The sequence below is a fragment of the Mogibacterium kristiansenii genome, assembly GCF_009695905.1.
GTDB lineage: Bacteria > Bacillota > Clostridia > Peptostreptococcales > Anaerovoracaceae > Mogibacterium_A > Mogibacterium_A kristiansenii.
Window position 1 is genome coordinate 1 of sequence record NZ_VUNA01000006.1, and the last position, 106,707, is coordinate 106,707.

98 protein-coding genes are annotated in these 106,707 nt (G+C 49.3%); 17 read left to right on the top strand and 81 right to left on the bottom strand.

Features of this window, described 5'->3' with window-relative positions; translation table 11 throughout:
- Positions 1-302: 302 nt before the first annotated feature.
- From FYJ65_RS03975 to FYJ65_RS09990, 3 genes are all read right to left on the bottom strand, one after another.
- Positions 303-521 carry a PF20097 family protein gene (locus FYJ65_RS03975; RefSeq protein WP_154554065.1) on the bottom strand — a complete coding sequence of 73 codons (219 nt, stop codon included), beginning with the start codon at positions 519-521 and terminating at the stop codon, positions 303-305.
- A 35-nt stretch (positions 522-556) separates the two neighbouring features.
- On the bottom strand, positions 557-1,174 hold the full coding sequence (locus FYJ65_RS03980) for a hypothetical protein (protein WP_154554066.1): 618 nt from the start codon (positions 1,172-1,174) through the stop codon (positions 557-559).
- 299 nt (positions 1,175-1,473) lie between these two features.
- Positions 1,474-1,818 (bottom strand): KilA-N domain-containing protein, encoded by a 345-nt coding sequence (locus FYJ65_RS09990; RefSeq protein WP_328603037.1) that lies wholly within the window; start codon positions 1,816-1,818, stop codon positions 1,474-1,476.
- Positions 1,819-2,345: 527 nt separating this feature from the next.
- Between FYJ65_RS09990 and FYJ65_RS03990 the strand changes: the two genes are divergently transcribed.
- Positions 2,346-3,383 carry a restriction endonuclease subunit S gene (locus tag FYJ65_RS03990; protein ID WP_206157304.1) on the top strand — a complete coding sequence of 346 codons (1,038 nt, stop codon included), beginning with the start codon at positions 2,346-2,348 and terminating at the stop codon, positions 3,381-3,383.
- Here the strand turns inward: FYJ65_RS03990 and FYJ65_RS03995 are convergent.
- A complete protein-coding gene (locus tag FYJ65_RS03995; protein ID WP_154554068.1) occupies positions 3,372-3,659 on the bottom strand; it encodes a hypothetical protein in 288 nt (95 codons plus the stop codon). The two genes, FYJ65_RS03990 and FYJ65_RS03995, sit on opposite strands and share 12 nt — an antisense overlap.
- Positions 3,660-3,738: 79 nt before the next feature.
- On the opposite strand from FYJ65_RS03995, the gene xerA reads away from it, so the two are divergent.
- On the top strand, positions 3,739-4,704 hold the full coding sequence (gene xerA, locus FYJ65_RS04000) for a site-specific tyrosine recombinase/integron integrase (protein WP_154554069.1): 966 nt from the start codon (positions 3,739-3,741) through the stop codon (positions 4,702-4,704).
- A 172-nt stretch (positions 4,705-4,876) separates the two neighbouring features.
- On the opposite strand, the gene FYJ65_RS04005 is transcribed toward xerA, so the two are convergent.
- The 3 genes from FYJ65_RS04005 to FYJ65_RS04015 all read right to left on the bottom strand — a co-directional run bounded on the left by FYJ65_RS04005 (position 4,877) and on the right by FYJ65_RS04015 (position 8,604).
- On the bottom strand, positions 4,877-6,052 hold the full coding sequence (locus tag FYJ65_RS04005) for a restriction endonuclease subunit S (RefSeq protein WP_154554070.1): 1,176 nt from the start codon (positions 6,050-6,052) through the stop codon (positions 4,877-4,879).
- 490 nt (positions 6,053-6,542) lie between these two features.
- A complete protein-coding gene (locus FYJ65_RS04010) occupies positions 6,543-8,060 on the bottom strand; it encodes a class I SAM-dependent DNA methyltransferase (RefSeq protein WP_154554071.1) in 1,518 nt (505 codons plus the stop codon).
- A 10-nt stretch (positions 8,061-8,070) separates the two neighbouring features.
- Complete coding sequence (locus FYJ65_RS04015; RefSeq protein WP_154554072.1) at positions 8,071-8,604, bottom strand: LOG family protein; 534 nt, start codon at positions 8,602-8,604, stop codon at positions 8,071-8,073.
- Between the two features lie 224 nt (positions 8,605-8,828).
- Between FYJ65_RS04015 and FYJ65_RS04020 the strand changes: the two genes are divergently transcribed.
- Positions 8,829-10,598, top strand: coding sequence for an aminopeptidase P family protein (locus FYJ65_RS04020; RefSeq protein ID WP_154554073.1), 1,770 nt, complete (start codon positions 8,829-8,831; stop codon positions 10,596-10,598).
- A 27-nt stretch (positions 10,599-10,625) separates the two neighbouring features.
- A complete protein-coding gene (locus FYJ65_RS04025; RefSeq protein WP_154554074.1) occupies positions 10,626-11,000 on the top strand; it encodes a RidA family protein in 375 nt (124 codons plus the stop codon).
- Between the two features lie 107 nt (positions 11,001-11,107).
- Here FYJ65_RS04025 and FYJ65_RS04030 read toward each other — a convergent pair whose 3' ends face one another.
- Complete coding sequence (locus FYJ65_RS04030; RefSeq protein ID WP_154554075.1) at positions 11,108-11,875, bottom strand: YlmH family RNA-binding protein; 768 nt, start codon at positions 11,873-11,875, stop codon at positions 11,108-11,110.
- Positions 11,876-11,911: 36 nt separating this feature from the next.
- Positions 11,912-13,114: an ATP-binding protein gene (locus FYJ65_RS04035; RefSeq protein ID WP_154554076.1), complete on the bottom strand. Its 1,203-nt coding sequence runs from the start codon at positions 13,112-13,114 to the stop codon at positions 11,912-11,914.
- A gap of 270 nt (positions 13,115-13,384) precedes the next feature.
- Here FYJ65_RS04035 and FYJ65_RS04040 point away from each other — a divergent pair, with 270 nt between their 5' ends.
- The 4 genes from FYJ65_RS04040 to FYJ65_RS09780 are packed head-to-tail and all read left to right on the top strand — an operon-like array spanning position 13,385 to position 18,171.
- Positions 13,385-13,858, top strand: coding sequence for a GtrA family protein (locus FYJ65_RS04040; RefSeq protein ID WP_154554077.1), 474 nt, complete (start codon positions 13,385-13,387; stop codon positions 13,856-13,858).
- Positions 13,855-15,348, top strand: a complete 1,494-nt coding sequence (locus FYJ65_RS04045) for an aspartate aminotransferase family protein (protein ID WP_154554078.1) — start codon at positions 13,855-13,857, stop codon at positions 15,346-15,348. The genes FYJ65_RS04040 and FYJ65_RS04045 overlap by 4 nt, the downstream gene beginning before the upstream one ends.
- A 15-nt stretch (positions 15,349-15,363) precedes the next feature.
- Positions 15,364-16,902, top strand: a complete 1,539-nt coding sequence (locus FYJ65_RS04050; protein WP_154554079.1) for a xylulokinase — start codon at positions 15,364-15,366, stop codon at positions 16,900-16,902.
- Between the two features lie 39 nt (positions 16,903-16,941).
- Complete coding sequence (locus tag FYJ65_RS09780; RefSeq protein ID WP_206157305.1) at positions 16,942-18,171, top strand: class II aldolase/adducin family protein; 1,230 nt, start codon at positions 16,942-16,944, stop codon at positions 18,169-18,171.
- Positions 18,172-18,408: 237 nt separating this feature from the next.
- Here FYJ65_RS09780 and FYJ65_RS04060 read toward each other — a convergent pair whose 3' ends face one another.
- Genes FYJ65_RS04060 through FYJ65_RS04075 form a run of 4 tightly spaced genes read right to left on the bottom strand, consistent with a single transcriptional unit; the run spans position 18,409 to position 23,605 of the window.
- On the bottom strand, positions 18,409-20,268 hold the full coding sequence (locus FYJ65_RS04060) for a DUF975 family protein (RefSeq protein ID WP_154554081.1): 1,860 nt from the start codon (positions 20,266-20,268) through the stop codon (positions 18,409-18,411).
- Between the two features lie 12 nt (positions 20,269-20,280).
- Positions 20,281-21,459 (bottom strand): metallophosphoesterase, encoded by a 1,179-nt coding sequence (locus FYJ65_RS04065; RefSeq protein ID WP_154554082.1) that lies wholly within the window; start codon positions 21,457-21,459, stop codon positions 20,281-20,283.
- 36 nt (positions 21,460-21,495) lie between these two features.
- Positions 21,496-22,242 (bottom strand): tRNA (N6-threonylcarbamoyladenosine(37)-N6)-methyltransferase TrmO, encoded by a 747-nt coding sequence (tsaA, locus tag FYJ65_RS04070; RefSeq protein ID WP_154554083.1) that lies wholly within the window; start codon positions 22,240-22,242, stop codon positions 21,496-21,498.
- Entirely contained in the window at positions 22,226-23,605 is a 1,380-nt protein-coding gene (locus tag FYJ65_RS04075; RefSeq protein ID WP_154554084.1) for an aldehyde dehydrogenase, read from the bottom strand. The genes tsaA and FYJ65_RS04075 overlap by 17 nt, the downstream gene beginning before the upstream one ends.
- 148 nt (positions 23,606-23,753) lie before the next feature.
- Here FYJ65_RS04075 and mnmA point away from each other — a divergent pair, with 148 nt between their 5' ends.
- Positions 23,754-24,827, top strand: coding sequence for a tRNA 2-thiouridine(34) synthase MnmA (mnmA, locus tag FYJ65_RS04080; protein WP_154554085.1), 1,074 nt, complete (start codon positions 23,754-23,756; stop codon positions 24,825-24,827).
- 79 nt (positions 24,828-24,906) lie between these two features.
- On the opposite strand, the gene FYJ65_RS04085 is transcribed toward mnmA, so the two are convergent.
- From FYJ65_RS04085 to FYJ65_RS04145, 13 genes are all read right to left on the bottom strand, one after another.
- A complete protein-coding gene (locus tag FYJ65_RS04085; RefSeq protein ID WP_154554086.1) occupies positions 24,907-25,893 on the bottom strand; it encodes a helix-turn-helix transcriptional regulator in 987 nt (328 codons plus the stop codon).
- A gap of 20 nt (positions 25,894-25,913) precedes the next feature.
- Positions 25,914-27,089 carry a MalY/PatB family protein gene (locus tag FYJ65_RS04090; protein WP_154554087.1) on the bottom strand — a complete coding sequence of 392 codons (1,176 nt, stop codon included), beginning with the start codon at positions 27,087-27,089 and terminating at the stop codon, positions 25,914-25,916.
- 13 nt (positions 27,090-27,102) lie between these two features.
- Positions 27,103-27,774, bottom strand: a complete 672-nt coding sequence (locus FYJ65_RS04095) for a helix-turn-helix transcriptional regulator (RefSeq protein WP_154554088.1) — start codon at positions 27,772-27,774, stop codon at positions 27,103-27,105.
- A 165-nt stretch (positions 27,775-27,939) separates the two neighbouring features.
- Positions 27,940-28,287, bottom strand: coding sequence for a hypothetical protein (locus FYJ65_RS04100; protein ID WP_154554089.1), 348 nt, complete (start codon positions 28,285-28,287; stop codon positions 27,940-27,942).
- Positions 28,288-28,315: 28 nt separating this feature from the next.
- On the bottom strand, positions 28,316-28,897 hold the full coding sequence (locus FYJ65_RS04105) for a TetR/AcrR family transcriptional regulator (protein ID WP_235898195.1): 582 nt from the start codon (positions 28,895-28,897) through the stop codon (positions 28,316-28,318).
- A gap of 175 nt (positions 28,898-29,072) precedes the next feature.
- Positions 29,073-30,059 carry an ornithine carbamoyltransferase gene (gene argF, locus FYJ65_RS04110; protein ID WP_154554091.1) on the bottom strand — a complete coding sequence of 329 codons (987 nt, stop codon included), beginning with the start codon at positions 30,057-30,059 and terminating at the stop codon, positions 29,073-29,075.
- On the bottom strand, positions 30,056-31,450 hold the full coding sequence (argH, locus tag FYJ65_RS04115; RefSeq protein ID WP_154554092.1) for an argininosuccinate lyase: 1,395 nt from the start codon (positions 31,448-31,450) through the stop codon (positions 30,056-30,058). The genes argF and argH overlap by 4 nt, the downstream gene beginning before the upstream one ends.
- A gap of 23 nt (positions 31,451-31,473) precedes the next feature.
- Complete coding sequence (locus FYJ65_RS04120) at positions 31,474-32,697, bottom strand: argininosuccinate synthase (RefSeq protein ID WP_154554093.1); 1,224 nt, start codon at positions 32,695-32,697, stop codon at positions 31,474-31,476.
- Between the two features lie 315 nt (positions 32,698-33,012).
- Positions 33,013-33,591, bottom strand: coding sequence for an indolepyruvate oxidoreductase subunit beta (locus FYJ65_RS04125; RefSeq protein ID WP_154554094.1), 579 nt, complete (start codon positions 33,589-33,591; stop codon positions 33,013-33,015).
- Positions 33,591-35,375, bottom strand: a complete 1,785-nt coding sequence (gene iorA, locus FYJ65_RS04130) for an indolepyruvate ferredoxin oxidoreductase subunit alpha (protein ID WP_154554095.1) — start codon at positions 35,373-35,375, stop codon at positions 33,591-33,593. Before iorA ends, FYJ65_RS04125 begins: the two co-directional genes overlap by 1 nt.
- A 244-nt stretch (positions 35,376-35,619) precedes the next feature.
- Positions 35,620-36,285, bottom strand: a complete 666-nt coding sequence (locus FYJ65_RS04135) for a helix-turn-helix transcriptional regulator (RefSeq protein ID WP_154554096.1) — start codon at positions 36,283-36,285, stop codon at positions 35,620-35,622.
- Positions 36,286-36,454: 169 nt separating this feature from the next.
- Positions 36,455-36,865, bottom strand: coding sequence for a hypothetical protein (locus FYJ65_RS04140; RefSeq protein ID WP_154554097.1), 411 nt, complete (start codon positions 36,863-36,865; stop codon positions 36,455-36,457).
- 80 nt (positions 36,866-36,945) lie between these two features.
- Positions 36,946-37,872: a YitT family protein gene (locus FYJ65_RS04145; RefSeq protein ID WP_154554098.1), complete on the bottom strand. Its 927-nt coding sequence runs from the start codon at positions 37,870-37,872 to the stop codon at positions 36,946-36,948.
- A gap of 193 nt (positions 37,873-38,065) precedes the next feature.
- Between FYJ65_RS04145 and pepT the strand changes: the two genes are divergently transcribed.
- The 7 genes from pepT (at position 38,066) to FYJ65_RS04180 (ending at position 43,957) form a co-directional block, all read left to right on the top strand.
- On the top strand, positions 38,066-39,283 hold the full coding sequence (gene pepT, locus FYJ65_RS04150; RefSeq protein WP_154554099.1) for a peptidase T: 1,218 nt from the start codon (positions 38,066-38,068) through the stop codon (positions 39,281-39,283).
- Between the two features lie 4 nt (positions 39,284-39,287).
- Positions 39,288-39,851, top strand: a complete 564-nt coding sequence (locus tag FYJ65_RS04155) for an HAD family hydrolase (protein ID WP_154554100.1) — start codon at positions 39,288-39,290, stop codon at positions 39,849-39,851.
- Between the two features lie 215 nt (positions 39,852-40,066).
- Entirely contained in the window at positions 40,067-40,888 is an 822-nt protein-coding gene (gene thiM, locus FYJ65_RS04160; protein WP_154554101.1) for a hydroxyethylthiazole kinase, read from the top strand.
- Positions 40,875-41,564 carry a thiamine phosphate synthase gene (thiE, locus tag FYJ65_RS04165; protein WP_154554102.1) on the top strand — a complete coding sequence of 230 codons (690 nt, stop codon included), beginning with the start codon at positions 40,875-40,877 and terminating at the stop codon, positions 41,562-41,564. Before thiM ends, thiE begins: the two co-directional genes overlap by 14 nt.
- An 18-nt stretch (positions 41,565-41,582) precedes the next feature.
- The gene (gene thiD / locus FYJ65_RS04170) at positions 41,583-42,380 is read left to right on the top strand and encodes a bifunctional hydroxymethylpyrimidine kinase/phosphomethylpyrimidine kinase (protein ID WP_154554103.1); all 798 of its coding nucleotides are present in this window, start codon (positions 41,583-41,585) and stop codon (positions 42,378-42,380) included.
- Positions 42,381-42,383: 3 nt separating this feature from the next.
- The gene (gene cytX / locus FYJ65_RS04175) at positions 42,384-43,550 is read left to right on the top strand and encodes a putative hydroxymethylpyrimidine transporter CytX (protein ID WP_154554104.1); all 1,167 of its coding nucleotides are present in this window, start codon (positions 42,384-42,386) and stop codon (positions 43,548-43,550) included.
- Positions 43,551-43,645: 95 nt separating this feature from the next.
- Complete coding sequence (locus FYJ65_RS04180; protein WP_154554105.1) at positions 43,646-43,957, top strand: hypothetical protein; 312 nt, start codon at positions 43,646-43,648, stop codon at positions 43,955-43,957.
- Positions 43,958-44,505: 548 nt separating this feature from the next.
- On the opposite strand, the gene FYJ65_RS04185 is transcribed toward FYJ65_RS04180, so the two are convergent.
- The 31 genes from FYJ65_RS04185 to FYJ65_RS04335 all read right to left on the bottom strand — a co-directional run bounded on the left by FYJ65_RS04185 (position 44,506) and on the right by FYJ65_RS04335 (position 78,832).
- A complete protein-coding gene (locus FYJ65_RS04185) occupies positions 44,506-45,438 on the bottom strand; it encodes an alpha/beta fold hydrolase (protein WP_154554106.1) in 933 nt (310 codons plus the stop codon).
- 75 nt (positions 45,439-45,513) lie between these two features.
- Positions 45,514-47,094, bottom strand: a complete 1,581-nt coding sequence (gene cls, locus FYJ65_RS04190; protein WP_154554107.1) for a cardiolipin synthase — start codon at positions 47,092-47,094, stop codon at positions 45,514-45,516.
- 62 nt (positions 47,095-47,156) lie between these two features.
- Positions 47,157-47,351: a hypothetical protein gene (locus tag FYJ65_RS04195; RefSeq protein WP_154554108.1), complete on the bottom strand. Its 195-nt coding sequence runs from the start codon at positions 47,349-47,351 to the stop codon at positions 47,157-47,159.
- Positions 47,352-47,381: 30 nt separating this feature from the next.
- The gene (nrdG, locus tag FYJ65_RS04200; RefSeq protein ID WP_154554109.1) at positions 47,382-47,903 is read right to left on the bottom strand and encodes an anaerobic ribonucleoside-triphosphate reductase activating protein; all 522 of its coding nucleotides are present in this window, start codon (positions 47,901-47,903) and stop codon (positions 47,382-47,384) included.
- Positions 47,904-47,961: 58 nt separating this feature from the next.
- Positions 47,962-50,133, bottom strand: coding sequence for an anaerobic ribonucleoside-triphosphate reductase (gene nrdD, locus FYJ65_RS04205; protein WP_277671953.1), 2,172 nt, complete (start codon positions 50,131-50,133; stop codon positions 47,962-47,964).
- A gap of 226 nt (positions 50,134-50,359) precedes the next feature.
- A complete protein-coding gene (mnmM, locus tag FYJ65_RS04210) occupies positions 50,360-50,911 on the bottom strand; it encodes a tRNA 5-(aminomethyl)-2-thiouridylate-methyltransferase MnmM (protein WP_154554110.1) in 552 nt (183 codons plus the stop codon).
- An 18-nt stretch (positions 50,912-50,929) separates the two neighbouring features.
- Positions 50,930-51,985, bottom strand: coding sequence for a tetratricopeptide repeat protein (locus FYJ65_RS04215; RefSeq protein WP_154554111.1), 1,056 nt, complete (start codon positions 51,983-51,985; stop codon positions 50,930-50,932).
- Positions 51,978-53,498 carry a B12-binding domain-containing radical SAM protein gene (locus FYJ65_RS04220; RefSeq protein ID WP_154554112.1) on the bottom strand — a complete coding sequence of 507 codons (1,521 nt, stop codon included), beginning with the start codon at positions 53,496-53,498 and terminating at the stop codon, positions 51,978-51,980. The genes FYJ65_RS04215 and FYJ65_RS04220 overlap by 8 nt, the downstream gene beginning before the upstream one ends.
- A gap of 9 nt (positions 53,499-53,507) precedes the next feature.
- Positions 53,508-55,229 carry an arginine--tRNA ligase gene (gene argS, locus FYJ65_RS04225; protein WP_154554113.1) on the bottom strand — a complete coding sequence of 574 codons (1,722 nt, stop codon included), beginning with the start codon at positions 55,227-55,229 and terminating at the stop codon, positions 53,508-53,510.
- Positions 55,230-55,691, bottom strand: coding sequence for a 2-thiouracil desulfurase family protein (locus tag FYJ65_RS04230; protein ID WP_154554114.1), 462 nt, complete (start codon positions 55,689-55,691; stop codon positions 55,230-55,232). It abuts the gene before it with no gap.
- A gap of 3 nt (positions 55,692-55,694) precedes the next feature.
- Positions 55,695-58,076 (bottom strand): endonuclease MutS2, encoded by a 2,382-nt coding sequence (locus FYJ65_RS04235; protein ID WP_154554115.1) that lies wholly within the window; start codon positions 58,074-58,076, stop codon positions 55,695-55,697.
- Positions 58,066-58,548: a cell division protein ZapA gene (locus FYJ65_RS04240; protein ID WP_154554116.1), complete on the bottom strand. Its 483-nt coding sequence runs from the start codon at positions 58,546-58,548 to the stop codon at positions 58,066-58,068. The genes FYJ65_RS04235 and FYJ65_RS04240 overlap by 11 nt, the downstream gene beginning before the upstream one ends.
- A 39-nt stretch (positions 58,549-58,587) precedes the next feature.
- Positions 58,588-59,379: a TrmH family RNA methyltransferase gene (locus FYJ65_RS04245; protein ID WP_154554117.1), complete on the bottom strand. Its 792-nt coding sequence runs from the start codon at positions 59,377-59,379 to the stop codon at positions 58,588-58,590.
- 12 nt (positions 59,380-59,391) lie between these two features.
- Entirely contained in the window at positions 59,392-60,540 is a 1,149-nt protein-coding gene (gene ftsZ / locus FYJ65_RS04250; protein WP_154554118.1) for a cell division protein FtsZ, read from the bottom strand.
- 146 nt (positions 60,541-60,686) lie between these two features.
- Entirely contained in the window at positions 60,687-61,565 is an 879-nt protein-coding gene (locus FYJ65_RS04255) for a cell division protein FtsQ/DivIB (protein WP_206157306.1), read from the bottom strand.
- A gap of 29 nt (positions 61,566-61,594) precedes the next feature.
- A complete protein-coding gene (murG, locus tag FYJ65_RS04260) occupies positions 61,595-62,707 on the bottom strand; it encodes an undecaprenyldiphospho-muramoylpentapeptide beta-N-acetylglucosaminyltransferase (protein WP_154554120.1) in 1,113 nt (370 codons plus the stop codon).
- Positions 62,708-62,711: 4 nt separating this feature from the next.
- Positions 62,712-63,899 (bottom strand): FtsW/RodA/SpoVE family cell cycle protein, encoded by a 1,188-nt coding sequence (locus FYJ65_RS04265; protein WP_154554121.1) that lies wholly within the window; start codon positions 63,897-63,899, stop codon positions 62,712-62,714.
- 26 nt (positions 63,900-63,925) lie between these two features.
- Positions 63,926-65,296 carry a UDP-N-acetylmuramoyl-L-alanine--D-glutamate ligase gene (murD, locus tag FYJ65_RS04270; RefSeq protein ID WP_154554122.1) on the bottom strand — a complete coding sequence of 457 codons (1,371 nt, stop codon included), beginning with the start codon at positions 65,294-65,296 and terminating at the stop codon, positions 63,926-63,928.
- Positions 65,297-65,312: 16 nt separating this feature from the next.
- Positions 65,313-66,299, bottom strand: a complete 987-nt coding sequence (gene mraY, locus FYJ65_RS04275; RefSeq protein ID WP_235898196.1) for a phospho-N-acetylmuramoyl-pentapeptide-transferase — start codon at positions 66,297-66,299, stop codon at positions 65,313-65,315.
- Between the two features lie 54 nt (positions 66,300-66,353).
- Positions 66,354-67,760, bottom strand: coding sequence for a UDP-N-acetylmuramoyl-tripeptide--D-alanyl-D-alanine ligase (locus tag FYJ65_RS04280; RefSeq protein ID WP_154554124.1), 1,407 nt, complete (start codon positions 67,758-67,760; stop codon positions 66,354-66,356).
- A gap of 27 nt (positions 67,761-67,787) precedes the next feature.
- Positions 67,788-69,827 carry a penicillin-binding transpeptidase domain-containing protein gene (locus tag FYJ65_RS04285; protein WP_154554125.1) on the bottom strand — a complete coding sequence of 680 codons (2,040 nt, stop codon included), beginning with the start codon at positions 69,825-69,827 and terminating at the stop codon, positions 67,788-67,790.
- A 64-nt stretch (positions 69,828-69,891) separates the two neighbouring features.
- Entirely contained in the window at positions 69,892-70,284 is a 393-nt protein-coding gene (locus FYJ65_RS04290; RefSeq protein ID WP_154554126.1) for a septum formation initiator family protein, read from the bottom strand.
- Between the two features lie 30 nt (positions 70,285-70,314).
- Positions 70,315-71,247 carry a 16S rRNA (cytosine(1402)-N(4))-methyltransferase RsmH gene (rsmH, locus tag FYJ65_RS04295; RefSeq protein WP_154554127.1) on the bottom strand — a complete coding sequence of 311 codons (933 nt, stop codon included), beginning with the start codon at positions 71,245-71,247 and terminating at the stop codon, positions 70,315-70,317.
- A gap of 8 nt (positions 71,248-71,255) precedes the next feature.
- Positions 71,256-71,687: a division/cell wall cluster transcriptional repressor MraZ gene (gene mraZ / locus FYJ65_RS04300; RefSeq protein ID WP_154554128.1), complete on the bottom strand. Its 432-nt coding sequence runs from the start codon at positions 71,685-71,687 to the stop codon at positions 71,256-71,258.
- 177 nt (positions 71,688-71,864) lie between these two features.
- Entirely contained in the window at positions 71,865-72,620 is a 756-nt protein-coding gene (locus FYJ65_RS04305) for an acyl-[acyl-carrier-protein] thioesterase (protein WP_154554129.1), read from the bottom strand.
- A gap of 12 nt (positions 72,621-72,632) precedes the next feature.
- The gene (locus tag FYJ65_RS04310; protein ID WP_154554130.1) at positions 72,633-73,292 is read right to left on the bottom strand and encodes an SDR family oxidoreductase; all 660 of its coding nucleotides are present in this window, start codon (positions 73,290-73,292) and stop codon (positions 72,633-72,635) included.
- Positions 73,276-74,154: a YitT family protein gene (locus FYJ65_RS04315; protein ID WP_277671939.1), complete on the bottom strand. Its 879-nt coding sequence runs from the start codon at positions 74,152-74,154 to the stop codon at positions 73,276-73,278. Before FYJ65_RS04315 ends, FYJ65_RS04310 begins: the two co-directional genes overlap by 17 nt.
- A 192-nt stretch (positions 74,155-74,346) precedes the next feature.
- On the bottom strand, positions 74,347-75,765 hold the full coding sequence (locus FYJ65_RS04320; RefSeq protein WP_154554132.1) for an amidophosphoribosyltransferase: 1,419 nt from the start codon (positions 75,763-75,765) through the stop codon (positions 74,347-74,349).
- Between the two features lie 155 nt (positions 75,766-75,920).
- Complete coding sequence (groL, locus tag FYJ65_RS04325; RefSeq protein WP_154554133.1) at positions 75,921-77,549, bottom strand: chaperonin GroEL; 1,629 nt, start codon at positions 77,547-77,549, stop codon at positions 75,921-75,923.
- Positions 77,550-77,577: 28 nt separating this feature from the next.
- Positions 77,578-77,856 (bottom strand): co-chaperone GroES, encoded by a 279-nt coding sequence (locus tag FYJ65_RS04330; protein WP_154554134.1) that lies wholly within the window; start codon positions 77,854-77,856, stop codon positions 77,578-77,580.
- Between the two features lie 139 nt (positions 77,857-77,995).
- Positions 77,996-78,832: a hypothetical protein gene (locus FYJ65_RS04335; protein ID WP_154554135.1), complete on the bottom strand. Its 837-nt coding sequence runs from the start codon at positions 78,830-78,832 to the stop codon at positions 77,996-77,998.
- Between the two features lie 89 nt (positions 78,833-78,921).
- On the opposite strand from FYJ65_RS04335, the gene FYJ65_RS04340 reads away from it, so the two are divergent.
- Positions 78,922-79,089 (top strand): DUF362 domain-containing protein, encoded by a 168-nt coding sequence (locus FYJ65_RS04340; protein WP_154554136.1) that lies wholly within the window; start codon positions 78,922-78,924, stop codon positions 79,087-79,089.
- Between the two features lie 89 nt (positions 79,090-79,178).
- On the opposite strand, the gene FYJ65_RS04345 is transcribed toward FYJ65_RS04340, so the two are convergent.
- From FYJ65_RS04345 to FYJ65_RS04460, 24 genes are all read right to left on the bottom strand, one after another.
- The gene (locus FYJ65_RS04345; protein ID WP_154554137.1) at positions 79,179-79,823 is read right to left on the bottom strand and encodes a redox-sensing transcriptional repressor Rex; all 645 of its coding nucleotides are present in this window, start codon (positions 79,821-79,823) and stop codon (positions 79,179-79,181) included.
- Positions 79,824-79,883: 60 nt separating this feature from the next.
- Positions 79,884-80,114, bottom strand: coding sequence for an acyl carrier protein (gene acpP / locus FYJ65_RS04350; RefSeq protein ID WP_154554138.1), 231 nt, complete (start codon positions 80,112-80,114; stop codon positions 79,884-79,886).
- A gap of 69 nt (positions 80,115-80,183) precedes the next feature.
- A complete protein-coding gene (abc-f, locus tag FYJ65_RS04355) occupies positions 80,184-82,085 on the bottom strand; it encodes a ribosomal protection-like ABC-F family protein (protein WP_235898197.1) in 1,902 nt (633 codons plus the stop codon).
- A gap of 18 nt (positions 82,086-82,103) precedes the next feature.
- Positions 82,104-83,120 (bottom strand): tRNA (adenosine(37)-N6)-threonylcarbamoyltransferase complex transferase subunit TsaD, encoded by a 1,017-nt coding sequence (tsaD, locus tag FYJ65_RS04360; protein ID WP_154554140.1) that lies wholly within the window; start codon positions 83,118-83,120, stop codon positions 82,104-82,106.
- Positions 83,121-83,136: 16 nt separating this feature from the next.
- A complete protein-coding gene (gene rimI / locus FYJ65_RS04365; protein WP_154554141.1) occupies positions 83,137-83,604 on the bottom strand; it encodes a ribosomal protein S18-alanine N-acetyltransferase in 468 nt (155 codons plus the stop codon).
- Entirely contained in the window at positions 83,597-84,328 is a 732-nt protein-coding gene (gene tsaB / locus FYJ65_RS04370) for a tRNA (adenosine(37)-N6)-threonylcarbamoyltransferase complex dimerization subunit type 1 TsaB (RefSeq protein WP_206157307.1), read from the bottom strand. Before tsaB ends, rimI begins: the two co-directional genes overlap by 8 nt.
- A complete protein-coding gene (gene tsaE, locus FYJ65_RS04375) occupies positions 84,316-84,774 on the bottom strand; it encodes a tRNA (adenosine(37)-N6)-threonylcarbamoyltransferase complex ATPase subunit type 1 TsaE (protein WP_154554143.1) in 459 nt (152 codons plus the stop codon). The genes tsaB and tsaE overlap by 13 nt, the downstream gene beginning before the upstream one ends.
- A gap of 8 nt (positions 84,775-84,782) precedes the next feature.
- Positions 84,783-86,225 (bottom strand): dipeptidase PepV, encoded by a 1,443-nt coding sequence (gene pepV, locus FYJ65_RS04380; RefSeq protein ID WP_154554144.1) that lies wholly within the window; start codon positions 86,223-86,225, stop codon positions 84,783-84,785.
- Positions 86,226-86,250: 25 nt separating this feature from the next.
- Positions 86,251-87,468 (bottom strand): ABC transporter substrate-binding protein, encoded by a 1,218-nt coding sequence (locus FYJ65_RS04385; RefSeq protein WP_154554145.1) that lies wholly within the window; start codon positions 87,466-87,468, stop codon positions 86,251-86,253.
- A gap of 28 nt (positions 87,469-87,496) precedes the next feature.
- Positions 87,497-88,447 (bottom strand): tRNA dihydrouridine synthase DusB, encoded by a 951-nt coding sequence (gene dusB / locus FYJ65_RS04390; RefSeq protein ID WP_334296004.1) that lies wholly within the window; start codon positions 88,445-88,447, stop codon positions 87,497-87,499.
- A 6-nt stretch (positions 88,448-88,453) separates the two neighbouring features.
- Positions 88,454-89,254 carry a type III pantothenate kinase gene (locus FYJ65_RS04395; protein WP_154554147.1) on the bottom strand — a complete coding sequence of 267 codons (801 nt, stop codon included), beginning with the start codon at positions 89,252-89,254 and terminating at the stop codon, positions 88,454-88,456.
- A 1-nt stretch (position 89,255) separates the two neighbouring features.
- Complete coding sequence (locus FYJ65_RS04400; RefSeq protein ID WP_154554148.1) at positions 89,256-90,827, bottom strand: PucR family transcriptional regulator ligand-binding domain-containing protein; 1,572 nt, start codon at positions 90,825-90,827, stop codon at positions 89,256-89,258.
- Between the two features lie 14 nt (positions 90,828-90,841).
- Positions 90,842-92,983 carry an ATP-dependent zinc metalloprotease FtsH gene (gene ftsH / locus FYJ65_RS04405; RefSeq protein WP_154554149.1) on the bottom strand — a complete coding sequence of 714 codons (2,142 nt, stop codon included), beginning with the start codon at positions 92,981-92,983 and terminating at the stop codon, positions 90,842-90,844.
- Positions 92,984-93,051: 68 nt separating this feature from the next.
- Entirely contained in the window at positions 93,052-94,569 is a 1,518-nt protein-coding gene (tilS, locus tag FYJ65_RS04410) for a tRNA lysidine(34) synthetase TilS (RefSeq protein WP_154554150.1), read from the bottom strand.
- Complete coding sequence (locus tag FYJ65_RS04415; protein WP_206157309.1) at positions 94,520-95,365, bottom strand: TatD family hydrolase; 846 nt, start codon at positions 95,363-95,365, stop codon at positions 94,520-94,522. Before FYJ65_RS04415 ends, tilS begins: the two co-directional genes overlap by 50 nt.
- 72 nt (positions 95,366-95,437) lie before the next feature.
- A complete protein-coding gene (gene metG / locus FYJ65_RS04420) occupies positions 95,438-97,051 on the bottom strand; it encodes a methionine--tRNA ligase (protein ID WP_287795607.1) in 1,614 nt (537 codons plus the stop codon).
- 17 nt (positions 97,052-97,068) lie between these two features.
- Positions 97,069-97,314, bottom strand: a complete 246-nt coding sequence (locus FYJ65_RS04425; protein ID WP_154554153.1) for a hypothetical protein — start codon at positions 97,312-97,314, stop codon at positions 97,069-97,071.
- A gap of 146 nt (positions 97,315-97,460) precedes the next feature.
- The gene (locus FYJ65_RS04430; protein ID WP_277671930.1) at positions 97,461-99,125 is read right to left on the bottom strand and encodes an ABC transporter ATP-binding protein; all 1,665 of its coding nucleotides are present in this window, start codon (positions 99,123-99,125) and stop codon (positions 97,461-97,463) included.
- Positions 99,109-100,842, bottom strand: coding sequence for an ABC transporter ATP-binding protein (locus FYJ65_RS04435; protein ID WP_154554155.1), 1,734 nt, complete (start codon positions 100,840-100,842; stop codon positions 99,109-99,111). The genes FYJ65_RS04430 and FYJ65_RS04435 overlap by 17 nt, the downstream gene beginning before the upstream one ends.
- Positions 100,843-100,882: 40 nt before the next feature.
- Entirely contained in the window at positions 100,883-101,359 is a 477-nt protein-coding gene (locus FYJ65_RS04440) for a low molecular weight protein-tyrosine-phosphatase (RefSeq protein ID WP_154554156.1), read from the bottom strand.
- A gap of 28 nt (positions 101,360-101,387) precedes the next feature.
- Entirely contained in the window at positions 101,388-102,134 is a 747-nt protein-coding gene (locus FYJ65_RS04445; protein ID WP_154554157.1) for a hypothetical protein, read from the bottom strand.
- Complete coding sequence (locus tag FYJ65_RS04450; RefSeq protein ID WP_154554158.1) at positions 102,119-103,078, bottom strand: hypothetical protein; 960 nt, start codon at positions 103,076-103,078, stop codon at positions 102,119-102,121. Before FYJ65_RS04450 ends, FYJ65_RS04445 begins: the two co-directional genes overlap by 16 nt.
- Before the next feature lie 243 nt (positions 103,079-103,321).
- Positions 103,322-104,782: an aminoacyl-histidine dipeptidase gene (locus tag FYJ65_RS04455; RefSeq protein ID WP_154554159.1), complete on the bottom strand. Its 1,461-nt coding sequence runs from the start codon at positions 104,780-104,782 to the stop codon at positions 103,322-103,324.
- A gap of 56 nt (positions 104,783-104,838) precedes the next feature.
- On the bottom strand, positions 104,839-106,299 hold the full coding sequence (locus FYJ65_RS04460) for an aminoacyl-histidine dipeptidase (protein ID WP_154554160.1): 1,461 nt from the start codon (positions 106,297-106,299) through the stop codon (positions 104,839-104,841).
- Positions 106,300-106,707 lie beyond the last annotated feature (408 nt).

The following is a 106,707-nucleotide window of genomic DNA, read 5'->3' on the forward strand; positions in this document are numbered from 1 at the left end:
ATGAGAGAAGTCTATGGTCTTAAGCAGAGCGATAGCGAATAACATCTATACTATTTGCGGTACCCCATCTCTGGAACGCCGGTACCCGGCGTCCCGGAATGGCGGTTTCACCGCACAGGAATATTCACCAACTGTTGATTGGGAAGAAAACTTTCCATATGCCTTCACATTGATAATGATCCCTCGTAAAACCGTTCCAACCAACGTCTCTTACAAGAAAACCCGCAGATTCAAAATTTTGAATCTGCGGGTTTTCTTCATTCTGTAGCAATCTTCGCTTCTGCGAAGATTGCTATCCATTATTAATATTTAATTACGACTTCTCTGCATTTCGGACATCTGTATGCAGTTGTAATCGTTCCACCACTGAAAAGTCCGACTTTTTCTTTCCCAAGCGGAATAGCGTTCTTTCCAAGAGATGGAAAGACTGTAATCGGGCTTGGTTTTTCACAGAAACAAAGTCCATCTCTACACTTAATATATCCAAGAATCATCTCTTCGCCACAGCTTGAACATTTCATTACTATACTCCTTATTTAAAAGTTTGAAATAAAACTTAATCGTCCAAATTCCACACTTCTTTAGACCTATGATTATAGTTAATTCCACACCGTTTCTTAATGTATGAATTATTGCTAAAGCAACGTGTCTTCATTTTTACATCATATTTACACTTTTTCTTAATTCTAGTTATATGGACATGTTTTCCAACCGGATCAACATAATATAACAAATCTCCTGTACCATACTGATCTTTGTAAACAACTCTCTTTTTTGTATGCTTTTTATCTTCATATATATAAAATGTTCTTTCCTTTATCGAATGCATTTGAGCATCAGAGAAGAATCTTGTTCCGTAATTAATCTTAACCTTATCATTCTTCAATCCTAATGCGGCGGAAACTACAGAATATGGAATTCCAACTTTTTTATCGAAAAATGATATCGAAACATCAACTACCCCTTTAACGTATTTTTTCCAGTCTGATTTTGAAGGCTTGGAAGCATACTTTCGTATTGTATGTTTTTTTACAGATTTGACAGTATAGTATATCTTCTGTCCTCGTGGTGTTTTTCCAAAATAATGCTCTTTACTAGCAAAAGCCCCTTGAGCACTTATACCAAAAACTAATACAGCAATTAAAACAACAAAAATCCCTAATCGTTTCTTCATCGTGAAATCCCCCTTCGCATATCGAAACAGTGATGTTTGTTTTTTATAATGAGGAGTCTGTCAAGACTCCTCATTATTTGATATGCGTAGTATATCAACGATTTTGGGGATATTAGATAACTACAATCATGATACCACACGACAATCGCGATGGACAGATACTTTACACAATTATCGAAAATATCTTTTCAATGTTCCATGTCGGAAAGCTGCTCCGTAAGGCAGATGCCGGTGAAAATCGTAAGGATGTGTTCATCGTCAATGATACGCTCTTGGCCGGTCTGATGGCAATTACTTGTTCAGCTCCCATTTTCATGTGGGAAGTTTGAGTTACTAATCCATTCCGAAACACTTGGTGTAAAAGTCAATAATCCAACCTGCTTTTTAAAGTGTTCAGATTCGAACACTTTAAATTGAGGATTATATATTTGCTCCCATACAGACAAAAACTCTAATGTACCACGGTTTCTCAACCAATTTCGTACTATATCTGCAGCTCTGGCTGAATCCGATTTTGCTTTTGCGATATCCGTAATGCAAATATAATCATCCAGGTCTTGTTTTGAAATTGAAAGCGACGGTGCAGAAGGCGTTGGACGAGACTCAACTTCTATTTGATAGCTTAATGCAGCAGTATTTTGGATAGGGTCCTATAAATTTTTTCGACGTAGAATTCATTATTAAATGGAAAGTGGGCAGTCCTACAAATTGATATTTATTCTTTTGCGAAATGCGGGACCCGAGCGGCTGACGGGAAACGACGGGAAACGGCGGAAATTAGAGTGGCCGCCGGGCCGGATTGTGAAGTTGGTGTGAAACGTTATGCATATTGCCGCCGGAACCTGCTTTTTGCGCCAACATTTCAAAGGCGACTCGGCAAGCAGGTATGCAGCTGACCGGTTTCGGACGGGTTCGGCATAAAAACAGCACGGATTCCGGGGATGTTCTAATAGGATAATCCATACAGGAAGGTGATTTCTCCAATTCTCGGCAAAGAACTGCTTCCTGGACGAAAATGTTGTGCAGATTGGGGCTGAATTGCCTAAAATGCACAACACTTCACGTGAACTTCATAATGCGTGCCAGAGGTTATAACTCAGGCATTAGGAAAGATAGAACATAAGGAATGAAGAGATGAAAGTAAAACTAGGACTTGTAGAGGCTGATGTGTATGGAAAAAGTTCAATTAAAAAATATATGTAGACCAAAACAGTGGAAAACTTTGACTGGAAAAAATCTTGTGCCAGATGGTAAATATCCTGTGTACGGTGCAAATGGAATAATTGGATATTATAATGACTACAATCATGAGAATGAAACTTTGATGATAGGGTGCAGAGGAACGTGTGGCGCTCTTAATATTTCTCAGCCATTCTCATATATAAATGGTAATGCAATGGCACTAGATGATTTGGTTGACGATATTGATATAAGATATTTATATTATGCACTTATGGGTAGAGGATTCCAGGATGTAATCAGTGGAGCTGTCCAACCTCAGATTATTAGAGCTGATTTAGAAAAAATGGAGGTTTGGATCGGGAATAAGAAAGAGCAAAAAGAAATTGTAGATGTATTTAACAAACTGGATACGGTTCTTTCTCACAGGAAAAGGGAGATACAGTATTTAGATGACCTTATCAAAGCCCGATTTGTAGAACTCTTTGGGGATCCAACTGAAAATCCAAATGGATATCAAATCAATCGGCTTTCTAATTACATTATTTCGCTTACTTCTGGTTCTCGTGGTTGGGCTAAATATTGTGTTAATGATGGGAATGAATGGTTTATTACAATAAAAAATGTTAAGGATTGTAGTATTATAACCGACAACATGCAACCAATTAAGGCCCCAGACAATGCTGAAGCCAGGAGAACAAAAGTTAAAGAAGGCGATTTATTAATTAGTATCACAGCAGATCTTGGTCGAACAGGTGTTGTAACTAAAAAGATTGCGGAGCATGGTGCTTATATAAATCAGCATTTATCATGTATCCGGCTTGATAGAGAAGTGCTGAATCCATTGTTTGTTGCTCATTATATGGAAAGCCCAGCAGGTAAGGAACAGTTTATTGCAAAAAATCAAAGTGCAGTAAAAGCAGGCCTGAACTTCAATTCTATCAAATCTCTAAAGTTAATGATTCCGCCAATGGAAAAGCAAAATGAATTTGAGCAATTCGTCCACCAGATCGACAAATCAAAATTCTAACGACTTGTCTTTCGCAGAGCTCCAACAAAGAAATACTTTTTTGAAAAGTTGACGATGGAAGGCTCGTATTTTCAGTTCCATCGTCAAGGACTCGATTTTTGCACTCGATAGTACGATGGAAGCCCACACGACTTCCAAAGGAACTGACGATAATGCCCCTGTTTTCACAGCATTATCGTCAATCATATCCGAAAAAAACGCCGGGAACTCTAATTGCTCCCGTCCCCATGTGGCGGATTGACGTTGGCGATCGGGATAGTTTGCTTTTATCGTCATTTTTTTGGTTCTTCACTCTCCCCATCTTCCGATTCCGCCTCTTAAATGGTATCCTTTACCCAAAAACGAGGTACCAATCATGGAAGAAAAAATCATCGCAATCACGAACGAAATGGCCGAAGTTCTGAACATCGCCCAGCTCAAGAAGCTGCAAGAAGTGCTGGTGAAGGCGTTCAGCATCGAGGAGCCAGAACGAAAGCCAACAAACCACGAATACCTGCGGCTTTTCCTGGAAGCCAAATCCATCGAAGGCTGTTCCCCTCGGACACTTCAATATTACGAAGTGACGGTGCAGCACCTTTTTGCCGCGGTGAACCTGCCGGTTCGAAAAATGACGACGGAACGGATGCGGGAATACCTGTCGGATTATCAGCAGCGCCGGAACTGCAGCAAAGCGACCATCGACAACATTCGGCGGAACATTTCCAGTTTTTTCTCGTGGCTGGAAGAGGAAGACCACATTCTGAAAAGCCCCATGCGCCGCATCCACAAAATCAAAACCAAGAAAACCGTGAAGGAGGTCATCTCCGACGAGGATATCGAAAAGCTCCGGGACAGCTGCACCACTCTCCGCGACCTGGCCATGATTGACCTGCTTTACTCCACCGGAATCCGCGTGGGCGAGCTGGTCCGCCTCAACATCGAGGATGTGAATTTCGAATCCAGAGAATGCGTCGTTTTCGGCAAGGGCGACAAGGAGCGCCGCGTGTATTTCGACGCCAAGACGAAAATCCACCTCAAAAATTACCTGGAAAGCCGCCGGGACACCAACCGCGCGTTGTTCGTCTCCCTCCTCGCCCCCTACAACCGGCTGGCCATCAGTGGCGTGGAGATCCGCCTTCGCAAAATGGGCCGCATGCTGAATCTCAAATCCATCCACCCCCACAAGTTCCGCCGGACCATGGCGACTCGGGCGATTGATAAAGGCATGCCCATCGAGCAGGTTCAGAAAATTCTGGGCCACTCTCAGATTGACACCACCATGCAGTACGCCATCGTGAACCAGAACAACGTGAAAATGTCCCACCAGAAATACATCGCTTAAATTCTGACGCAATTCCATCCCATAAAAACAAAGAACGCTCCCCCCGAGGATTCCGGAACCCCAGAGAGTAACGTTCTTCTTTTGGCATGCCTTAATTTTATAAATCTAAATTTGTAGCTCTGCTCACATTCCCTTTAATAATAAATTCTACGTCGAGAAAATTCATAGACCCCTATCCAAAATACTGCTGCATTAAGCTATCAAATAGAAGTTGAGTCTCGTCCAACGCCTTCTGCACCGTCGCTTTTGATTTGTCGATCGCTGCTACGAAGGCGGCGAACTGTTGCTGGAGTTCCATTGGAGGATTCGGAATTTCAAAATCTGCTATCTTAGATACACTAAGCGTGTATAATCCAGATGTGGAAACAGCCCTTTTCTTTATTTGGTTACGACCTCGCTCTGAAATAAAGTAATACATCGCAAATACTGGGTTCATTCTTTTCAAGTCAAATCTCGCTTTAATGAGATGATTTTGATGCACGCAATCTTCTATCTCTCCATTCCAAATGGCCACACGCCCTATCTGATCAGGACTCCCATTTCCCTCAACAAAAAGTAAATCGCCATTCCGCAACAGAGTTTTTTCATATTCTTCTTTTGTAAGACCAATATCTAATATTTCTGTTGTATCAATGGAAGCAAAAAAGACATTTGCTACACGTAGGTAAGGCTTTCTTAATTCAAGTTTATCTCTTCTGGAATTTTTCGTTAAACCTCCAGTTATAGCTGCAATATCAGATAACTTATGTACTTCCTGATTATCTCCGAACATCTCTACAAATCGGGCTTTAATCAAATCGTCAAGGTTTGATATCTCTTTTCGGCGTAAATTAATCACTTTCAAGATTTGATCTAACTGTGCGCAAATAGCTACCTGTTTGTTCAGAGGAATTTCTGTAATCTCATATCGAGAGACATAATCATCGGTTTTAAGGTTATGTAATCCCGTCGTCTTATTTTCAAACGGACGAGTACCGCCTTTCTTATAATTTGCAAATAATGAATAGAATACATAACGAGGAAACCACTCATTTTTATCACGCACTCGTAAAAGTCCAGTAAAATTATTAAACAGATATGTGTTTTCGGGACCATCAAAATAGATAACTCGTCCAACTGGCTGTTTATCACTTCCACCAGATTTCTCAATAATGATATCACCAGATTGTAAATACTTTTCGGAAATGTCTTTTTTAGTGATTATTCTAGTTACAACATTCTCATAATTTACAATGCCTTCATTGGTAAAATTTGTCGTTCTAAGAACAGGAATACCAACTCCTGTTTCGTCATCGGTTCCCCATTCTCCCGACAGAGCTTTTCCTGTAATATCTTTAAGTTTTGTCATTTGTTTATTCCTATAAATCTACATTTAAGTAACAAATCCTAATGTCATCTCACGCATTATGAAGTTCACGTGAAATGTTGTGCATTTCCGGCAATTTAGCCCCAATCTGCACAACATTTTCGTCCAGGAAGCAGTTCTTTGCCGAGAATTGGAGAAATCACCTTCCTGTATGGATTATCCTATTAGAACATCCCCGGAATCCGTGCTGTTTTTATGCCGAACCCGTCCGAAACGGGCCAGCTGCATACCTGCTCGCCGCGTCGCCTTTGAAATGTTAGCGCAAAAAGCAGCTTCCGGCGGCAATATGCATAACGTTTCACACCAACTTCACAATCTGGTCCGGCGGCCACTCTAATTTCCGCTGTTTTCCGCCGTTTCCCGTCAGCCGCTCGGGTCCCACATTTCGCAAAAGAATAAATATCAATTTCTCTCTCGCTATATCCGCTGAACCGCCGAACCGTCAACCCCGGCACACACTTCACTGCACTCCTTAGTCTTCACCCAGCATCACGGTCAGCTCGTCCATCGCCGTGGCGATCTCCATCTCGATTTCCCGCAGGTTGGTGAGAATCTCCTGTGTCGATGGATATTCCACCGGAACGTACTCCACTTCCTTGTATTTGTTGATGGACAGGTCGTAGTCGTTCTCCACGATATCCTCTTTCGGCACCATGAAGCTCTGCTCCGTCCGCTTCCGCTCCATCTCCCCATCCAAGTTATGGAACCGCCGGATGATATCCGGAATATCGTTCTCCTCAATCGGACTCCGCTTGTCATCCAGACTGAGGCCATCGTTTTGCATGTCGTAGAACCAGACGTGATCCGTTCCGCCGGCTTCGGTTTTGGTAAAAATAAGGATCGCCGTAGATACGCCCGCGTACGGTTTGAATACGCCGGAAGGCATAGAGATTACGGCTTCCAGACGGTTGTTCTCCACGATTTCCTTTCGGATGGACTTGTGTGCCTTCGAAGAACCGAACAGCACCCCGTCCGGAACGATGCAGGCACATCGACCGCCGATTTTCAGCATGCGAAGGAACAATGTTACGAACAGAAGCTCCGTCTTCTTCGTCTTGGAGATCTTCAGCAGATCCGGCGAGACGATATCGTAATCCAAGCTTCCCTTGAACGGCGGATTCGCCAGGACCAATGAATACTTGTTTTTGTCCTCATTCTGATCCGACAGACTGTCTTTGTATTCGATGCACGGGTTGTCAATCCCGTGAGCCATCATGTTCATGGCACCGATACGGAGCATGGTTCGGTCCATGTCGTATCCGTGGAACATGTGATTCAAATAGTGCTCTTTATTCTCCTTATCGAAAAGAACTTCCCGCTTTCGCTCCTCGTCTTCCATCAGATATTCGCTGGCTGCGATGAGGAATCCCGAAGTTCCGCAGGCCGGGTCGCAGATGATTTCATCCGGCTTCGGCTGCATCAATTCCACCATCATTTTGATGATATGGCGCGGTGTACGGAACTGCCCGTTTCTTCCGGCCGTGTTTAATTTGGACAGAAGATACTCGTACACGTCCCCTCGAACATCCTCCTTATCCAGCTTTGTTTCCTTCATCATCCGGAACAAATCGCTGAGCTTCTCCACGACTTTAGAGAGGAGCAGCGGCGTCGGAATCATGAAAATCGCATCGCTCATGTACTTTGAATACGCGCTTTCCCGGTCGCTGTGAAGGTTGATGATGAACGGGAACACCTCATTCTTTACCACATCGAACATCTTCTCTGCCGGGAAATCCTGAAATACGGACCACTTCAGCTGCTTTCCGTCTACCGTCCGGCCCTCCACTTCCACTTTATCCTTGAAGATGCTTTCGTGGGAAATTCCCAGCATCATGGCTTCCATGCTGCCCTTATTATCCGCCTCATCCAGATCGTGGATGAACATCAAATAGGTAATCTGCTCAATCACCGTCAGCGGGTTCACGATTCCCCCCGCCGCAAAATCATCCCACAGGCTGTCAATCCGATTTTTCAGTTCTCCGGTTATCATTTTTCCTCCATTATCCTCTCAGCGCTTCATCCAGTTCGTCCACATTTGCCACGAACTCAAACAGTTCCATCTCCTCCTCCGGCAGGAATTCCTTCTCCACCATCTGGCGAAATGTGCCGCGAAGGGGTTCGTAATATCCGTTGATATTGTACAGAAATGCCCGTTTATCCGTCCGCCCCAGTCTCTTGAGGGTCAGCACTTCCGTGATTTCCTCCAGGGTTCCGATGCCTCCCGGCATGGCGATAAAAGCATCCCCAAGTTCAATCATCCGACTCTTCCGGGTGGACATGGAGTGCACCACTTCCAAGGTGTGAAGGCCTTCGTGCCCCTGCTCACAGTGCAGCAGGAAATCCGGAATAATGCCGATGACCTTTCCGCCGTTCTCCAGCACGGTATCTGCAATGATTCCCATCAAGCCGATATTGCCGCCGCCGTACACCAGCGTGTGCCCGTTCCCGGCAATCCAGAGCCCCAGTGCCTCCGCCGCTTTCTTGTAATCCGGATCCGACCCCATGCTGGATCCGCAGTATACCGTTACATTCATATATTTCTCCCTCTTCTTTCCGCTTGCATAAAGTCCCTACCATTATACCAATCCGACGCTGAAATTCAAATGTCCCCAGGAGGGTCTTTGTACTAATTTGAATAAAACCCTTAACTTTTTTGGGGTACGTGCTATAATAAAATAGTTCGGTAAGAGTTCTCTACCGACGCGTTATTATTTTTGTGAAATCCAAAAATCGGATTGACAGCAAAGAGGTGAATAAAATGAAAAAAGAAGTTCTAGAGCTTCGGGAAAAGATGAAAGCCAATGGTGTGGATGTTTATTACGTACCATCCGGCGACTATCACAGTTCCGAGTATGTAAACGATTTCTTTAAAGCTCGTGAATTCATGAGCGGACTGACCGGAGAATCCGGTGAACTCATCGTCGATGACGAAGGTGCTTATCTTTGGACCGACGGCAGATATTTCCTCCAGGCAGAGCGTCAGCTGGCCGGAAGTGAAATCGAGCTGATGAGAATGGCAGAGCCGGGCGTTCCGACCGTTGAAGAATTCCTGATTGACCTGGCCAAGAAAAAAGGCGGCTATACGCTGGGATTTGACGGCAAGGTTGTTCCGGGATATTACGGTGAAGATCTTCAGTCGAAGCTGGGTGAACTGGGCGTTACCATTAAATGGGATAAAGACCTGGTAGGTGAAGTATGGACTTCCCGTCCGCAGATTCAGCCATCGGAAATCTACGAACTGCCACTGACCACTACCGGCAAGACCGCAACCGAAAAGATTGCAGATGTTCGGAAAGCCATGGCCGAAAAGAATGCGGATTACCTGCTGGTTACCGATCTGATGGAAAACGCATGGCTCCTGAACATGAGAGGCAGTGATATCGATTACACACCGGTATTCTTCTCCTTCATCCTGCTTTCCAAGGATTCTGTGAACCTGTACGTAATGGACGGTGCGGTAAAGGATTCCCTGCCGGAAGACCTGTCCTTCGTTACCGTGAAAGGATATGATGAAATCGAACAGGACGTTGCCGCTCTGGATGCATCCAAGACATTGTGGCTGGATTCCGGTTCCGCGAACTACGCTCTGTGCCTGAGAATTCCGGAAGGCATGAAGACGGTGGATGAAGCTACTCCAATCGCTATGATGAAGGCCGTTAAGAATGAGACCGAAATCAAGAGCTCCCTCAACGCGCATAAGAAGGATGCGGTTGCAATGGTGAAATTCATCAAGTGGATTAAGGATGTTGCTGCAAAGACACCGCATCAGACCGAACTCAGTGCGGCAGAACAGCTGCGGAAGTTCCGTGCCGAAGAGGATGGCTTCTTCGATCTGTCCTTTGAGACCATTGCCGGATACGGACCAAACGGTTCCGTCATCCACTACGCACCGACACCGGAAACCGATGCCGAAATTCTGCCGGAAGGCTTCCTGCTTCTGGACTCCGGTGGTCATTACACAGACGGTACCACGGATATTACCCGTACCATCGCCGTTGGACCGCTGACTCAGGAAATGATTGATGACTATACCTATGTTCTCAAGGCTCATCTGGCAATGCACAATGCCGTGTTGACTCCGGGAATGAACGGAATCGACTTGGATGCCATCACCCGTGCACCGATGAGAGCGGTAGGTCTGGACTTTAAGCACGGTCTGTCCCACGGTGTGGGTCACCTGCTCAGCGTCCACGAAGGTCCGAATATCCTTCGCCGTGTACCGACTCCGATTACCATTTGTCCGGGCATGATTATGTCCAACGAGCCGGGCGTATACATCGATAACCAGTTTGGTGTTCGTATCGAGAACGAAGTTCTGATGAAGGACGACGGTAAAGGAAACACCATTAACGAGCCGATCACCTTCGTACCGTACGAGAGAGAAGCCATCAACCCGGCTCTGCTCACCGACGAAGAGCTGGCATGGGTCAACAACTACCACAAGATGGTTCGTGAAGTACTGCTTCCACGCGTGGATGGCGACCTGGCAGAATTCGTCAAGGCACAGACCGAAGAGATTACCAAATAAAGCAACCAATTATAAGGAGACATAGAGATGAAATATACAAACACTGACAAAGCACCTGCTGCAATCGGCCCGTACTCTCAGGCAGTCACTGCCGGCGGATTCCTGTTCATTTCCGGACAGACTCCGTTCAGCCCGGAAACCGGTGAAACCATCGGTACCGATGTTGCGGGACAGGCGGAGCAGGCATGCAAGAACATCGGAGAGATTCTGAAGGCCAACGACCTGACCTTCGAAGATGTGGTAAAGACCACCTGCTTTATCACCGATATGGCAGACTTCGGTGCATTCAATGAAGTCTATGCGAAGTATTTCGTGTCCAAGCCGGCTAGATCCTGCGTTGCGGTAAAAGAACTTCCGAAGAGCATCCTTTGCGAAATCGAAGTAATCGCCGCTGCGAAGTAGGTAAGTGCATTCATTCGATAAACGACACTTGTATAAACGGGAGTGAACCAAAGTTCATGGTTCGCTCCCGCTTTGTTTTTGGTTCTTCACTTTTTCCGCCGCAGCTGCTACACGTACCGCAGAATCTCCACCCAGATTCGTCCCTTCTTAGACTCCCCGCCGATTTCCTGCAGCACCGCCTTTCCTTTTCCCCGCAGCACGATTACCGCCCCCTCATCAATCCGCTGGTCGATTTTCGTGCACTCCATGTGATCCACCGATACAATTCCGCTTCGAATCCCCTTCACTGCATCGGACCGGGAAACCTTGAACGCCGTGGACACCACGTTATCCAGCCGCAGGCTGGGGAGCGTATCCCGGATGACCTGCACCCGCCGCTCCGGAACCGCCAGCTCCCCGATGGGTCTCACTTCGATTTTGGCATCGGTCCTTCCCACAGATCGATATTCCTGCTCCAGGAACGTGCTGATATCCGGACGGACAATCATGTCCGCCCCCTTCTCATCCACCAGGATGTCACCAATCATTCGCCGCTCAATGCCAAGCCCCAGCACGGAGCCCAGGTAATCCCGGTGGCTCAGCTTTCGGTCGCTGCCGCCGGTTTCCACGTGAATCACATGCAGGAATTCCTCCATGCCCAGCACATCCTCCAGCGTCTCACCGTAATCCTTCGGGGCGATAATCAGAATGCGCCGTTCCGCGTCTTCATATCCCCCATAAAACCAGAATCGAAGATCCGAGTGTCCCCGGCACTCCTCTCGAGCCAGGGCTTGCTGGTGCAGATCCAGAAAATCCGTATTCGTTATATAGAAGCCTTCCTCTGCCTGGCGGATTCGGTCCGCAATCCGAGACTTCAGCAATTTACTATCATCCATTTCATCGGTCACCTTTCGCACGTTGTATTTGTATTTTTATTCTGCTCTTGTCAATAACCAGTCCGCAATATCAACAATTTCAATTCCTTCATAACTGTATTGAGGATGCCTGGTTCTGGCAATCACCTTTTTGGGGTATGCATCACGAATCTGAAGCAATGGCGATACTTCTCGCTCAAAAGTCTCTTTGCCGGTGATATTATCGCTAACCTGAATATAAACCTTCTCGCTGCCTCTTTGTGCCACAAAATCAATTTCTTTTTTATATAGTTTTCCGACATAGACTTCATATCCACGGCGGAGAAGTTCAATGCAGACGATATTCTCATAAACTCTTCCGTAGTCCATATTCCTGCTTCCGAGGATTGCATACCGAATTCCATTGTCGCACAGATAAAACTTTTCCGAAGTCTCCAGATATTTCTTTCCTCGGATATCGTATCGTTTAATATCATAAAAAACGAACGCATTGCACAAGTACTTAATATACTTGCCGATAGTCACGTGATTGGTTGGCATCTCGTTCGCTGTCAACTGCTGACTAATCTTATTCGGAGATGTCAGATTGCTGATGTTATCCATGAGAAACTCGCTTAAACGCTGCAGAACCAATGTATCCGGCAGAATATATTTCTGTATCAAATCTCTTGTGACGATGGTTTCGTAGACTTCCTTGATGTAATTCGTTCTGTCTTTTTCCGTCCTGTACGCATAGGATCCTGCTAAGCCGCCCTTAATCGAATACTCCTCAAAGAGCTTATCCTTATCTTGAACATCATCATAGTATTGACAATACTCTTGAAAACTGAACGGAAAAACATGAATTTCAATGTAGCGGCCTGTAAAAAGTGTCGCCAAATCTGCACTCAGCAGAAAAGCGTTGGAGCCGGTTATGTAAATATCATATTTTCCTTTGGAATAAAGGCTGTTGATTGCCAGTTCAAATTGCGGGCACATCTGAACCTCATCCACAAATAGATAATTGGGTTTTCCTTCTTGATAATTCGCTTCCACATAAGCATGCAATGCATGATATTCTTTAAGTTCTTCATATGCCAAATCCATGAAATCAATGAAGATGACATTAATGTTCTCAAAGCTGCTTTTCAAGTATTCGATATATGCCTGCATTAGTTTCGACTTTCCGCTACGGCGAATTCCTGTGATGATTTTTATATCCGGAGTACCATTTAGTTCGATAATTCGATTCAGGTACTGCGTTCTCGTAATTATTTTCATATAGCCGACCTCTTTCAAAAGTTGAATTTTTTTCGTTTTTCGAAACCATCTTGTTTCACTTATTATACTGCCTGCAAATAGCATATGCAAGAACCCGCTTTCGAAACTTGAAAATTTTTCATTTTTCGAAACCGGCTTTCCGGCGGCACGAATACATCCAAAAAACACCCGTCACTACTTTGTTTTCTATTGTCAAACGCCGCCCCCGGTGAGATAATAAACATATATTCTTTATTATATTTATGCAGTCACTGCAGAAAGGGGCCCGATATGAACGAACACCCGGTGAACGAACCGTACAAACCCAACGCAAGGGAAACAAGGATTCAGATTGTTAAGTTCGCCCTGTTCTCCGCATCGGCGGGAATTATTGAAACCGCCGCTTTTACGGTACTGGACATGGTGACCCCTTGGAAATACTGGCCCTGCTACCTGATTGCCCTGGTACTCTCGGTGCTGTGGAACTTCACGCTGAATCGAGAATTCACCTTTAAATCCGCGAATAATGTGTCCAAAGCCATGGTGCAGATTTTTCTGTTCTACTGCGTCTTCACGCCTCTCTCTACCTGGTGGGGCAATGCGCTGACGGAAAAAGCCGGCTGGAACAGCTACGCCGTCCTTTTTCTCACCATGGCCACGAACCTTATTTCTGAATATATTTACGATCGATTTGTGGTATACCGGAACAGCATGAATACGAACCGGCGGGCACAACGCCAAGAGGAAAGGAGCGAACAAAAATGACAAATTGTGGAATCAGCAGATGGGACTCCCCGGATAAAATCAATGCCGCATTGAAGGCATTGACCGAAGAGCCGATCTGGGAGGTGGATGACGACTATTACGAAAACACCATTCTCAAGTATTACGACGAGAAGTGCACCAATTCCAAAGCCATCTACGAAGAAGCGAAGGAGTACATCCCGGGAGGCGTGCAGCACAACCTGGCCTTCAACAAACCGTTCCCGGTAGCCTTCCGGAAAGCCGAAGGGGCCTACCTCTACGACGAGGACGGCAATAAGTACCTGGACTTCCTTCAGGCCGGCGGCCCAACCATTCTAGGCAGCAATTATCCGGCCATTCGGAATGCGGTCATCGAGCTGCTCAACGAATGCGGCCCGGTCACCGGACTCCTGCACAAATCCGAACTTCTTTTGGCCAAAGAGATTCACAAACACATGCCGGGCGTGGAGATGTTCCGGATGCTGGGCAGCGGCACAGAATCCGTCATGGCCTCCCTGCGAATCGCCCGCATCGCTACCGGAAACAAGCGCATCATTAAAGAAGGCGGCGATTACCACGGCTGGAGCGATCAGATGGTCTACGGCACGAAGATTCCGGGCTCTCGCGGACTGCTGGAATCCCACGGAATTCCGAGACGCCTCTACTCCCTCACCGACGAGGTTCGTCCGAATGACCTGAACATGCTGGAGAGCATGCTGAAGCTGAACAAGTTCCGCGGCGGCACCGCAGCGGTCATCATCGAGCCGTGCGGTCCGGAAAGCGGCACCCGTCCGGTTTCCAAGGAATACAACAAAGGCGTTCGCTACCTCTGCGACAAGTACGGCGCCCTGCTGATTTTCGACGAAGTGGTCACCGGCTTCCGCACCTCCATCGGCGGCGCCCAGGGCTATTTCGACGTCACACCGGACCTCACCATCTTCGGCAAAGTCGTTGCCGGCGGTTATCCGGGAGCCGGCGGCGTCGGCGGAAAAAAAGAATACGCCGGGCTGATGGCGGCCGGCGTTGCCAGCGGAAAACATCGGGCATACGTGGGCGGAACCCTGGCGGCTGCGCCGATTTCCGCGCTGGCCGGCTACACCTGCATCAAGGAAATTGAACGCACCAATGCCTGTGAGATTGCCGGAAAAGCGGGAGATAAGCTGACCGACGGAATCAAGTCCCTGATTCAGCAGTATCGCCTTCCGTTCGTGGCATATAATCAGGGCAGCATCTGCCACCTGGAATGCACCGGGGCCATGAGCTTCGACTTCTCCTCCTTCAACATTCTGAAATCCGCCGTCGGACTTCTGCGGAACAAGGAAATGATGTACGAACGGAAGGATTCCATGGAGCGGATGGGCGCTGCCTATATGGCCAACGGTCTGGTGACTTTAGCCGGAAGCCGGCTCTACACCTCCATGGCTACCACCGACGAAGTCATCGACGATGCACTGAACCGCTTTGAAGAGGTATTTAAGCACGTGGTTCCTACGGACAAGGGATTGCTGTAAGAAAGAAGAAACGCTATGAAAGAATATATTCTCGCCCACGATATCGGCACCGGTTCCGATAAAGCAGTACTGGTGGATTTTTCCGGCAAGATTATCGCCGCCGCCACCGCCCCCTACCCCACTTTCTATCCGGAGCCGGCATGGGTGGAGCAGAATCCGGAGGATTATTGGAAAGCGGTATGCAGAACCGGCCGGGAAGTTGTAGAAAAAGCAGGCATCCAAAAAAGCCAAATTAAAGGCATCGTGTTCTCTACCCAGGCACAGGGAGTCATTCCCGTGTCCGAGGACGGCACCGTTCTCTATCCCAACATCACCTGGGTGGACGGACGGGCGCAGAAGCAGGCGGAGCATATCATGAACCGCGTGGGCGGCAAGAAGCTGTTCACCCTCTTCGCCGGCACCCCGATCATGGGAAAGGACTGCATCGCAAAAATCACCTGGCTCAAGGAAGAACGCCCGGAAATCTACGCCAAAACCCACCTGATTTTGGACGTAAACGGCTACCTTAAATACAAATGCACCGGCCGCATGGTCACGGAACTGTCCGGAGCTTCCTCCTACGGACTGGATCTAAAGAAAAAGGATTGGATGTCCGTCTTCCCACTGGTGGGCATCGATATGAACCGGCTGCCGCCGCTAGTGGCCAGCACGGATATCGTGGGCGGCCTCACCCGGGAAGCCGCTGCGGAAACGGGACTCATGGAAGGAACGCCGGTGTTCGGCGGATGCGACGACGTCCAGGCGGCGACGGTGGGCTCCGGCATGTGCGGTGACGGCGACATTCACATCTATCTAGGCACCTCTGCCTGGGTGGCAGCCTGCAGCCGAACAGCGGACAAATTCAAGCACGGTGCCGCCGCCATCCAAAGCGCCGACAAGGAGATGAACCTGATTGCGGGAATCACGGAATCCGCCGGCGCCAACATCGAGTGGCTGAAGAACCAGTTTTTCCGAAAGGAGATGGAAGAACTGGGTGACGGAATCTATGACTACATGGACTCCGTGGTGGCCGACATCCCGCCGGGCAGCGACCACCTGATCTGCACCCCGTGGATGCTGGGAGAAAGATGTCCCGTCTCCTCCACCACCACCCGGGCTACTCTTTTCAACATGACCATGATTCACACCCGGGAGCACATCATGCGAGCCATGTACGAAGGCATCGGATACAACCTGCGGTGGATTCTGGAGAACTACCGGCAGGATTACGGTTTCCGGTGCGACAATTTCCGCATCATCGGCGGCGGTTCTCTGGACAAAGGCTGGATGCAGATTATCGCGGATATTACGGGAAAACATTTTGCGGTGGTGAAGGATCCGCGGAATGCGGGTGCCGTGGGTGCCGCCATGATTCCGTTGATCGGTCTGGGCGTCATTCCGTCCTTTGCGGCAGCGAAGGAATTCGTGCCCATCGAACGGGAATACCACCCGAACCCGGAAAACGCCGCCATCTACAACAAGCTGTTCCAAGATTACAAGAACGTCTATCATTCGCTGGAAAAAGCCTACCGCCAAGCGAACTCCGCCCGCTTTGAAGGGACGGATCAGGAATAACGGAAAGGAGCACGAACAGAGCTTATGACACTCCACGCAGTGAAACAGAATATAATTGAATACGGAAAAAAATTTGCGGACATCGGTTTCTCTCTGGGGGATTCCCCTCGGATTCTGGTGCAGCAGAACCATCGGGTCTTCGGGACGGAACCGGATGCGGACTTTACCGATCTTCGGGTAAAAGAAATTTGCGACATCACCGGCACTTCCGACCCGGCCAAAGGCGCACTGATTGCCTCCCCTTACGAAGCCATGGTGGTGGCAAAAACAGAATATACCGCCATGTGCATCCGGGATGGTCTGAGCATTCCGGCCGTGCTGGACGATATGGCCATGATTATCGGTAGCCGAGTTTCCATCGTTCCGGAGGATCGCCTCAGCCTGGCCAAAGCCCTGAGAAAATCCCCGTCCGTTCTCACCACGGAAGGCAATCTGATGGTCTGCGGGCGAAACCTGTACGAGGTGTTCACCGGACTCCTGATTCTGGAGAAGAACGCCGGTATCTTTGTGGATGCGGATTTCCTCGGCGGTGCTCATCCGGTGTGCCCGCTGATGGGAAAACTGGAGCATAAAATCTATCTGAAAAAGTATTCTCGGAAAGAGATGGAACGGCAGGACCGGCTGGAACAGCAGGCTCCTGCGGAAATACCGGAAGATATTCTGCAAGACGCGGCATCGGATTACGCGGAGATGGATTTGCCGAAAAAAGACCGGTCACCGGAAGAACAGAAGTGCCGGGAGCAGGTGGTGGAATACGGTATCCGATTGTTGGATTCCGGACTGGTCCAGGGCACCTGGGGAAACCTTTCCCTTCGGCTGGACGATGAATGGATGCTGTGCACCCCATCCGGGATGGACTACCGGGGACTGACTCCGGAGGATATCGTAAAGGTGAACCTGGAAACCTTGGCCTATGAGGGTGCGCTCAAGCCCACTTCGGAAAAGGACTTCCACGCCGGAATCTACCGGAATCGGCCGGATGTAAATGCCGTCATCCACACCCATGCGCGGTACGCCTGCGTCTATGCCGCCTGCGGACTTTCTTTTACCACCAGCAGCGGCGATGCCATCGAATGCGCCGCCTACGGGCCTTCCGGCACCGGTCTGCTTTCCCGAAATGTGCAGAATGCCATCGGGGAGAACCGCGGCTGCCTGATGAAGAACCACGGCATGGTGGCGGTGGGTTCAGACCTGGACGATGCCTTCCACACGGCCATGAGCATCGAAAATGCCGCCAAAGCACGCATCGAACAATTCTGGGCAGAATAACAAAATCTGGGCAGTATAATAAAAATCTGCACCGGTCAGCAATAGCTTGCTGTCCGGTGCAGGTTTTTGGATCTTCACTTTTTATATACGGTTGGATCACCCACATCGTAATCTTTATATTCATCCGGTAAAACTTGCTCAACAATCAAGTTTTCATCCTTGAAGTAACAATTTAGTGTTAGTGTATTACCTTCCTCATCAAAAGGAATTTGCACTGTATATGAATCACCGGATTTCTTATACGTTCCATCTGCAGTTCCATTTACCCTTTCGGCGATTCGGCACGGCTTTGGATTCGGTGATTTTCATAGCCACCTGTTTCGTGTTTCCGCTGGAGATGCCGGCCCCCGTGTTGGGGTGCTTCACCGAATAGATCTGATCGAAGGAGAATAGGCTGATCAGCATGATGGCCGCCAGCAGAAGAGCCTTTCGGTTCACCTTTTTCAGGAGGTTGTCCAGCAGCGGCGCAATGAGATAGACTATGGCCAGTCCCCCAAGGCCGAATACCAAAAGTCCTTCCGCGCAAATTCTTCCGTCTATATTCATGAAATATCCGCTGTAGTCCCACCATTTCTGGCCGTATTTCGTCTCCAGGATCCAGGCCGTGCCGTATTCCACGATGCCGCAGACCACCACCGTCAGGGTGAACTGCACCACCGGCTTCTCCCGAAAACGCTTCAGCAGAATCAACACCAGAAGGCTTCCCACACCGTAGATTGGAAGCCATGGTCCGTGCAGCACGCCGCGGTTGACGAAGACCCCGTCTTCCACCAAATGCAGGCTCACTTCCCAGCACCAGCCCACAAAGGACATCATGAAGAAGATCATAATTAAGCTCAGCAAGGAATAGCTCCGAGTCGGCAGCATGGTGAACCGAGGCGTAAATTGGAAATTGCCGAAGAACGGTCCCAGTCTGCCGGGATACACCACGCCGTCCAGAATCGCCTGACCGTATCCCAGCTGGTACTGCATCGCCTTATTCCGTTCGTATTCCTCCAGCTTTCGGGATGGAAGGAGTTCAACGCCGAACCACTTCGCAATGAATCCGCTCATCCCCGTGGGCTCCGGAACGGCGTTCTTCTCATTTTCTTCAATCCGGCTCACCAAATACGGATACTTCTCTCGCAGTATCTCCTTCGGCGCCGGACAGTAGAGATATTCGTCCATCAGGTTTTCGGTACCGGAGATGCAAGCTTCCTTGGAAACCTCCCGGATTCTTGCGTAATACTCTCCGTAGAACGCCGCTTTATACGGGTTAGAAAAGAAGATGCCGGACAATCCGATGGTGAAAATGTCCAGAACATCCCAGCCCAAGAAGCTCATGTCCGCCTTGAACAGCTCCCACTTGTGACCCTGCATCATTTTTCGCGAGAGGGTGATGACCTCATTGGCTTTTATGGTGGGATTTTCCGCCAGAATATACGGCACCAGCGCATAGGAATACCGCTTAATCACTCCGCCCACGACGGTCAATGTCCACAGGAAACGGTACAGTGACTGTACGAACATGGTCCAGGCGATTTTCGGCCAGGACCGCGTCTCCAACGGATAGAACAATCGCTGAATCGTGACCTTTTCATATACCCGGCCCTCCAGTACCATACGCCGCATCACCACGCGGTAGGTTTCTTTGATGAACAGCCAAATAAACAGGTACACCGCCACGCTCCCCAGAATCATCAGAGAAATAGAGACGGTTCGGGAACCGGAAAGACTAAGCAGTGCCTCTGCTACGGCGAATCGAAAACCGCCGGCGGAATAGGAATTGGCAATACCGGAAAAAACACCGTTGGACCGGCCCAGGTACCGGCTGTGATCGTTCTTTACGAGATCTTCTTTCTGTTCCCGGATTTCCTTCCGGACCTGATCCCCTTCTCCGTTGGCAATCCGGTCCACCGTTTCTTTGAAATCCGAATTCTCCACAATTGTTTCGTACAGCTGTCCGATGGAAGTGTATTCAATATTGTCCATATGGTAGCGGATGGTGGACATGCCATATTCCACCCCGCAAAAGCTGGCGAAGAGACAGATGACCAGCACCATAAGATAGTGCTTTTTCAGATTTTCCTTCGCCCGTCGTTTTAATTCTTTACGCATAGAACTCCCTATCTATCTTCCATCTTCAAACCGTACGTTCAGCACCATCACTTCGCTGTTGCTCAGAAGCCGAAGCGGCGGTCCGTAGACTCCCACGCCGGAGGTCACCGCTCCGGTGGCCGTGCCCAGCTTCTCCACGCCCCAGTAATTCTCCCACACAAAGGACCGCATGATGGTCAGCGGGAAGAACTGCCCCGCATGGGTATGACCTGCCATCAGCAAATCCACCCCCGTATCCTTGTAATCCTTCAAGTGCTCCGGTTCGTGATTCAGCACCAGCACGGGCTTGTTTTTGTCCACTGTCTGCATCAAGTTCTGAAGGGACTCCCGCCGGTTGTTCCGATATCCGGTCTTCTCCCCGTCCAGCCGACCCACCAGATCTATTTTTCCATCCACCGAAATCACCTGATCCTGAAGCATGGTGATTCCCGCCTTCGCCATCATCCGGTCGATGCGCGGATCCCGCGTGGGATTGGCGTCGGTTTGAGTGGTAAAACCACCCACCAGCTTCTCCGACACATCGTGATTTCCGTACACACCGTACGTTCCGTAGCGGCTTCGGATTCCTTTCAGAACCTTCGCCACCTCCTCCGGCTTGTGAATGGCTTCATATTCGTTATCGTAAATATCCCCGGCCACCAGCACCAGGTCCGGGTTCTGTTCGTTGATTTTTTTTACCATCCGCTTCATATCCCGAACGCCGATGGAATACCCCAGGTGCCAGTCCGACGCCAGCACGATTTTCATCTCCTTCATGCCATCCACCGACTTGTGAATGGTCACGTTCTGCGTGTTCACCGTCACGTGTCTGGCGTGAATGCCGCCGCAAACGGTCAGCCCCGCCGACAGCAGAAGTATGATGCCGAAGGTTGCCGTGTGCCACGTAAAAGCAGGTTTCTTCCACACACGCTTCCGAAGAATCAGCGCGATATCCAGTAGGGCAAAGAAGAACACCAGGTAAATCCAGAAGCCCAGGAAGTAGTTGGAAAATTCAATTATATGGCGCCGAAATCCGTCGGCCGGCAGAAAACGCCCCACCAAAATCATCAGGCAGCACACTCCCACCAGCGTGCACATCCCCACCAAGTATCGCCTCTTCTTTCCGGTGATGAATTCCAGCCCTTTGTGAAAATGCGCCATCGTATATATCAGCAGTATTACGTACACCGCCAGCATGAACCATTTGAACATAAATCTCTGTCGTTACCCTTCCTCGTTTTCTGTATTCTACTTAATATGTTGCTCTTCCGAGCAAACCACATCCACCACCTGCAGCACATCCCCCCGAACCTGAAACCGCACGTCGTAGGAAGCGAACTTCATTCCGTACACGTATCCCGGCTTCTTCTCGTACGCCGCACGGGGATCCTGTTCCAGCACCCCGATTAGAGGCTGCCGCTTCTCTTCGCTCACCTTCCGAAGAAGCTCTTCCGGAAATACCACTTCCAGGAATTTCATCTCCGGCCGGGCGAATCCGGACCCCGCTTTCGGATGCGCATCGGAGTATGCCGCGTACGGCTTGATGTCGTAGATGGGCGTGCCGTCCAGCAAGTCTGCGCCGCCTACAATCAGCAGCGGATTCTCCGGGTTTACCGTGTCCACCCGAAGGAGTTTTACCGCGGACATGCCAAGACCGTTGGGCCGGAAGGGAGAGCGAGTGGCAAACACCCCTTTCTTCTCCTTTCCGCCCAGCCTTGGCGGCCGCACCAGCTTCGACCATTTCGGTTCCGGCTCTCCTTCCCGGGAATAATCCCAGTTCTCCGAAAACCCGAAAATCAGCCAAAGGTATTCAAAATCTTCCATTCCCCGAACTACATCCGGCGTCCGGAATTCCGGCTCGAACTCCACGGTGCCCGTCAAACCCGGCACCAATCCCGGCTGCCGGGGAATTCCGAATTTCTCTTTGAAATCCGTACGAATGTACGCCACCGGCTGAATGGAAAGCCGGTCTCTCTCGCTACCGGAACAGCACATGGAGCACCTTTTCGTACATCTTCTTGTACGGCTGATACCGCATCGGCAGATCCGGCCGTGTTTTCTTATCCACAATTCCCTTGTAGTGGGAGAAGGTATCGAATCCCCACTTGCCGTGGTAGTTTCCGATTCCGCTGTCGCCCACGCCGCCGAAGCCCAACTTGTTGGACGCGATGTGGATGATGGTGTCGTTCACGCAGCCGCCTCCGAATCGGCATCGGGACAGGAAGTACTCCGCCACTTTCTTTTTGCCGGTAAAAACATACAGCGCCAGTGGATGAGGCAGCCGATTCAGCGTCTGTACCGCTTCCTCCGTGCTGCGGTAGGTGAGAATCGGAAGAATCGGTCCGAAAATCTCTTCTCCCATCACCGGATCGGTCCATTCCACCGAATCCATGATGGTAGGTTCTATCTGCAGGGTTTCCGGATCGGAACCACCGCCCAGAATTACTTTCTCCGGATCCATCAGTCCGTTCAAACGCCGGAAATGCTTCTCGTTGACGATCTTTCCGTAGTCCGGATTCAGCAGTGCATTCGGCGAATACTGCCGGATGGTCTCCGCCTTTAGAGCTTCCGCCAATTCTTCTCGAACATCCTCGTGGCAATAGATGTAATCCGGTGCGATGCAGGTCTGACCGCAGTTCAGGAATTTGCCGAATACGATTCGGCGCGCCGCCAGCTTAATGTTGGCCGTCTTGTCGACGATGCATGGACTCTTCCCGCCCAGCTCCAAGGCAAATGGGGTCAGGTGCTCTGCCGACTTCTGCATCACCAGCTGTCCCACACTCTTGCTTCCGGTAAAAAAGATAAAATCAAATTTCTCATCCAAAAGATACTGATTCTCCTTCCGTCCGCCGGTCACCACCGCAACGTATTCTTCCGGAAAGCAAACTTTAATGATATTCCGGATCACGGATCCGGTCTCCGGAGAGTAGGCGCTCGGCTTCACCATCGCCGTATTGCCCGCTGCAATCGCATCAATCAGCGGTTCCATGGTAAGGAGGAACGGATAGTTCCACGGGCTCATAATCAGCACCGTTCCCAGCGGAGACGGCTTCACAAAGCTGCGAGAACGAAACTGTGCCAGCGGCGTCCGCACGTTCTTCTCCTTGGCAAAGTGCCGCACATTCCGAATCATGTAGGAAATCTCGTCGTACACCATGCCGATTTCACACATAAAGCTCTCGTAGGAGCCCTTTCCCAAATCTGCCTTTAACGCCCGGCAGATGGCATCCTCGTACCGACGAATCCCCGCCCGAAGAGTTTTCAGCGCGGAAATTCGATGTCCCACGTCCAGCGTGGTGCCGGTAAGAAAATATTGATTCTGCAGATCTCGAATTCGAATTATTTCTGAGCGATCCATAGCTTCCCTCTTTCCCTGCATCTCGGAACGATTTTCTCTTCCGGTTGCAAAATGCCTACCAAAGTGGTATCTTATAAAAATAATATATAAATCATTGTACCATGAATCTGTGATATAATGAACGAAAAGTAACAAACGGAGGAATTCAATGTCTGAAAAAGTTCTCGTGGCCATGAGCGGCGGTGTGGACAGCAGTGTTGCGGCTTACCTGATTCGGGAAGCCGGATACGAAGCCACCGGCGTCACCATGCGCCTTTATGATAATGAAACCATCGGTATCAGCAGCGCCAAGACCTGCTGCAGCCTGGACAGCATTAACGATGCGGTCAGCGTGGCCAATCGGTTAGGCATCTATTTTCTGGTGTACGATTTCCGAGAGGAGTTCAAGAAGGAAGTCATCCAGCGCTTCATCGACTCCTACGAACAGGGAATTACCCCGAATCCCTGCGTGGAATGCAACCGTTACCTCAAATTCGACCACCTGTACACCGCCGGAAAAGAAATCGATCAGGACTACATCGCTACCGGTCACTATGCCATCATCGAACAGGACCGGGGAACCGGGCGATATCTCCTGAAGAAATCCGCCGACCTGAGCAAGGATCAGAGCTACGTGCTCTATTCCCTGACCCAGGATCAGCTCTCCCGCACCCTGTTTCCGCTGGGAGGCCTCCACAAGACGGAAACCCGCCGAATCGCCGAAGAGCAGGGCTTCATCAACGCCGAAAAACGGGACAGCCAGGACATCTGCTTTATCCCGGATGGGGATTACGCCGGCTTTATCGAGAAGTACACCGGCCGAACCTACCCTTCCGGTTATTTCACCGACCGGGAAGGAAATATTCTGGGCGAGCACCGGGGCATCATCCACTACACCATCGGACAGCGAAAGGGCTTAGGTCTCGCCCTGAAGAAACCGATGTATGTGCAGGAGCTGGATATGGAGCGCAACCGGGTCATCCTGGGAGACAACGCGGATCTCTTTACTCGGGAATTCGACGCCAAGGACTTCAACTGGATTGCCACGGATACCCCGGCCTCTGACATTCGGGCCAAAGCCCGAATTCGCTACAAGCACAAAGAGGCGGATGCCACCATCGTCCCAACGGGACCGGATACCGTCCATGTAATTTTCGACGAACCCCAGCGAGCCATCACCCGGGGCCAGTCGGTCGTTCTATACGACGGCGACTACGTCATCGGCGGCGGAACCATCTGCTAGAACCGATTCTGTTTTTACAGAAAATCAAAAACAGGAGCGACTTTGCCGGAATCTTCCGGAAGTCACTCCTGTTTTTTGATTATCCTTTTAACACTTTTTGTGCCATCTCCATGTATTCGTCTCGGACGACGGACGGGGAAATAATCCGGATTTTTCCGGCGAAACGGAAAATCCAGGAAAAGAAGTTGGGACTGACGGATACCTCCATCGTGGCGAGGAAGTGTTTTTCATCCGTTACCCGCGTGTGTACATCCTCCCCGAAATGGTCGATGACGTACTTCATCACCTCGTTCTCGCATTCCAGGGTCACAATCTGAAGCTCTCCCCGGTACATCTCGAACACCTTCTGGCAATAATCCTCCGGATCCCAGCCCATAGGCTTCTTGGCCGCCGGAAGATCGGCGATTTCCACATTGGTCATCCGATCCACCCGGAAAGAGGAAATGTTCAAGTGCTTGTCCGACCAGCCAATCACGTAATAGAAATCATCGTTCCAAAACAAGGTGTATGGGCTTAGACGATAGAGTTCTCCATTTCCCCGGAGCACCTTCTCCTTCTCCGCGTTGTACTCAAAGTAGTTAAAACGAATCATCTTCTCCCGGCTGATGGCATCGTTAATCAGCTCGATGATATAGTAGATATTCTCGTTCAGCGCCTTCACGCGGCTTCCGAAGATGAGATGCCGCTGCAGCTCGTTTCGCTGGTTCTCGCTCAAGAATCGATTCAGCTTCTCGATAAGCTGCTGGCTTTTCTTCGGTGTTATGAAGCGAGAAGAGGACACCGCATCCACCAAAAGCTTCAGTTCCGGAAGCTCGAACTCCCGCGAACCCCAGAAGTATCGATTCGGCTTGCTCTTGATTTCAATAATATCATAAGCAGAGTCCTCACCGGTCAGGAATTCCATATCCGTCTTCAAGGTCTTCCGATTGGTTCCAACCCCCTGCTCCTCCAGATAATCCAACAAATCATAGGTGGATGCGGGATGCTGTTCATCCGTATTCAGATATAGGTATCGCAACAGAACGATAATTCGTTTCCGCGTGCTGCAATTCGTTAAGTCACCCATCGGCCACACCTCCCGATTCATTAAAGGGTATTAATACGATCCAGTCTGGCAACAATCTGACGAACATTGTCCGGGGAGGTGGCCAGGTTCACGCGGATAAAGTTTTCGTACTTATTCCGGCCGAACCACTCTCCGAAATCCACTGCCAGGTTGCACACATCCCGAATCGTTCGCTCCGTATCCCGTTCCGACAGATAGGCACTTAAGTCCACCCATGCCAGATAGGTCCCCTCGAGCGGGGACACCACTGCTTCCGGAAGCTTCTGTTTCAACCCTTTCACCAGAATCTGATAGTTTCCGTATATTAACCGGATTGCCTGCTCCAGCCACTCTTTTCCGCCCCGGAATGCCGCCTCGTAAGCGACGTATCCGAAGCTGCTTCCGCTCTGCGTCTTGATTCTCCGCGTCATGGCATCATATTTTGCCCGGAGGGCGTCGTTCGGAATAATCGCCATGGCGTTCTGGCAGCTGGCCAGGTTAAACGTCTTAGATGCAGAAGTCAGCGTAATCAGAATGCTGTCATAATCTCCGGCAGTGGCAGCGGTAATCTGCCGGTGTCCCGGCATAATTAAATCGTGGTGAATCTCATCCGCAATAACGTAGACCCCATTCCGCCGGCACACATCCAGCAAATCCCGAAGCTCCTCCTCGCGCCATACTCGGCCCACCGGATTGTGCGGGGAGCAAAGGATGAACAGCTTCACGTCCTTCTTCTGCACCATTGCCTCGAAGCTCTCCAGATCCATGGTGTAGTATCCGTTTTCATCTTTCACCAGCGGAACATCCACCAGTGTGCGGGACGTGTCCCGAATAGCATTGGCGAAAGGATAATATACCGGTGACATCAGTGCGACGCTGTCTTCAATCTCCGTCAGCATCTGAATAATCCAGTAAATAGCCGGAACCACACCCGGAGAATATCGAATCCACAACGGATTGATTTCATACCCATGCCGTTCTTTCATCCATTGGATAAAAGAATCGGTGAAAGACTCCGGAATCGAATAGTACCCGTAAACGTTATAGTTCACGTATTCCGTCAATGCCTCCCGAACGCATTCCGGTGCCTCGATATCCATATCTGCCACCCACGCCGGGAGCAAATCCGTGCGACCAAATTTTTCCTCCAAATCATCCCACTTTACGCTATTTGTATTTCTTCGGTCCTTATATTTCAAAAGACTGTATCTTTCCATTCTCTCCTCCTGATTACTTTACCTTAAGCCGTTCGATTGGTTCCAATTCATCGTCATTTCGAAGATCCCGCAGGTAATTGTATAGTGTTGCCTGAGATACGGAAATCACTTTGCATACATAAGGAATCGCATCTTTCACGTCAAATACGCCCTGAATTCTCAGCCGGCGAATCAATTCCATCTTTCCTTCTTTCGTGGTCAATTCCACCGGATTCATGGCCTCAGCCGAACGACGGATGACATCCTGCGTCATCTTCTGGATGTAATCTTCTTCTCCCAGCATGTTCTCCTGTTCACCCTCATGCAGATTCACGCGAACCATATTTCCCAGATATTGAAGAATTCCATCGATGGTGGAGGTATCCTGATTCACGCAAAGCATGGCTGCCACATCTCCGTTTTCATCTCGGAACAGCATATGAGAAGCTCTCAGCTTCTTTCCTTTTCCGGTATGGCTTTCAAATCCCACCAGATGATCGTCCTCATCGGACAATTTCTCGATGGATTGGCCCACGCCTTCATCCAGAGGGCATCCTGCCTTTCGGCCGGTCACATACCCATTTGCAACATAACTGAGTTTCATTTCTTGCAAATCATGAACCGCAACTTCAGTATCGCTTCCCATTATCTTGGAAAGACCTTTTGCGATATTGGACAGCATATTAATTCGTTCTTCCTGTGTCATATCATTTACCTTTCCTCTTCACTAGCCGTTGCAATCTGTAAATAAATTATAACACATAAACAAAAACTTTGTTCGAATTATTAACGAACTTTTCATCACATAATCTTTATCTCCACAAAAAAATGACGTCCCTGTCGGAACGCCATCCTTATTCACATAATTCTGCTAATCGTCGTCTCGAGTCACTTCCACATCGTCCACATCCACGGCATTTGTCTCGTAGACCTGTTCCATCCGATTCGGATCATCCGTACCCTCCGAATAATCCACATCCTCTTCCGGGTAACTTCTGTTTCCGGAATTGCCATATGTTCGGCTTCTCTCATACTCCGGCTCGTATTCATCTTTATGATTTCGCTTGTACAGGTATTTCTGCACCGCAGAAATCAGTGCGACAATGCCCACCACAATCCAAAATACCGGTGTGAACAGAAGCCGCAGAAAAACGCCCATCGTAAAGAGGACCAGCAGCAGCAAAATGAAACAGCCAAAATTATTATTTCTGTAATACATAGTACTCCTTTACCGGATGCACCTGCCGTTATTTCTTCCGGCACTGACCGAACAGCAGAGGCATCATCTTCTTGCTGTATTCTCCCAGAGAATATTCTCCATTATTCATACACCAATCGGTTACCAGCGCACGCTCACAGATTCCGTACAGCTTCACCATTTCCGTGACGGTCAAGTCGTCCCGCAGTTCCCCGTTCTTCTGACCTTCATCGATAATGCGATTCAGAATTGAAAAGTAGAATCGATTCTTGTCCAGCAAGTTGGAGGCGTCCTCCTTCGTCAGCTGAGCCGCATACTGATTCGCAATCAATCTGTAGTCGAAGTTCTCTCCGATATAGGTATGAATTCTATAATTTAAGTACATCAATTTCTCAAAGGAATCCAAATCCGCCGGCATCTGTTCTTCCACATTTCTGTACTCTTCATCAAATATAACAGATAACGTGTTCAGTAATGTGTCTTTACTGCGAAAATAATAATAAAAAGTACCCTTAGATATTCCGGCACTCATAATGATATCGTTCAGCGTTGTTTTTTCGAATCCCTTCTGAGAAAACAAGTTCCAAGATTTGCGGATGATTCGTTCTTTGATATTTTCTTCTTTTTCCATTTCGTTCTCCATGATTTTGGCAGTGAGTCCTTTCGCACGGCCATTTTAACTATGTTCTATAACATAGTTTAATCGTTTTTATTATAACAGAATTCCAAATATTTTCAATACCAAAAGGGCCGCCGCATTCCTACAGCAGCCCTTTCGAAAAAGAGTAAATGTTATATGACGGCAACTAGATTACCGCTGCCATAATTGCTTTAATGGTGTGCATGCGATTTTCCGCTTCTTGGAAAACGATGGACTGCGGACCTTCAAAGACTTCCTCGGTCACTTCCAGCGAATCGATTCCGTATTTTTTGCAAACTTCTTTTCCCACCTGTGTATCGGTGTTGTGATATGCCGGAAGACAGTGCATGAAGACACAATCCGGTCCCGCCGCATCCATCAGATCCTGTGTCACACGATACGGATACAAATCCTTGAAACGGTAGTTCCACTTCTCCTCCGGTTCGCCCATGGACACCCATACGTCGGTGTAAATGACATCCGCATTCTTGACCGCATCCATCGGATTCGCATTCATCTCGATGATTGCCCCGGTTTCCTTGGCGATTTCCCGGCACCGATCGATCAGCGGCTGTGGCGGATAATATTCATCCGGCGCACATGCCACGAAATGAAGTCCCATCTTCGCGCAACCAATCATCAGAGAATCGCCCATGTTGTAACCGGCATCGCCCATGTACACCAGCTTGATGCCCTTCAGCTTGCCGAAATGCTCTTCGATTGTGAGAAAATCCGCCAGAATCTGCGTTGGATGATACTCGTTGGTCAAGCCGTTGATTACCGGAACTTTGGAATACTTCGCCAGGGTTTCCACGCGGCTCTGTTCGAATCCGCGGTACTCAATGGCATCGAACATTCCCGCCAGAACCCGAGCGGTGTCTGCCAAAGTTTCTTTTACACCAATCTGGGATCCGCTGGCCAGATACGTACTTCCCATTCCGAGATCGCTGGCCGCCACCTCAAAGGAACAACGGGTACGGGTACTGCTCTTCTCGAAGATCAGTGCAATGTTTTTTCCCTCATGTGTCTTATGGAGTTTTCCGCCCTTCTTCTCTGCTTTCAATTCCGCAGAGAAATCCAGCAGATACTGAATCTCCTCAGGCGTAAAATCCAGCAATGTCAGGAAATCCCTTCCTTTCAGATCAATACTCATTCCCATTCTCCCTTTTCTTCCTCTAGTATATTTCGAACTGCTTGAATCTGCGCTTCCACAGACTCCACGGAAGTCCCACCTTCCGAATTTCTTCTTTTTACGCAGTTGATTAAATCGATGGCATCGTACAGATCCTGCTCAAACATATCCGAGTACTTCCGATACTCTTCCAGCGGAAGGTTCTCCAATACCATTCCGCTCTTCACGCAGTCGGAAACGATGGTTCCGGTGATTTTGTACGCCTCACGGAACGGCATGCCCTTCTTGGTAAGGTAATCCGCCAAATCCGTCGCGTTGATAAATCCCTTCTGTGCCGCATGCATCATATTTTCTTCGTTGGCCTTCATTTCCCGAATCATCGGGGCGAATACCTGAAGGCATATTTTTGCCGTATCGATGGCATCGAACACCGGCTCTTTATCCTCCTGCATATCCTTATTGTATGCCAGCGGAATGCCCTTCAGCACGGTGAGCAGAGACATCAAATCGCCATACACTCTCCCGGTCTTCCCCCGGGCCAGCTCAGCCATATCCGGATTCTTTTTCTGCGGCATGATGGAGGAACCGGTGGTAAAGCTGTCGCTCAGCTCCACGAATTTGAATTCCCAGCTGGACCAGAGAACTACTTCTTCGGCCAGGCGAGAGAAGTGCATCATCAGAATGGATAATGCACTGAGCAGTTCCACGCTGTAATCCCGGTCGGAAACCCCATCCAAGCTGTTCAAACAGATGGAATCGAATCCAAGACCTTTTGCTTCCATCCGGCGATCTGTCAGGTAAGTGGTACCTGCAAGAGCGCAGCATCCAATCGGGGATACGTTGGTCCGCTTATACACATCCTTCAGACGGTCCAAATCCCGCAGGTACATCATGGCATACGCCATCAGATGATGCCCGAAGGTAATCGGCTGGGCCCGCTGCAGGTGCGTATATCCCGGCATCACGGTCTTCTTGTATTCCTCCGCCTTGTCGGTCAGCGCTTCCACCATTTCCAGCACCAGCTGCTGCAGATCTTCAATCTCTTCCTTTACATACATCCGAAGGTCCAGGGCCACCTGATCGTTTCGGCTCCTTGCGGTATGGAGCATCTTTCCTTCCGCTCCGATGCGTTCGGTCAGCGCCCCTTCTACGAACATGTGCACATCCTCGGCGGTCAGATCCACCTCCAGCTTTCCGCTCTCCAAATCCTCCAGGATTCCTTCCAGACCTTCGATAATGTGATCCTTAGCCGCAGCCGGAATGATGCCCTTTGCCGCCAACATTTCTGCATGCATTATCGATCCGGTAATGTCCTGTCTGTACAGTCTCTTATCGAAAGGAATCGACGCATTGAATTTATCGGCAATTTTGTTCAACTCTCCGGCAGTACGGCCGGCCCACATTTTCTTCATATTATATATCTCCTAAAAATCTATTACTTGTTGTTTTTCTGATCGACCATCGCCTGTACGGTAATTGGCAGTCCGAACAGGTTGATGAATCCATTGGCATCGGTCTGGTCGTAATCCGACTCACCGAACGTTGCGATTTCCTCCGAATAGAGGGAATAATCACTCCAAAGTCCGGCCTTGATGATGTTGCCCTTGTACAGTTTCATGCGAACCTTACCGGTTACATTCTCCTGCGTCTTGTCCACAAAAGCAGACAGCGCCTCTCTCAGCGGAGTGTACCACTGACCGTTGTATACCACTTCGGCAAAGGTAATGGCCAATTTCTGTTTCTCGTGCAGAGTCATCTTGTCCAGCGTAGCGGATTCCAGATACTCGTGCGCTTTGTACAGAATGGTGCCTCCCGGTGTCTCATAGACGCCGCGGCACTTCATGCCCACCAGACGGTTCTCGATAATGTCCAACAGACCGATACCATTCTTTCCGCCCAGCTCGTTCAGGGCTAAAATAATTTCCTTCGCGGTCATCTTCTCACCGTTCAATGCCACCGGTGTTCCCTGCTCAAAATCCAGTTCGATATAGGTTGGTTCGTCCGGTGCGTCGATTGGGGATACGCCCATTTCCAGAAATCCCTTCTCTTCGTATTTCGGCTCGTTCTCCACCTCTTCCAGATCCAGGCCTTCATGGCTCAGATGCCAGAGGTTCTTATCCTTAGAGTAGTTGGTCTCACGGTTAATCTTCAGCGGAACATTGTGTGCTTCCGCATAATCGATTTCCTCTTCACGGGACTTGATATCCCACTCACGCCACGGAGCGATGATCGGCATCTCCGGTGCGAAGTGCTTGATGGTCAGCTCGAAACGAACCTGATCGTTTCCCTTTCCGGTGCATCCGTGACAGATGGCATCGGCATTTTCCTTCTTCGCTACCTCTACCAGTCCCTTCGCGATGCACGGTCTTGCGGTACTGGTTCCCAGCAGGTACTCTTCATAAATTGCACCGGCCTTCATGGTCGGGATGATGAAATCATCCACATATTCATCCGTCAGATCCAGAACGTACAGCTTGGATGCGCCGGTCTTAATGGCCTTCTCTTCCAGACCATCCAGCTCATCATCCTGTCCTACGTTGCCGGATACGGCAATGACTTCGCAGTTATTGTAGTTTTCCTTCAGCCACGGAATGATGATGGAGGTATCCAGACCTCCGGAATATGCAAGTACTACTTTTTTAATCTCTTCCTTTTTCATAACAAATACTCCTTTTCTTTTTCGTTGATGTATTCTATTATACATAATTATTCATACTTGTCAATAAAAATTCATGAAAATATGGGTTGTATCAAAGTTTATGCACAAGTTATGCACAAAGTTCACTTCCAAGTAATTCTTCTAATTTCATCACAATTCCTTTCCAAGCACTGCCTTTGCGTGCTCTCCCCCGTAAGGTGGATAGCTCAAAAAAAACAACAGAAAGGCGAGTCCTGCGACTCGCCTTTCTGTTGTTTAGAGGTAATCGGATTCATCTGGAGACTGCATCCCCATTCTTATTCCGCTCTTTCCCTATTACTTAAAATCGTATCCGGCCTGGAAAGCCTTCTTGTTCAGTTCAACGAACTTCGGCTTCACATTCTTCTCAATGTGCTTCATCCAGTCTACATCGTCCAGTGTACCGATGGCCTTAACCAGTGCACCCAGCAGAACGACGTTCATTGCCTTCGGGTTGCCCAGCTCAGTAGCCATATCTCCGGCTTTCAGGGATACAACCTTAACCTTTGCTGCCAGGTCTTCGATAATTCCTTCCGGATACTCTGCCTGACCCTGGTTAACCGGTGCCGGGTTAATTACGAAATCGTTTACTACGATGGATCCGCCCTTCTTCAGGTATGGCAGCCATCTCAGAGCTTCCATGGTTTCGAATGCAACGATAACGTCTGCAGAACCCTTTCCAACGATTGGAGAAAGAACCTTATCTCCATAACGTACCTGAGTACTTACACTTCCGCCACGCTGAGACATTCCGTGAATCTCACTCATCTTAACGTCATAACCAGCTTCCATAAGGCCGCTCGTGAGGATCTTGCTGGCGAGGATGGTTCCCTGTCCGCCGACACCTACGAGGAGTATATTCTTTACTTCGCTCATTATCTTGTCACCTCCGAAATTGCATTGAATGGGCATACCTGCTTGCAGATTGTGCAGCCGTTGCAGCTGGTCTTATCGATTTCTACCTTATCCTTGGTAGACATCAGAGCCGGGCATCCGGTCTTTACGCACATCTTGCAGTTCTTGCACTTATCCTGATCGATTTCACACTGATGTTTGTTCATGGTTGGGAATTCATCCAGATCCTGCTGGCTGAACTTCTTCAGAACGCACGGCCATCTTGTGATGATTACGCTTGGTTCGTCGGTAGCGATGCAAGCATCCAATGCCTTATCAACCTCTTCCAGAATGTTCGGGTTAACAGTGTGGATATTCTCTTCCTTCATGCCGATAGCCTTCAGCAGAGCCGGAATATCTACTTCCGGTGCTTCCTTGCCCATCAGAGTGAATCCGGAACCCGGGTTCTGCTGATGTCCGGTCATACCGGTGATTCTATTGTCCAGAATTACGCTGATGCTGTGACCCTGGTTGTAGATGGAATCCATGATACTGGTGATACCACTGTGGAAGAATGTGGAGTCACCCAGTACACCAACTGCCTTTGTCTCTGCACCAACCATCTTATATGCCTGGGATGCACCGTGAGCCATAGACAGGCTGGCACCCATGCAGATTGCGGTATCCAGTGCGTTCAGAGGAGCGTTGGCACCCAGTGTGTAGCATCCGATATCTCCGTTAATCATGAGGTTCTTCTTCTTCTTGATTGCCTGGAAGAATCCTCTGTGCGGACATCCTGCACACAGTGATGGAGGTCTTACTACAGACTTCAGTTCGGATTCATAGGATTCCGGAACTTCACCGGTCAGTGCTTCTCTTACGATATCTGTGTTGAGTTCGTCGAAGGTCGGAATAACCGGCTTTCCAACGCACTCAATTCCGTGAATCTGGAGGAATTCCTGCAGATACGGATCCATTTCTTCAATAACATATACCTTCTCAACCTGTGCGCAGAAGTCTTCAATCAGCTTAGTTGGCAGCGGGAAGGTCATACCCAGCTTCAGGTAAGATGCGTTCTCACCGAAGGTTTCCTTCGCATACTGATAGGAAATTCCGGATGTTACCACACCGATCTTCTTGTCATGCCATTCCGGCTGGTTGATTTCGCAAGTATTTGCATACTCTTCCATCATCTGCAGCTTTGTTTCCAGATTGACTCTCATCTTCTTTGCGTTTGCCGGTGCAGATACATACTTTGTAATCTTCTTCTCATAAGGGATGTAGTCTGCCTCAACACGCTCACCCAGCTCAACGATTCCCTTGGAGTGACATACACGAGTTGTCACGTGGAACAGAACCGGTGCATCGAACTTCTCGGACAGTGCGAACGCCATCTTCATGTAGTCCTTACATTCCTGGCTGGAAGACGGTTCCAGCATCAGCAGTCTTGCTGCCTTTGCATAGTTTCTGTTATCCTGCTCGTTCTGGGAACTGTGCTGTCCCGGATCGTCTGCAGAAATGATTACCAGACCACCGGTAACACCTGTGTATGCTACGGTGAATACTGGGTCAGCTGCTACGTTCAGACCAACGTGCTTCATTGCACAGAAGGAACGAACACCGGCGATGGAAGCACCAATTGCTGCTTCTGCCGCAACCTTCTCGTTCGGAGCCCATTCCGAGTACACGTTTTCCTTGTACTGCGGCATGTTCTCGAGAATCTCTGTACTTGGAGTTCCTGGATAAGCAGATGCGAATACGCAGCCACCTTCATAAGCTCCGCGGGCAATTGCCTCGTTACCCGACATAATTACTTTCTCGGCCATCTAATTACCTCCTAAATCAATTCAAATAAATTTCAAATTGAAATTTCTTTACAACTCGATAATATCACCGCACTTGGCCGGGGTCAACTTTTTTTTGCGAATTTTTTACACATTTTAATTTTTTTACATATCAACAAATTATCGTGAAAATCTTGTATAAAAATTCAAACAAAACACCCTCCTCCCCATACGTCTCGTGGCAAAGAGGGTGTCTATTGATTTTTTTCAATAAAACGATATTCGGTTATTTCAGCCTTAACGGTGTGCTGTCATCTTCCCCTTCATTTTTAATCTCCCGAAGGTAGTTGTACAGCGTGGTCTGAGAGATGGAAAGCGCCTTGCAAATGTACGGCGTCGTTGCTCGAACATCAAAGATTCCCTGACGCTTCAGTTCCTTGAGCAAGGTAATCTTTCCTTCCTTCGTATCCAGATCTCCGGTCGTCATCTTCCAAATGGAATTCATAATCGCGTTCTGCGCCACGTTCTGAATAATATTTCCGCCGCTGTCCCCCGGAGAACATTCTTCATCCGTATTCACGTGAATCTTGTAGTTGATGTAATCCCGAAGCTCTTCCAGCTTGGAATCATCCTGGTTGATGCAGATCAGCACCGCCGGCTCCCCTTTTTCATCCCGGATGATGAAATGGGAGGACCGAAGGCGCTTTCCCTTCTCGGACATCGTACGATATGCAATCATATGTCCGTCATCGTCGGACTGACGCAAAATCATTTTATAGATGGACTTATCCATGCGGGTCCCCACTTCCCGCCCGGTAATATTGCCATTGGCGATGAACACCATTTGCATCTCGTGAAGGTCATGTACCGCTACTTCCGTGTCCCGGCCTTCCACCTTTGCGATGCCCTTTGCCACGCCAATCATAATTTTTATCAGCTCTTCCTGTTTCATATCCTTCCTCTTTTCGTCTCTCTATCTGCCTTACGGTACAAGAAGCTCTTTCATCATTTGTAAGATATACTATCACACCGCGGCAAGGAGTTTCAATATGGGTTGTAATTTTTTTACAAAAAAAAGTGCAGTTGCACCTGCACTTTCGACTTCAATTCAGTTTCCGGAACTAGTCCTCTTTCACCTTGTCCCACATGGTGGACATTCTCTGAATCTGCTTTTCGTCTGTTCCGTTTCGACGGAGCTGCTTCAAATACATTTCCTTCGGAACACCCATCTTCTTGTACGCACCCAGGTATTTCTTCATGTAATTGTTCATATACAGCATAAAGCCGCCCAGATACACGAATCCCAGAACTGCAACAATCAGGGAAGCCTTCCAGCCTACCAGGAATGCCAGAAGAATCACGGCAACAACCCAGACAATGCCGGCTACACGGTTGAATTTGGACCATTTCTCCATATCCAACTGCTTCGGCATCTCTACGCCCTTTTCCTTCATCTGATTCTTATACATATTCTGCTGATAACCTTTTGACTGACGGTTAAACTGTGGTGGACGCTGTTTTCCTTTTCCCATTCTTTCACTCCTTTAAATTAGTCACACTACATTATACAGGGAAATGAGCCATTTTCCAATGGTTTTTTGGCTTTTCTTTATTAATTTTTTCCCTCATCTTCAATCACCTTGATACCTTCGCGGCGCTGCGATACGATTGGCACGTACTCTTCGTCGCCGAACATGGTGGTAAAACCGTTTCCGTTAATTTCACTGACATTGGAAATGGTAATAAACGCCGTCGGATCGATGTTCAGAACCGCTCTCTTCACGCGGTTCAGGTTGCGGCTGCTGATGACGCTGGAAATCACTTCGAAATCTTCCTGAATGTATCCGCCCTTTGCCGGGAAAATAGTAGTGCCGTATCCCAGTTCCAGCAGTTTCTCGTTGATGGATCGGCTCTTTTCCTTACTGAAAATCATGGTCTGTACGCCACCCTGGTTCATTACCAGAATGTAGTTCAAAACCACACTGTAAATCAGCGTATAGAAGATTCCCAGAATAATTCCGTTGGTGTTGGTCATCGGAATCTGGATGATAAAAATACATACGTCCAGTGCAGACATGACCGGCGCTACCTTCCAGCCAAATTTTCGGTTTAAAATAATCGGCGGTACGTCCACACCACCGGTGGAACCACCCATACGAATTACCATACCAATTCCCACACCATCCATGATGCCGGCACAGATTGCCGCCATCAGCGGATCGTCTACCAGATGCTGCAGCGCATCGATGTTCTGAAACAATCCGAGGAAGAACGGAAACAGGAATGTTCCGGCCACAATTGTAGCGGCAAATTTTTTTCCCAGAAGAATCCATCCGATTACGAATAACCCAATATTAATTGCATATACGGTAGGGGTCACACCGAATCCAAAGAAGTGGTTCGCACTTCTTCCAACACCGGTCACCCCTGCAACTACCATGTCATAAGGAAGCGCAAAGCATGCCATAGCACAAGCGCTCATCGCATTTCCAAGAACGAGTTGCACCAGATCTGTTACAGTTTTCATTGTTTTACTCATCGCATTTCCTCCTTCCAATAAAAAACACCCGACATGTCGTCCGGTGTAGAAAAAACAATCTTGCCCGACAAGTATAACGCAAAAAGCCGTGTAAGTCAAGCATATTCCACTTTTTTTGCACTCTTGAAAATACACTGCACGGGAAATATAATAAGAGATAGTTGTTTATGTTCATTAAGGAGGAACTATAGAAATGAAAGCTTACGAAAGATTTCTTAAGTACGTTACCGTGCGCACACCAAGTGACGAAAACAGCAGCACCATCCCATCCTCTTCTTGCCAGTTCAACCTGGCCCACGTTCTGGTGGACGAGATGAAAGCCATCGGCATTGAGGATGCTGAGGTTGACGATCAGTGCTATGTATACGGTCACATTCCGGCAACTCCGGGATATGAGAACTGCACCGCCATTGGTTTTATCGCTCACATGGATACGGTTGCGGACTTCTGCGATCACGATATCGTACCGGTAGTGCATGAAAACTACGACGGAGAGGCATTGGCACTGGGCGACAGCGGTCTGACCCTTTCCCCGGAAATGTTCCCGCACCTTCGGACACTGAAGGGCCGCACCCTCATCACCTCGGACGGAACCACCATCCTGGGCGCCGATGACAAAGCGGGAATCGCCGAAATTCTCACCGCAGTGGAAGATCTTTCAGACATCCCTCACGGACCGATCAGCGTTGCTTTTACCCCGGACGAAGAGATCGGCACCGGCGCATCTCACTTCGATGTAAAGAGATTTGGTGCGACCTACGCGTACACCTTGGACGGTGATACGGAAGGCGAAATTCAGTTTGAGACATTCAACGCCGCTCAGGCAAAATTAACATTCCACGGCACCAACGTGCACCCGGGTTCCGCAAAGAACATCATGGTAAATGCGGCACTGGTAGCGATGGAATACGATTCTCTGCTTCCGGCTGCAGAACGTCCGGAAAGAACCGAGGACTATGAAGGCTTCTATCACCTGACCCACATGGAAGGCAGCGTTTCCGATGCCTCCCTCACCTACATTCTCCGGGATCACGATGCCCATGTTTTCGACAACCGCCAGAAGACCATGCGTCAGGCAGCGAAGTTCATCAATGAACGGTATGGTGCCGGAACTGTGGAACTGGACATTCGGGTTCAGTATCGGAACATGGCAGAAGTTATCGAGAAGTGCCCAATCATCGTAGAAAATGCGAAGAAGGCGTGCAAAGCAGCCGGTGTAGAAGAGCTGATTCTTCCGGTCCGCGGCGGCACTGACGGAAGCACCTTGAGCTTCATGGGTCTGCCTTGCCCGAACCTGGGAACCGGCGGACACGCATACCACGGTCCTTACGAGCACATCACTTTGGAAGGAATGGATCAGTCCATTCAGGTCATCCGGGAATTGATTCGCATCTTCGGAGAACAGGAATAATCCGATGACCGCACTTCATATCTTTGATTGTGACGGTACGCTGCTGGATTCCATGCGAATGTGGGACAACATCAGCAGCGATTATCTCCGAAGTCTGGGCATTCAGCCGCCGGCGGATCTGGCGGAAATTCTGGATCCCCTCACCTTCCCGGAGAGCGTCCGGTACTTGGTAAATCACTTTGACCTGGATGACTACGAAAACACCTCCCGGGGACTGATGGACCGGGTACTGTGGCACTACGAGAACGACCTGGAGCTGTTTCCGGGAATTCAGGAGGAGTTGGAAACGGTGTCCCGAACGGGAGAGCCGATGATTATCCTTACCAATTCCCCTCGGGAGTTCGTGGAAGCCGGACTTCGGCGAACCGGAATCCGGCACTATTTCAGTCGGCTCTTTGTATCCCAGGAACTGGGCATCTCCAAGGACGATCCGGAAATTTTTCGGGTGGTATGCCGGGAAATGAGCGTTCCTCCGGAAGACGCGCTGGTCTATGAGGATTCCGCCTTTGCCATTCAGGCAGCGCGGGAAGCCGGGTGCCGCGTAAAGGAATACGATCGGTATCGTTAACCTTGCTTTTTAGCTTCCGGAGAGTATAATGAGAGAGGAATAACCGAATATCGAACGACGGGGAGCCCAATCCGGGCTGAGAGTAAGGAACGACTTAGACCCTTGACCTGATTTGGGTAATGCCAACGGAGGGAAATGGATTTGGAAGGCTGCGTCAAATTATGGCGCAGCCTTTTGTGTTTTATTCGGTCGTTCATCATGAAAGGAGAAATAAAATGTTCGAGAATTGTTTTGATCGGCTCCGCCAGCGGAGTGCTCTGGTACACAATATCACCAACTACGTGACCGTCAACGATGTGGCCAACATCATTCTCGCCTGCGGTGCCAGCCCAATTATGGCGGATGAACCGGAAGAAGCGGCGGAAATCACCGCCATCTGCACGGGATTGAACATCAACATCGGCACGCTGAATCAACGAACTATCTCGTCTATGTTTGCCGCCGGCAAACAGGCCAAAGCACTGAATCACCCGGTTCTTCTAGACCCGGTAGGTGCCGGCGCCAGCACGCTTCGCACGGATACCGCACGCAGAATTGTGGATGAAATCCATCCGGATGTGATTCGCGGAAATATTTCGGAAATTAAGACCCTGGCACAGGGAAGCGGTACCACCCAGGGCGTGGATGCGGACATAGCGGATGCTGTGACGGAAGAGAACCTGGATGACAGCATCGCCTTTGTAAAATCCTTCGCCTCTTCCTGCGGCTGCATCGTCGCGGTCACCGGTGCCATTGACCTTGTCAGCGACGGCGACCGTTGCTACGTGATTCGAAACGGCCGGCCGGAAATGGGCCGGATTACGGGAACCGGCTGTCAATTATCCGGAATGATGACCGCATTCATTGCCTCAAATCCGGACAACATGCTGGATGCCGCTGCAGCGGCGGTTTCGGCAATGGGGCTGGCAGGCGAAATCGGCTGGAGCCACATGCAGGCATCCGACGGGAATTCCACCTACCGCAACCGAATCATCGACGCCATCTGCAACATGACCGGAACAGAACTGAAGAAAGGAGCACGTTATGAACTTCGATAATCTTACATCCCCTCGCAAGAGCATCCACCGGGATAACCTTCGCCGGGAGGATTTTCTCGTATACGGTGTCACCGACCGCCACTGGCTTCAGGAGGGCGAACGGCTTTCGGATGTGGTTCGTAAAGCCCTGGATGGCGGCGCAACATTCATTCAACTCCGGGAAAAGCAGCTGGACGAAGCTGATTTTATGGCCGAAGCATTGGAAATTCAGAAGCTCTGCCGGGAATACGATGTCCCGTTTGTCATCAACGACAACGTGAAAATCGCGGCGGAAATCGGCGCGGACGGTGTACACGTGGGGCAGTCGGATATGGAGGCCGGCAACGTCCGGGAAATTCTGGGCGATAAGCGGATTATCGGCGTTTCCGCCGGAACCGTGGAAGAGGCCAAACAGGCCGAAGCGCGAGGGGCGGACTATCTGGGCGTAGGAGCGATTTTTCCGACAGACTCGAAGGACGACGCCCGTGCCCTGACCATGGATACCCTAAAAGCAATTACCGCTGCAGTGAACATTCCGGTGGTTGCCATCGGCGGAATCACGGAGGAGAATACGCTGGATCTTGCCGGAACAGGAATTGACGGCGTTGCGGTAATCAGTGCGATTTTCGGGCAGAAGGATATTGAAACCGCCGCTCGCAGACTGCTCACCGTGACCAAGCACATTGTAAATAAGTAATTTATGAAGGAGACACTTATGAAAAAGAAAACAGCATTGACGATTGCCGGAAGCGATTCCGGCGGCGGTGCCGGAATTCAGGCCGACATCAAGACTATGACCGTAAACGGCGTTTTCGCCATGAGCGCCATCACCGCATTGACCGCACAGAACACCACCGGCGTAACGGATATTCTCAATTCCACGCCGGAATTTCTGGCACATCAGCTGGATGCGGTATTCACCGATATCTACCCGGATGCCTTGAAAATCGGCATGGTTTCCTCGGTGGAGCTGATTCAGGTCATTGCCGACAAGCTTACGGAATACGATGCGAAGAACATCGTGGTGGATCCGGTAATGGTGGCTACCAGCGGTGCCCGCCTGATTTCCGATGATGCCATTGCCGTTCTTAAGGAAAAACTGCTGCCTTTGGCACTCCTCAGCACACCGAATATTCCGGAGGCCGAAGTGCTCAGCGGAATGGAAATTCATTCCCCGGAGGATATGGAAAAGGCCGCCGGAAGAATTTACGATGAGTTCGGTTGTGCCGTGCTTCTGAAAGGCGGCCACGACCTGAACGATGCCAACGACCTGTTGTGCACCGGCGACGGACTGAGATGGTTCAAGGGAAAGCGAATCGATAATCCGAACACCCACGGAACCGGATGCACCCTTTCCAGCGCCATCGCTTCCAATCTGGCCAAAGGCATGTCTCTGGAAGATTCTGTAGATCAGGCGAAGCGCTACATTTCCGGAGCCCTGGCGGCTATGCTGGATCTTGGTAAGGGAAAAGGTCCGATGGATCACGCGTTTGCAGTGGAAGGAGAGTATTAATATATGGAGCATAAGACAAATCTATTGGAAAACGGCATGATATGGTTCGGAGCCGGCGTTTCCATTGCGGAAATTCTCACGGGAACCTATTTCGCTTCTCTGGGACTTCGGAACGCCCTCCTCACCATACTCATCGGACACCTTATCGGCTGCACCCTTCTTTTTTTCGCCGGATACATCGGCGGAAAAGCGAGAAAGAGCGCCATGGAGACCACCAAGATGAGTTTCGGACAGAAAGGCGGATTGTTCTTCGCTCTGATGAACGTGATTCAGCTGATTGGCTGGACGGCCATCATGATCTACGACGGCGCGCTGTCCGCCAACGCCATCTGGAATACCGGCATCTGGCTGTGGGCGCTGGTGATTGGCCTGCTGATTATTCTCTGGATTAAAATCGGCATCACCAATCTGGGAAAAATCAACACGGTGACCATGACCGCGCTGTTCATCCTCACACTGGTTCTGTGCAAGGTGATTTTCTTCGGGAATGGCAGTGCCGCACCGATTTCCGAAGGGGGACTTACTTTCGGAGCCGCTGTGGAGATGGCGGTGGCCATGCCCCTTTCCTGGATGCCGCTGATCAGCGATTACACCAAGGAAGCGGAAAAACCTTTCGCCGCAACCCTTACCAGCTCTGTCACCTACGGCATCATCAGCTGCTGGATGTACATCATCGGCATGGGGGCCGCGCTCTTTGCAGGCACCACGGATATTTCCCTGATTATGGTTCGCGCCGGACTGGGACTGGCCGGCTTGCTGATTGTGGTTTTCTCCACTGTAACCACCACGTTCCTGGATGCCTACTCCGCAGGAATCTCTGCGGAGTCCCTTACATCTCGGATTTCCGGCAAAAACATGGGAATCTTTGTGGCCGTCATCGGAACCGTGGGTGCCATGCTGTTCCCGATGGACGACATCACCAATTTCCTGTACTTCATCGGCTCCGTTTTCGCTCCGATGATTGCCATCATGATTGCGGATTTCCTGGTAAAAGCAGATGACAGCGGCCGAGACTTCCAGTGGGTCAACCTGCTGGTTTGGCTTCTGGGGTTCTGCCTCTACCGCTACCTCATGACGGTGGACTTCGTGCTGGGCAACACCTTCCCGGACATCCTTATCACCATGATTGTGGCGCTGATTGCCCGGAAGCTGCTTCCGCAGGAGCGGTAAGCATTTGCAGGGTATTTGCGAATTATTGCGGGATAGTGTTAGGAGCTATCCCGCTTTTTAGTTTTGACATATCCGATTAGAGAGGATGATTTATAATGTATACAATTAAATTGATGAATGAGTATCTTCATGGCCCTATATGGGTATACGATGAGGAAGGATTTATAAGAAGAAAATATCCATTAATCGATAACGATGATGAACTGCGGAAATTGAATGAACAGGCAAGAAATCTATATGATTCATTTTATTCATTCAATGAAGATGATGGCGCATGCGTTTTTGATGAGGATGGATATAAAGCAGCATATGAAGAAATGATTGGTATAATTAAAAAAATAGTTCATAAGCTTCAAATGATTAATAATGATGATTTTGTTATTGAAGACTACATCACGAAGAATTAGAACAAAAGTCTAAAAATCAAAATCGCCCAGTCGTTCTAATAGGTTTCGTTTCGGGATGGAGAATCCGCGACGTATCACCTGTGCACCGGCGGCGGCCCGGATTTAAGTCTAATAATATTGCCCAATATTCGTTCGCACAATCTCATATGCCTAGAAAATCGAAGACACTTCACGCTTTTTGACGGAAAACGCGGATTTAGCGTGAACGCAATTCGCCGCTTTTGCAAAACTCTAATTTTGAAACGACCAATTACAACTGGCGATTCACGCCAACATGGGGATTTCTTCCAAAAGGCGTGAACTTTTTTTAAAGGGTTGTTTGCACGAAGAGAATTACATGTCAAAACCGTGTATAACACAAAAAATATTCACGCTGATTAGCGCGAATTGTAAAATTAGCGTGAAGTCACCCCGAAAATCTAGGCATATTTTATTATATCTACTTATCAAATTCTAACTATCAAATGGAAACCTGTTGGAGATATTAGCATAACCCCATAGGAAAATGGCTCTTCACTTTTGTATCATAAAAATGAAGAACCACTTTTTTATCTGAAGATCTCTACCTGCCGGATGAACTCCTTGGATTTTTCAACGTGAATCCCGTGCCCACAGTCAAATCGAATCAATCGGCAATCCGGCAGCGCCTCCAGCACCTGATGAAGGTCTCCTTCTCCCAATGCTCCCAGCAGAATTCCATCCGAACTGACATCCGCTTTCGCCTTCATAAACATCGTTCGGCAATGGATATTTCGAAGCAGTTCTTCATGGAGAATTCCTGCATGAAAGGAATCCGTATAGAATGCTTCGCCAAAGCGGGGATCGTACCGATTCATACCTTGAAAACCGGCCAATGCCGCCTTTGGCCAAAACGGAACCCGGAGATTCTCGTCCGGATTCTTTTGGCGAAATTTTGCGGCCATTCCAATCATTTTTTCTCGTATCTTTTCCCTGGATTTCTCCGGAAAAAAGTTCCAAGCGTACTGATGTGAAAAATAATACAACACAAAATCCGATGTTTCCGTTTGCGTCAAAAACTCGTGGCAGACGGTTGATAGGTCCACGAAATTAAATGTACTTTTCCGTCGCTCTCCCTGGGATGAAAAAAAAGGCGGATCTTCCAATATCAGATTTCGGCAAAGATTGCTGTGAGATGCCACGTATGCCGCAATCAGGCCACCGGAGGAATGCCCCAGCAGCGAAACCGGTTTTTCGATCTCATTTTGGATAAAATCAATTACGGCATTTCCAATGTCCACTACATTATATTTCGATGCATCATGCAGACTGCCGCCATGTCCGTAACAATCAACAGCATACACATGGTATTTCTTTGCCAACTTTGGCATGACCTTAAAAAAGCTCTCCGAATCCACCCCTTGCGCATGAATCAGCACCAAGGGCGGATTATCACTGCAAATTTCATAATATTTTAAATAGATATCATCCTTTTCGTAAACCGAGCTCAAGATTTTTTCCATACCGATACCTCCTAAAATCAAAGACGCAACATAATCCGTATTCTCCCGGATTACATTGCGTCTCAGCTTCTATTTTTACAGTAACGAGGAGAACAACCGAAGAATGCTGTTCCAGCCTCTCTGAAGTAAATTCCGTGTTTTTTTGTACTTTTTCGTCACTTCCATGCACAGCGGAAAACAGTGTTCGAAGTCCGCTTTCATGTCCTGCACCGCTTTGCAGTTGGTGAACAGGACGCCGTCTTCAAAGTGATGATAGAGACTTCGGAAATCGAAGTTGATGGTTCCGCACAGCGCCACACGGTCATCCGCAATGAGCTGCTTGGCGTGACAGAAACCCGGCGTGTACTCAAAGATTCGCACCCCGTCTTGAACCAGCCGCTGGTAGTAGGAACGGGTCACCGTATAGATGGTCCGCTTGTCCGGAATTCCCGGCGTGATAATCCGAACGTCTACTCCTCGCTCTGCCGCCAAACCCATCGCCCGGTTCATTTCATCCGTAATCACCAGATATGGCGTAATAATCCATACATAGCGTTCTGCGGAAGAAATCGCATTGAGGTACACGTTCTCGCCCACATGCTCCGAATCCAGTGGCGTATCTCCATAGGGCTGAATCAGTGCCCCCTCTTCCTTCTGAGTGTACTCCAGCTCCGGAAAGAAAGGTTCGTAATCCTCATCATCCTTATCCTTCGAGCGGATGGCATTCCACATCTCCAGAAACATCATGGTGAGATTACGCACCGCATTTCCGGTGATTTTTACGCCCGTATCCTTCCAATAACCGTACGGATGGGTGATATTGAAATACTCGTTGGCCAGGTTGTAACCGCCGGTAAATCCCACCTTGCCGTCCACTACCGTAATCTTCCGATGATCTCGGTTGTTGAGGAACACGTTCACCAAAGGGATGACCGGGTTGAACACCCGGCACTGGACTCCGCGGGAACGCATCTCCCGAATAAAGTCCGTGTTGATGAAAGCGATGCTGCCGATATCGTCGTAGAAAATTCGCACATCCAGTCCTTCAGCCGCCTTTTCCGTAAGAATCTCCTTGATTTCCGCAAAGGATTCGGCATTCTCAATGGCATGATACTCCATGAAGATGAATTTTTCCGCCTTTCGAAGCGCATCTTTCTGCGCCTCCAAGGCATCCGCTGCACAGGAAAAGAACTCGATGTCGCTGTCGTCGTATACCGGAAACGGGGCATGCCGGGCGATGTACCGGGACATATTGGCCACGGTATGGTCCTTCTCTTCCATTTTCTTTATGACTTTTGGGTCCTGCCGAATGTACGGAAACAGGCGCGCATCGATATCTTCAAAACGTCGCCGCATTCGCCGAGAGGATCCGTTCAAACCCACAATCAGGTAAATCATGGTCCCGGCAATGGGAAAGGTTAGCATCAAAATAAACCACGGCATCTTCATGGATGCCGTTTTGTTCATGCTAAACAGGGCAATGCAGAGAAGCAATGCCGCCATGCGGGCTACCTGATCCACCCATTCATAATTTTTTTCTATTTGAACCAGTACCAGATACAAAAAATAGCATTGCAACAAAATCGCCACGGCCACCAGAAAAACGCGCATGATGCTGTTCTTGGTCGCCGACTTTTTCTCTTTTGTCGCCGGTTTAATGGATGTGTAATTATTCATTCTTCATTTCTGTCCATCTCGTGGCGAAGGAGTCCGTTCCACGCCCTTCTGCCAAATCAAATCTACTTCGTGTCGTTTTCCTTCTCGTCTTCCGATAACGCCGAATCCTCTTCGGCCAGGAAGGCATCCCCCACTTTCTTCGCCGCAGCGATTAATGCGATGCCGCCGCCCAATCCTACGGCCAGCATTCCCAGAACTGCTTTACTCAGACTCTCTGCCCGCTTCTCACCCTGCGGTTTCGTATTTTCCTTACTCATAGAGATCCTCCTTTCACTGCCGTAAAAGTTCTATTCATTCCATAGTGTAAGCGTACCACATTCCCGTGTTAAGTTCAAATCGATCAAACGCTGATTTTCGGAACCCCGGAAACGCAAGGAAATATTCTTTTTGCTTTTATCAAAACGTCCGTCCACCAATACATCAATCAGCGACAGCATTTCCTCGGTGGCTTCGCAGTGACAATGGGTGCCTTCCGTTTCCAGCATTTCCAGGGTGAATCCGGTGAAGCACCAGATGCTCTTCTCCGGATATTTCCGGCGCACCTTGCGGAGAAAATCCACCAGCACCCGCTGATTCTCCGGCTCGAAGGGTTCTCCCCCCAGCACCGTCAGACCGCAGATATAATCCGGCGCCAGCATTTCCAGAATCCGGTTTTCCGTCTCCTCCGTAAAATCATTTCCGTAGTTAAAGTCCCAGGTTTCCGGCTGAAAGCAGCCTTCACAGTGATTCGTGCATCCGGAAACGAACAGGGACACCCGTACGCCAATGCCGTTTGCAATATCACAGTTTTTTATTTCACCGTAATGCATTTTTTCCTCCTAGCAAAATCGGCCGCTCCTAGGAGTGGCCAATTTCTTTTTATCATCATTACAGATGCAGTACACGATCCTTAATTTCCTGAGTCCGACCCTGATTCCAGAACTGGGTACCGATGTAACCGCAGGTTCTGCGAGCCACGGACATCAAGTCCTGATTTCGGTTGCCGCAATTCGGGCATTCCCATACCAGCTTGCCGTCACTGTCCTCTACAATCTTAATCTCGCCATCGTAACCGCAGGCAGCGCAATAATCGCTCTTGGTATTCAGCTCTGCGTACATGATGTTGTTGTAGATGAACTTCATCACTTCCAGAACGGCCGGAATGTTGTTCTGCATGTTCGGAACCTCCACATAGCTGATGGCTCCGCCCGGAGAAAGCTGCTGGAATTCCGCTTCCTTCGCCAGCTTGCTGAAGGCATCGATTTTCTCCTCTACATGGATGTGATAGCTGTTGGTAATGTAGTTTTTGTCCGTTACATGCGGGATGATGCCAAATCGTCTCTGCAGGCACTTCGCAAACTTATAGGTGGTGGACTCCATCGGCGTTCCGTATACGGAGTAGCTGATGTGTTCCGCCGCCTTCCAGTATGCACACTTATCGTTCAGGCGCTGCATTACGTCCAGAGCGAATTTTCTTCCCTCTTCTGTAGTATGGCTCTTTCCAATCATGCGATAGCACATCTCAGCCAGTCCGGCATATCCCAGAGAGATGGTGGAATAACCATTGTACAGCAGCGGGTCAATAACTTCCCCCTTCTTCAATCGGGAGATTGCACCGTACTGCCACAGAATCGGTGCCACGTCCGACGGCGTTCCCAGAAGGCGCTCGTGACGGAGACGCAGTGCCCGGTGGCACAGCTCCAGACGATCGTCCAGGATTTCCCAGAAGCGGTCCATATTTCCGTCGGAGGAACAAGCCACGTCCACCAGGTTGATGGTAACCACACCCTGGTTAAACCGTCCGTAGAATTTATGCTTGCCGTTCGGCAGCAACTGATTGTCCTCCACCGTCAGGAAGGAACGGCATCCCATACAGGTGTATACCTCTCCCTTCTTCAGTTCCTTCATCACCTTGGCAGAAATGTAATCCGGCACCATTCTCTTTGCGGTACAGGTCGCTGCCAGTTCTGTCAGATGCCAATACTTGGAATCTTCCGTGATATTATCTTCGTCCAGCACGTAGATCAGCTTCGGGAATGCCGGTGTAATCCACACGCCCTTCTCATTCTTGACGCCCTGAAGTCTCTGACGGAGCACTTCTTCGATGCACATCGCCAAATCGTCTCTCGTCTGTCCTTCCGGTACCTCGTCCAAGTACATGAACATGGTAACAAAAGGTGCCTGTCCGTTGCAGGTCATCAAGGTAATCAGCTGATACTGAATGGTCTGAATACCGTTCTTCACCTCTTCCCGAAGGCGGCGCTCGGTAATCTTGTCGATGATTTCGTCATCCATGGATTCGCCGCAGGCCTTCCGGTCCGCAATCACATGCTCCCGGAGTTTTTTCCGGCTGATATCCACGAATGGCGCCAAATGTGCCAGGGAGAAGGACTGTCCTCCATACTGGTTGCTGGCTACCTGTGCGATAATCTGGGTGGTAATGTTGCAAGCGGTATAGAAGCTGTGCGGCTTCTCAATCATGGTCTCACTGATAACCGTGCCGTTCTGCAGCATATCCTCCAGGTTAATCAAATCGCAATTGTGTTCCTTCTGTGCATAATAATCGGAATCGTGGAAGTGAATGATTCCCGCTTCATGAGCTGCGGTAATCTCTTCCGGAAGAAGAATTCTCTTGGTCAAATCCCGACTCACTTCTCCGGCCATGTAGTCTCTCTGTGTGGAGTTGATGACCGGGTTCTTGTTGGAATTCTCTTGCTTCGCTTCCTCATTGTTGCATTCAATCAAGGAAAGAATCTTGTCATCCGTGGTGTTGGACTGACGAACCAGGGAACGGGTATACCGATAGGTAATGTACTGCTTCGCAACCTCGTAGGCTCCGTGCTGCATGATGGCCTGTTCCACGAAATCCTGAATCTCTTCCACCGCCGGAGAACGTCCCAAGTCATCACAGGCAACGGTCACGCTCTCTGCAATTCGGCGAATCTGCACCTCGGTCATTCTTTTCTTTTCCGGCACCTGACGGTTGGCCCCCTGAATGGCATGGATAATCTTATCGATGTCGAATTCTACTTCCGCTCCGTTTCTCTTGATTACGTTCACGACAATCTCCTCTTTTCTTTCGCATATATATGTACCATTTTAATAAGCACTCTATATGTAGGGTGCTCTTCGGTACTTACTACCACAACATATTGTTTCCTTTGGTATTATATTACCCATGATGTTGTATGTCAATTGTTTAAATTCCCTATATTTCGCGTTCTTTTTTTTAAACCCAATAACGGCACGCTTTTACGCACAATACGGGCAGAAAAAATATTTTTTTCTATCGATTTCGGAACACGAAATGCTGCACCGGTGTCTTCGCGCTGCGATTGGTCTGACGCAAGGTCAACACCTCAAAAACACTCCCGGGCAACGCTTTCAGATATTCTTCCACCGCAGCCGCCTCTCTTGCGCCTTCCGGATGGCCGGGATAGGCCACGACGGAGATCACGCCTTTGGGTAAAACCAATTGGCAGGCCTGCTCCAGCGACCGCAGGGTCTCTTCTGTTTTTGTGGTAAGATCACAATCCCCGCCGGGCAGATATCCCAAATTGTACATGATAAGCCGGGCCTCCGAAACGTATTTCGACAGATTCACATAGGAGTCCCCGTGTATCCTCACCCTTGGATTCTCCCGGAATTTCTCCTGCAGCTCGTTGATTGCTTTTACCTGTATTTCAAACGCGTGCACCGCACCCTCTTCTCCCACGCACTCAGCCAAAAAGAGCGTGTCCAGTCCATGTCCTGCGGTGCAGTCCACGGCGACATCGCCCTTTCGGATATACTCTCGGAGAATTCGGTGCCCTCGCTCAGTGATAGAGAGTCCGAACATGATTTCCTCCCGATTCAATTATTCTTCATTCTGCTCCCGGGCTTCTTCTTCCATTCCCTTCTGGACTACCCGGATTTTCTCAATGTACTTCTCAGCGTTCTTCCAATCCCCCAGAGACTGGAAGACTTCCACCAGCTCCGTCATCACCTGGATGTTGCTCGGACTCAGGCGAAGGGCATGCTTGTAGGCTTCCACGGACTGTTCCCCTTGTTCCATGCCGGCATAGGCCACGCCCAGGTAATACCAAAGCGGCCACCATTCGCTGTATTTTTCTTCATACAAGGTCAAAACGTCAATTCCGTGCTGGAAGTCCCCGGACAGGATTCGGTTCACCGCATGCTCGATTTCCACCGCCTGCTCCATGGATTCCAGGCGATTCCCGATTTCTTCTCGCATCTCCTGCATCTCATCTGCCGGAATCGGATCCATGGAGGAATCTCCATCTTCCTTTCGATCCCGACTGAGCTCCATGAACTCCTGCCAGGTAATCTGAGCTTTCGTGTACTGCCCCATGTTGGCATAGCTGTAGCCTAGAAAATAATATCCCATATCGAAGTCCGGATGGCGGATGGTCAGCTCCTCGAAAATGTCAAAGGCCTGCGCTTTGAACATTCCCACGTACGCCTCCTCGAGATCCTCCCGGTTATATGCATCGCTGCAGGCTCTTCCGTAAAGGTACAGGGCATCCCGGCTTCCCGGATTCAGCTGAAGGGCGGTTCGGAAATAGATGCAGGCCATCTCGTAATCGCCGCTGCCGCCGGCTTTCGCTCCCTCGGAAATCAGCACTTTCTCCGCATTCTCTCCGTACATCCGACGAAGACAAGCCCGGTACGCTTCCGCATACCGAAAATCCGGATCCGCACCGATGACCCGAGCCATGCCCATGGCAATGGTCAGATTCGTGAAATTATCCGTCGCATCTCCCGTAATGGGCACCGGAATCCCGGTAAGAATATCCTTCAGATTGCCGGACTCCAAAAATCGTTCCGAAAGCTCATCGAAAAGCAAATCTTTATTCTTCTCAATGAGAAACGAACGTATCTTATCCGATAAATCCAACTCCATATTATGCATTAATGTCCCATCCCTTTCGATCGAATATTTTTACTTTCTCATAAGAAAGATTCTGTTCCATGTCGCTGTGAAGAATTTCCTGGAGAACCGGCAGCTTTAGCGTCTCATTCATGGTATCGTAAAGCTCCGTCGCATACGCATAAAGAATCCGATAGAGATTCTCTTCCTTGTACATCATCTTCTCCATCTGATTCTTGGAAATATAGGCCTCCAACCCCTCCAGGAATGCGTACGGCTTCATCCGTCCGTCCAGCAGAATCTTCTGAATGGACTCTTCGAAGCCCCCGCTGTTCACGAACAGATTCAGAAGCTTTCCGATATTCTCGATTCGAATCAATTCCGTCGCCGGCATAAAATCATTTGCGATGACTTCATAAGGTGCCCGGCTCTGATAAGCATAACCGTACTGCTGGGCGTTTCTTCGAAGCTCTGTTCCCCGTTTCAGACGAAGCACCTTCAATTCCATGCGCGATGCCTTCAGATCAAAAATCTTATTAAAGGAGCGAGCGAACAGCGCCGGCGTCTCACAAGGAAGTCCGGCCCGAATCACCGTTGTAATCTCAACAGTTCCGTATTCCTGAAGACGGGATACGTTATACATCAGCTGATAGATGTTCGCCTTTCGTCCGGCTGCCGCCAGCGCCTCCGCATTGGTACTTTCCACATCGACATTGAATCGGAATTGACCTTCCCGGGCTGTTCCCAAAAGGCGCACGGTTTCCTCATCCAACAGATCTCCGTTTACATCAAATTCAAACGTGGTGATTCCGTTATCGTTGCTGATCAGATACTCCCAAATGCGATAGGCTCGGTCCCTGCTGTAATTAAACCATTTGTCCACGAACACGACACGCTGTACGTTCTTCACCAGAAAATACCGAAGTTCCGTACAAATCCGATTCAACGGCAAAGAGCGAATCTTTCCCGGATAGTATTGGGAATAGCCGCATCGATCCGGACACCCTCGGAAACTTTCATAATATGCTGTATCGCTCGGCTCCAGTTCCATGTTTTCATACGGAAACGGAAGTGTCTCGAAATCCACCGGTGCCGCCATCGGATTCACCTGAATCCGGTCATCCTGACGATATGCTAGGCCGGCAATATTTTCAAAATCAAACTCGTAGGTAAAAATCGTCCGAAGGAATTGGTACAGCACCGATTCCGGTTCGCCTCGGAATACGTAGTCGATTTCCGGGTGCTGTTCCATGAACTCCCGGGTACCGAAGCTGACCTCCGTTCCGCCCATCACCATAATCGATGTCGGAACGGCCTTCTTCACCATCTCTGCGACTTCTGCAACCTTATCCACATTCATCATATTGCAATGGAAATATACAATATTGTATTCGCCCCGAAGGATTTCCCGGAAAATATATCCCACATGATCTGTGGATTCATATTCCACCACATCCGTCTGGCACGGCGCCTCTTCCACAACACTGTAGAGGTACTTCATTGACAGCTTCGTGTGAATGCAATCATTTTGAATTGTTGTAAGAAGAAGTCTCATGGATATCACCTACATTCTTTCCGGCGCTTTGATGCCCAGAAGGTTCAAACAATTTGCAATAACGATGCGAGCCGACTCTACCAGAGCCAACTTCGCCACTTTCTCATCTTCATTGTCCACCAGGATGTGTTCATCGTGGTAGAACTTATTGAAGCTCTGTGCCACATCCACCAGATGACGGGTCAAAATGGACGGTTCATATTTATCCGCTGCATCCAGAATGATCTCCGGTACGCGGTAAATCAGCTTAATCAGGTTATACGCACTGTCGGATGTGATGTACTTCGCATCGAAATCCCCCTTGCGAATCCGTGCCATTTCCTCCTCGGTGGCATTGCGGAGGACGCTGCAAGCTCTGGCATGAGTGTACTGAACGTACGGACCGGTCTCACCGTCGAAGTTCAGCACCTTGTCCCAATTAAATACATAATCCTTGATGCGGTTGTTGGACAGCTCCTGGAAAATTACGGCACCGATACCGACTTCCTTTGCCACTTCGTCCACATCGATTCCCTGCGGATTCTTCTCTTTCATGATTTCCGCAGTCTTCTGAACCGCTTCGTTCAGAACATCTTCCAGGAATACCACGTTGCCCTTACGGGTGGAGAGGGTAGCGCCGCCTTCTAGGCTTACCAGACCGAATGGGATGTGGATGCAGTCTTTCTGCCATTCTTTTCCCATCAGCTCCAGGACCTTCTTCCACTGCTTAAAGTGGAGGTTCTGCTGAGATGCTACCACGTAGATGCACTTATCGAAGTTGTAGTGCTCTTTTCGATAAATCGCTGCGGCGATATCTCTGGTTGCATACAGGCTGGAACCATCGGACTTGGTGATGATTGCCGGTGTCATTCCGTACGGCTCCAGGTCTACAATCTGAGCACCTCTAGATTCTACCAGCAGCTTCTTTTCCTTCAGTTCTTCGATAACCGCCGGCATCTTATCGGAGTAGAAGCTCTCTCCGGCATAGGAATCAAATGTGATTCCCAGCATATCATACACGCGGTTGAATTCCTGCAGGCTCAGTTCCCGGAAGCGCTTCCAGAGACGAACCTCTTCTTCCTCGCCATTTTCCAGTTTCACAAAAGCTTCTCTCGCCTCGTCGTCCAAAGACGGATCGTTTTCTGCCTCCCGGTGGAAACGGGTGTAGTACCCCAGCAGCGCCTTGATTGGATCCTTTTCCAGTTCCTCTTCACTGCCCCACTTGCGGTATGCCACAATCATCTTGCCGAACTGAGTTCCGTAATCTCCCAGATGGTTGATTCGAATCACGTCATAGCCGATTTCATCGTACAGCTTGTAGATTGCATTACCGATAACGGTACTTCTGATATGTCCGATATGGAACGGCTTTGCGATGTTCGGGGAAGAGTATTCCACGATTACCGGGCGATGCTGTCCCACTTCCGATCTGCCGTAATCCTTGCCCTGAGTCAGCACATCCTCCGTCAGAGTCTGCGCATATTCCTTCTTATCCAGGAACATGTTCACATAGGCATTTACCGGCTGAACCTTTTCAAAAATGCCGGCACCTTCGATTCTTGCAGCCACATCCTGTGCAATCAGCGGCGGTGCTTTCCGCAATGTTTTCGCCAAACGGAAGCAAGGGAACGCATAGTCTCCCATCTTGGTGTCTCCCGGAATTTCAATCCACTCCAGGATTTCCTCCGGTGTCATATTCAACGCTTCGTCTTCTGCAATAATTTCAGCAATTTTCTTTTTGTAATCGATCATTTACTGTTCTCCGTTCTCTCTAATTACATTTTCTGTTCCTGCGGGAATCTCGTTTTCCCGAAGCAATCGGGCAAAAATACCATCCCCCGGGATTAAGGTCCCGTCAAAATGGCCGTTGTAAATCTGCCCCACGCCGCAAGAAGGACTTCTCGCCTGAAGGATGGCCCCTTCCAGGGCTTCCCCCATCTGTTCAGCAGCTTTCTGCGCATCCCGGAAGCAGATCGCCGCTCCCCGGACGTATTCGGCGGTAACGTCCACACCGTTTCGGTTCACCACTCGGCATTCTCCGTTCTGTTCCACGATTTCCGCCGGAACCCGCGGAGTGGGAAGCCCCCCGGCACATTCCGGACACACGCCGAAATAAGAATGTTCATGTGAGAATTTTACCACATCTTCCGAGCGATTGTTACCCCCATTATACTTGCAGTTCTCTCCCAGAAGACATTTACTGATAATATACATGCATTACTCCTTCAGCTCTACCACCGTCGCACCTTCTCCGCCCTGATTGTACGGAGCACCTTTAAAGCCCTTTACGCATCGGTTGTGTTTCAAGGCATCCCGCAGTCCCTTCTTCAGAATACCTTCTCCTCGGCCGTGAACCACCGTCACGCTCCGCAGACCTGCAAGGTATGCATCGTCCAGATATTTCTCCATTTCCATTCGAGCATCATCCAGATTTTTTCCAATCAGATTGATGCTCATCGGCACACTTCGCGTCTTCCGAGTCTTGATCTGATTATACTGTCTCTTCTTTCGCTCCTTGTTTCCGGCCTTTTCGCTCTCAATCAGCATCAGGTTTTTCACGTTCACGCCGGTCTTCAAGGCGCCGATCTGCACCATCAGGTTTCCGCGATTGTCCGGAAGGGATACCACCTCGCCATTTTGATTCAGCGACATCACCTTCACCCGCGTTCCGATTTTCAGCTGATCCGGGCGAATCGGCTTTCCTTCCTTCTCTGCCGGAATTGCCGCCGGCTTATCCCGGTACTTCTTTTCGGCTTCCCGAAGTCTCCGCCGGCTTTCCGCCACTTTGTTCACCTGGTGACCCTTGGATTCGTCCTTCATCCGCTTCAGCTCTTCCCGGATATCCTCCACCGTGTCCTCGGTTTCTTTTAGGATGCCTTTCGCCTGATTTCGAGCATCCTCCAGGATTTTCGCCTTCTCTTGCTCGGCCAAGCGAATCTGAGCTTCCGCTTCCTGCAGCCGCTGCTCCGCTTCCTCCTTAATCCGATTGGCTTCCTCGGTAATCCGTTCCGCTTCTTTTCGCTCTTCCTCTACCCGAGTTACCGCATCCTCGAAATTCAGCTCGTTCTCTCCCAGAAGGGCTTCCGCTCTTCGGAGGATTTTATCTTCCAGACCAAGCTTTCTCGAAATTTCAAAGGCGTTGGACTTTCCCGGCAGGCCGACTCGAAGGTGATAGGTGGGAGACAGCGTCTCCACATCGAACTCCATGGATGCGTTTTCCACTTCCGGGGTACTCAGCGCATACTTCTTCAGCTCCGTGTAATGGGTAGTAGCCACCACCAAAGCCCCGCGCTTCCGAAGTTCTTCCAGCTCGGCGATACCCAGCGCCGCACCTTCTGCCGGATCCGTTCCGGAACCCAGCTCATCCAGCAGTACCAAAGATTTCTCATTTACCGTCCGAAAGATTTCCGTGATGTTCTTCATATGAGCAGAAAACGTACTGAGACTCTGCTCGATGCTTTGCTCATCTCCGATATCCGCAAACACTTCCTCCAACACCGGAAGCCGGCTTTCCTCGGAACACGGTACGTGCAGGCCGCTCTGTGCCATTAAAATAAAGAGTCCGATAGTCTTTAAGGTGACCGTCTTACCGCCGGTGTTCGGGCCGGTAATCAGGAGGGTTTTCCAATTTTCTCCCAAAGATACATTGATGGGAACCACCTTGTCCGCCGGAATCAGCGGGTGGCGGCCATGATATATTTCCAGAATCCCCTCTGTGTTCATCCGAGGCTCAAAGGCATTCATCTGAATGGACAGCTTTCCCTTTGCGCTGATGAAATCCAGCTCCAGAAGAAGCTTCTGGTTATTGTTCAATCCGTGGAAATGTTCCGCTACCCGGCCGGAGAACACCTCCAGAATTCGGGTAATTTCTGCCTGTTCCGCCAGATCCAATTCCCGCAGCTCGTTGTTCATATTTACAACAGACTGCGGTTCGATGAATAAGGTGGATCCGCTCTGGGACTGGTCGTGGACCAATCCCGGAAACATGTTCGCATACTCCCGCTTTACCGGGATGACGTATCGGCCGTTTCGCATGGTGACAATCGCTTCCTGCAGGAATTTCTGTGCGGAAGAGGTACTCACGGTCTTGTTCAGCCGATTCCGAATGCTTTCATTCTTATTGCGAATTTCTTTTCGAATACGTTTCAGCTCCGGTGAAGCGCTGTCCGCCATCTCATCCTCCGACAAAACGCAGCGGTCGATGTCCTTTTCCAGTTCATCCACTCGTTCCAGCAGATTGCCGATTTCCTGAAGGGTCGGAATCTCCGGAACGTCTTCTGTCAGGAATGTTTTTACCTCTCTGGCAATCTGAAGACAAACCCTCACCTGCAGCAGTTCCCGCATGTTCAGCACCCGACCTTTTCGAGCCATCTTCAGAATGCGGCTCAGGTCTGGAAATGCTCCCACCGGAATATTTCCCTTATACAGAATAACGGAAACTGCTTCCGTAGTTTCCGTCTGTGCGTCCTGAATTGCATGCAGGTGGGTCATCGGTTCCAACTTTGAAATTCGTTCCTTCGTCAGTTCGGAACCGGCCTGTTCTGCAAGCATCTCCAATATTCTGTTGTATTCCAGCAGCTTAATCGTTCTACTGTTCATCTTCTTCCCTAAACTTTTTCAAGCTTCTCAGCTCATTCTTAAGGTTCACATTTTCCATCTGGAGATCGAAGTATGCATTCTCCATCTCGGTGCATTTCGCCTGAAGATTCTTGTACTTCTCGCTGTCCTGAATCTGTCTGTCGGAATCATCGTTCATCTGTTCCTTCAGATCCGTCACCTGTTTCTTCGCATTTTCCCAAAGGGTAATGTAATGCTGAACATCGTTGTCCAACTGGTGATTCTCTGTCTGAAGCTTCAGCAGAAGATCGCTGTTCTCCATCAGTTTCTCCGCAATATTAATTGCTGTCAGCACGGCACATTTGTAATTCGGATTGGAATTCAATGCCCGGCTGGTCCGTCTCAGTTCATCATCCACGAACTTGGCAATTTCCTTAATCTTATCTTCGCTCTTCTCTCCAGAAAGCACGTAATCAGCGCCACAAATCGTTACATCCGCTCTGCACTTGTCCATAGTCTGCTCCTCTGTTCTTTATCAATAACTTGTATTCTTCTATATGTTGCGCACTCGTTCGTACATCAATATGCCCGCCGATACAGCTGCGTTCAGGGACTCGATTCCACCGTACATGGGCAGCGTCACCCGTATATCCGAGGCTTCAATCAATTCATCTCCGATGCCATTTCCTTCATTTCCGATTACCAGAAAAACATCTTGTCTCAGGTCGCAATCGTAATACGGAATTCCGCCGTCCGGTGTGGTCACCGCAATGCGCTTTCCGTAATCATGTGCCAACTTCACCAGTTCCCGCCTATCGGATAAAGGAACAATCGGTACATCAAAAATCATGCCCGCTGTCGCACGAAGGACTTTCGGAGAATACACATCGCCCGTTCCCTTCATGGTCACAATTGCATCATATCCCGCTGCCACTGCGGTCCGAATGATTGTCCCGATATTACCCGGATCCTGAAGGCGATCCAGCACCACGCAATTGCTGCCCGGTCGAAAACAGTTTTCGAATTGACTTTCATCCACAACCGGTCGATCTACAATTGCCAGAAGGCCGACACCGTTTCTCGCATCCGTAATCTTCTCAAAAAGGAACGCATCCACCCGTTCTACTCGAACGCCTCGCGTAGAGAGCTCCTCCATCCAAGGTTCGGAAGGATAGATATCCGAAATCAGAAGAGCATCCATACAGATGCCCTTCTGAACAGCTTCTCGTATCAAGTTGCTTCCTTCAATAATCATCTGACCGGAAGCGTCTCTCTTTTTCTTCTGCTGTAATTTCCGAATGCGCTTAATCAGCGGATTTTTTTCTGAACAAATCACTTCACTCATAATTGAAATCGATTACCGCAGGAAATCCGGAACGTCAAATTCCGATGCAGCGGAATTCTCTGCCGGGTCGCTGTTTCTTCTCATCAGCTCATCCAGCGTTATTTCAACGCCTTCCAGACCGTCTCTGGAAACCGTCTTTCTGCTTGGACTCTGAGTGCTGATCTTAGGCGACTCGATCTTGGAACCGGAAATTCCCTCCGACTGGAAGTCGGTTGCAATCAGGGTAACCGATACCTTGTCTGCCATATCTTCCGATACCGATGCACCGAAGATGATATTGGCATCCGGATCTGCCTCCGCCTGAATCTTCTCTGCAATCTTGCTGATGTCCAGCATTCCCATATCCAGACCACCGGAAACGTACAGAAGAATGGATCTTGCGCCATCCACCGATGTCTCCAGCAGCGGACTCTCGATTGCATTTCGAACCGCTTCTTCTACCTTGTTGTCGCCGGATCCAACGCCCACACCCATGTGTGCAACGCCGCGACCTTCCATCGTGGTTCTGACATCCGCATAATCCACGTTGACATATCCTTCCTTGGAAATCAGATCGGAAATACCCTGAACACCCTGTCTCAGTACATCATCTGCCATTGCAAACGCGTCCATGAAGGAAGTGTTCTTTTCGCTGGAGTCAATCAGACGATCGTTCGGGATGATTACCAAAGAATCTACGAAATTCGTGAGATATTCGATACCCTTCTGTGCTCTGTTCCAACGCATCTTTCCTTCAAAAGAAAATGGCTTGGTTACTACGGCTACCGTCAATGCGCCGCAATCCATCGCTGCCTTTGCAATAATCGGTGCTGCACCGGTACCGGTACCGCCGCCCATTCCTGCAGTGATGAACACCAGGTCTGCATCCTGAAGATAACCGGTGATTTCTTCCAGAGTTTCTTCCGCCGCTTTCTGGCCAATCTCCGGATTCGCGCCGGCACCTCTTCCTCCGGTCAGCTTCTCACCAATCTGTATCTTCACCTCTGCCTTGCACTTTGCAAGAGCCTGTCTGTCTGTATTTACGGCAATAAAGGTTACGCCGGACATCTGTGCGTCCACCATTCGATTCACTGCGTTACATCCGCCGCCACCCACACCGACAACCTTGATAATCGCAGCTCTGTCCTGATCTGATATAAAGTCAGAAACAAATTCCATCATAAAGCTCCTCCTATATTTATATCTAATTTATAATACCATAAGATTTACCGAAATGCACTCTATTTCTACAGTTTTTCTTGTTAACCTACACATTTTTTCAACGCTTCTGTATTCAAAAATGCACTTCCTATGTCTATTTTAGTTTCCTATACCTTCGGTTCGAAGGAAGCGTAGCCGCTTTCCGTCAAGGTGACGGTTCCCCGCTTAATTCCTTTCTTGAACAGCGCCTTCAGCACTTTCTGCAGCCGCTCCTTTTCGATGGATTCAATCATGGTTTCCACACGTCCCTTGCAAACCATTGAATCGTATACGTATCCTCGAGCCGTATCGTCGGAGACCTTCAATTTCTTAAAGTACAGGTCTCCGTCATTCATGGCATTCAGGATGCGCAGCGCACTCTTCCATTCCTTGGAATTGGTCACCTCTAATTTCTCACCCAGCTCCATCTTTCGAATCTTGATTCCGGTAACGATGGTCACCTTCGGTTTCGTTTTAGATCGTCGAAGCAGCAATCCCTGCGAATCCACCACCAAGTATTCCTTGTTATATACCACTGCGGCAATCTGTTCCCGTTCTTTCACCCGAATCACCAGGGTACCCGGAATCCGTTTGGATACCTTCGCCTTCTCAATGTACGGACTGCCTTCCAGATATTCCACAATTTCACGGCTTCCGGAATGGTAGAACAGGTTCTTTCCCGTCGTGGCGTGGGCCATGTTGATGATTTCCTCATCGGTAAAGTAATCGTTTCCATCCACTTGAATGGAATCAATGGTGAACACCCCGGTACTCATGAATATCAGCATGGCGACGGTCAGAATGATAATGCCGCATGCCACCTTAAAAGGGCTGGGACGGCTTCGCTTCTTCTGACGCTTCAGGATGTTCGCCGCAATCTGCCGATCCAACTCCGAAGGGGGTTCCTCCGATGCCTCTTCCGAACTGTCCACATCCACCATCTCCGCTGCCAGTTCATCAATCGCTCGGTCAATGGATACGAATTCATCGTCTAATCCGAAATCCATTCCCGCGGAAGTTTCCGAATTATCTTTGTTTATTTGTTTTTCGTCCATATATCCATAATCCCTTCATACACAATGTCGGTAGCGTTTACCGGAGCGCACTTCAGGCTGCATTCCGCCATCCGCCGAACGATATCCGGATCCGCAAGGAGTTCTTTCAATATGTTCACAATTCGGTTCGGCGTATCGCCATCCTCCCGGACGATAATCGCTCCGCCGTTATCCACCACCGCTTTCGCATTGTAGTATTGATGATCTCCGGTTACATTCGGAGACGGTACGAAGATGGCCGGACAGCCCGACATGGTAATCTCCGAAACGGACAGTGCGCCGGAGCGGCTGATGGCCACATCCGTTGCCGCCAGAGTGTTAGCCATATCCTGAATGTATGGAGACACTCGAACGTTGCTTTTGCCGGAGAGTCCCATCGCTTCCAGATTATGCTGTACGTCATCGTAAAATCGCTTGCCGGTGCCGAACAGAATGGTGACGTTCGGGCGGTCGCCATAGGCATGAATCAGTTCAATCGCCGTATCGTTGATGGCGGTAGCACCCTGACTGCCGCCAAAGGTCATAATCACAAAATCATCTTCCGGTATGCCCAGCAGTTTCCGGGATTCCTTCTTATCCTTTCCGTAGAAATCCTTCCGAACCGGATTTCCGGAATACTGCAGTTTTCGATTCTGCTTGAAGAATTTTCCCGCATCCTCAAAGCCCAGGAACACCTTCTCTGCATATTGAGACAAGAATCGATTCGCCATTCCCGGATACGCGTTCTGCTCATGGATGAATACCTTTGCACCGTATTTATGTGCTGCCAGCACCACCGGAACGCTGACATAACTTCCGGTGCTGATGACGATATCCGGACGGAATTTCTTCATAATCCGGTAGGTCTGACTCTTCCCCCTGCCGGTTACCGCCAGGGTCTCCGCCATTTTAAATATGTTGGACCGGTCCACCGCTTTGGAGGAAACGATTTCCAGGGGAAAACCGTGTTTCGGAACGATTTCGTTCTCCATTCCCCGCTCATTTCCGATGTATAGGATTTCGCATTCCGGATCCATTTCCTTGAATTTATCGCCTATGGCCAGTGCCGGATAAATATGGCCTCCGGTAATTCCTCCCGTTAAAATAATTCTCATGTTATTACCCTCGATTTTTCTTTGAAATATTCAGCATAATTCCCATCGACGCCATGAACACCAGCAGCGACGTTCCGCCGTAACTGACGAATGGAAGCGTAATTCCCGTTGCCGGCATAGAGGCGGTTACAACGGCCACATTCAGAATTACCTGAAGTGCCATCATGACCGTAATTCCAGCGCCCAGATAGAATCCAAGCTTATCCTTTGCCCGAACGGTAATGACAAAGCATCGATAGATCAGCAGAAGATATACGGACAACAGTACCACCAGACCCACGAATCCCAATTCTTCTCCGATAATCGCCAGAATGAAATCGTTCTGGGGTTCCGGAAGATAGAGGTTCTTGGTGATGCTTTTACCCGGTCCCAGACCGAAAAGCCCTCCGTTTCCCAGTGCAATCAGTCCTTGGGATACCTGATATCCTTCTCCCTGAGCATCCTTGAACGGATCGATAAAGTTGGTCATTCGTGCGTACCAGTGGGAGTCGGGGTAGAACATCAGGATAAATATCAATCCGCCGATTAGGGCCAATGCTGCCAGCACCAGCCATCCGTTCCACATGCCCGCCACGTACATGATGCCGATCATGATGGCGGCGATTACAATTGCCGTGGACAGGTTCGGCTGTTTGATAATCAGTCCCAGATGCACTATCATTACGCCGAAGAGGACGAACACGTAGATGGTTCGAACTCTTCTCGGTCGCTCCGCCACGTATCCGGCGGTGAAAATAATCATAGCCAGCTTGGAGAATTCACTCGGTGTAATTCTCAGCGGGCCCAGCTGAAACCACCGTGTCGCAAAGTTAACCGTAACGCCCAGCGGTGTGAATAAGAGCGCCAGGGCCCCAACGGACACCACCGCAAACACCCAGTAGTACTTTGCGTATTTGTGGTAATCCCATTGGGTGAACAGCGCCATTACGCCAATTCCCAACGCTACCCATGCCAACTGTCTCCGCAGGTAGTAGTACGGGTCGTTGTAGAAATTGGTAGTGGTGTAGTACCCTGCACTGAACACCATCACGATGCCGAAGGCAATCAGGATTCCGGAAATCAGAGCCACCGATGCATCGTAGTTCACCGCTAAAGAACCCAGCATGCTGTCCACGTTCCATTTCGGTGTTCTGCGGACTTTCTTCTCCTTCTTTCCACTATTCGATTGCTTCTTCCGGCTGATCACACCCATCTACTTTCCGTTCTCCATTTCATCTTTCAACAAAGCAGCTGCTGAACACAGGCCTTGAAATGATCTCCCCGCTGCTCGTAATTATCGTACATATCCCAGCTTGCGCATGCCGGCGAAAGGAGCACCTTATCTCCTTCTTCTGCCAACTCCATGCACTTCTTCACGCAAGCATTCATATCTTTTTCATTATAAATAGCGTCAAATCTGACTTTTCTTGCGCATGCCTCAATCTGGTTGGCATCCCGGCCCAGAAGTACCAGTGCCTTTACCCGTCCTTGCAGGTTCTCTGCCAGTTCCGTAAAGTTCTGCGCCTTTCCGTCTCCGCCGGCAATGAGGATAATTCTCTCCTTCAGCGCTTTCAGCGCGATAACTGCCGCGTCCACATTGGTTCCCTTGGAATCGTTGTAGAATTTCACGCCATCCACCAGACCGCAGTACTCAATTCGATGCTCCACGCCCGGGAACTCCACGATGGCTTCCCGAATGGACTCCGGATCCACCCCGGCGAAGAAGCTGATTGCCGCCGCCGCCAACGCGTTCTCCACGTTGTGATCGCCGATAATCTTCAGATCGTGAATGCTGCAGATTGGCCGAACGATTCCGTTTTCATCTCGGATGACCATCTCGTCATCCTGAAGGAAGGCACCCATTTTCAGTTCTTCTTTTCGGCTAAAAGGAACCACGGTGGCTTTGCATTTTTCCGCCAAGGCGAAACAAGTCTTGTCATCGTAGTTAATCACCAGATAATCGTTTTCATCCTGATTTCGGAACACCTGCGCCTTTGCCGCTCCGTAAGCTTCCATGGTCTTGTGGCGATTCAGATGATCCGGTGTCAGATTCAAGATAGCTGAAACCTTTGCATGAAATTCCTTCACCGTCTCCAACTGGAAGCTGCTGGCTTCCGTCACCATCCATTCATCCTCCGTGGATTCCAGTGCTTTTGAAACCACTGCCACACCGATATTTCCTACGACTGCCGTCTTGCGGCGTGCCTTTTCGAAGATTTTGCCTACCAAGGTCGTTGTGGTGGTCTTTCCGTTGGTGCCGGTAATGGCAATGAAGGTTCCCTTGCTCAGGCGATACGCCAACTCCAGCTCACCGATGACCTCGACGCCGGATAATCTCGCTTCCTGCAGAAATGACAGGTCCGGTGACACGCCGGGGCTGATTACGACCAAATCATATTCGCCCATGTTATCCGGATTGCATTCAAAGAGCGCAGGAACGCCCTCTTTTTCCAGGTATTTTGCAAACTTTGGATCCACGGCATCCACCGTGTGCACATCCTGTGCCACCACCTGTGCGCCCAGCTTGTGCAGCTCCTGAACCGCCGCCTTGCCGGATTTCCCCATTCCCACTACAAGAATTTTTTTACCTTTCACTTCATCTCTCATCATCTCTGCGCCTCCTTATCTAAATCGTTCCGAAGTATGCAATCACACCCAGAACCGCTGTTACTGCACAAAACATATACACTACGTTGTATTCTTTCATTCCGCCCAACTCGAAGTGATGGTGCAGCGGAGCCATTCGGAAAAATCTCTTCCCGCCGGTCTTCCGGAAGTACGCCACCTGGATGATTACCGAAAGGGCTTCCAGCACGTAGATTAATCCCACCAGCGGAAGGAGGAATTCTTTTCCCGTTACCACTGCGATTCCGGAAAGTACGCCGCCCAGTGCCATGGAACCGGTATCACCCATGAAGATTTTCGCCGGATAGTGATTGAACAGAAGAAATCCAATCAATGCACCCGCCACCACGGTTCCGCTGACGGTCAAAATGGTGTCTCCATCCTTCCATCCGATGACGGCAAAGGTTATTCCCACAATGGCAGTCACGCCAGCAGCCAGTCCATCCAGTCCATCGGTGAGGTTCACCGCATTTGACATGGCGATTTCCACGAACATTACAAACGGAATGTACAGAAGTCCAAAGCTTACGCCGATCTTCAGAAACGGAATGAACAGGTCTTCCCGTCCGGTCCGCATCATATAGAACGCCAGGCCGATGCTGAACACGGCCTGCATGATCAGCTTCTGCTTTGCCGTTAATCCCAGATTTTCCTTTTTGGCGATTTTGTTGAAGTCATCGATAAATCCGATTGCCCCAAAAGCAAGCATCGTCAGAACGATGGCCACCGCGTCCCGCACCAGGTGCGGACTTGCCCAGGATTTGAGCGGGTCTGAAACCCGAACCATGAATATCGCCATTCCGGCTGCAATGCCAATGAAGATGGCAATTCCGCCCATCGTCGGTGTACCTTGCTTCTTGAGGTGAGCCTTCGGGCCTTCCTCCCGGATATACTGACCGAACTGTTTCCGATGGAAGTACGGAATTAATCCGTAGGTCATCAGTGCGGTAATCGCCAGGGGCATAACGAAATATAGAATTACGTCCAATAGTGTCATTTTTCTTTTTATCCTTTTCTTTATTTTATTTCCGTTCCTATTGTACTACTCTGTGATTGCTGTGACAAATTTTTCCAGTTCCATGGAACGAGATGCCTTCACGTAGACCAAATCGCCGGCCTGAAGCATCGGGCGAACGGCTTTGGCAGCATCTTCCCGGTCCTCATAATACAGAACCTGCAAATCCGAAGATGCCGATTCTCCCCCTTCTGCAATGGCTTTGCCGTTCTCACCGATGGCCACCAGAATATCCACCGGCTTGGAAGCCGCGTATTCCCCTACGCTTCGGTGGAGCTGTTCCGAGTGATCTCCCAGCTCGAACATGCTTCCCAATACAGCGATTTTTCTCTTTCCCGGACTGTTCACCAGCACGTCGATTCCGGCCTTCATGGATTCCGGACTGGCATTGTAGGTATCGTTGATGACAGAGTAGTCCGTCCCTTTCACCACGCTGAGCCGGTTTGCGTTCGTCTCCACCTCGCAAAGCGCTTCTACGGACTCTTCCATGGTTATTCCAAAGACTTCTCCGATAGCCATAGCCAAAACCGCATTCCCCAGGTTGTGGGCACCGATAACCGGCAGTTTGAGGGTAACCGTCTCGTCACCGTGGGTCACATTGCATTGAACGCCCTCAATGCCCCGGTCACGAATATCCGAAAGATGATAATCCTCGCCGCCTTTCGAACCCACCGTAACGATTCTCGCATCGGAGGGCTGATGGCGCTGCGCATTTTCTTTTGTGAGAATATCGGAATCCGTATTGATTACCAATGTATTCTCCAGAGTGAATCCGGTGGATACTCGAAGTTTCTCTTCCAGAAGCTTCTCCCGAGTGCCGTACACCTCCAGGTGGGAGGTGCCCACGTTGGTGATTACGGCTGCCTCCGGCTTCGCAATCCGGGACAGCTCACCCATGGCACTGCCGTAGCCTGCACCCATTTCAATGACCGCAACCTGAATGTCTTCCGCAAAGGAAAATGCCGTCAGAGGAATTCCGAATTCGCTGTTCAGATTTCCCGGTGTCTTTCCCGTGCGGTAGCGGCTTCGCAGTACGCTGTAGAGAAATTCCTTTGTGCTTGTTTTCCCCACGCTTCCGGTCACGCCCACCTTTCGGAGACCGCTCCAGTCATCCAAATATTTTTCGCCCAGGTCCATCAGCGCCAAACGGGTATCCGGTACCAGAATGACATTCACATCTTTCTTCGCACCCATCTTTTCCGCCCATTCCGAATCGGACACCACCACATTCCGGCATCCTTTCTCATATACATCCGGCAGAAACCGGTGTGCATCGGCTCGCTCTCCGATGATGGCAAAGAACAGGCATTCCACCGGGATATCCCGGGAGTCAATGGACACGGCGGTGACGCTGTCGTGTCGGTTTCCCTCTGCCCTTGCGTATATTTTTCCTTTCACCGCCTCTGCAATGTATTCCAGATTCGTTCGCTTCATTTTCTTTCGTTCCTTTTTCTTAAAATTTTATTTGCTGTACAGATATACCGTGCTGTGCGGGGATACTTTCGTTCCGGATTTCGGATACTGATCCACCACGTGGAAGGATTTCCCGCTGTCCGCCGGTACCGCCTTGTATTTCAATCCCCTTGCGGAAAGATAATTGATGGCACTCTTGCTGTTCATTCCGGTGACCTTCGGAACAATCACCTTGGTCTCCTGATCTCTTCTTTCATTCTTGGCGTATTTCTTGCTGACGCCCAGATACGGAAGTACACCGGACATAATCCGTTTCACGATTGGGCCCGCATTCACCGCACCGAATTCGCTTCCCTTCGGACGGGTCACCATGACCAGCACCGTCACTTGAGGGTCGTCCATTGGTGCCATTGCGATAAAAGAAGCCACCGTATCGTGGGAGTATCCGCCGTTGGATGCGATATTCGCCGTTCCGGTCTTGCCGCCGATACGGTATCCCGGGATGTAGGCTGCGCCGCCGCCGCCCTTCTCCACGTAATACTGCATGATTTCCCGCATCTTGTCCGCCACTTCCGTAGATACCACCTTTCGAACCTTGGTATCCTTTATGGTCCGTACCGTCTTTCCGTCGCTGTCCAAAATCTTCTGAACCACCTTCGGTTTCATCAGGTTTCCGTCATTTCCCAAAGCGTTGATGGCGCACATCAGCTGAATCGGCGTGATGGCGATACCATGGCCGAAGCCGGTGGTCGCCAGATCCACATCTCCCAGATTGGTCGGATTCTTTACGATGGAATTTCCCTCTCCCGGCAAATCAATGCCGGTCTTGTCATCGAAACCAAAGAGGTCGATATAGTCGTAAAATCTCTTGGATCCCATGTTCAGGGCCACCCGAGCCATTGCCGGGTTGCAGGAATTTCCCACCGCCTGCTTCAGGGATTCTGTGCCGTGGGCCGTTCCCCAGCAGTTGATCTTCGTTCCGTTTACCACGATATACCCCGGGCACTTGTACCGGGATTTCCGATTCGCACTGCCGGAATCCAAAGCCGAGGCTGCCGTTACTAACTTGAAGGTGGAACCCGGTTCGTAGACCCCGCTGATAATCGGATTCGTCCACATCCGGCTCAGGTACTTACTCTGCTTGGAATCGGATAGTTTGCTGAACTGCTTTAATGCATACGGATCTGACGGTTCATACGGATTATTCGGATCGTAACTCGGATAGTTCACCATGGCCAGCACATCGCCGGATTTCGGACTCATTATAACACAGCTGATGGATTCGGCACGGGTCTTCTTCTCTCCGGCTGCCACCGCCTCCTCTGCGTAATTCTGAATCACTCCGTCAATGGTGGTGACGATGCTCTTGCCGTCTTCCGCCTGATAGTATTTTCGATTTCCGTTGAACAGGGTATTCCCCTGACTGTCGGTGGTGCTGAGTTTTCGTCCTTTCACACCGGTGAGCAGTGCGTTGTACTGGTACTCCAGCCCGCTTCTTCCGCTGTTGTTGGAATCCACGAAACCGATAACGTGAGAAGCGAAGTCCTTGTTCGGATAACTCCGGGCCATGGAAGTCTTCACCACCACGCTGTCATCGTACAGTTTCTGAAGCGCCTTTACATCATCTCTTCTCAGGCCGTCCGCCAGCTTAATTAGGTTGTCCTTGTTTTCAAATTTTTCCTTGAGCTCCTTCTCGCTGAGCCCGGTGTATTTCGACAGATTCTTCAGGACTTTCTTTCGTTCGTCCTCTGTAATTTTCTTATCCTTGTACAGACTTTGGGAATACACATACAGCTCGTATTCCGTTACGCTTTGTGCCAGCGGATTCATATTGGCATCGTAGATCGTTCCCCGCACCGGATCGATGGTGGTATCCTGATCCTGCATCTCCGTGGCCTTTTCGTTCAAATCGTCTCCCCGAACAATCTGCCAATAGGCCAGCCGGAATGTCAGAACCGAAAACATCAGCACCACCAGCATGAATCCGATGCCCAGCCTCCGCCGATTCTCATCCACCACCCCGGTTCTCCGGGACATGGCCTCATCTATTCTCTTTTTCTTCGTACTTTTACGGGGTTTGTTGCTCATTCCTTATATCCACAAAAAACCACTACCCCGAAAAGACGGAGTGTGGTTTCAATTATCCATGAAATTAGTTATAGGCTTCTTTCTTTATCGTGTCCGCCAGACTGCTTCCTTGTTTCTTCTCATCCCGAATGGTGATGTAGTTGCTCTCGTCCGGCTGAACCATCCCATACTTTTTCGTGGCAATCGTTTCCACCTTCTCAATGCTGGTGGCATCGTTAATCTGTTCTTTCAGCGAATCGATTTCCGCCTGAAGAACGTCATTTCGTGCTGCCAGGGTGTTGTTCTGCTGCTGCAGATTCGTGGAATACGCTGCCATAAAAACAATTCCCAGGAGCAGCAGAGCACCGCACAGAATATATTTAATTGCGATTTTGTATTGTGCTGCAGCTGCCTGTGTCGTCGTCTTTGTTCTTCGTCTTGCAGCTGCTTTTCGGCCGGTATTTACCGCTGTACTCATTGCTTCCTCCTGTATATTATTGATATCTTTCTATATTTTCTCTATGACGCGCAGTTTTGCACTCCGCGCTCTCGGATTCTCCTCCAGTTCCCGTTCTCCCGGGGCAATTGGCTTTCGAGTGACCTTTCGCACATCCGGCTTCTTTCCGCACACGCACACCGGAAATTCCGGCGGACAGGTGCACGGATTCAGCCGAGCGTTAAAGGCTTCCTTTACCATCCGGTCTTCCAGTGAATGGAAGGTGATGATGGCCAATCTGCCGCCCGGAGCCAGTATATCCGGAAGGTGCTCCACCGCCGTCTTCAAATGTTCCAATTCTCCGTTTACCTCAATTCGAATGGCCTGGAACGTCCGTTTTGCCGGATGCGGCCCGTTTCGTCTTGCCGAAGCCGGAATGGCCGCTTTAATCACCTCCACCAGCTCCCCGGTGGTTTCAATCGGCTTCTCCTCTCGGCGGCGAACGATAAACTGTGCAATTCGAGATGCCCACCGTTCTTCTCCATATTCCTTGATGATTCGGTGGAGTTCTTTTTCATCGTATTCATTGACTACGTTGTATGCCGTAAAACTGTCGTCCTCATTCATCCGCATATCCATCGGCGCATCGTGCATGTAGGAAAATCCCCGTTCCGCCGTATCCAGCTGAAACGAGGATACGCCCAGATCCAACAGAATTCCGTCCACCGGCCGTCCTGCCGTTTCCAGAATTCGATCCACCTCGGAATAGTTGGAATGGAGAAATATTTTTTTACAAGAATAAGGTTCCAAACGCTTTTGGGAGGCTTCCAGCGCGGCCGTATCCCGGTCCACTGCCAGGAGTGTGCCCGCTTCGGATAACCGTTCGCAAATTCCGGAAGAATGCCCGCCGCCGCCGGTGGTTCCGTCCACATAGAACCCATCCGGCCGGATGTTCAAGGATTCCATTACTTCGTCGTATAGTACCGGTACATGTCTGAATGTCATTTTCGCCTCTATATATCGTATTCTTCTAACTTTGCAATAAATTCTTCGTCGTTGAACATGTTCTCACTTTCGGAGTCGTTGTAGACCTCCTTGCTCCACACCTCAATCTTATCCATAGCGCCCAAAGTAATCAGATCCTTCGTGATGGAAGCGTAGTTCTTGAGGTTCTGGGGAATCAGGATTCGTCCCTGGGAGTCCAGCTGACACTCACTGGCATTGGAAAAGAACTCCCGGATGAACCGCCGCATATCCCGATCCGTCTGACGGAGCTTTCGCATCTTTGCCACCAGCTCGTCCCAATCCTCCATGGTGTAAATGTAAAGACAGGTATCAAAACCACGGGCCAGCATGCATTTGCCGCCCAGCTGATTCCGATACTTCGACGGAACAATCATTCTATTTTTATTGTCAATAGAATTTTCATAAGTTCCCGTGAACATAGCTGCCTTCCTAAATTTTCATACACGTCTCGACTGTAATTCAATATATGCCCCATTTTAAACCACTTCACCCCACTTTTCAACAAAAACCACCAAAAAACATATTTCCTCCCCCCTTTTCCATAAAAAAAGAACCGCCGCATTGCTGCAGCGATTCTCGCACTTCTGCATATTCCGTTATTCCCAACGTTTCAATCCGAATACCGCATGGACATTGTCTTCCCCGTTCACTTCGGTTTTGAAATAGACGATTTTATCCGCACGCGGGTCCATTTTTCCCGGGTCCAAAAAATCACTTCGAAGGATTTTCAGTTCACTGCCCAGCGGCGCCTCGTGAACGAACCGCATGTTCAGGGAAGTGATGCAGTATTCCTCCACATTCGGAATGCAATCGTACAAACAGTTGTAATACCGGGCGTTGTTCATGTGCCCGTTAATGTCAGTCAGCGTTAGGGTTACCGGCACCGTTCCGCCGTCCTTCCATTCCAGCGTCTTTGGAATCCGAAATCTCGTCGGAATTCCCATCACCGGTTCCCGGTCCTCCGGGTAGGAAGACATGTCATACTCACTCTGAAGCACCAGTTTCCGGGTATCCACGTCCACCAGCGCCCAGTTGCTGTATGCTCGCGCCACCAGATTCCCCTCCAAATAGAGCTCATACGCCCGTGGAAAATTCGCCGCCTTCGCCGGAACGACCCAGGTATCGCAGTCCACATGGGCATACTTGTATACCGGCCGCATTATTTCCACGCTCATGCGGCTAACCACAAAAGCTTTCCGCTCTTCCCGGTAGATCAATCCGTAGTCTTTATCCGTATCGTGCATCTGATGATCTGCCGTTTCCTGGAGATACTGCACCAGTGCCGTCGGCGTCAACGCATCGTGACGGTCGATTTCATAAGATCTTGTCTCAAAAGACTTTGTATATTTCATCCGTTTTACCCCTTATATCTGAACCAGTTGTCCGGTGATTCCCTCCGCATCCCGAGATGCCAGGAATCGCACCGTACCGCCCAATTTCGGTTCCGCTTCTTCCCGATTCGAAAGAAGCAATCCATTCACACGAATTCGCTTATCCCGCAGCGAACGAGCCAGGGACTGAATCATCCCCTTCAGGGCCGACTGCAGCATGTTCTCCGCCAAAGACATCGGTTCGGACGTTTCCCAATCCGAATCTCCGGATTGCAACAGAACAATCACGCTTCCCCCTTCCCCCATCAAGGGCAGCATGGTCTGCAGGTAGAAACCCACGGCATCCAAATTCTTCATAATGCTTTCCCGGTCTTTGCTCCAATCTTCTGCCGGCTGTTCTCGATTCAGTTCTGGAAGAATGTTGCACACCAACGTATCCAGCCGGTCCTCCATGAATTCTTTCACCACATCTGCGGCAAACTCCATGGAATTCCGATTAAACACGTTGCATTTGATGTTCAGCGCCCCGGTTTCCCGGCTCAGTTCCAGCGCTTCCTTATATCGATCCCGACAGAAAAAGGCGGTGGTGGCTCCCCGATCGGTAAAAGCACGCACCAACGATTCTCCTCGGCTTCCGGTTCCCTCTGCAATCAGGACATGCCGGCTTTTTTTATTCTCACTTTCCAGAAGCATTCTGACTTCCTCCCTTTCGGCCCCATGTGTGACTCATAATTTCACTTACATTATACACCGAAACGAAGGCATCCGGATCCACCTTATCGATTAAATTAATCAGGGTCACGTATTCCTGACGATTTACGATGATGTTCAATTCCTTGTAGTGGTGGTAGTCGAATGCACCGGTTGCCTCGTAGAAGGTCGCACCGCTGTACATCACGTTGATGACGTAATCCCGAATTTCTTCAATATGATCCGATACCACGCACACCTTCTTCTTGATGCTGAAACCAAAGAGGAAGTGATCCAGGATGATTCCCTGGAAATAGGTTCCCAGAATACTCAGTAATCCGGTCTTGATATCGTAGATGAAAATGGATGGGATTGCTACCGCCATTCCGCAGACGGACATCGCGGTTCCCAGTTCCATATGGAAATATTTATTCATAATTTTGGTGATTACATCCAGTCCGCCGGAGGATGCGTTGTTCATAAACAAGAGGGATGCTCCCAGTGCATAGAGGAACAGGTATCCCAGCATATCCAAGAATTGATCGTCCATCAATGACTGCATGTTCGGGTAGATTTTCTCCAGAATCCGAATCACGATTGGCAGCAGAATGGACGGATACAGAGTTCGATATGTGAACTCCTTTCCCACAAAAACAGCGGACAGCAGCAGGCAGATTCCGTTCAGAATAATCAGAAGGGTACCTACCGTCATCGGAACGAATTTTGCAATCAACACTGCCAGACCGGAGATGCTTCCTACCGCCAAATGGCTTGGAGTCAGAAAGAAAAACACCGCAAAGGAAGCGATAATGGTTCCAATTGTAATAATAATATAATCCTGAATGCGCTCTTTTGTACTTTTCACCAAATTTCTCCTTTATTCAAAACAAGAATTTATCTTCAGCCAACAAAGGATTATACCATTTGTTATAAAAAAGTCATGTTCTTTTTTTAATACATTCTTAACAATTTGAACGCTCCTGGCTCTTCATTTTTGAAAAAAGGTGTTGATGATGGAATTCTTATTCCGTCATCAACACCAAAAAGCATCGAACGATTATTCTTCTTTTCCGTCCCAGCAGTAGGTGCACAGGTTTTCCACCGGAATGCCAACGGATTCCAGCATATCCTCCAGGCGGTTGTACTGCAGGGTATCATATCCCTGCTGCTTCCGAATCACTTCAATCATGTTCTGATATTTTTCGCTGTCCGGATTCAGGTAATCACCCAATTCATCGTCCTCCATGTGACGGCCTTCCAGCTCATCAATGGCTCTTCTGGCAATCAGTTCCAGCGCAGAGCGGGAACGGGAGAAGTTGAGATATTTGCAGCCGAACAGGATTGGCGGACATGCCGGACGAACGTGAATTTCTTTCGCCCCGCAGGAATAGAGGTACTTAGCCTTTTCCGCCAGCTGGGTGCCTCTGACGATGGAGTCGTCAATCAGCACAATTCTCTTATCCTTAATCAGTTCCGGAACCGGAATCAGCTTCATCTTTGCGATGAAATCCCGCTTGGTCTGAATGGTCGGCATGAAAGATCTCGGCCAAGTCGGAGTGTATTTGATAAACGGACGGGAATACGGCAGTCTGGCCTCATTGGAATATCCGATGGCGTGTGCCACGCCGGAGTCCGGAACGCCCGCAACGATATCCACATCTTCTCTCTTCAAGGTATCTCGATGGGCAATCGCCGCACCACAGCGATGTCTCATGGCCTCCACGGAAATATCTTCATAAGAAGATGCCGGATAACCGTAGTATACCCACAGGAACGTGCAGATCTTCATCTTCTTTCCCGGTTCTGCCAGAACGGTCACGCCGTCGCTGGTCATGATGTCGATTTCTCCCGGACCCAGGTTCTTGTAATCTTCGTATCCCAGATTCAAATACGCAAATTCCTCGAAGCTGGCGCAGTATCCGGTGTCCTTCTTTCCGATGGCCAACGGCGTACGACCCAACTTATCCCGCACGCAGAAAATCCCCCGCTTGGTCATAATCAGCATGCTCATGGATCCTTCAATCACGTCCTGCGCATGGCGGATGCCGTCAATCATATTATCTTTCTCGTTAATCAGGGCTGCCACCAGTTCTGTGGTATTGATGTCTCCATCTCCCATTTCCATGAACTGGGTCGTTCCGTTATCAAACAGCTTCTGCAGCAATTCCGCCTTATTGCTGATCTTTCCAACGGTGGTAATGGCAAAGGTTCCGTGGTGGGAGCGCACCGTCAAAGGCTGCGGTTCATAATCCGAAATAGATCCCATGCCCATGTTGCCCTTCATGCGAGATACATCGGCATCGAATTTCGTTCTAAAAGGAGAATTTTCAATATTATGAATGGCCCGATCAAATCCATTCTCTCCGTACACTACCAATCCGCCACGTCTGGTTCCCAAATGAGAGTGATAATCCGTTCCGAAAAACAAATCAAACACACAATCTTCTTTCAACGTCGCTGCAAAAAAACCGCCCATGCGAAACCCCTTTCCTGTCGTTTCATCTGTCTTGCATCTAAAACCTAATACAAGATATTGTATCACCCCTCGACGAAATTGACAACAGAAAAAGGACCGCTTTTGCAGTCCTTTTCCAATGAATCGGTATTCGTATGTTCTTTAAATCGGGCAGATTACATCATGCCGCCCATGCCGCCGCCGGCAGGCATTGCCGGTGCCGGAGTATCCTCTTTGATTTCCGTAATTCCTGCTTCTGTGGTAAGGAGCATGCCGGAAACGCTTGCTGCATTCTGCAGTGCGGAACGGGTTACTTTTACCGGATCCACGATGCCGGCATCAATCATGTTTACATACTCGTCGCTTGCGGCGTTGAATCCGATTCCTTCCGGAGATTCTTTTACCTTGGATACCACAACGCTGCCTTCGAAACCGGCGTTCTCCGCAATCTGACGAACCGGCTCTTCCAGTGCTCTCTCAACAATCTTCGCACCGGTTCTCATATCGCCTTCCAGGCTGTCTGCATACTCAGTAACTGCCGGAATTGCACCGATCAGTGCTACACCACCGCCTGAAACGATGCCTTCCTCTACCGCAGCTCTGGTTGCGTTCAGTGCATCTTCCAGTCTCAGCTTCTTATCCTTCAGCTCGGTCTCCGTTGCTGCACCGGCATTGATTACCGCAACACCACCGGCCAGCTTTGCCAGTCTCTCCTGAAGCTTCTCGCGGTCGAAATCGGAAGTCGTCTCTTCTACCTCTGCGCGGATGGAATCGATTCTCTCCTTAATCTCGGTGCGGCTGCCGTTTCCGTTGACGATAACGGTGCGATCTTTGTTGACCTTAACGGTTTCCGCTCTGCCCAGCATATCGATGGTGGTCTCCTTCAGCTCGTAACCCAGCTCCTCGCTGATTACGGTACCGCCGGTCAGGATGGCGATATCCTCCATCATGGCCTTTCTTCTGTCGCCGAATCCCGGAGCCTTTACAGCAACGACATCCAGAGTTCCTCTCAGCTTATTGACAACCAGAGTAGCCAGTGCTTCGCCTTCTACGTCATCTGCAACGATCAGCAGCTTGCTTCCGGATTTCATGATATCCTCCAGCAGCGGAACGATTTCCTGAATGTTGCTGATTTTCTTGTCGGTCAGCAGGATGTATGGGTGATCCAGAACGGCTTCCATCTTCTCGCTGTTAGCAGCCATGTATGGGGACAGATAACCTCTGTCGAACTGCATACCTTCTACAACGTCCAAAGTGGTTCCCAGAGACTTGGATTCCTCAACGGTGATGACACCGTCTTTGCCCACCTTGTCCATGGCTTCCGAAATCAGTCTGCCGATTTCCTGGTCGCCGGCGGATACGGAAGCAACCTGTGCGATGCTCTCCTTGTCGTCTACTTTCTTTGCGCTGTTCTTCAGATAATCTACAGCAACTTCAACGGCACCGTTGATACCTCTCTTCAGAACCATTGGATTTGCACCGGCAGTGACGTTCTTGAATCCTTCTCTTACGATTGCCTGTGTCAGAAGGGTTGCAGTGGTAGTACCGTCACCGGCCACATCATTGGTCTTGGTGGCAACTTCTTTGACCAGCTGTGCACCCATGTTCTCTACCTGATCTTCCAGCTCGACTTCCTTTGCGATGGACACACCGTCATTGGTAATCAGTGGGGATCCGTAAGACTTCTCAATCAGAACGTTTCGTCCCTTCGGTCCCAGTGTAATCTTAACGGTGTCTGCCAGCTTATCCACACCTGACAGAAGCTTTCTTCTGGATTCTTCTCCGTAAAACAAATCTTTAGCCATTTTTCTATCCTCCTATATCAATCGGCAGTTACTCGATTACTGCCAGAATATCTTTCTGTTCCATAATGGTATATTCCACACCTTCGTGCTTCAAATCCGTGCCGCCGTAACGAGAGAAAATTACGTGGTCTCCCTCTTTCAGCTGCATCTTCTCGTCCTCAGTTCCGGGACCAACTGCTACAACAACCGCCTGCTGAGGTCTTTCCTTTGCACTGCCGGAAAGAATCAATCCGCCTTCGGTCTTTTCCAATGCCTCGTCCTTCTTTATAACTACTCTTGCGCCCAATGGCTTAATTCCTAAACTCATTCCAGTTTCCTCCTCTATTATCTTTTTTCTGTTAGCACTCATATTAATCGAGTGCCAACTTCCAAGAATTATTCTACTCACCTGCTCCTAGGATGTCAACCTCTTTCCTCGGAAAAAATGTGAAGTTATCTTCATTTTTCTATTTCCGCTTCTCCCGCTCGCTCTTTCGGATGTACACGTCCTTCACCTGAATATTCACATGTCCCAAAGAGAAGGAGGTCATGGTGCGAAGCACCTGCCAGATTTCCTGCTGGAACATGATGCAGTGACGACCGGCGCCCGGGAACTTTCGAATTCGCACTTCCACCACCAGGTTGAATCCGGACACATTTCCGTTATGGTAGAAATTCAGCACCTTAATGCACCCCCGATGGGCTTCCGCCGCAATCATGATAATATCCCGAATGGCTTCCTCTCGGATTTCAAACTTTCCGGAATAGCTGAACGGCGGCCGCACGATGGTCCGTTCTTTTCCGGATTCCTCCTGTAATGCCCGGCTGCGGAAGAATCTCGTTGGATTCAAGATGTATCCCGCAAAATTACGTTTCAATTGACCCATCGGTACCGGAATGGCATGCTCTCCGCCCTGCATCCGATGTTCTCCTGCCACCTTTCGCTGTTCTTCCGTCGTAAAATCTTCGATGTACATGCGGTGATTCGGCGCCGGAAGTTCCAAGGCATCCAGAATCCAATTCACCATTCGATCCGAAGTTCCGATAACCATCAATTTATCCGGATTTAATTCCAAGAGCTTTTTTCGAACTTCCTCCCGGTGGTCATCGTAGTTGAACAGTGCGGTTCGCATCGCCGCCGCCTTCGACGAGCATTCCTTTGCGGAACGACCGGCAGCGATTCCGCCCCGGTAGATCAGCAATCCATCATCAATGATGGCATCGATATGTTTTTCCCGGCATATTCTTGCCGCACTGTAGCTTTTTCCGGTTCCGCTTTTTCCTGTAAAAGAATATATTTCCATTGTTAAGTTATCCTTACTAAAGTTAAGTTTACAAAACTACCAAACAGGTGTTACAATCAACTCATAAATACTATAAAGGAGGTACAGTCATGGCTTATGTAATCAGCAGTGAGTGCATCGGTTGTGGAGCTTGTGCCGCTGGATGCCCAGTAGAAGCAATCAGCGAAGGTTCCCCATATGTTATCGATGCGGATGCATGCATCGATTGTGGTGCTTGTGCAGATACATGTCCTGTAGGTGCACCTGCAGAAGCTTAGTTCTTCAAGACATTCTATCATGCATGATTTATTATTAGAAAATCCCGTAGCGTTCGCTACGGGATTTTCTTTTATGCATTCATTTCGAATTAACGATTTTCCTTCTCCTTGCTGCTGATTAAGAACGACAGCGTGTGCAAACTCTCACTCAAGTGTACGTTCTCAATGGCAATACGTTCCGGAATATCCAAATCAATCGGTGCAAAGTTCCAAATACCTTCTACACCGCCGCGAACCAATGTATCCGCCACTTCCTGTGCGTTATCCTTTCCGCAGCAGATAATTCCGATATCGATATTGTTGTTTCGAACGTAGTCCTCCAGCTCGGAAGAGTTCTGAACCTTTACGCCGTTAATTGCCAATCCAACAATAGTTGGATTCACATCAAAAAGACCTACAATGCTGAATCCAAACTTGTAGTTCAGGATGTGATTGGTAATCGCCTGTCCTAGATGGCCCACACCCACGACAACGGTCTTGTACTCTCTGTCCAGTCCCAGAATTTTGTTAATCTCCGCATACAGATGATCTACACTGTATCCGTATCCCTGCTGACCAAATCCGCCGAACGTATTCAAATCCTGACGAATCTGAGATGCCGTATAACCAATTAATTCACTTAGTTCGTTGGAAGAAATTTTCTTCACTCCACGGCTTCGAAGATCTCCCAAATATCTTCTGTACCGTGGAAGACGCCGGATGATGGCGTTCGAAACTCTCGTATTATTTTTCATACTTTAACCAACCTTCTTTCTGAATTCTATTTCACAGCAGACAAACCACAACCCCGTAAATTATTCTTCGTGGTCGTCCACGTATTCCACCAGGTCACGTACGGTCTCAAATTTCTCCGCTTCCTCATCCGGAATTTCCAAACCGAAAGTTTCCTCAATTCCCAGAATGATTTCCACCATATCCAATGAGTCGCCCTCCAGATCCTTCATCAGATTTGTGTCCATCTCTACCATATCTTCGTCAATACCAAGCTGCTCTACAATCAGTTCTCTGATTTTTTCAAATGTCATCACATTTTCCTCCGTTTAATTTATCACATTGTTAATTATAGTGAAAATAAGTGCTTTATGCAAGTTTTTTTATTGAAGTTCCATCCATTCCTCGTATTGTACTTCCAATTCCGCCTTATATTGTTCCAATAACGCCCCTTTTTCCTGAAGGAGTTCTACATTGGACATGTTCTCCGGAGCACAGAGAAGCTCTTCGGTCTCCTGGATTTTGGCTTCCAAGTCCTCAATGATTCCTTCCAGCTCCATAATGCGGCGTTCCTGCCGCCGCTGCTCCGCTTCCTGCTCCTTCCGAAGTCTCCGTTCTTCTTCGGCAGACAGTTCTCCGTCAGACGTACTCTTGGATTCCTCCCCGGAACTTTCTGCCGCCTTCCGTTCTTCTTTTTTCTGAAGATAGTAATCGAAACGCCCTTTGTATTCCACGATTCCATCGGTCGTCAATTCAAAGATTCGGGTCGGGAGCTTCTGCAGAAGATAACGGTCGTGGGAAACGATAATCAGGGTTCCCTCGAAATCCAGCAGTGCATCCTCTACCACCTCTTTGGCATCGATGTCTAAATGGTTGGTTGGTTCGTCCAGAATCAGGGTATTGGCACCGGACAGCATCAGTTTCAGCAGGGAAAGCTTTGCCTTTTCGCCGCCGGACAGGCTGCGAATCTGCTTAAACACATCATCCCCGCGGAACAGGAACCGTCCCAGAATCGACCGCATCTCCGTATCCGTATACAGATGATAGGCATTCTTCATCTCTCCCAGCACCGTTTCATTCTCATCCAGAAGAAGCTGTCCCTGATCGTAATATCCGAAATTCACGTTGTGACCGATTTTCAGATATCCCCGGTCCGCCTGCTCCTTTCCCATCAGAATCCGAAGCAATGTGGTTTTGCCCACACCGTTATCCCCGATGATGCAAATCCGTTCTCCCTTCTTGATGTCGAAGGAGACGTGATCGAACAGCTTCCGTTCGCCGAAGGATTTCTCCAAATCCTCCGCCAGCATCACATCGTTGCCGCTCTTGTATTCTGAGTGGAAAGTGAGTTTCATCCGATTGTTTTCCGTTACCGGCCGATCTTTCACTTCCATATGCGCCAGGCGCTTCTCTCTGGATTTCGCCCGGTTCACCAGCTTTTCCGTGCCGTGTCCTTTGAAACGGCGGATAATCTCTTCCTGCTTCTCGATTTCCTTCTGCTGCTTCTCATATTCCCGCAGCGCCACTTCCATCCGCTCTTCGTGCTTAATCAGATACTCGGAGTAATTTCCCCGATAATCCGTCAGATGACATCGGCTCACCTCGAAAATCCGATTCACCAGCTGGTCCAAGAAGTACCGGTCATGGGATACCACGATAATCGTTCCCTTGTAGGCCTTCAGATATTGTTCCAGCCATTCCAGCATCCGAAGATCCAGGTGGTTGGTGGGCTCATCCAGCATCAGAATATCCGGCTGCTTCAGGAGCATGCAAGCCATGGCCAGACGAGTTCGTTCGCCGCCGGACAGCATGCTGATTTTTTTATCGTATTCCGATTCACCAAATCCCATATTGCGAAGTACGGACTTCAGCTCACTCTTATAGGTGTAACCGCCCTGCTCCTTGTACTTCTCCATGAGCGCGGTGTACTGTTCCAGATTCCGATTGAAATCCGGATGTTCGTGATCGGAAATGGCTTCTTCCAGCCGATGGATTTCCTTCTCCATCTCGTGGAATCGGGTAAAGGTTTTCTCCGCTTCCCGCAGCACCGTTCCCTCGGAAAAAAAATGATTTCTCTGTTTCAGGTATCCGACGGTATATCCGTTTCGTACGTAGAAGTTTCCGGTAGTCGGGGCGGCTTCGCCGGACAGAATCGACAGAAGCGTGGTCTTCCCCGCTCCGTTGGGTCCCACGATTCCGATTCGGTCTCCCTTGTTGATACTGAAAGACACATCTTCCAGTATCACATCCACTCCGTAACTTTTGCCAATTTCACTGGCCGACATTATCAGCATATCTGTAATCTAGAATTCCAAGCCCGGAATCGCATCCAGATCCGGACCGGCAAATTCTCCTTTCTTCATTTTGTAATAAGCGGAACACGCAATCATCACGCCGTTGTCCGTGCAGTACAGCGGCCGCGGCTGCATTACTTGAATTCCGTATTTCTCTCCTTCTTCCCGAATCATCTCCCGAAGACGTGAGTTGGAGGCCACGCCGCCGGCCATAACGATTCGATTCTGCCCGAATTCCCGGGCTGCGGATATCGCTTTGTTCACGATGACTTCCACCACCGCTTCCTGGAAGCTGGCGGCCATGTCCGCCACATTGATTTCTTTTCCCGCCTGTCTGCAGGAATTGATGTGGTTCAGGGCTGCCGTTTTCAACCCGCTAAAGCTAAAGTCGTAGCTCCCCGGCTCCAGATACACCCGCTTGAATTCGATGGCGTGGGGATCTCCCTCCTTTGCGGCCCGATCCACTTTTGGTCCGCCGGGATACCCCAGCCCAATAACCCGGGCCACCTTGTCAAAGGCTTCTCCCGCCGCATCATCTCGGGTTTCTCCCAGGGTTTCGCATTGATTGTAATCCTTTACAAAAACGATATTCGTATGACCGCCGGACACCACCAGTCCCATAAAAGGCGGCTCCAGTTCCGGATATTCCACGTAATTGGCCGCAATATGCCCGTGCATGTGATTCACCGCCACCAACGGAATATCCTTGGCAAAAGATATTGCTTTGGCGGCCGCTACGCCCACCAGCAGCGCGCCCACCAAACCCGGCCCGTAGGTAACGCCGACTAAATCCACCTCATTGATGGTAATCTGCGCTTCCTCCAAAGCCTGGGACAGCACCCCGTTAATATTCTCCAGGTGCCGCCTGGATGCAATTTCCGGGACTACCCCGCCAAATGCGGTGTGAATATCAATCTGGGATGAAATCACATTGGCCAATACTTCTCGGCCGTCGGCAACGATACCGATTGCGGTTTCATCACAGCTGGATTCAATTCCAAGGGTGATATGTTTTCCATTCTTCATAACATCATCTCATTCTCTATTTTAAAATTTTGCGCATCAGCAATGCGTCTTCTCCGTTATCGATATAGTACTTCTCCCGGCGTCCGATGACCTCAAAACCCAGCTTCTCATAAAGGTGAATCGCCGGTGCGTTGGATTCCCGAACTTCCAGACTGAATTCTTCATTATCATCCTGCGTCAGCCATCGTATCATGTAATCCATCATCTTCCGACCAATGCCTCGGCCCCGGTATTCCGGCGCCACGGCAATGTTGTTCAGCTGCCCTTCTCCGGCAATCTGCCACACATCCATGTACCCGGCAAAACTTCCGTTCCATTCCGCAACGATAACCGTGGCCAATTCGTTTTCCTCCACGTCGTGACGAATGGACTCCAAACTCCAGGGGATGGGAAAGGTGATTTCTTCCAGATAAGCGATATCGGAAATATCTTCCGAAGCCGCCGGACGAATCAATAACGGTATTTCTTTTCGCGTATTATCCATGTATCTTACTGCTCAGTGTACCCGATTCCAGCCGCATCTCGGCTTCGCTTTTGCGCATGTAGTTCGGAATCAGTTTCTCGTAGGAAACCGTCTCCCCGGATTGTACCCGGCGAAGTGCCACCTGCGCTGCACTTTTTCCGTTCTGATACCGAACCGATTCCGGTGCAAAGGCATACATTTCCTCCGAGAGCTCCGTGGAAATAATGTCCCGGTAGGCATCAATTCCGTCTCCGGTGAAGAATACCGGTCCCTCCAGCTTCCGGATTTCGTTCAGCAGACCTTCAATCATATACTGTTTCTCCGGAAGAATCGGCTCCGGTCCGTCCGTTGTGGCCTTCCACAGTCCGGCATAGGTCTGGTGTCTCCGGGCGTTGATAATCGGGCAGATGTATTTCTCCCCGCTGCTGTTCTCCATTCCCTGATACGCCATGGCTTCCAAGGTGGACACCGAGACGCAGGGGAGATTCAGAACCTGTCCCAAAGTTCGGGCCGTCGTGACGCCGATTCGAATTCCCGTAAAGGATCCCGGACCCACAGAGGCTCCGATATGCGTCAAATCTGTTTTTTCAATACCGGCGTTCCGAAGGCATTCTTCCGTCAGCGTGATGATGTCCTTCAGATGATTCATCACATCGGAAGAAGAGGCCGTCCAGCAATTTCCTTCTTGATCGATCACTGCGGCCGATCCGTACTTACCGGTAGTCTCAAGTGCTAGAATATGCATTGATAAATTCGCTCTCCTTCTTTCTCTCCATAGCGGATTCGAATCAACAGGGAATCCTCCGGCAGGATATCTTCCACAATGTCCGACCATTCCACAATACTGATTCCGTCTCCGTAAAAATAGTCTTCCGCCCCGATATCCAGCAGTTCGTCCCCGGAACCAAGGCGGTACGCATCGAAGTGGAACAGTGGAATCCGGCCGCTTCGATGTTCTTTTACAATGTTGAAAGTCGGGCTGCTGATATTCTCGTGAATGCCCAGCCCTTCCGCTATGTACTTCGTCAGAGTGGTCTTTCCGGTTCCAAGATCTCCCTCCAGCGCCAGAACATCTCCCGGCTTCAGGTACGATGAAAGCTCGAGGCCGAAATCCCGGGTCTCGAGCTCATTGTGAACCGTCCAGTTGAAATTATTCTTCTCTTCTAATTTCTTCCTGATTTCTTCTCTCATAGATTGCTTTAAGCTTCCGTTTCCATACAAAGTTTTTCCATCATAGCCGTGTAAATTCGCGTCATCTTCATCAGAGCCTCGATGCTGAGACGTTCATCCGGCTGATGCATCCGGTCTTCTTCCCCCGGGAACAGCGCACCGAACGCAACCATCCGTCGGAACACTTTGGCGTAAGTGCCGCCTCGATCCACGAACGGCTTGTTCTCTTCGTCGCCGGTTTCCTCCACGTATACGGAACACAAGGTCTGAATGAACGGATCGTCCACCGGTACGTAAGCCGGCTTGTCGTCCCCCTTCTTAATTAGCCCAATATTCGTTCCTTCCAGGGTTTTCTCTACCCCTTCGTAAACATTCTCTGAGGTATAGCTGATCGGATAACGAACATTCAATGTGACGGTCGCCACATCGTTGCTCAGTTCCATCATTCCCACGTTGCAAATCAGTTTGCCGGATGGTTCATCTTGGAATGCACATTCCATATTCTCTCCGTGAAGGTTGAATCCGATGTGCTCATTATAATATCGAATCCATTCGGTAACTTCATCGCTGACGAAATCCAATCTTCCCAAGAAGGCCATCAGAATGCTGATGGCGTTCAGGCCCTTGTGCGGATCGGCACCGTGGGCGCTGATTCCGGTGGCTTCAATGGCCAGCGAAGTTCCCACCTTTCGGGTTTTCAGATTGTATCCGGTTTCCTCCGCAAAGGCTTCTGCCTTCGTGCGAATCGTGTCATATTCCCCATTGTCTCCTGATGCCACCACCGCCTTTGCGGTTCGCGGAACGATATTCGGGGCAAGGCCGCCGTTAATTTTCGACAGAACCAGTCCTTCTTTCGGGGAATACTTCTTCATCCGAGATGCCAGCTGGAACTTCATATTTCCCATCTCTCCGTTGGTCAGCGGAAACTCTCCGTCCGGAGTAATGCCGTAATCCGGCATCCGATCCTTTTCCAGATAGTAGTGCACGCTGTCCCGTCCGGTTTCCTCATCCAGCCCCAGGATCAGTCGAATGGTATCGGTCGGACGATATCCCGCTTCCTTGAGGGCTTTCATTCCGTACAAGCAGGCAATAACCGGTCCCTTGTCGTCCAAAGTGCCGCGGCCGAGCATCCAGCCATCGGCGATTTCAGCAGCATAAGGATCGAAGGTCCAACCATCACCCTCCGGAACGATATCCAGATGGCCGGCAATACCGAAAATTTGAGCATCCGGATTCTCGGATTTCCATTCAATATGACCGCAGTAGTGATCCCAGTCCTTTACCTCGAAGCCCAGTTCCTTTCCCAGCTTCAAGGTGTATTGATATGCTTCTTCCACGCCGGCGCCAAATGGATACACTTCGCCCTCCGGACTCCGACAAGGCTCCGTCCGGACGCTGCGAATGCGAACCAGCTCTTGGAGCTTTTCCAGCATCTCCGCTTTATTCTTTTCGAGTATTTCTCTGTAAACCATAATTCCTCATTTCATCGATTTCTAATTAGTGTTCAATTTTCTTCATGCTGTCTGCCTTCGTTTTCGATTTCGTGACGTATGCGGAAACCAGTTTCCCATCTCTTACGGTAGAAATGTTCACCCGGCGCACCGGATTCCCATCCTGATCGAAGTTAAACACACCGGTAGCGCAGCGCAAGTCCTTCGTGTCGGCCAAAGCATCTCGAATATCCGTCGGTTTCAAGCTTCGGGCATTGTTAATTGCATTGATGGTAAGCATATATGCATCATACCCCAGTACCGTATTCTGAGTCGGAATGTCCCGCTGTCCATACCGATTCGCATATTTCACCAGGAACCGCTGGGTTTCAGCGGTAAATCCCGTCTCCGCGGTGCCGCCGGAATTCAGTACGTTATCGGATGTGAAGGAAATCTTAATCTGCGGATGTTTCTCTTTCATCTTCAGAAAATCTTCCGTCAGCCACTCCTGATTTCCCAGGAATCGAATATTCGTCATATTTCTTTTTTCAATTTGATGATACAGAAGATCCGCCTTCTCCAGACCGATTGGCGAGAATACCACTTCTGCCCCGGATTTCTGAATTTGCTTTGCCAACTTCACCATATTGAACTCATCTATTCCGATGGATTCATCCAGTACCACCTCCGGTCCGGACTTCTTTCCCTCTTTCCGAAGGCGAGCCTTGAATGCCGACCGCATCTTTTCCTGGGTACTGTCATTCTGAATGGTAATGATGGCAACCTTCTTGGCGGAAAGCTCTTTGATGGTGTATTCCGCCAGACCGGTGCCTCTCTGGTCATATGTAATGCAGGCACGGAACGCATACGGATTGTTTTCCGTAATCAGCGGGTTGCTGGCCGAAGGGGTAATCATCGGAATTTTCGCCTTCCTCGCTTCTTCCGCGGCAATCATGGAATTCGCTTCTTCCGCACTCCCGATAATCGCTACCGGATTCAGCTTGATTAAACTCTCAATTGCCGCCTTCGCCGTATTGGTGTCGGATTCGGTATCGATTCGGACCAGTTCCACCCGCACGCCTTTTACATTGCTGTACATGCTGTGGGCCAGCTGAATTCCCTTGATTTCCTCTTTACCAACGTTCTTATACTGTCCGCTTTCCGGTTCAAATACGCCAACGTAGATGACGTTGGAATCCTCCGTCTCCTTATCGATGAATGTCCGGCGAAAATTATCATAACTGGTACAACCGGACAGCATAAGCACTGCCGTAAATGTAAGCATGAGACAGATTGTTTTTATAGCTGTTCTGCTAATTTTCAAGTCTTAGTACCTCTTTCAATTCTTCCCCATCTGTAATGTCGTTCACGCGGCCGCGCAGCTTTGCCGCACCGGGATAGCCTTTCGTATACCAGCCCACGTGCTTTCTCATCTCCCGCACCGCAGAATATTCACCCTTCAGGGTCACCAAACCTTCGTAGTGACGAATCATCATTTCTGATCGTTCTTTCCAAGTGGGAGCCGTGTAAGGCTCTCCGTTATATGCCGCGAGAAGGTCCTTGAAAATCCATGGATTTCCCAGAGATCCCCGCGCAATCATCACGCCGTCACAACCGGTTTCCTTCATCATCCGGAGCGCGTCTTCGCCACAATTCACATCTCCGTTTCCGATTACCGGTATCATCACGTTTTCTTTCACCCGGCGAATAATGCTCCAATCCGCCGTTCCCTGATAATACTGCTCCCGAGTTCGTCCATGAACGGTGACCGCTGCTGCGCCGGCCGCCTCCGCCGCCTTTGCGCATTCTACCGCATTCACCGACTCATCGTCGAATCCCTTTCGCATCTTTACCGTCACCGGCTTGTCGCTGTTCTTCACCGCCGCAGTCACAATATCGTATATCCGATCCGGATTCCGCATCAGTGCCGCTCCGTCTCCGTTCCGTACAACCTTTGGTACCGGACATCCCATGTTGATATCCAAAAAACAGTTCAAGCCGGAATTCAGCATCCGGGCTGCTTCACCGATAATGTCCGGTTCGCTGCCGAATATCTGAACTCCGGTTGGTCCGGCATTTTCCGGAATGTACAAGAGCTTCGGTGTTTTTCGGTCTCCGTAATACAAACCCTTTGCACTGACCATTTCCGTATAGGTCAGCGCCGCCCCCTGCTCTTCGCACAGGGAACGCATCACCGCATCGGTGATGCCCGCAAGGGGAGCCAACATAAAGGGGTTTCGGAGTTCAATTCCACCAATATTCAACATATTCTATTTCTTTCTTACTGCTTTATTCTTCTCGTAAACCTCAACGAGACCATCCAATGTCAATCGCCGATCGATTACATCGATACAGGAGACCCCGCTATCTACCATGGTCGCCATACCACCGGTAGCGATAACCTTGATGTCCTCGTATTTTTTTCCGTAATCCGACACCAGTTCCTTCTTCATGCCCTCGATGATTCGTTCTGCCAGACCCATCTGACCGAAAATCAGACCCGCCTGCATATTTTCAATGGTATTCTTGCAGATAACACGATTCGGTGTTTCCAGATCCACATTCGGCAGCTTCGCCGTGTGCTCAAAGAGCGCCGTCGCCGAGGTCTTAATTCCCGGTGCAATCGCACCGCCCAGGAACTCCGCATCCTCTGTTACCACGCAGAATGTGGTCGCCGTTCCGAAGTCCACCACAATCAGCGGTCCGTCATATTTCGCATGAGCGGCCACCGCATTCACAATTCGGTCCGAACCAATCTGACGAGGGTCGTCGCATTTAATCTTTAAGCCGGTTTTAATTCCCGTCTCCACCACCAGCGGCGTGATGTTAAAATACTTCAGGCACATGTGCTGCAGTGTAAACAGCAGTGACGGCACTACCGTTGAGATAATAGCATCGTCAATGTCCTTCGGACTGATTCCGTCATGGCGAAACATCTGATCGATAATGACGCCGTATTCATCCGCGCTTCGCTTGTTGTCGGTAGCCATTCTCCAGCTGCCGATCATCTTTCGATTCTTAAAAACCCCCAGTACAACATTTGTATTCCCAACATCCACTGTCAGAAGCATCCTATTGATCCTCCAGTCTTCTCAATGCCAATGCCATCGTCAAACCCGGAATAATCCGGTTACCGGTCATTTCTGCGCCCAGAATTTCATTAATTCGCTTCAGACGATACTGTACCGTATTATTATGAATGCTCATAAATTCTGCCGTCTTGTTGCTGTTCATGCTGGCATCCAGCACAAAAGTCTCCAGGGTTTCCAGCAACAGTTTTCCTTTGTTGGAAGAAACTTCTCTGCTGAACGGTTCCAGCAGATCCAGATACATCTTCTTCAGGCTGCTGCTTTGCAGGATAATATCCATGCAGTTGCAAACCATGGACATTTCATATTTTGTAAAAACACGTTTGTATGGGAATACGGTTTCCACGTAGTTCCAGGTTTCGTTAATCAGCTTAAATCCTTCTACCGCATTGTCCAAATTCTCGATTCCTGTGGAATGGAAAATCCGAACATTCGGCTTTCCGGCTTTCAGCGCGTCGAACATGTCCAGACAAGCGTTCTTCAATGCCATTGGTTTTTCCTCCGAAGCGCTGACATAAATCAAGCCGTAAAACTCGTTCTGCTCCACCAGCGGAAGAATACCCAGGTTATATTTCATCTTATATTCATCGATAATATCGATGAAATCCGAATTATCGATTCCGTTGGCATAGAAGGAGCTGAGGAAAATCTTATTCTTCATGTCCGCTTCATCTACCAGCGTATAGCAGAAGGACAGATCGTTTCGAATTGCGGCTTTGATGAATTCGGCTCTGGAATCTCTCTCCGGAGTATACTTCCACATTCCCATCGCCAGTTCAATTACCTCTGCCAGCTTCGTAATCTCTACGGCAGAGTAGTTATCATTATCATCCACAATCATGAGAATGTGTTTTTCACCGTTGATATCGATAATTCCCCAATAGGTAATTACATCCGAAATCTCCACCTGAGTGAATACCGATGAATGGGTGATATCCCTTCTTTTGGCCACATTGATGGCATTCTCGATGGTCTCCTTATGACGGGTCTCAATCGTGAGAATCGGATTGAACTCCAGCGTCATCAGAACCACCTGGTAGTCGTTGTGTACCGCTGCCTCCTTGAGCGCGCTTTGGAAATTGCTGTGCTTTTCAAAGTTCAGCAGATGATAAATGGTATTGTTCAGCAGGTTATCGCTGTAGTTATGTCCGTAGAGGATTTTGTCCATCACCTGTTCGATTACCATGGCGTAAGTCAGCTCGCCTTCATCCGCAATGGTAATCACCAGAAGGCCGCTCTCCTCTGCCGCTTTGATTACGCGGCTGTCCAGCGCACGAACACCGTGCTCGTTCAGGAACACCACCAGCGTGGCAATTTGCTTTCTGCCAAATCCGGAGATTACACGGCACTGTGCTTCCACATCGTCCTTAATCTGCCAAAAATGAGTTAACACCATCTGTTCCGGCACGCCGTTTCGCTCCACGCCGGCTTCCAGATTATTTTCATCAAAAACCGATACCGAACGAACTCGCCGGTCGCTTTTTCTCATGCAAGATTCTACAGTACTGTTTCTAAACGCGTCTAACCTTAGACAATCCTCGACTGTAATTTTCATCTTTTCACACCCCTCTACTTTTCTTCCGTTTCGTTATCCTTCTCTTCAGAATCGCATTCGGAATTGCGTTCAATTTCGTGAGTCTCTTCCCGGGATGAATTCTCGTCCTTGGTCTTCATCGCCTCCGCTGCCTCGCCGGCTTTCAAAAGCGCCTTAAGAATTTCTTCTTTGGCAGGGGTCATCTCTTCCTCGGATCCCATAATGGACTGCTTTAATTCTTCCATGCGGGCTTCTTCCGCTGCCTTCCGCTCCGCTTCCAGACGAGCGCTTTCTTCCGCTTCAGCAGCATTCCGCTTCTCTCTTTCTTCTTCTTCCGCCTGTACCTGAGCCTGCAGTTCTTCCGGTGTAACGGTTCCATCGTACAGCGCTTCGAACTGGGTTCCGTCCAGGGTCTCTACCAGAAGCAGCGCCTGAGCCACCCTTTCCAAAGCATCATCATGCTCCTGCAGAATCCGAATGGTTTCCGCATAGCTGTCTTCCAGAATGGAACGGATTTCCATATCGATTTCCGATGCAATGGTTTCCGAATAATTCTGGCGGGTGGAGAAATCCTTGCCCAGGAACACTTCTCCGCCGGAATTGAAGCTTACCGGTCCCAGCTTCTCGCTGAATCCGTATTCCGTAATCATGGAACGAGCAATCTGAGTTGCGCGCTCCAAGTCGTTGCTGGCTCCAGTGCTGATGTCATCCAGCTTCAGCTGTTCCGCTACACGGCCGCCCAGCAGATGCTTGATGGAATTCAGCATGTTGCCCTTGGTCTCAAAGAACTGATCCTTTTCCGGCAGAGACATGGTGAATCCACCGGCCATTCCTCTTGGAATAATGGTAATCTGATGAACCGGATCCGACTTCGGCAGGGACTTCATCACCACCGCATGTCCGGCTTCGTGGTATGCCGTCAGCTTTCGTTCCTCTTCAGAAATCATCCGAGATTTCTTCTGCGGTCCCGCAATGACCTTTGTAGTTGCTTCCTCGATTTCATCCATGCGAATCTTGGTGCCGTTACGGCGTGCGGTCAACAACGCTGCCTCATTTACCAGATTCTCGATATCCGCCGGAGAGAATCCCGGTGTTCTCTTAGCCAGAACTTCCAGAGACACGTCCTCTGCCAGCGGTTTATTCTTCGTGTGTACCTTGAAAATTTCTTCTCTTGCCTTTACATCCGGCATGCCGATGACAATCTGGCGGTCAAAACGTCCCGGTCTCAGCAGCGCCGGATCCAGAACATCCGGACGGTTGGTGGCTGCCAGGATGATAATTCCGGCGTTTTCGTCAAATCCGTCCATCTCCACCAGCAGCTGGTTCAGGGTCTGTTCTCTTTCGTCGTTTCCGCCGCCCAGGCCGGCACCTCTCTTCCGTCCTACGGCATCAATCTCATCGATAAAAATAATGCACGGTGCATTCTTCTTTGCCTGCTCGAAGAGGTCACGGACACGGGAAGCGCCGACACCAACGAACATCTCCACGAAGTCCGAACCGGAAATCGTAAAGAACGGTACACCCGCTTCACCTGCAGTGGCCTTGGAAATGTAGGTTTTACCGGTACCAGGATTACCCACCATCAGCACACCTTTCGGAATTCTGGCTCCCAGCTGGGAGTACTTTCCCGGATTTCTTAAGAAGTCTACAATTTCCTGAAGCTCTTCCTTTTCCTCCTTGAGGCCGGCTACATCCTTAAAGGTAATGCTCTTTCCGTTATCCTTATACAGCTTTGCCCGATTCTTTCCGAACTGGAAGGCCTTGTTGTTCCCGCCCTGGCTCATCATAAAGTAGAACAGGAAAATCAGCGCCACCACCATAATAATCGTCGGCAGCAGCGAGAAGAAGTTCACGCTGCTTTCCGGCGGATCGCTTTCCAGCGTAATCTGGTGCTTCTCCAACATGGAATTGATGTAATGCTCTTCCACCCAGCTGATTTCAACTACCGAAGGCGCATAGGCAAACTCTACGTTGCCGTTCTTCTTCGTTCCGCTGAGTTTCCGATCTGTAATGTTCAAAGATTCATATTTCTTACCGTCCAGCTGTTCCACGAACTGGGAGAATTTAATCTCCTTCTTCGAAGCCGGGTTGTCCATTCCCCGATACAGGTAGGCTGCACCCAAAACAATCATGAAGATAAGTAAATAAATACCGAAGTTCTTGCTTGCTCGTTTCAATTTGATGATTCCCTTTCTATCGATAACAATAAAATTTGTTTATTTACACAAACTGCTAGGTTATTTTATCATAGGCAATCGGTGATTTCAAGAAATAAAAACGCTTTCGACCCTTCCTCAATCTGATACTTTTGTGAAATTCTTCCCTTCTTCTGTTCCACTTCATTTGGGATTCCGGAATTCGGAAGAATCCAAAGTATTTCTCTACCGATTGCGATCATCTCCAGCCAATCCCGATACTCCTTTGGGATTTTTCGGTCCACCATGTAATCCTGGATTTTCTTGTGCTTTCCGCCGGCGATGCCAATTCGGTCTCCGGCTTTTCGGGTTCTCAGCATCAGCTTTTTTTCCGGCTCCGGATATTCCCGGCAAAGCTTATCGTAGTCCAGCACCGCACACGGCACAATTTCCTTTTGAGCATTTCGGACGTCCTCGAAGGCCGCGGAGTCTTTTTTTAGGACCTGCACCCGTAAGTGATGCCGCCCTTCCATCGCGTGTTCGTCATCCGGTGCCACTTTTCGAAACACCAGCTCCTCATAGCGGCGCTCCGCCCGCCAGCCCCCGGGCAGGTTCACAGATGCGGAGGGATTCTCCGACTTCAGGATGTTCAGGACGTTCTCCACGATGGTGTACCGGAGATTTTCGTCTCCGCTGCATTCTCGAATCACTTGGGCCACCACCCGGCGGATTATCGCCGAATGCAGGACCCGAAGTCCGTTTGCATCCAGAATCCGTTCGTCCTGCGGTGCTTCCCGTTGAAGCGCGGCGAGAGCGGTTCGGGCTTGCTCCTCCATGTAATTCTCTTCCGGGCCGGCAATTTCCGCCAGGCTTTGCAATGCCTCTTTGACCCCGGGGTTGAAATATTTCTCCAGATAGGGAATCAGCTCCCGGCGAATTCGGTTCCGGGTGTACTCCACGCTATCGTTGCTTTCGTCGTAGTTGGGGCGCAGCGCGTGCTCCGCTGCATAGTCTTCAATTTCCTTTCGGGAAGTGGAAAGCAGCGGCCGGACGATGGCATATCCCTTTTCATCGCGTCGGGTGGAGGGGATTCCCGCCAGTCCTCGGATTCCGGTGCCTCGCACGATGCGCTGCAGCAGGGTTTCGCACTGATCGTCTGCGTTGTGAGCCAGGGCGATGCGAATGCGCTCCTTCGGAACACCTTCCTGCAGAAGTTCCTCCGCCACTTCGTCGAAAATCCGGTATCGTGCCGTACGTCCCGCCTCTTCCACCGAACACTTCTGCGCCCGGGCAATGCTTCGGCAGTCGATTCGGCGAACTCGGCAGGGCAGATTCCATTCCCTGCAAATTTCTGCCGCATGGCGCTCTTCACTGTCGGCGTTCTCCCGCAGTTGATGGTTCACGTGAACGGGAACGATATTCAGATTTTCCGGAGATTCCAGCTCCTTTAAAATATGAAGCAAGGTCAGCGAGTCCGGTCCCCCGGACAATCCCAGAATCACCGTGCTGTTTTTCGGAACCAATCCGCCTTGCTGTACTCTTTTTACCAGTCCGTCCATGGTCCTTTCGTCCCCTTCGTTACTCTTTCTCGTCCCTTGGGATATCGAAGAATCGGCAGCCGTTGGCATAGAGAATTTCTTCCGCCGCTTCGTATTCCATATCTTTAATCAATGCAATTCGCCGAATGATATGTTCGATATACGGCGACCGGTTCGGCCGTCCCCGGAAGGGTTCCGGCGTAAGGTACGGCGCATCGGTTTCCGTCATGATAAATTCGATAGGAACCTGCTTTACCACTTCCACCGTCTTCCGGCCGTTTTTGAAGGTCACCGGTCCGCCGATGGAAATAGTGGCCCCCAAAGCCACGTATTCCTTGGCCAATTCCGCCGATCCAGAGAAGCAGTGGAGCTGCACCCGGGCATCCGGAACCGGCTGTCCGCTTGCATTCAGCCGCGTCGGGAAAGCCGCCTTTCGCTCTTCCGAGAACAAGCCTTCCTCTTTCAGTATGTCCAGTGTCAGCTGATTGGCATCTCGTGTATGAATCATCACCGGCACCTGATGGCTCATGCCAATCCGAAGCTGCTTCCGGAACAACTCAATCTGTTCTTCTTTCGTGTCCTTGCCATAATGGAAATCCAGCCCGATTTCTCCAAGCGCCTGCACTTTACGATGTGCCAGCATCTCTTCAATGCGTGTCAGATCCTCCTCCGTGTATTCCGCCGCATGCTCCGGATGGATGCCCACCGCTGCATAGCACCAGGAATACGTTTCCGCATCCTCAATGGCCTTCCGGGAAGATGCCACCGAGTCGCCTGCGTCGATGATGATTCCAACATCCGATGCGGCGATTTCTTCCGCCCGCTGCGCCCGCTCTTCCTCGTCAAAGCCCTCAAAATTCAAATGTGTATGTGCGTCGAATATCATATTTCCCCTCATGTTGAAAAAAGGGTCTCGAGATGCATGCTCTCAAGACCCGTTCTCTCTGTTATGCGATATCTATTTTTTGTTCTTCGTAGCAACCTTTTCCTGACGAATCTGAGACAGCGCTTCCAATTCCTTCTCGATATCGAGACGCGGGAAAAGAACCTCTCCCTTCTGCACCTTGCAGCCATCCATCTGATAGAAGGTAAAAGCATCCTCCCATTTTGCTTCCACGTCCGCCAGTCCCAGCTGTTCTCTCATGCGCTCCGAAGTGGTGTGCATGTATGGGATTATCAGGATGGAAACGATTCTCAGTGCTTCTACCAGGTTCCGAAGAACGGTATCCAGCTCTGCCTTCCGCTCCGGATCCTTTGCCAGAATCCACGGGGTCTTCTCGTCGATATACTTATTCGCTCTGCGAACGATTGCCCAGATTTCATCCAGCGCCATGTTGAACTGGAAGGTATCCATCTTATCTTCCACCCGGTTGCCGGCGGTTGTTGCCATCTCCTGCAGCTCTTCGTCAATCTCATCCTTCGTTGTTGCTTCCGGAACCACACCATCGTTGTACTTCATAATCATGGATACGGTTCTGGACAGCAAGTTCCCCAGGTCATTGGCCAGATCGTAGTTGAGGCGCTTCAGCATAATCTCATTGGTGTAGACGCCGTCCTGACCGAAGGTGTACTCTCTCAGCAAGAAGTACTTCAGCGCATCGATGCCGTAGCGGTCGATGAGGATTTCCGGATCCACCACGTTGCCCTTGGACTTGGACATCTTTCCGCCGTCAATCAGCAGCCATCCGTGTCCCAGCACCTGCTTCGGCAGCGGTTCCTTCAGGGACATAAGCATTGCCGGCCAAATGATGGAGTGGAAACGCACGATTTCCTTGCCCACCAGGTGGACATCCACCGGCCAGTACTTCTTGTACAGTTCATCGTCTTCCGAATATCCCAAAGCGGTGATGTAGTTGGACAGCGCATCCAGCCATACGTAGATGACGTGTTCTTCGTCAATCGGAACCGGGATTCCCCAGTCGAAGGTGGAACGGGAAATGCAAAGATCTTCCAGACCCTGCTCCACAAAGGAAATCATTTCATTTCTGCGCGCTTCCGGCTGCAAAAAATCCGGGTTGTTCCGGAAATTATCCAGCAGCGCATCGCTGTACTTGGACAGACGGAAGAAGTACGCATCTTCGCTCATCTTCTTCACTTCACGACCGCAGTCCGGGCACTTTCCGTCTACCAGCTGAGATTCCGGCCAGTAGGATTCACACGGAGTGCAGTACCAGCCTTCGTACTTGCCCTTGTAGATGTCTCCATTCTCGTACATCTTCATGAAGATGTTCTGTACTCTCTTGATATGACGCGGCTCCGTGGTCCGAATGAAATCATCGTAGCTGATTTCCATCTTATCCCAGAGTCTCAGAATGGTTTCCACCACACCGTCTACGTATTCTTTCGGTGTGACCTGAGCTTCTTCCGCACATTTCTCAATCTTCTGTCCGTGTTCATCCGTCCCGGTGAGGAAGCGCACATCGTATCCGCTGAGTCTCTTGAACCGAGCCATGGCATCCGCCATTACGGTGCAGTAGGTGTGTCCGATATGCAGTTTCGCACTTGGATAATAAATTGGTGTAGTAATATAATATGTTCCCTTGTATTCCGACATTTCCCTTAACCTTTCTATGCTATTCTTTTTGGCGATTAGTCGATGATGTAATCGTCATCCTCTTCGCCCCAGTCCACATCCGACCAGTCGTCTTCCAGGAAGATTTCGTCAAAAATCTTTTTGGTGGTAACAACCAGAAGTGCACCTGCCAGCATGCTGACACCGGCAATCCGCATTCCCAGCTTCGCCGCCTTCTTCCGTCTTATTGCTTTTGCAGCCGCAATGTCCTGCTCCGTCATGATTTCCCTCATCTTCGCTGTATTTCTTTTCTTCAAGGTCATGATGTACCTCCTTTATGCCACTACTTTTCTGTAGATAAAAACTTAGCCTCATTATACCCAATATGAACCATTTATTCAAGGTTTGAACCTGCGGATTTCCATCTTGAATCGCTTCGCTTTAATGCTAAGCGACCCGATTGCTTTTCTCAAATATTAATGACCCGACCCATCTCCCCGGATACGCGATGGGAAATGGCAACTACCGTTCGTTTCTCCGATGCTCGCTTCAATGCCTGCATCACTTGATGCTCGGTTTCTGCATCCAGATTGGCCGTGATTTCATCCAGAAGAAGAATCTTCGGTTCCGCCACGATTGCCCTTGCAATTGACAGAAGCTGCCACTGACCCTGCGAAAACAATTCCGGGACGCACCGGGTATCATAGCCCTCTTCCAGCGTTTCGATTTCCGAATCCAATCCGGCAAGGCGAGCTGCCCTTTTCACCTGCTCTCGGGAAACGGATTCATCGTATAACGTAATCTGCTCCGCCACGGTTCCCGGCACCATGTGATAGGATTGTTCCACATAGCCAAACCATTTTCTTTTTTCTGACGGCGGTACCTTTGTTGCAGGAATACCGCTTACCAGCACTTCCCCCGCCTCGGGAGAGTACAGTCCCAGAAGAAGCTTGAAAATCGTGCTTTTTCCCGCGCCGGTGCGACCGGAAAGAGTCACCTGCTCCCCTTCTTCCACCCGGAAAGTCATATCTTTCAATACAATGTGTTCATCATAGCCAAAGGTAACGTGATCGAATTCCAGCAGCGGAACTTTTCGTTCAATGTTTTCTCCCGAGTTTGGTGCACGTTCTTCAATTTCCCCAATTTCTTCCATCTCGAAAAATTCATTAATTCGGTGAATTCCGGCCATAGCCGTCTGAATGGTCTGAATCTCCATTCCCAAACTTTCCACCGGCGCAAAGATCTGAGAAATATAATTCATCACCGCCACCGCAGTTCCCGCCGACATTCCGAAAAACATCAGAACCTTCGAATTACCGGAAGCGGAGAGCATCATAATCATCGCAACCACTACCGCATTGAGAATCAGAATCACCGGTGAATATACGGAATCGTAGAAATTTGTTTTTTCCAGTGCCCGGTAACTGTCGGTAATGTATCCATCATATCGCTCCTTCATATACCTTTCTTTTCCCAGACAATGAACGGTACGAATGTTATGAAGGGTTTCCGGCACGTGTCCCGACGCACGCGCCACCGCCTTTCGATTGGAAATTTCGGCCGCCAATGTGTTTTTCTGAACATATCTTGTAAATGCGAAAATCCCCGGCAGCAAAAGAACCAGCAGCAGCGCAAGGCCCGGATTCCGGTACCGAATTACTACCAGAATGCTGATGATTTTGCAGCTGTCGGCAACCATGCTGACGATGCCGGAAGTAAAAAGATTCTCCACCGTGTCCACATCTCCGATGAATCGGGAAACCAGCACCCCCGGCTCTTGTCGTGTAATGCCTTCAGTGGTAAGATTCGTGAATTTCTCCATCAAGCTGCTGCGAAGCGCATGCGTCATTTTCTGTCCGAACACCGTCAACAATGCCTCTCGAGTCGCTTCCAACAGTCCGGTACACGCCAGGAATCCGAAATAGGATAAAATAAGCATCGCGGACAGCCCCTGTTCTCTGGTAATGCCATCGATAATTCGGGCAAGCACCAGCGGCGGAAGAAGCGTGGTCAGGATTGCACCGATTGTGGCACAAAAAAGCCCGCCGGACAGCGCTTTATGCTCTTTCGTGGTACGAAAAATTACCGCCCAAACCGAATTCTTCTTTTCGATCGTTCTATTGCTCTTCCCCACTACGACCTCCTGTCTGTGCCTCATATAGCTCCGCATATTTCGGCACGGATTCAATCAATTCGTCATGGGTTCCGAACGTTCCGCATCCGTTCTCCAGCCAAAGCACCTTGTCCAGTTCCGGAAACAGATACAGCCTGTGAGAAATCAGCAGCACGACGGAATCCTTCGTCATATTCCGAAGATTTCGGAATACCTCCCGTTCCGTATTTCTGTCCAAGGCGGAAAATGGATCGTCCAGAATCAGCAGCGGCTTTCGGTGATAGAGGATTCTCGCCAAGGCAAGGCGCTGAGCCTGTCCTCCCGACAGCCGAAGGCCACCGGACCCAATCAGCGTTTCCACCCCCTCTTCCATGTCCGCCACTTCCCGCTCCAGGCATACGGCTTTCACATACGGCATACAGTCTTTCGAATCTCCCAGTTTGATGTTGTCAGCAACGGTATCGCAGAACAGCTCCGGATCGTGGCCCATATATCCCACAATGCCTTTTCGATCCGCATCTTCCGAAGTCTGCAGTTCCAATCCTGCGAATCGCATCGATCCGCCATATGGATGTTCGCAGAGAAAGACCTTTCCCAAAGTGGATTTTCCCGATGCTACTGCACCGGTAATCCCGATGACTTCTCCCGGTTTCGCGGAGAAAGAAATATCCTCCAGAATTCTTTTTCCATCGGGATAAGCAAACGACAAACGATCTACGGAAAGATTTCCGGGTTTCTGCACTATCCGATTCTCTCTTTCGTCCGCCGATTTCATTAAGGGACGAATCCGTTCCCAGGAAACCTGTGCTTTGTGCACTGCGTTGAATAGTTTTGCAGCGGAAGAGGATTTCACAGAGAGCTTCAAGAAGCAAGACAGAAATGTGGTAAAGGCAGCAATATCCCAGGTGCACCATCCGGTCCCCACTACGTTCCGCCGGCCAAAGTACAGAATGAAAATGACGCCGGCCGTGGAAATAATCCGGTAAATCGGTGGCATTACGGTGCTCCAAATACTTGCTTTTACCGCCGATATTTCATACGCATTCAGGTTCTCTTCGTAAGCGTTCCGCCGATTATTTTCACAGCCGAACACGCGATAGGTGATGGCATTTTCACCTCGATCCAACGTGGCGGCACTCAGCACACCGGATTCCTTCTTGTACGCCTCGCCGGTCCGCTGGACGACATTCTTCATCTTCTCTGCGATACAATAGGAAATCGGCGGAAAAATCAGGCAAAGCAAAGAAAGGCGCCAATCATACCGGAGCAACATCCCGGTATATGCCGCCAAGGCCACGCCCGTATCAAATATTTCCGTCGTGAATTTCCGCATCCCTTCCGCACAATCGTCCACGTCCAGAATGGCTTTGATTAAAATATCCCCTTTTCCTTCTTCCTGAAGTTCGGTGCGACTCTTTACCACCAGATTCCCATAGAGGATGCCTTTCATCCGGCGCTTGACGTTATTGGCAAAACGACGCACATAGAACCGTTTGATATATCTGGCGCCCTGCACAATGAGAATTGCACCCACATATCCCAGAACCAGCCGTATCATATCGTGATATTCTCCGGTTCCGTTCAAGATATTCACCAGACATCCGGTCATCTGACCTTCAAACCACGGTCCGGAAAGCAAACCCAGATTATAGAAAAGGCCGGACAGCGTCACCACCAGCAATGCACGCCATTCCACTCGGAAATAGGAAAGGATTCTATCCGATTGAAACTTTGCCATATCCTACTCGGTTGCGTTCCGTCTTAATTTAATTATGGTACTACTCATCGTTCGCTCCTCCTTCTTCGCGCAACAAAAACTCCATAAGGCCCTCACATCCTTGCCTTACATCCCGATAAGTATCTTCAAAATTTCCGGTGTACCATGGATCCGCAATATCTCCCTGCCCTTGAGCGAAATCCAATAAAAGAAAAATCTTTCCCGCCGAGTCACCTCCGACAATCCGCTTCATATTTCGAATGTTTGCGGAATCCATTCCAATCAGATAATCGTATTCATCGTAATCCGAAGGTTTCATCTGTACCGCCCGGTGTGGAATTACGGGAATATGCTCCTTCTTTAACTTTCGCACCGTTCCGGGATGAACCGGATTTCCAATTTCTTCCCGACTGGTAGCGGCGGAATCAATCCGGAAATCCGAGGAAAGACCCCTGCAGTCTACCAAGTGCTGCATCACGCTTTGAGCCATCGTGCTGCGACAGATATTGCCGTGGCAGATGAATAGGATTTTTATCATTGTTGCATAACCTCGCAGTTCTTAGTTTTTACCCGAATACTCGTTTCAATAATTCTACAACATTCTCATTTTTTAGCCCATATCTTTTCAATGAATTTTGATCAAATGGTTCCTGCTCCAACAAGTCAATAAAACTATGTATATCGGCATCTACTGCTATCGGCAATTCTTCTACTTTTTCAAGCATAAGCTCCGAAGCAATACGCAAAACATCTTTTTTATGCTTCCTTATGTCACTGGAATCCACTTTTTCTCCTGAATCTTTTCGCTTTTGCAAATCAAGATACGCTTTTGCTTTAAAAAGAATGATATATTCCGGTCTTAAAACAGAAAGTCCATTTCTCACTTCTTTTCCATTGAGTAGTGCCTTATAGTAATCATCATTCAGAAGAACTGCAGACAAACTGGAGACTTCATCATCAATATGAATTGGAGTAATTCCTTTTGCATTTTTTAATTTAAAATCACTTCTACAAAACAATTCAATCATTTTCGGAAATTCATCGTCTTCTGGTTTATCAAACCTATAAAATTGAGGATTGCTACCGTTTGTCGCTTTGTTTCTATATTTTCCATCAACGATAAACTTCCAAAATTTTTCTCCAAACTCCGGAGTTAGTGCTTCAACAATCAAAACCATATCCAGATCTCTTGTAGCCCTGAAATTTACTTCATTGCTTTCAAATAAAATATCACAGGCTGCGCCACCTATTAAAACATACTGTTCTTCATAATCTGCAAAGTACTTCTGAAATGTATCTAATCCTTTGACCATACATATTCCTCCAACATCTCATTAATAGAAATATCTACCCGTTCCTCTTCTTGCTCTTCTCCTGTAAGTGACAATACTACGCTCAAAGGATCTTGAAATCCTTTTCCTAAAAAATCAATAAAATATCCCAGTTCCAAAACAACACAGCCAATTTCATCCAATTCACTCACTTGTTTTTCCACTTTCACTGCACTATCTTTCAACTCTTTCTTTGTTACTGCATAAGTAGGATAAACATTATCTGACAAAAGAGAATACTCACACAAAGCAGAAATACCTGCTTTCTTTTCTAGTTTCATATCTTCTCTCAGAACAAATCTTCGAATCACCGGATTTCTTAATACATTTTCAATTTGCTGCCATACTTGTTTTCGGTCATTCGGAATATTTATTACTCTTGATTTACCTTTCATGCCCAACACATCAATATTTAAATATTCCAGTTCATCAAAACACCGGCTTGCAGATTTTGTTGACACTCCTATTCGTTTTGCTGCATCAGATACTTTCACTTCATTCCATCGTTCATAAATAGCCATCAGAAGCATTTTTTGCGTCAAAAATGAAATCAGATAAACCGGTGCCAATTCTCTTTCATTTTCCTTACTCAACAAATATCCAATAAATGGAAGAAATACCTGCTTTCCTTCTATTACAAAAGGAATTCCTTCTTCCATCATCTTTTCTTTTATATAAAAAGTTGTTCGATCAAGAAATATTGCACAATTTAATCCTGTCATTTTTTCCACGCCAGCTCTGTCTCTACGTAACATAACAAGTCCGACATTATCTGTGGGATGAATAGCCATCCATAATACACCATTTGTCTCTACCGTAAAAATATCATATCTTCCACGATATGCTAACGGGAGCTTTTTATACACCTCTTTATTCTCCGTCATTATTACATTTTGCCGTAATGTTTTTTCCAAAAATTCTTTCATATCAATCACCTTTTTATAATCGTGACTCTTTTTACGTCACATTTATAATTTATCATATATTATTTGATTTTTCAAGTAATATATGCTTACATAAACTCCAAGAAAAAAAGACGTAAGATTCATCTCACGCCTTCCTATTCTAACTATACCGATCCGATCTTCCAAAGGTGTAAATTCTGCATTTCTATTCACGTTCTTAAAAAGGAGCTGCGATTTCGCAGCTCCCACATTGACTAATAATCTCTATAAGCGCTTCAGAACCTCCTGCAGCAGTTTCCAGTACTTCTGTGTGGAGGAAATACTGAACCATTCTCCCGGTTTGTGCAATTCCTTGGTTTCCGGGCCGATGGAAATCATATCCACCTTTCGGCCCATATTCTGTGCGATGATTCCGCACTCCAATCCGATGTGAGCCGGGATGCCGATGGCCTCTTCGTCAAAAAGCTCCCGATACACATCGATGAACAGCTTTCGAATCGCGCTGTCCGGTTCGTACGGCCATTCCAGGCAATCGTAATCCTTGTGGCTGCTTCCGCCCACATTTCTTGCCAGTCGGTCGATATTCAGCACCATGGTCTCATACATACTTGCCACAAAGCTCCGAGTAACAAAGACAAAGGTCACCTTTTCTTCGTCCGTGATGACGCATCCCAGATTATTGGAGGATTCCACCACGCCCTCTACATCCGGGAACATCCGCAAAATTCCATTTTCGCAGAATACCCCAAAATCAATTGCGCCATCCATAGACTTCCGGTCGAACACCTTAGAAACCGTTTCCTCATAAGGCTCAAAGCTCACGATAATGCCCGGATCGCTTACCCGGTACTCCGCTTTGTAAATATCGTAATATTTTTTTACTTCTTCCCGGAAAGCCTCTAGATTCTCGGACGGAACCATCAGAATGGCTTCCGCTTCCCGCGGGATGGCATTCCCCGCCATTCCTCCGCGAAGGTTCGCCACCTCAAAATCACCTTTTCGCTCCAGGGCATCCAGTAGTCGGAACAGAAGTTTGTTGGCATTTCCCCGAACGCGGTGAATATCTCCACCGGAATGTCCGCCCAGAAGTCCGTCAATGCACAGGCGATACGGCACCGCACCTTCCTTCGGCGAGGTCCACGTAACCGGAACCTCCGCACTGATGGTTGGACCCCCGGCACTTCCCACGGTGAAAACACCTTCCGTCCCGGAATCCGTATTGATAAAGTATTCTCCTTTTAGCTGAGTCGCATCGAACTTTTCCGCGCCGGTCAATCCCAGCTCTTCGTCCACCGTCACCAGCACCTCCAGCGGCGGATGTGGCGCATCTTCCAATGTCAGAATCGCCAAAGAAAGCGACAGACCCAGACCGTTATCTGCTCCAAGCGTGGTTTCCTTAGCCGTAATCTTGTCCCCCTCAACGGTTATCCGAATCGGATCCTTCATAAAGTCGTGATCGGATTCCGGTATCTTCTCACATACCATATCCATATGAGACTGAAGAATCACCGCCGGATGATCTTCCTTTCCCGGCGTGCCCGGCTTGCGAATCAGAACATTTCCCATCTCATCCTGCACGCTGTCCAGGTGATACCGCTCCGCAAAACTCACCAACCAATTGCTAATCTGCTCTTCGTGTCTGGAAGCCCTCGGAATTCTGCTGATTTCTTCAAAAATCTCATATACCGCTTCCGGCTCCAATCCTTTCGGAATCATGCGCTCCATATCTGTACCTCCTTCAAATATTCTTCGCTGTCCCCTCACAGCTTCCCCTATGAATACTATAAGCGTTTCAAAACCTCCTGTAGCAGCTTCCAATATCTCTGTGTAGAGGAGATGCTAAACCATTCTCCCGGCTTGTGCAGTTCCTTGGTTTCCGGTCCGATGGAAATCATATCCACCTTTCGGCCCATGTTCTTCGCAATGATTCCGCACTCCAGACCGGTGTGCACCGGAATGCCCTTCGCCTTTTTGTGGAAGAGTTCCTGATATACTTCAACGAAAAGATCCCGGATTTCACTTTCCGGTTCGTACGCCCATTCCAGACAGTCGTAATCCTTGTGGCTGCTTCCCCCGGCATTTCTTGCCAAACGGTCGATATTCAGCACCATCGTCTGATACATGCTTTCCACAAAGCTTCGTGTGACGAAAACGAACGTCACCTTTTCATCATCCGTGGTCACGCACCCCAGGTTATTGGAGGATTCCACTACGCCCTCCACATCCGGGCACATCCGAAGGATTCCGTTCTCACAGAATACACCGAAATCGATTACGCGATCCATCGCTTCCTTGGTGAATACCTCAGAAACCGCTTCTTCCCACGGCTCGAATGTAACGATGAGATCCGGATCGCCCACCCGATACTCCTCTTTATAAATACCGTAATATCTTTCCACCTCATCCAGGAAAGTCTGCTTATCCTTTGCCGGAATCATCACCACCGCTTCGGCGGAACGGGGAATGGCATTGCCGGCCATGCCTCCTTGAACGGAAACCAACTCCATATCGCCCTTCCGCTCCAGTGCATCCAGGAGACGGAACAGCAACTTGTTGGCATTGCCCCGGTGGCGGTGAATGTCTTCTCCGGAGTGTCCTCCCAGAAGTCCGTCAATGCTCAGGCGATATGCTTCCTGCTCCGCTTCCGGAGTCTTCCGGGTTACCGGAATATCCGCACTGATAGTCGGACCGCCGGCACTTCCGGCCACAAAGATTCCCTCATCGGCGGAATCCATATTGACAAAATAATTTCCGGTCAGCTGCGATGCATCGAATTCTTCCGCACCGGTGAGACCGATTTCTTCATCCACAGTCACCAACACTTCCAGCGGAGGATGCGGTGCATCCTCCAAAGTGAGAATCGCCAGCGAAAGAGCCAATCCGATGCCGTTATCCGCACCCAGAGTGGTCTCCTTTGCCATAATCTTATCTCCCTCCACGGTAATTTGAATCGGATCCTTCAGAAAATTGTGAGCGGACCCCTTTATCTTCTCACAGACCATATCCATGTGGGACTGAAGAATCACCCCCGGATGGTCTTCCTTTCCCGGCGTGCCCGGCTTGCGAATCAGGACATTTCCCTTCTTATCCCGGACGCTGCTCAAGTGATACTTGTCTGCAAATGCCATCAGCCAATCGCTGATTTCTTCTTCGTGGCCGGAGGCTCTCGGAATCCTGCTGATTTCCTCAAAAATTTCAAGTACTATCTGCGGTTCCAAATCCTTCGGAATCATACGCTCCATATTTTACTCCTCCAAAATAATCTTAATACTCCCCCTGTGCCTCTTTTAGTTCTGCACAGAGAAACACCGTTCCATTTCAGTGCTGACATCAGTGTATCAAATGGCATTTTTTCTGTCAATGTAAAAAAAGAGAAGCCGCAGCATTGCGACTTCCCTTTGATCGTTATTAACTATTTCAATTAGTTCTGGCTCTGACCGATTTCGATACCGGTTTCGAAAGCCTGTTATGAAGTGACCGTTGTCAAGAGGCGATTACAAGAAAGTTTCATCTCCCGGCATGTCACATTTGTATTTTCTTGACAGCATCTGGAAAGAGCTTTGATTTAACAGTTCCCGGCATGTGGCCACTCTGTTATTCGTGGATTGGTTACCTACAGGCTAATGGTCCGCCGTGAGCCCTGCGATCTT

What these genes read in the sequence shown, in the direction of transcription:
- rimI (WP_154554141.1), bottom strand. Translation starts at nt 83,604, where the DNA reads ATGGATAATACGCGAAAAGAAATACCGTTATTGATTCGTCCGGCGGCT.
- tilS (WP_154554150.1), bottom strand. Translation starts at nt 94,569, where the DNA reads ATGCCAACGGCTGCCGATTCTTCGATATCCCAAGGGACGAGAAAGAGT.
- FYJ65_RS04400 (WP_154554148.1), bottom strand. Translation starts at nt 90,827, where the DNA reads ATGAAAATTACAGTCGAGGATTGTCTAAGGTTAGACGCGTTTAGAAAC.
- FYJ65_RS04320 (WP_154554132.1), bottom strand. Translation starts at nt 75,765, where the DNA reads ATGGGCGGTTTTTTTGCAGCGACGTTGAAAGAAGATTGTGTGTTTGAT.
- FYJ65_RS04335 (WP_154554135.1), bottom strand. Translation starts at nt 78,832, where the DNA reads ATGGAAATATATTCTTTTACAGGAAAAAGCGGAACCGGAAAAAGCTAC.
- FYJ65_RS04120 (WP_154554093.1), bottom strand. Translation starts at nt 32,697, where the DNA reads ATGAAAAAGGAAGAGATTAAAAAAGTAGTACTTGCATATTCCGGAGGT.
- murD (WP_154554122.1), bottom strand. Translation starts at nt 65,296, where the DNA reads ATGATGAGAGATGAAGTGAAAGGTAAAAAAATTCTTGTAGTGGGAATG.
- mnmA (WP_154554085.1), top strand. Translation starts at nt 23,754, where the DNA reads ATGTCTGAAAAAGTTCTCGTGGCCATGAGCGGCGGTGTGGACAGCAGT.
- FYJ65_RS04180 (WP_154554105.1), top strand. Translation starts at nt 43,646, where the DNA reads ATGTATACAATTAAATTGATGAATGAGTATCTTCATGGCCCTATATGG.
- FYJ65_RS04340 (WP_154554136.1), top strand. Translation starts at nt 78,922, where the DNA reads ATGGCTTATGTAATCAGCAGTGAGTGCATCGGTTGTGGAGCTTGTGCC.
- FYJ65_RS04075 (WP_154554084.1), bottom strand. Translation starts at nt 23,605, where the DNA reads ATGGATCGCTCAGAAATAATTCGAATTCGAGATCTGCAGAATCAATAT.
- xerA (WP_154554069.1), top strand. Translation starts at nt 3,739, where the DNA reads ATGGAAGAAAAAATCATCGCAATCACGAACGAAATGGCCGAAGTTCTG.
- FYJ65_RS04045 (WP_154554078.1), top strand. Translation starts at nt 13,855, where the DNA reads ATGACAAATTGTGGAATCAGCAGATGGGACTCCCCGGATAAAATCAAT.
- pepT (WP_154554099.1), top strand. Translation starts at nt 38,066, where the DNA reads ATGAAAGCTTACGAAAGATTTCTTAAGTACGTTACCGTGCGCACACCA.
- FYJ65_RS04065 (WP_154554082.1), bottom strand. Translation starts at nt 21,459, where the DNA reads ATGTTCAAATGGTTCATGCTGGCGGTGTACGTAATACTGCTGATATAT.
- FYJ65_RS04345 (WP_154554137.1), bottom strand. Translation starts at nt 79,823, where the DNA reads ATGAAAAATAATACGAGAGTTTCGAACGCCATCATCCGGCGTCTTCCA.
- FYJ65_RS04220 (WP_154554112.1), bottom strand. Translation starts at nt 53,498, where the DNA reads ATGAGACTTCTTCTTACAACAATTCAAAATGATTGCATTCACACGAAG.
- FYJ65_RS04415 (WP_206157309.1), bottom strand. Translation starts at nt 95,365, where the DNA reads ATGATATTCGACGCACATACACATTTGAATTTTGAGGGCTTTGACGAG.
- FYJ65_RS04100 (WP_154554089.1), bottom strand. Translation starts at nt 28,287, where the DNA reads ATGTATTACAGAAATAATAATTTTGGCTGTTTCATTTTGCTGCTGCTG.
- FYJ65_RS04135 (WP_154554096.1), bottom strand. Translation starts at nt 36,285, where the DNA reads ATGAAACAGGAAGAGCTGATAAAAATTATGATTGGCGTGGCAAAGGGC.
- FYJ65_RS04255 (WP_206157306.1), bottom strand. Translation starts at nt 61,565, where the DNA reads ATGGATTTCGGATTAGACGATGAATTCGTATCCATTGACCGAGCGATT.
- FYJ65_RS04455 (WP_154554159.1), bottom strand. Translation starts at nt 104,782, where the DNA reads ATGGAGCGCATGATTCCGAAAGGATTGGAGCCGGAAGCGGTATATGAG.
- thiM (WP_154554101.1), top strand. Translation starts at nt 40,067, where the DNA reads ATGTTCGAGAATTGTTTTGATCGGCTCCGCCAGCGGAGTGCTCTGGTA.
- FYJ65_RS04060 (WP_154554081.1), bottom strand. Translation starts at nt 20,268, where the DNA reads ATGCGTAAAGAATTAAAACGACGGGCGAAGGAAAATCTGAAAAAGCAC.
- cls (WP_154554107.1), bottom strand. Translation starts at nt 47,094, where the DNA reads ATGAATAATTACACATCCATTAAACCGGCGACAAAAGAGAAAAAGTCG.
- tsaB (WP_206157307.1), bottom strand. Translation starts at nt 84,328, where the DNA reads ATGCATATTCTAGCACTTGAGACTACCGGTAAGTACGGATCGGCCGCA.
- FYJ65_RS04050 (WP_154554079.1), top strand. Translation starts at nt 15,364, where the DNA reads ATGAAAGAATATATTCTCGCCCACGATATCGGCACCGGTTCCGATAAA.
- mraZ (WP_154554128.1), bottom strand. Translation starts at nt 71,687, where the DNA reads ATGTTCACGGGAACTTATGAAAATTCTATTGACAATAAAAATAGAATG.
- FYJ65_RS04185 (WP_154554106.1), bottom strand. Translation starts at nt 45,438, where the DNA reads ATGGAAAAAATCTTGAGCTCGGTTTACGAAAAGGATGATATCTATTTA.
- pepV (WP_154554144.1), bottom strand. Translation starts at nt 86,225, where the DNA reads ATGGTTTACAGAGAAATACTCGAAAAGAATAAAGCGGAGATGCTGGAA.
- FYJ65_RS04450 (WP_154554158.1), bottom strand. Translation starts at nt 103,078, where the DNA reads ATGAAAGAATTTTTGGAAAAAACATTACGGCAAAATGTAATAATGACG.
- FYJ65_RS04265 (WP_154554121.1), bottom strand. Translation starts at nt 63,899, where the DNA reads ATGGGTGTGATCAGCCGGAAGAAGCAATCGAATAGTGGAAAGAAGGAG.
- iorA (WP_154554095.1), bottom strand. Translation starts at nt 35,375, where the DNA reads ATGGCCGAGAAAGTAATTATGTCGGGTAACGAGGCAATTGCCCGCGGA.
- FYJ65_RS04440 (WP_154554156.1), bottom strand. Translation starts at nt 101,359, where the DNA reads ATGATAAAAATCCTATTCATCTGCCACGGCAATATCTGTCGCAGCACG.
- FYJ65_RS04010 (WP_154554071.1), bottom strand. Translation starts at nt 8,060, where the DNA reads ATGATAACCGGAGAACTGAAAAATCGGATTGACAGCCTGTGGGATGAT.
- FYJ65_RS04125 (WP_154554094.1), bottom strand. Translation starts at nt 33,591, where the DNA reads ATGAGCGAAGTAAAGAATATACTCCTCGTAGGTGTCGGCGGACAGGGA.
- FYJ65_RS04095 (WP_154554088.1), bottom strand. Translation starts at nt 27,774, where the DNA reads ATGACACAGGAAGAACGAATTAATATGCTGTCCAATATCGCAAAAGGT.
- FYJ65_RS04155 (WP_154554100.1), top strand. Translation starts at nt 39,288, where the DNA reads ATGACCGCACTTCATATCTTTGATTGTGACGGTACGCTGCTGGATTCC.
- FYJ65_RS04435 (WP_154554155.1), bottom strand. Translation starts at nt 100,842, where the DNA reads ATGGCAAAGTTTCAATCGGATAGAATCCTTTCCTATTTCCGAGTGGAA.
- FYJ65_RS04460 (WP_154554160.1), bottom strand. Translation starts at nt 106,299, where the DNA reads ATGGAGCGTATGATTCCGAAGGATTTGGAACCGCAGATAGTACTTGAA.
- FYJ65_RS04140 (WP_154554097.1), bottom strand. Translation starts at nt 36,865, where the DNA reads ATGGGAAAAGGAAAACAGCGTCCACCACAGTTTAACCGTCAGTCAAAA.
- acpP (WP_154554138.1), bottom strand. Translation starts at nt 80,114, where the DNA reads ATGACATTTGAAAAAATCAGAGAACTGATTGTAGAGCAGCTTGGTATT.
- thiD (WP_154554103.1), top strand. Translation starts at nt 41,583, where the DNA reads ATGAAAAAGAAAACAGCATTGACGATTGCCGGAAGCGATTCCGGCGGC.
- tsaE (WP_154554143.1), bottom strand. Translation starts at nt 84,774, where the DNA reads ATGAGAGAAGAAATCAGGAAGAAATTAGAAGAGAAGAATAATTTCAAC.
- FYJ65_RS04310 (WP_154554130.1), bottom strand. Translation starts at nt 73,292, where the DNA reads ATGCTTCTGGAAAGTGAGAATAAAAAAAGCCGGCATGTCCTGATTGCA.
- FYJ65_RS03975 (WP_154554065.1), bottom strand. Translation starts at nt 521, where the DNA reads ATGAAATGTTCAAGCTGTGGCGAAGAGATGATTCTTGGATATATTAAG.
- FYJ65_RS04085 (WP_154554086.1), bottom strand. Translation starts at nt 25,893, where the DNA reads ATGGGTGACTTAACGAATTGCAGCACGCGGAAACGAATTATCGTTCTG.
- FYJ65_RS04245 (WP_154554117.1), bottom strand. Translation starts at nt 59,379, where the DNA reads ATGAGTGAAGTGATTTGTTCAGAAAAAAATCCGCTGATTAAGCGCATT.
- murG (WP_154554120.1), bottom strand. Translation starts at nt 62,707, where the DNA reads ATGAGAATTATTTTAACGGGAGGAATTACCGGAGGCCATATTTATCCG.
- FYJ65_RS04025 (WP_154554074.1), top strand. Translation starts at nt 10,626, where the DNA reads ATGAAATATACAAACACTGACAAAGCACCTGCTGCAATCGGCCCGTAC.
- FYJ65_RS04330 (WP_154554134.1), bottom strand. Translation starts at nt 77,856, where the DNA reads ATGAGTTTAGGAATTAAGCCATTGGGCGCAAGAGTAGTTATAAAGAAG.
- FYJ65_RS04015 (WP_154554072.1), bottom strand. Translation starts at nt 8,604, where the DNA reads ATGAATGTAACGGTATACTGCGGATCCAGCATGGGGTCGGATCCGGAT.
- FYJ65_RS04240 (WP_154554116.1), bottom strand. Translation starts at nt 58,548, where the DNA reads ATGGACAAGTGCAGAGCGGATGTAACGATTTGTGGCGCTGATTACGTG.
- argH (WP_154554092.1), bottom strand. Translation starts at nt 31,450, where the DNA reads ATGAAGAAAATGTGGGCCGGCCGTACTGCCGGAGAGTTGAACAAAATT.
- FYJ65_RS04145 (WP_154554098.1), bottom strand. Translation starts at nt 37,872, where the DNA reads ATGAGTAAAACAATGAAAACTGTAACAGATCTGGTGCAACTCGTTCTT.
- cytX (WP_154554104.1), top strand. Translation starts at nt 42,384, where the DNA reads ATGGAGCATAAGACAAATCTATTGGAAAACGGCATGATATGGTTCGGA.
- FYJ65_RS04020 (WP_154554073.1), top strand. Translation starts at nt 8,829, where the DNA reads ATGAAAAAAGAAGTTCTAGAGCTTCGGGAAAAGATGAAAGCCAATGGT.
- FYJ65_RS04280 (WP_154554124.1), bottom strand. Translation starts at nt 67,760, where the DNA reads ATGAAGCGAACGAATCTGGAATACATTGCAGAGGCGGTGAAAGGAAAA.
- FYJ65_RS03980 (WP_154554066.1), bottom strand. Translation starts at nt 1,174, where the DNA reads ATGAAGAAACGATTAGGGATTTTTGTTGTTTTAATTGCTGTATTAGTT.
- FYJ65_RS04305 (WP_154554129.1), bottom strand. Translation starts at nt 72,620, where the DNA reads ATGAAATATACAAAGTCTTTTGAGACAAGATCTTATGAAATCGACCGT.
- mnmM (WP_154554110.1), bottom strand. Translation starts at nt 50,911, where the DNA reads ATGTTCGGACTCTCTATCACTGAGCGAGGGCACCGAATTCTCCGAGAG.
- tsaA (WP_154554083.1), bottom strand. Translation starts at nt 22,242, where the DNA reads ATGTGCTGTTCCGGTAGCGAGAGAGACCGGCTTTCCATTCAGCCGGTG.
- FYJ65_RS04285 (WP_154554125.1), bottom strand. Translation starts at nt 69,827, where the DNA reads ATGAGCAACAAACCCCGTAAAAGTACGAAGAAAAAGAGAATAGATGAG.
- FYJ65_RS04230 (WP_154554114.1), bottom strand. Translation starts at nt 55,691, where the DNA reads ATGTATATTATCAGTAAATGTCTTCTGGGAGAGAACTGCAAGTATAAT.
- FYJ65_RS04035 (WP_154554076.1), bottom strand. Translation starts at nt 13,114, where the DNA reads ATGAAAATAATTACGAGAACGCAGTACCTGAATCGAATTATCGAACTA.
- groL (WP_154554133.1), bottom strand. Translation starts at nt 77,549, where the DNA reads ATGGCTAAAGATTTGTTTTACGGAGAAGAATCCAGAAGAAAGCTTCTG.
- FYJ65_RS04445 (WP_154554157.1), bottom strand. Translation starts at nt 102,134, where the DNA reads ATGGTCAAAGGATTAGATACATTTCAGAAGTACTTTGCAGATTATGAA.
- rsmH (WP_154554127.1), bottom strand. Translation starts at nt 71,247, where the DNA reads ATGACATTCAGACATGTACCGGTACTATACGACGAAGTAATGGAATCC.
- FYJ65_RS04425 (WP_154554153.1), bottom strand. Translation starts at nt 97,314, where the DNA reads ATGACCTTGAAGAAAAGAAATACAGCGAAGATGAGGGAAATCATGACG.
- FYJ65_RS04090 (WP_154554087.1), bottom strand. Translation starts at nt 27,089, where the DNA reads ATGGAAAGATACAGTCTTTTGAAATATAAGGACCGAAGAAATACAAAT.
- FYJ65_RS04105 (WP_235898195.1), bottom strand. Translation starts at nt 28,897, where the DNA reads ATGGAAAAAGAAGAAAATATCAAAGAACGAATCATCCGCAAATCTTGG.
- FYJ65_RS04030 (WP_154554075.1), bottom strand. Translation starts at nt 11,875, where the DNA reads ATGGATGATAGTAAATTGCTGAAGTCTCGGATTGCGGACCGAATCCGC.
- FYJ65_RS04005 (WP_154554070.1), bottom strand. Translation starts at nt 6,052, where the DNA reads ATGACAAAACTTAAAGATATTACAGGAAAAGCTCTGTCGGGAGAATGG.
- argS (WP_154554113.1), bottom strand. Translation starts at nt 55,229, where the DNA reads ATGATCGATTACAAAAAGAAAATTGCTGAAATTATTGCAGAAGACGAA.
- FYJ65_RS04235 (WP_154554115.1), bottom strand. Translation starts at nt 58,076, where the DNA reads ATGAACAGTAGAACGATTAAGCTGCTGGAATACAACAGAATATTGGAG.
- FYJ65_RS04290 (WP_154554126.1), bottom strand. Translation starts at nt 70,284, where the DNA reads ATGAGTACAGCGGTAAATACCGGCCGAAAAGCAGCTGCAAGACGAAGA.
- FYJ65_RS04395 (WP_154554147.1), bottom strand. Translation starts at nt 89,254, where the DNA reads ATGCTTCTGACAGTGGATGTTGGGAATACAAATGTTGTACTGGGGGTT.
- FYJ65_RS03995 (WP_154554068.1), bottom strand. Translation starts at nt 3,659, where the DNA reads ATGACGATAAAAGCAAACTATCCCGATCGCCAACGTCAATCCGCCACA.
- abc-f (WP_235898197.1), bottom strand. Translation starts at nt 82,085, where the DNA reads ATGTCGGCCAGTGAAATTGGCAAAAGTTACGGAGTGGATGTGATACTG.
- FYJ65_RS03990 (WP_206157304.1), top strand. Translation starts at nt 2,346, where the DNA reads ATGGAAAAAGTTCAATTAAAAAATATATGTAGACCAAAACAGTGGAAA.
- FYJ65_RS04385 (WP_154554145.1), bottom strand. Translation starts at nt 87,468, where the DNA reads ATGCTTACATTTACGGCAGTGCTTATGCTGTCCGGTTGTACCAGTTAT.
- thiE (WP_154554102.1), top strand. Translation starts at nt 40,875, where the DNA reads ATGAACTTCGATAATCTTACATCCCCTCGCAAGAGCATCCACCGGGAT.
- FYJ65_RS04195 (WP_154554108.1), bottom strand. Translation starts at nt 47,351, where the DNA reads ATGAGTAAGGAAAATACGAAACCGCAGGGTGAGAAGCGGGCAGAGAGT.
- FYJ65_RS04215 (WP_154554111.1), bottom strand. Translation starts at nt 51,985, where the DNA reads ATGCATAATATGGAGTTGGATTTATCGGATAAGATACGTTCGTTTCTC.
- argF (WP_154554091.1), bottom strand. Translation starts at nt 30,059, where the DNA reads ATGAGTATTGATCTGAAAGGAAGGGATTTCCTGACATTGCTGGATTTT.
- ftsZ (WP_154554118.1), bottom strand. Translation starts at nt 60,540, where the DNA reads ATGATGGAATTTGTTTCTGACTTTATATCAGATCAGGACAGAGCTGCG.
- nrdG (WP_154554109.1), bottom strand. Translation starts at nt 47,903, where the DNA reads ATGCATTACGGTGAAATAAAAAACTGTGATATTGCAAACGGCATTGGC.
- tsaD (WP_154554140.1), bottom strand. Translation starts at nt 83,120, where the DNA reads ATGAAGAATGGAAAACATATCACCCTTGGAATTGAATCCAGCTGTGAT.
- FYJ65_RS04040 (WP_154554077.1), top strand. Translation starts at nt 13,385, where the DNA reads ATGAACGAACACCCGGTGAACGAACCGTACAAACCCAACGCAAGGGAA.